The sequence below is a fragment of the Streptomyces sp. P9-A4 genome, from assembly GCF_036634195.1.
Taxonomy (GTDB): domain Bacteria; phylum Actinomycetota; class Actinomycetes; order Streptomycetales; family Streptomycetaceae; genus Streptomyces.
Genome location: NZ_JAZIFY010000001.1, coordinates 2024409 through 2132554, shown reverse-complemented (window position 1 = coordinate 2132554; position 108146 = coordinate 2024409). Strand labels below are relative to the sequence as shown.

Annotated in this window: 114 protein-coding genes, 1 other RNA gene and 1 riboswitch (2 of these 116 cut by a window edge); of the genes, 58 read left to right on the top strand and 57 right to left on the bottom strand. The window is 72.3% G+C overall.

Annotated elements, in window-relative coordinates; translation table 11 throughout:
• Window positions 1-563, bottom strand: the 5' portion of a protein-coding gene (locus V4Y03_RS09610) for a GntR family transcriptional regulator (RefSeq protein ID WP_332434644.1). 235 nt of this gene lie to the left of the window's left edge; only the first 563 of its 798 coding nucleotides appear in the window; it begins with the start codon at window positions 561-563; the stop codon falls past the left edge of the window.
• Between V4Y03_RS09610 and V4Y03_RS09605 the strand changes: the two genes are divergently transcribed.
• Together V4Y03_RS09605 and V4Y03_RS09600 are read left to right on the top strand one after the other, a co-directional pair.
• Window positions 564-1031, top strand: coding sequence for an NUDIX hydrolase (locus V4Y03_RS09605; RefSeq protein WP_332434643.1), 468 nt, complete (start codon window positions 564-566; stop codon window positions 1029-1031).
• Window positions 1022-1258 carry an e9imm peptide gene (locus V4Y03_RS09600; protein ID WP_332434642.1) on the top strand — a complete coding sequence of 79 codons (237 nt, stop codon included), beginning with the start codon at window positions 1022-1024 and terminating at the stop codon, window positions 1256-1258. Before V4Y03_RS09605 ends, V4Y03_RS09600 begins: the two co-directional genes overlap by 10 nt.
• 521 nt (window positions 1259-1779) lie before the next feature.
• Here V4Y03_RS09600 and V4Y03_RS09595 read toward each other — a convergent pair.
• The gene (locus V4Y03_RS09595) at window positions 1780-3810 is read right to left on the bottom strand and encodes an AAA family ATPase (RefSeq protein ID WP_332434641.1); all 2031 of its coding nucleotides are present in this window, start codon (window positions 3808-3810) and stop codon (window positions 1780-1782) included.
• A gap of 442 nt (window positions 3811-4252) precedes the next feature.
• On the opposite strand from V4Y03_RS09595, the gene V4Y03_RS09590 reads away from it, so the two are divergent.
• Window positions 4253-5176, top strand: a complete 924-nt coding sequence (locus tag V4Y03_RS09590) for a hypothetical protein (protein ID WP_332434640.1) — start codon at window positions 4253-4255, stop codon at window positions 5174-5176.
• 345 nt (window positions 5177-5521) lie between these two features.
• Here V4Y03_RS09590 and V4Y03_RS09585 read toward each other — a convergent pair whose 3' ends face one another.
• The 4 genes from V4Y03_RS09585 to V4Y03_RS09570 all read right to left on the bottom strand — a co-directional run bounded on the left by V4Y03_RS09585 (window position 5522) and on the right by V4Y03_RS09570 (window position 7343).
• Entirely contained in the window at window positions 5522-5869 is a 348-nt protein-coding gene (locus V4Y03_RS09585; RefSeq protein WP_332434639.1) for a hypothetical protein, read from the bottom strand.
• A complete protein-coding gene (locus V4Y03_RS09580; protein ID WP_332434638.1) occupies window positions 5866-6573 on the bottom strand; it encodes a GntR family transcriptional regulator in 708 nt (235 codons plus the stop codon). Before V4Y03_RS09580 ends, V4Y03_RS09585 begins: the two co-directional genes overlap by 4 nt.
• Window positions 6530-6793: a hypothetical protein gene (locus V4Y03_RS09575; protein WP_184929974.1), complete on the bottom strand. Its 264-nt coding sequence runs from the start codon at window positions 6791-6793 to the stop codon at window positions 6530-6532. The genes V4Y03_RS09580 and V4Y03_RS09575 overlap by 44 nt, the downstream gene beginning before the upstream one ends.
• A gap of 271 nt (window positions 6794-7064) precedes the next feature.
• Window positions 7065-7343 (bottom strand): hypothetical protein, encoded by a 279-nt coding sequence (locus tag V4Y03_RS09570; RefSeq protein ID WP_332434637.1) that lies wholly within the window; start codon window positions 7341-7343, stop codon window positions 7065-7067.
• A 79-nt stretch (window positions 7344-7422) separates the two neighbouring features.
• Between V4Y03_RS09570 and V4Y03_RS09565 the strand changes: the two genes are divergently transcribed.
• From V4Y03_RS09565 to V4Y03_RS09545, 5 genes are all read left to right on the top strand, one after another.
• The gene (locus V4Y03_RS09565) at window positions 7423-8184 is read left to right on the top strand and encodes a GntR family transcriptional regulator (RefSeq protein WP_332434636.1); all 762 of its coding nucleotides are present in this window, start codon (window positions 7423-7425) and stop codon (window positions 8182-8184) included.
• 111 nt (window positions 8185-8295) lie between these two features.
• Complete coding sequence (locus tag V4Y03_RS09560; RefSeq protein ID WP_332434635.1) at window positions 8296-8565, top strand: hypothetical protein; 270 nt, start codon at window positions 8296-8298, stop codon at window positions 8563-8565.
• A gap of 262 nt (window positions 8566-8827) precedes the next feature.
• A complete protein-coding gene (locus tag V4Y03_RS09555) occupies window positions 8828-9247 on the top strand; it encodes a DUF6578 domain-containing protein (RefSeq protein ID WP_332434634.1) in 420 nt (139 codons plus the stop codon).
• A gap of 364 nt (window positions 9248-9611) precedes the next feature.
• Window positions 9612-9839, top strand: a complete 228-nt coding sequence (locus V4Y03_RS09550) for a hypothetical protein (RefSeq protein WP_332434633.1) — start codon at window positions 9612-9614, stop codon at window positions 9837-9839.
• Between the two features lie 106 nt (window positions 9840-9945).
• Complete coding sequence (locus V4Y03_RS09545; protein ID WP_332434632.1) at window positions 9946-10230, top strand: DUF7660 family protein; 285 nt, start codon at window positions 9946-9948, stop codon at window positions 10228-10230.
• A 211-nt stretch (window positions 10231-10441) separates the two neighbouring features.
• Here the strand turns inward: V4Y03_RS09545 and V4Y03_RS09540 are convergent, their stop codons facing one another.
• Window positions 10442-10642 (bottom strand): hypothetical protein, encoded by a 201-nt coding sequence (locus tag V4Y03_RS09540; protein WP_332434631.1) that lies wholly within the window; start codon window positions 10640-10642, stop codon window positions 10442-10444.
• A 115-nt stretch (window positions 10643-10757) separates the two neighbouring features.
• On the opposite strand from V4Y03_RS09540, the gene V4Y03_RS09535 reads away from it, so the two are divergent.
• Window positions 10758-11447, top strand: a complete 690-nt coding sequence (locus tag V4Y03_RS09535; protein WP_317876515.1) for a DUF4231 domain-containing protein — start codon at window positions 10758-10760, stop codon at window positions 11445-11447.
• Between the two features lie 21 nt (window positions 11448-11468).
• On the opposite strand, the gene V4Y03_RS09530 is transcribed toward V4Y03_RS09535, so the two are convergent.
• Entirely contained in the window at window positions 11469-11918 is a 450-nt protein-coding gene (locus V4Y03_RS09530; protein WP_317876516.1) for a lamin tail domain-containing protein, read from the bottom strand.
• A 147-nt stretch (window positions 11919-12065) separates the two neighbouring features.
• The gene (locus V4Y03_RS09525; protein ID WP_317876517.1) at window positions 12066-12827 is read right to left on the bottom strand and encodes a GntR family transcriptional regulator; all 762 of its coding nucleotides are present in this window, start codon (window positions 12825-12827) and stop codon (window positions 12066-12068) included.
• Between the two features lie 265 nt (window positions 12828-13092).
• Here V4Y03_RS09525 and V4Y03_RS09520 point away from each other — a divergent pair, with 265 nt between their 5' ends.
• Both V4Y03_RS09520 and V4Y03_RS09515 read left to right on the top strand, forming a co-directional pair.
• Complete coding sequence (locus V4Y03_RS09520; protein WP_332434630.1) at window positions 13093-13323, top strand: hypothetical protein; 231 nt, start codon at window positions 13093-13095, stop codon at window positions 13321-13323.
• 215 nt (window positions 13324-13538) lie between these two features.
• Window positions 13539-13799 (top strand): DUF2277 domain-containing protein, encoded by a 261-nt coding sequence (locus tag V4Y03_RS09515; RefSeq protein WP_317876519.1) that lies wholly within the window; start codon window positions 13539-13541, stop codon window positions 13797-13799.
• On the opposite strand, the gene V4Y03_RS09510 is transcribed toward V4Y03_RS09515, so the two are convergent.
• From V4Y03_RS09510 to V4Y03_RS09500, 3 genes are all read right to left on the bottom strand, one after another.
• A complete protein-coding gene (locus V4Y03_RS09510; RefSeq protein ID WP_443079764.1) occupies window positions 13759-14388 on the bottom strand; it encodes a DedA family protein in 630 nt (209 codons plus the stop codon). The genes V4Y03_RS09515 and V4Y03_RS09510 overlap by 41 nt on opposite strands.
• 289 nt (window positions 14389-14677) lie before the next feature.
• Entirely contained in the window at window positions 14678-15139 is a 462-nt protein-coding gene (locus V4Y03_RS09505; protein WP_332437140.1) for a DoxX family protein, read from the bottom strand.
• A gap of 323 nt (window positions 15140-15462) precedes the next feature.
• Window positions 15463-16113: an HNH endonuclease family protein gene (locus V4Y03_RS09500; RefSeq protein WP_332434629.1), complete on the bottom strand. Its 651-nt coding sequence runs from the start codon at window positions 16111-16113 to the stop codon at window positions 15463-15465.
• Between the two features lie 378 nt (window positions 16114-16491).
• On the opposite strand from V4Y03_RS09500, the gene V4Y03_RS09495 reads away from it, so the two are divergent.
• From V4Y03_RS09495 to V4Y03_RS09485, 3 genes are read left to right on the top strand one after another with little or no spacing between them, the layout of a single operon-like run.
• Window positions 16492-17304 (top strand): VanZ family protein, encoded by an 813-nt coding sequence (locus tag V4Y03_RS09495; RefSeq protein WP_332434628.1) that lies wholly within the window; start codon window positions 16492-16494, stop codon window positions 17302-17304.
• Window positions 17305-17313: 9 nt separating this feature from the next.
• Window positions 17314-18018, top strand: a complete 705-nt coding sequence (locus V4Y03_RS09490) for a response regulator transcription factor (protein ID WP_332434627.1) — start codon at window positions 17314-17316, stop codon at window positions 18016-18018.
• Window positions 18011-19213 carry a sensor histidine kinase gene (locus V4Y03_RS09485; protein WP_332434626.1) on the top strand — a complete coding sequence of 401 codons (1203 nt, stop codon included), beginning with the start codon at window positions 18011-18013 and terminating at the stop codon, window positions 19211-19213. The genes V4Y03_RS09490 and V4Y03_RS09485 overlap by 8 nt, the downstream gene beginning before the upstream one ends.
• A gap of 18 nt (window positions 19214-19231) precedes the next feature.
• Here V4Y03_RS09485 and V4Y03_RS09480 read toward each other — a convergent pair whose 3' ends face one another.
• The gene (locus tag V4Y03_RS09480) at window positions 19232-19906 is read right to left on the bottom strand and encodes an HAD-IA family hydrolase (RefSeq protein ID WP_317876524.1); all 675 of its coding nucleotides are present in this window, start codon (window positions 19904-19906) and stop codon (window positions 19232-19234) included.
• A gap of 200 nt (window positions 19907-20106) precedes the next feature.
• Window positions 20107-21183 carry a peptidoglycan-binding domain-containing protein gene (locus V4Y03_RS09475; protein ID WP_332434625.1) on the bottom strand — a complete coding sequence of 359 codons (1077 nt, stop codon included), beginning with the start codon at window positions 21181-21183 and terminating at the stop codon, window positions 20107-20109.
• 271 nt (window positions 21184-21454) lie between these two features.
• Between V4Y03_RS09475 and V4Y03_RS09470 the strand changes: the two genes are divergently transcribed.
• A complete protein-coding gene (locus V4Y03_RS09470) occupies window positions 21455-23530 on the top strand; it encodes an MDR family MFS transporter (protein WP_317878723.1) in 2076 nt (691 codons plus the stop codon).
• A 42-nt stretch (window positions 23531-23572) separates the two neighbouring features.
• Here V4Y03_RS09470 and V4Y03_RS09465 read toward each other — a convergent pair whose 3' ends face one another.
• Window positions 23573-24058, bottom strand: coding sequence for a GNAT family N-acetyltransferase (locus V4Y03_RS09465; protein WP_442809865.1), 486 nt, complete (start codon window positions 24056-24058; stop codon window positions 23573-23575).
• A 182-nt stretch (window positions 24059-24240) separates the two neighbouring features.
• Window positions 24241-24570 carry an antibiotic biosynthesis monooxygenase family protein gene (locus V4Y03_RS09460; RefSeq protein ID WP_332434624.1) on the bottom strand — a complete coding sequence of 110 codons (330 nt, stop codon included), beginning with the start codon at window positions 24568-24570 and terminating at the stop codon, window positions 24241-24243.
• 198 nt (window positions 24571-24768) lie between these two features.
• Here V4Y03_RS09460 and V4Y03_RS09455 point away from each other — a divergent pair, with 198 nt between their 5' ends.
• Window positions 24769-25884 carry a serpin family protein gene (locus tag V4Y03_RS09455; RefSeq protein WP_317878732.1) on the top strand — a complete coding sequence of 372 codons (1116 nt, stop codon included), beginning with the start codon at window positions 24769-24771 and terminating at the stop codon, window positions 25882-25884.
• A 117-nt stretch (window positions 25885-26001) separates the two neighbouring features.
• On the opposite strand, the gene V4Y03_RS09450 is transcribed toward V4Y03_RS09455, so the two are convergent.
• From V4Y03_RS09450 to V4Y03_RS09440, 3 genes are all read right to left on the bottom strand, one after another.
• Entirely contained in the window at window positions 26002-26682 is a 681-nt protein-coding gene (locus V4Y03_RS09450) for an O-methyltransferase (protein ID WP_332434623.1), read from the bottom strand.
• Complete coding sequence (locus V4Y03_RS09445; RefSeq protein ID WP_332437139.1) at window positions 26679-27833, bottom strand: DUF2330 domain-containing protein; 1155 nt, start codon at window positions 27831-27833, stop codon at window positions 26679-26681. The genes V4Y03_RS09450 and V4Y03_RS09445 overlap by 4 nt, the downstream gene beginning before the upstream one ends.
• Window positions 27834-27925: 92 nt before the next feature.
• A complete protein-coding gene (locus tag V4Y03_RS09440; protein ID WP_317878117.1) occupies window positions 27926-29173 on the bottom strand; it encodes a cytochrome P450 in 1248 nt (415 codons plus the stop codon).
• A gap of 228 nt (window positions 29174-29401) precedes the next feature.
• Here V4Y03_RS09440 and V4Y03_RS09435 point away from each other — a divergent pair, with 228 nt between their 5' ends.
• Window positions 29402-30571, top strand: a complete 1170-nt coding sequence (locus V4Y03_RS09435; RefSeq protein WP_317878116.1) for a steroid 3-ketoacyl-CoA thiolase — start codon at window positions 29402-29404, stop codon at window positions 30569-30571.
• 127 nt (window positions 30572-30698) lie between these two features.
• Here the strand turns inward: V4Y03_RS09435 and V4Y03_RS09430 are convergent, their stop codons facing one another.
• From V4Y03_RS09430 to V4Y03_RS09400, 7 genes are all read right to left on the bottom strand, one after another.
• Entirely contained in the window at window positions 30699-31100 is a 402-nt protein-coding gene (locus tag V4Y03_RS09430) for a transglycosylase SLT domain-containing protein (RefSeq protein ID WP_317878115.1), read from the bottom strand.
• Window positions 31101-31386: 286 nt separating this feature from the next.
• On the bottom strand, window positions 31387-32301 hold the full coding sequence (locus V4Y03_RS09425; RefSeq protein WP_332434622.1) for an ECF transporter S component: 915 nt from the start codon (window positions 32299-32301) through the stop codon (window positions 31387-31389).
• Entirely contained in the window at window positions 32298-34106 is a 1809-nt protein-coding gene (locus V4Y03_RS09420) for an ABC transporter ATP-binding protein (RefSeq protein ID WP_332434621.1), read from the bottom strand. Before V4Y03_RS09420 ends, V4Y03_RS09425 begins: the two co-directional genes overlap by 4 nt.
• Complete coding sequence (locus V4Y03_RS09415; protein ID WP_443079763.1) at window positions 34103-35254, bottom strand: energy-coupling factor transporter transmembrane component T; 1152 nt, start codon at window positions 35252-35254, stop codon at window positions 34103-34105. The genes V4Y03_RS09420 and V4Y03_RS09415 overlap by 4 nt, the downstream gene beginning before the upstream one ends.
• Window positions 35251-35934 carry an SCO2322 family protein gene (locus V4Y03_RS09410; protein WP_332434619.1) on the bottom strand — a complete coding sequence of 228 codons (684 nt, stop codon included), beginning with the start codon at window positions 35932-35934 and terminating at the stop codon, window positions 35251-35253. Before V4Y03_RS09410 ends, V4Y03_RS09415 begins: the two co-directional genes overlap by 4 nt.
• Window positions 35931-37181 (bottom strand): prenyltransferase/squalene oxidase repeat-containing protein, encoded by a 1251-nt coding sequence (locus V4Y03_RS09405; RefSeq protein ID WP_332434618.1) that lies wholly within the window; start codon window positions 37179-37181, stop codon window positions 35931-35933. Before V4Y03_RS09405 ends, V4Y03_RS09410 begins: the two co-directional genes overlap by 4 nt.
• 95 nt (window positions 37182-37276) lie before the next feature.
• Window positions 37277-37349: riboswitch (cobalamin riboswitch) on the bottom strand.
• 132 nt (window positions 37350-37481) lie between these two features.
• Entirely contained in the window at window positions 37482-38519 is a 1038-nt protein-coding gene (locus V4Y03_RS09400) for an MBL fold metallo-hydrolase (RefSeq protein ID WP_332437138.1), read from the bottom strand.
• Window positions 38520-38669: 150 nt separating this feature from the next.
• On the opposite strand from V4Y03_RS09400, the gene V4Y03_RS09395 reads away from it, so the two are divergent.
• The 4 genes from V4Y03_RS09395 to V4Y03_RS09380 all read left to right on the top strand — a co-directional run bounded on the left by V4Y03_RS09395 (window position 38670) and on the right by V4Y03_RS09380 (window position 41780).
• Window positions 38670-40130, top strand: coding sequence for an aldehyde dehydrogenase (locus tag V4Y03_RS09395; RefSeq protein ID WP_332434617.1), 1461 nt, complete (start codon window positions 38670-38672; stop codon window positions 40128-40130).
• Window positions 40130-40363, top strand: a complete 234-nt coding sequence (locus V4Y03_RS09390; RefSeq protein WP_317875241.1) for a ferredoxin — start codon at window positions 40130-40132, stop codon at window positions 40361-40363. Before V4Y03_RS09395 ends, V4Y03_RS09390 begins: the two co-directional genes overlap by 1 nt.
• Window positions 40364-40562: 199 nt before the next feature.
• Window positions 40563-41138: a hypothetical protein gene (locus V4Y03_RS09385; protein ID WP_332434616.1), complete on the top strand. Its 576-nt coding sequence runs from the start codon at window positions 40563-40565 to the stop codon at window positions 41136-41138.
• Window positions 41139-41237: 99 nt separating this feature from the next.
• Window positions 41238-41780, top strand: coding sequence for a hypothetical protein (locus V4Y03_RS09380; RefSeq protein ID WP_332434615.1), 543 nt, complete (start codon window positions 41238-41240; stop codon window positions 41778-41780).
• A 65-nt stretch (window positions 41781-41845) separates the two neighbouring features.
• Here the strand turns inward: V4Y03_RS09380 and V4Y03_RS09375 are convergent, their stop codons facing one another.
• Window positions 41846-42490, bottom strand: a complete 645-nt coding sequence (locus V4Y03_RS09375; RefSeq protein ID WP_317875244.1) for a TetR family transcriptional regulator — start codon at window positions 42488-42490, stop codon at window positions 41846-41848.
• Window positions 42491-42728: 238 nt separating this feature from the next.
• Here V4Y03_RS09375 and V4Y03_RS09370 point away from each other — a divergent pair, with 238 nt between their 5' ends.
• From V4Y03_RS09370 to V4Y03_RS09355, 4 genes are all read left to right on the top strand, one after another.
• A complete protein-coding gene (locus V4Y03_RS09370; protein ID WP_317875245.1) occupies window positions 42729-44063 on the top strand; it encodes a glycosyltransferase family 4 protein in 1335 nt (444 codons plus the stop codon).
• A 133-nt stretch (window positions 44064-44196) separates the two neighbouring features.
• Window positions 44197-44943 (top strand): class I SAM-dependent methyltransferase, encoded by a 747-nt coding sequence (locus V4Y03_RS09365; RefSeq protein WP_317875246.1) that lies wholly within the window; start codon window positions 44197-44199, stop codon window positions 44941-44943.
• Window positions 44940-46031: a prenyltransferase gene (locus V4Y03_RS09360; protein WP_317875247.1), complete on the top strand. Its 1092-nt coding sequence runs from the start codon at window positions 44940-44942 to the stop codon at window positions 46029-46031. The genes V4Y03_RS09365 and V4Y03_RS09360 overlap by 4 nt, the downstream gene beginning before the upstream one ends.
• Window positions 46032-46207: 176 nt before the next feature.
• On the top strand, window positions 46208-46699 hold the full coding sequence (locus V4Y03_RS09355) for a hypothetical protein (RefSeq protein ID WP_317875251.1): 492 nt from the start codon (window positions 46208-46210) through the stop codon (window positions 46697-46699).
• A gap of 18 nt (window positions 46700-46717) precedes the next feature.
• Here V4Y03_RS09355 and V4Y03_RS09350 read toward each other — a convergent pair whose 3' ends face one another.
• The 3 genes from V4Y03_RS09350 to V4Y03_RS09340 all read right to left on the bottom strand — a co-directional run bounded on the left by V4Y03_RS09350 (window position 46718) and on the right by V4Y03_RS09340 (window position 49816).
• Window positions 46718-47728, bottom strand: coding sequence for an LLM class F420-dependent oxidoreductase (locus V4Y03_RS09350; protein WP_332434614.1), 1011 nt, complete (start codon window positions 47726-47728; stop codon window positions 46718-46720).
• A 133-nt stretch (window positions 47729-47861) separates the two neighbouring features.
• On the bottom strand, window positions 47862-48728 hold the full coding sequence (locus V4Y03_RS09345) for a DUF5336 domain-containing protein (RefSeq protein WP_332434613.1): 867 nt from the start codon (window positions 48726-48728) through the stop codon (window positions 47862-47864).
• Between the two features lie 122 nt (window positions 48729-48850).
• On the bottom strand, window positions 48851-49816 hold the full coding sequence (locus tag V4Y03_RS09340; protein ID WP_332434612.1) for an N-acetylmuramoyl-L-alanine amidase: 966 nt from the start codon (window positions 49814-49816) through the stop codon (window positions 48851-48853).
• A gap of 371 nt (window positions 49817-50187) precedes the next feature.
• Between V4Y03_RS09340 and V4Y03_RS09335 the strand changes: the two genes are divergently transcribed.
• Window positions 50188-51987, top strand: a complete 1800-nt coding sequence (locus V4Y03_RS09335; RefSeq protein WP_332434611.1) for a hypothetical protein — start codon at window positions 50188-50190, stop codon at window positions 51985-51987.
• A gap of 31 nt (window positions 51988-52018) precedes the next feature.
• Here V4Y03_RS09335 and V4Y03_RS09330 read toward each other — a convergent pair whose 3' ends face one another.
• Both V4Y03_RS09330 and V4Y03_RS09325 read right to left on the bottom strand, forming a co-directional pair.
• Window positions 52019-52648, bottom strand: a complete 630-nt coding sequence (locus tag V4Y03_RS09330) for a class I SAM-dependent methyltransferase (RefSeq protein ID WP_317877795.1) — start codon at window positions 52646-52648, stop codon at window positions 52019-52021.
• Between the two features lie 46 nt (window positions 52649-52694).
• Window positions 52695-53102 carry an ATP-binding protein gene (locus V4Y03_RS09325; RefSeq protein WP_332434610.1) on the bottom strand — a complete coding sequence of 136 codons (408 nt, stop codon included), beginning with the start codon at window positions 53100-53102 and terminating at the stop codon, window positions 52695-52697.
• An 84-nt stretch (window positions 53103-53186) separates the two neighbouring features.
• On the opposite strand from V4Y03_RS09325, the gene V4Y03_RS09320 reads away from it, so the two are divergent.
• The 3 genes from V4Y03_RS09320 to V4Y03_RS09310 are packed head-to-tail and all read left to right on the top strand — an operon-like array spanning window position 53187 to window position 54695.
• Window positions 53187-54026 (top strand): helix-turn-helix domain-containing protein, encoded by an 840-nt coding sequence (locus V4Y03_RS09320; protein ID WP_332434609.1) that lies wholly within the window; start codon window positions 53187-53189, stop codon window positions 54024-54026.
• Window positions 53995-54267, top strand: coding sequence for a DUF397 domain-containing protein (locus V4Y03_RS09315; protein WP_332434608.1), 273 nt, complete (start codon window positions 53995-53997; stop codon window positions 54265-54267). Before V4Y03_RS09320 ends, V4Y03_RS09315 begins: the two co-directional genes overlap by 32 nt.
• A 2-nt stretch (window positions 54268-54269) precedes the next feature.
• Window positions 54270-54695, top strand: a complete 426-nt coding sequence (locus tag V4Y03_RS09310) for a hypothetical protein (protein WP_332434607.1) — start codon at window positions 54270-54272, stop codon at window positions 54693-54695.
• A gap of 40 nt (window positions 54696-54735) precedes the next feature.
• On the opposite strand, the gene V4Y03_RS09305 is transcribed toward V4Y03_RS09310, so the two are convergent.
• Window positions 54736-55140 (bottom strand): DUF4259 domain-containing protein, encoded by a 405-nt coding sequence (locus tag V4Y03_RS09305; RefSeq protein ID WP_317877800.1) that lies wholly within the window; start codon window positions 55138-55140, stop codon window positions 54736-54738.
• Window positions 55141-55247: 107 nt separating this feature from the next.
• On the opposite strand from V4Y03_RS09305, the gene V4Y03_RS09300 reads away from it, so the two are divergent.
• The 4 genes from V4Y03_RS09300 to V4Y03_RS09285 are packed head-to-tail and all read left to right on the top strand — an operon-like array spanning window position 55248 to window position 60868.
• Complete coding sequence (locus tag V4Y03_RS09300; RefSeq protein ID WP_317877801.1) at window positions 55248-55790, top strand: hypothetical protein; 543 nt, start codon at window positions 55248-55250, stop codon at window positions 55788-55790.
• 54 nt (window positions 55791-55844) lie between these two features.
• The gene (locus V4Y03_RS09295) at window positions 55845-58139 is read left to right on the top strand and encodes an acyl-CoA dehydrogenase (RefSeq protein ID WP_332434606.1); all 2295 of its coding nucleotides are present in this window, start codon (window positions 55845-55847) and stop codon (window positions 58137-58139) included.
• A gap of 13 nt (window positions 58140-58152) precedes the next feature.
• Complete coding sequence (locus tag V4Y03_RS09290; RefSeq protein ID WP_332434605.1) at window positions 58153-59352, top strand: lipid-transfer protein; 1200 nt, start codon at window positions 58153-58155, stop codon at window positions 59350-59352.
• A 40-nt stretch (window positions 59353-59392) separates the two neighbouring features.
• Window positions 59393-60868, top strand: a complete 1476-nt coding sequence (locus tag V4Y03_RS09285; RefSeq protein ID WP_443079762.1) for an MFS transporter — start codon at window positions 59393-59395, stop codon at window positions 60866-60868.
• 71 nt (window positions 60869-60939) lie between these two features.
• Here V4Y03_RS09285 and V4Y03_RS09280 read toward each other — a convergent pair whose 3' ends face one another.
• Window positions 60940-61527, bottom strand: a complete 588-nt coding sequence (locus V4Y03_RS09280; protein WP_317879020.1) for a PadR family transcriptional regulator — start codon at window positions 61525-61527, stop codon at window positions 60940-60942.
• Window positions 61528-61640: 113 nt separating this feature from the next.
• Between V4Y03_RS09280 and V4Y03_RS09275 the strand changes: the two genes are divergently transcribed.
• Both V4Y03_RS09275 and V4Y03_RS09270 read left to right on the top strand, forming a co-directional pair.
• The gene (locus V4Y03_RS09275) at window positions 61641-63257 is read left to right on the top strand and encodes a carboxylesterase/lipase family protein (protein WP_332434603.1); all 1617 of its coding nucleotides are present in this window, start codon (window positions 61641-61643) and stop codon (window positions 63255-63257) included.
• Window positions 63258-63412: 155 nt separating this feature from the next.
• Complete coding sequence (locus tag V4Y03_RS09270; protein ID WP_332434602.1) at window positions 63413-64018, top strand: DinB family protein; 606 nt, start codon at window positions 63413-63415, stop codon at window positions 64016-64018.
• A 96-nt stretch (window positions 64019-64114) separates the two neighbouring features.
• Here V4Y03_RS09270 and V4Y03_RS09265 read toward each other — a convergent pair whose 3' ends face one another.
• Genes V4Y03_RS09265 through V4Y03_RS09250 form a run of 4 tightly spaced genes read right to left on the bottom strand, consistent with a single transcriptional unit; the run spans window position 64115 to window position 67592 of the window.
• Window positions 64115-64720 (bottom strand): response regulator transcription factor, encoded by a 606-nt coding sequence (locus V4Y03_RS09265; protein WP_317876532.1) that lies wholly within the window; start codon window positions 64718-64720, stop codon window positions 64115-64117.
• Window positions 64717-65877 carry a sensor histidine kinase gene (locus V4Y03_RS09260; protein WP_317876533.1) on the bottom strand — a complete coding sequence of 387 codons (1161 nt, stop codon included), beginning with the start codon at window positions 65875-65877 and terminating at the stop codon, window positions 64717-64719. The genes V4Y03_RS09265 and V4Y03_RS09260 overlap by 4 nt, the downstream gene beginning before the upstream one ends.
• 9 nt (window positions 65878-65886) lie before the next feature.
• Window positions 65887-66606, bottom strand: coding sequence for an ABC transporter permease (locus V4Y03_RS09255; protein ID WP_443079866.1), 720 nt, complete (start codon window positions 66604-66606; stop codon window positions 65887-65889).
• A 59-nt stretch (window positions 66607-66665) separates the two neighbouring features.
• A complete protein-coding gene (locus V4Y03_RS09250; protein WP_332434601.1) occupies window positions 66666-67592 on the bottom strand; it encodes an ABC transporter ATP-binding protein in 927 nt (308 codons plus the stop codon).
• Between the two features lie 275 nt (window positions 67593-67867).
• Between V4Y03_RS09250 and V4Y03_RS09245 the strand changes: the two genes are divergently transcribed.
• From V4Y03_RS09245 to V4Y03_RS09235, 3 genes are read left to right on the top strand one after another with little or no spacing between them, the layout of a single operon-like run.
• Window positions 67868-68722, top strand: coding sequence for a MaoC/PaaZ C-terminal domain-containing protein (locus tag V4Y03_RS09245; protein ID WP_317876535.1), 855 nt, complete (start codon window positions 67868-67870; stop codon window positions 68720-68722).
• 22 nt (window positions 68723-68744) lie between these two features.
• On the top strand, window positions 68745-69821 hold the full coding sequence (locus tag V4Y03_RS09240) for a Zn-dependent alcohol dehydrogenase (protein ID WP_332434600.1): 1077 nt from the start codon (window positions 68745-68747) through the stop codon (window positions 69819-69821).
• Between the two features lie 14 nt (window positions 69822-69835).
• On the top strand, window positions 69836-70777 hold the full coding sequence (locus tag V4Y03_RS09235; protein WP_317876537.1) for a 3-oxoacyl-ACP reductase: 942 nt from the start codon (window positions 69836-69838) through the stop codon (window positions 70775-70777).
• 120 nt (window positions 70778-70897) lie between these two features.
• Here V4Y03_RS09235 and V4Y03_RS09230 read toward each other — a convergent pair whose 3' ends face one another.
• Entirely contained in the window at window positions 70898-71032 is a 135-nt protein-coding gene (locus V4Y03_RS09230; RefSeq protein ID WP_317876538.1) for a hypothetical protein, read from the bottom strand.
• Window positions 71033-71079: 47 nt separating this feature from the next.
• Entirely contained in the window at window positions 71080-72276 is a 1197-nt protein-coding gene (locus V4Y03_RS09225) for a hypothetical protein (RefSeq protein WP_332434599.1), read from the bottom strand.
• A gap of 265 nt (window positions 72277-72541) precedes the next feature.
• Here V4Y03_RS09225 and V4Y03_RS09220 point away from each other — a divergent pair, with 265 nt between their 5' ends.
• The 5 genes from V4Y03_RS09220 to V4Y03_RS09200 all read left to right on the top strand — a co-directional run bounded on the left by V4Y03_RS09220 (window position 72542) and on the right by V4Y03_RS09200 (window position 77549).
• Entirely contained in the window at window positions 72542-73576 is a 1035-nt protein-coding gene (locus V4Y03_RS09220) for an ABC transporter substrate-binding protein (RefSeq protein ID WP_332434598.1), read from the top strand.
• A gap of 74 nt (window positions 73577-73650) precedes the next feature.
• Window positions 73651-74469 carry a Nif3-like dinuclear metal center hexameric protein gene (locus V4Y03_RS09215; protein ID WP_317878632.1) on the top strand — a complete coding sequence of 273 codons (819 nt, stop codon included), beginning with the start codon at window positions 73651-73653 and terminating at the stop codon, window positions 74467-74469.
• The gene (locus V4Y03_RS09210; RefSeq protein WP_317878634.1) at window positions 74466-75209 is read left to right on the top strand and encodes a zinc ribbon domain-containing protein; all 744 of its coding nucleotides are present in this window, start codon (window positions 74466-74468) and stop codon (window positions 75207-75209) included. The genes V4Y03_RS09215 and V4Y03_RS09210 overlap by 4 nt, the downstream gene beginning before the upstream one ends.
• Window positions 75209-76651 (top strand): bifunctional RNase H/acid phosphatase, encoded by a 1443-nt coding sequence (locus V4Y03_RS09205; RefSeq protein ID WP_332434597.1) that lies wholly within the window; start codon window positions 75209-75211, stop codon window positions 76649-76651. Before V4Y03_RS09210 ends, V4Y03_RS09205 begins: the two co-directional genes overlap by 1 nt.
• Window positions 76652-76715: 64 nt before the next feature.
• Entirely contained in the window at window positions 76716-77549 is an 834-nt protein-coding gene (locus V4Y03_RS09200) for a GNAT family N-acetyltransferase (RefSeq protein WP_332434596.1), read from the top strand.
• Here V4Y03_RS09200 and eda read toward each other — a convergent pair.
• A complete protein-coding gene (gene eda / locus V4Y03_RS09195; protein WP_332434595.1) occupies window positions 77539-78207 on the bottom strand; it encodes a bifunctional 4-hydroxy-2-oxoglutarate aldolase/2-dehydro-3-deoxy-phosphogluconate aldolase in 669 nt (222 codons plus the stop codon). The genes V4Y03_RS09200 and eda overlap by 11 nt on opposite strands.
• A gap of 66 nt (window positions 78208-78273) precedes the next feature.
• On the bottom strand, window positions 78274-79041 hold the full coding sequence (yaaA, locus tag V4Y03_RS09190; RefSeq protein WP_332434594.1) for a peroxide stress protein YaaA: 768 nt from the start codon (window positions 79039-79041) through the stop codon (window positions 78274-78276).
• Window positions 79042-79246: 205 nt separating this feature from the next.
• On the opposite strand from yaaA, the gene V4Y03_RS09185 reads away from it, so the two are divergent.
• Window positions 79247-80689, top strand: a complete 1443-nt coding sequence (locus tag V4Y03_RS09185; RefSeq protein WP_332434593.1) for an RNB domain-containing ribonuclease — start codon at window positions 79247-79249, stop codon at window positions 80687-80689.
• A 122-nt stretch (window positions 80690-80811) separates the two neighbouring features.
• Window positions 80812-81210: RNase P RNA component class A (gene rnpB, locus V4Y03_RS09180), an RNA gene on the top strand.
• Window positions 81211-81286: 76 nt separating this feature from the next.
• Here the strand turns inward: rnpB and V4Y03_RS09175 are convergent.
• Window positions 81287-81823 (bottom strand): DUF1203 domain-containing protein, encoded by a 537-nt coding sequence (locus V4Y03_RS09175; RefSeq protein ID WP_332434592.1) that lies wholly within the window; start codon window positions 81821-81823, stop codon window positions 81287-81289.
• 201 nt (window positions 81824-82024) lie between these two features.
• Between V4Y03_RS09175 and V4Y03_RS09170 the strand changes: the two genes are divergently transcribed.
• A complete protein-coding gene (locus tag V4Y03_RS09170; protein WP_332434591.1) occupies window positions 82025-82486 on the top strand; it encodes a VOC family protein in 462 nt (153 codons plus the stop codon).
• A gap of 26 nt (window positions 82487-82512) precedes the next feature.
• Here V4Y03_RS09170 and V4Y03_RS09165 read toward each other — a convergent pair whose 3' ends face one another.
• Complete coding sequence (locus V4Y03_RS09165) at window positions 82513-82947, bottom strand: hypothetical protein (RefSeq protein ID WP_332434590.1); 435 nt, start codon at window positions 82945-82947, stop codon at window positions 82513-82515.
• Between the two features lie 394 nt (window positions 82948-83341).
• Here V4Y03_RS09165 and V4Y03_RS09160 point away from each other — a divergent pair, with 394 nt between their 5' ends.
• Together V4Y03_RS09160 and V4Y03_RS09155 are read left to right on the top strand one after the other, a co-directional pair.
• On the top strand, window positions 83342-84316 hold the full coding sequence (locus V4Y03_RS09160) for an excalibur calcium-binding domain-containing protein (RefSeq protein WP_332434589.1): 975 nt from the start codon (window positions 83342-83344) through the stop codon (window positions 84314-84316).
• 171 nt (window positions 84317-84487) lie between these two features.
• Window positions 84488-84811 carry a nuclear transport factor 2 family protein gene (locus V4Y03_RS09155; RefSeq protein ID WP_332434588.1) on the top strand — a complete coding sequence of 108 codons (324 nt, stop codon included), beginning with the start codon at window positions 84488-84490 and terminating at the stop codon, window positions 84809-84811.
• A 172-nt stretch (window positions 84812-84983) separates the two neighbouring features.
• Here the strand turns inward: V4Y03_RS09155 and V4Y03_RS09150 are convergent, their stop codons facing one another.
• Complete coding sequence (locus tag V4Y03_RS09150; RefSeq protein WP_332434587.1) at window positions 84984-85760, bottom strand: SDR family oxidoreductase; 777 nt, start codon at window positions 85758-85760, stop codon at window positions 84984-84986.
• A gap of 102 nt (window positions 85761-85862) precedes the next feature.
• Between V4Y03_RS09150 and V4Y03_RS09145 the strand changes: the two genes are divergently transcribed.
• Window positions 85863-87503, top strand: coding sequence for an alkaline phosphatase D family protein (locus tag V4Y03_RS09145; RefSeq protein WP_317875124.1), 1641 nt, complete (start codon window positions 85863-85865; stop codon window positions 87501-87503).
• Window positions 87504-87582: 79 nt separating this feature from the next.
• Here the strand turns inward: V4Y03_RS09145 and V4Y03_RS09140 are convergent, their stop codons facing one another.
• Window positions 87583-88584: a Gfo/Idh/MocA family protein gene (locus V4Y03_RS09140; protein WP_332434586.1), complete on the bottom strand. Its 1002-nt coding sequence runs from the start codon at window positions 88582-88584 to the stop codon at window positions 87583-87585.
• Between the two features lie 94 nt (window positions 88585-88678).
• On the opposite strand from V4Y03_RS09140, the gene V4Y03_RS09135 reads away from it, so the two are divergent.
• The gene (locus V4Y03_RS09135) at window positions 88679-90016 is read left to right on the top strand and encodes a Bcr/CflA family multidrug efflux MFS transporter (RefSeq protein WP_332437136.1); all 1338 of its coding nucleotides are present in this window, start codon (window positions 88679-88681) and stop codon (window positions 90014-90016) included.
• Window positions 90017-90025: 9 nt separating this feature from the next.
• A complete protein-coding gene (locus V4Y03_RS09130; protein ID WP_332434585.1) occupies window positions 90026-91006 on the top strand; it encodes a small ribosomal subunit Rsm22 family protein in 981 nt (326 codons plus the stop codon).
• Window positions 91007-91036: 30 nt separating this feature from the next.
• Here V4Y03_RS09130 and V4Y03_RS09125 read toward each other — a convergent pair whose 3' ends face one another.
• Together V4Y03_RS09125 and ddaH are read right to left on the bottom strand one after the other, a co-directional pair.
• Window positions 91037-91699, bottom strand: a complete 663-nt coding sequence (locus V4Y03_RS09125; protein ID WP_332434584.1) for a TetR family transcriptional regulator — start codon at window positions 91697-91699, stop codon at window positions 91037-91039.
• Window positions 91700-91774: 75 nt separating this feature from the next.
• Entirely contained in the window at window positions 91775-92617 is an 843-nt protein-coding gene (ddaH, locus tag V4Y03_RS09120; RefSeq protein WP_443079761.1) for a dimethylargininase, read from the bottom strand.
• Between the two features lie 218 nt (window positions 92618-92835).
• Between ddaH and V4Y03_RS09115 the strand changes: the two genes are divergently transcribed.
• Together V4Y03_RS09115 and V4Y03_RS09110 are read left to right on the top strand one after the other, a co-directional pair.
• Window positions 92836-93474, top strand: coding sequence for a TetR/AcrR family transcriptional regulator (locus V4Y03_RS09115; RefSeq protein WP_317875119.1), 639 nt, complete (start codon window positions 92836-92838; stop codon window positions 93472-93474).
• Between the two features lie 124 nt (window positions 93475-93598).
• Entirely contained in the window at window positions 93599-94378 is a 780-nt protein-coding gene (locus tag V4Y03_RS09110) for a bifunctional DNA primase/polymerase (protein ID WP_317875118.1), read from the top strand.
• A gap of 140 nt (window positions 94379-94518) precedes the next feature.
• Here the strand turns inward: V4Y03_RS09110 and V4Y03_RS09105 are convergent, their stop codons facing one another.
• Genes V4Y03_RS09105 through efeO form a run of 4 tightly spaced genes read right to left on the bottom strand, consistent with a single transcriptional unit; the run spans window position 94519 to window position 98888 of the window.
• The gene (locus V4Y03_RS09105) at window positions 94519-95559 is read right to left on the bottom strand and encodes a hypothetical protein (RefSeq protein ID WP_332434583.1); all 1041 of its coding nucleotides are present in this window, start codon (window positions 95557-95559) and stop codon (window positions 94519-94521) included.
• Window positions 95516-96397, bottom strand: a complete 882-nt coding sequence (efeU, locus tag V4Y03_RS09100; RefSeq protein ID WP_317875116.1) for an iron uptake transporter permease EfeU — start codon at window positions 96395-96397, stop codon at window positions 95516-95518. The genes V4Y03_RS09105 and efeU overlap by 44 nt, the downstream gene beginning before the upstream one ends.
• 30 nt (window positions 96398-96427) lie before the next feature.
• Window positions 96428-97699, bottom strand: a complete 1272-nt coding sequence (efeB, locus tag V4Y03_RS09095) for an iron uptake transporter deferrochelatase/peroxidase subunit (protein WP_317875115.1) — start codon at window positions 97697-97699, stop codon at window positions 96428-96430.
• A gap of 31 nt (window positions 97700-97730) precedes the next feature.
• On the bottom strand, window positions 97731-98888 hold the full coding sequence (efeO, locus tag V4Y03_RS09090) for an iron uptake system protein EfeO (RefSeq protein WP_317875114.1): 1158 nt from the start codon (window positions 98886-98888) through the stop codon (window positions 97731-97733).
• A gap of 335 nt (window positions 98889-99223) precedes the next feature.
• Here efeO and V4Y03_RS09085 point away from each other — a divergent pair, with 335 nt between their 5' ends.
• Window positions 99224-99910: a PhzF family phenazine biosynthesis protein gene (locus V4Y03_RS09085; RefSeq protein WP_317875113.1), complete on the top strand. Its 687-nt coding sequence runs from the start codon at window positions 99224-99226 to the stop codon at window positions 99908-99910.
• A 27-nt stretch (window positions 99911-99937) separates the two neighbouring features.
• Here V4Y03_RS09085 and V4Y03_RS09080 read toward each other — a convergent pair whose 3' ends face one another.
• A complete protein-coding gene (locus V4Y03_RS09080) occupies window positions 99938-100588 on the bottom strand; it encodes a biliverdin-producing heme oxygenase (protein ID WP_317875112.1) in 651 nt (216 codons plus the stop codon).
• Window positions 100589-100702: 114 nt separating this feature from the next.
• Complete coding sequence (map, locus tag V4Y03_RS09075) at window positions 100703-101560, bottom strand: type I methionyl aminopeptidase (RefSeq protein ID WP_317875111.1); 858 nt, start codon at window positions 101558-101560, stop codon at window positions 100703-100705.
• 61 nt (window positions 101561-101621) lie between these two features.
• Between map and V4Y03_RS09070 the strand changes: the two genes are divergently transcribed.
• Window positions 101622-101852 carry a hypothetical protein gene (locus tag V4Y03_RS09070; RefSeq protein WP_317875110.1) on the top strand — a complete coding sequence of 77 codons (231 nt, stop codon included), beginning with the start codon at window positions 101622-101624 and terminating at the stop codon, window positions 101850-101852.
• 40 nt (window positions 101853-101892) lie between these two features.
• Here V4Y03_RS09070 and V4Y03_RS09065 read toward each other — a convergent pair whose 3' ends face one another.
• Together V4Y03_RS09065 and V4Y03_RS09060 are read right to left on the bottom strand one after the other, a co-directional pair.
• Window positions 101893-103236: an MFS transporter gene (locus V4Y03_RS09065; protein WP_332434582.1), complete on the bottom strand. Its 1344-nt coding sequence runs from the start codon at window positions 103234-103236 to the stop codon at window positions 101893-101895.
• 197 nt (window positions 103237-103433) lie between these two features.
• Entirely contained in the window at window positions 103434-104033 is a 600-nt protein-coding gene (locus tag V4Y03_RS09060; protein WP_332434581.1) for a hypothetical protein, read from the bottom strand.
• A gap of 103 nt (window positions 104034-104136) precedes the next feature.
• Here V4Y03_RS09060 and npdG point away from each other — a divergent pair, with 103 nt between their 5' ends.
• Window positions 104137-104868 carry an NADPH-dependent F420 reductase gene (gene npdG, locus V4Y03_RS09055; protein WP_332434580.1) on the top strand — a complete coding sequence of 244 codons (732 nt, stop codon included), beginning with the start codon at window positions 104137-104139 and terminating at the stop codon, window positions 104866-104868.
• 88 nt (window positions 104869-104956) lie between these two features.
• Window positions 104957-105142 carry a hypothetical protein gene (locus V4Y03_RS09050; protein WP_317878866.1) on the top strand — a complete coding sequence of 62 codons (186 nt, stop codon included), beginning with the start codon at window positions 104957-104959 and terminating at the stop codon, window positions 105140-105142.
• 8 nt (window positions 105143-105150) lie between these two features.
• Here V4Y03_RS09050 and V4Y03_RS09045 read toward each other — a convergent pair whose 3' ends face one another.
• On the bottom strand, window positions 105151-105945 hold the full coding sequence (locus V4Y03_RS09045; RefSeq protein ID WP_317878865.1) for a site-2 protease family protein: 795 nt from the start codon (window positions 105943-105945) through the stop codon (window positions 105151-105153).
• 125 nt (window positions 105946-106070) lie between these two features.
• Between V4Y03_RS09045 and V4Y03_RS09040 the strand changes: the two genes are divergently transcribed.
• On the top strand, window positions 106071-108146 hold the 5' portion of the coding sequence (locus V4Y03_RS09040) for an AfsR/SARP family transcriptional regulator (protein ID WP_332434579.1). Its footprint extends 1344 nt past the window's final position; 2076 of the gene's 3420 nt are visible here — the first part of the coding sequence; the start codon lies at window positions 106071-106073; its stop codon lies beyond the right edge, outside the window.

Below are 108146 nucleotides of genomic sequence, written 5' to 3'. Positions count from 1 at the left end.
CCGCCGGGGCCGGGGTTCTCGGCAAACAGCTCAGGGATGTCCTTCACGACATCCCACGGCAGGTACGACGAGGCGGTCTCGACAGGAGTCCCGTTCCGGAAGTACAGCCGCCGCCGCGCAAATACCTGCGTCCCCACCTCGACACCAAGCCGCTCGGCGATGTCCGCCGGCGCCTCCATGGGCCCGATGTAGAGGACGCTGACCTTGGCCGTGGCGCCGGACTGCTCGGACTCGGCGAGGTAGGCAGCCTTGCCGCCCCGCCGGTGAGAAGCGCGGAACCGGTCCGAAGACCGAAGCCGTACGGGAGGCCGGTCCTTCACAATGGAGCCCTTGCCATGCCGGGTCTCGACGAGCCCACTGGCCCGTACCTCCACCATGGCTTTACGGATGGTCCCGCCGGCGACCCCGTACCGCTCGACGAGCTCGGACTCACTGGGCACCATGTCACCGGCCTTCAATACGCCGGACCGGATCTGCTGAATGATCTCGTCGGCGATCTGCACGTACCGAGGCACAGCCCTGCCAGCTCCTGCTGGAGTTCCCACAGTCCTACCCACTCTCATATGCTCCTGTACATGAGTAGTGGGAGCGCGGGAACAAAGTCAACGCCGCTGCATTCCGTGTCCGTAGCCGGAGCGGTAGTGCGGGAAGACGGCCGCCTCCTGGCGATCCGCCGAGCGGACAACGGCACATGGGAGCTCCCGGGCGGAGTCCTCGAACTCACCGAGGCACCTGAAGCGGGCGTCGCCCGCGAGGTCCTGGAGGAGACGGGCATCCACGTCGGGGTGGACGAGCTGACGGGCGTGTACAAGAACACGACCCGCGGCATCGTCGCCCTAGTCTTCCGCTGCAAACCCTCTGGCGGCACCGAGCAAACGTCAGACGAGTCCACTGCGGTCGACTGGCTGACGCCGGCCGAGGTCGAAGAGCGCATGGCCGAGGTCTACGCGATCCGCCTCCTGGACGCCCTGGACGAAAACGGCCCGCACGTACGGAGCCATGACGGCCACCGACTGATCTCGTGGCAGTGACCATGCAGCAGGCATGGCGGATGTCCCGCGAGGAAGCGATCCCCCTTGTTGAGCGGCTCATGGGCGCAGAGGCATCTGAGGACGAGTCCTCCGAGATCCTGGCCACTCTCGAACGAGGCTTGGCCTGCCCGCACATCAGCGACTACATCTTCTGGGGCCCCGACCCCGAGCTGACGCCCGAGAAGGTTGTCGACAGGGCCATGGCCTACAAGCCGATCGCCCTCTGAGGGCAGCGCGGTAAGACTTTCTCTACTTCATCAAGGCACCCGCCGCGCAAGGCGCGGCGCGCGCGGCCCGTCGCCCGGGCCTGCGCTCCTGTCTACGCCCCGCTCCAGCCCGGCCGCCAGCCCGCACGCCTGACAGCTCGGGTTGATGGGCGACGAACCCGCGTGGCTGAGGCGGTACGCGAGTGCGGCTCATAGCGATGCCTCCGGCGGGGGCGCTCAGGCTCCGGGATGGAGGGGGCTCGTTCGCGCGTGCCGGCCGGTGGGGTGTGGCGGTGGGGACTCCCATCCCGTCTGCCGTCGACCCAGGCAGAGCCGAGCAGACACGGCACCGGGCGTCCAGGTCGTTCGTACAGTGGCGCGCTCCACCTGGACGCCCGGCACCGCGCCTGCTCCACGGTGTGTGGGTCGACGGCAGACGGGATGGGAGTCGGGCGATCTATGGCCGGACCCACGTGGCGCCTGCGACGCACGCCCCAATGCCCCCGACCGGATAGATCGGGGCGCGTTGGATGCCTCCTTGATTACTCCAACAGTCCCCACAGCGATGCATGCAGGTCACGAAGAGTGGCAACTTTCTCACTACTGATGATCTGCTGTTCTCTGGCATTCCTTGCTAGGGATTGGGCGATTAGCCGCTTTCCAGGAACGGAAATATTCTGACCCTCGCACCATTCCTTTAGGGCGAGGTGGCGGCGACCCACAGGAAGTTCGTGACTGTCGGGAACCCAGTTACCGCTATCGCCTCCAATTAGTGAATTGACGCACTCTCTATATTTCGACTCATCCACTAGGTCTTCTAAGGTGGTCCCGGAACCTTCGCCGCCAAGGAAGACAATGCGATCGACGGGTACTCCGCTCTCGGATAGCTTCTCCTGTAGAGCAGTCCCGCCAGAATCACCATCCACGAGAAAACAGCTCTTCGCAGCTTCAAGGTCGAGTTCGCGAGTCAGTCGCGGTGATATTTCTGATAGGCCCGGAGCGATTTGGTACCCAAGGGATTTGAGTTCGCAGGCCTGTCTCAAGAGGGTGGGAAGTAGCAGCATGTCGCTCGGGCCCTCAGTGAGAACTACTCGGCGCACGGAGGCGAAAGCCAGGCTTGCGGCTCCCATTGATAGCAGCATGGGAGTGAAGCCAGCCCCGTCACTCCAGAACCAATTCTTGATAGTGCTGTGAGGGCTGCCAGGTGTCGGGCGAATTACCCTAACTCCAGAACCAATGTCCTCAGGCAGGCAGCCTGCGGAATGGGTTGAATAAATAATCTGCTTTGCGATCCGCTGCCTCGTGAACACATCGATCAGATCCGCCTGCGCGTCATAGTGTAGGTGATTCTCCGCCTCGTCTACGACAACGATCACGTCTTTGGCGCCGTCACCCTTATCGAGATATCGTGAAGAGTGGATGCACGCTACTAGGGCGATGAATTTCCGCAGACCATCACTACGGTCGTGCAAGTCTGTGTAGGCACTACCGTTGGCCACCCGCACCAGGATGCGCAGCACCGAGCCTGAGATGTGGAGGATGGGCCACACTGACTCTTGGCGCCACACCTGGAACGCCTCTTTAAGATTGGCGTTAGCTTGATCGGTTAGCTCTGCCATCCTTAGATGGTCTCCATGGCTGACCGCTTCCCTAAGAGCATCTCCATCGACTTTTGCTAGGCGCAAAAGGTTCATCAAACCTCGTGGCGTTGATTCCTCTTTCGAGAAATCAAAGGAGCTTGGTAGGTTCCTATCCTGTTCGGCAAATTTGACGATCTTAGGTATGCGTTCCACGAGACGTGAGCCAATGATGGCTGCTGGCGGCGGAGAGGCTAGAATATTCCGCAGCGAAGCCAGCTCTTTGCCGAAGTTTTCCATGACGGGAAGATAGTACCGCTCTTCCGCGAGACGCCTTAGCGGTCGAGGTTCTTGATTCTTCTCAGTCTTGTCGGATTTATCGAAGAATGCATCGGGGTCATTTCGCGTCAGTGCCCCGAGATGCCGAAGGGTGTTATCGATATACCTTAGGCGGCCGTCGGAGATGGCCCTTGCTTTGAAGTCATCCATACCATCCAGGCTCTGCATGGCCTGAGTAATCATAGACGTCAGCGGGTCTTGGGGTGCGAGACTTGTACCCGAGTCTTTAGCGTCAGCTTTGCTGGCCCCTCCGTTTTGGAGGGTGAAATCTGCTAGATCCGTCACTTTTCTGATTACGGCCGGATCATGCCAGGGCATGGGGTTGAGGGTCAGGATTCTTCCGTCGACTCCATGCTTGACTATCAGCCACTTCGGAGGATTCCCGTGAGGGATGTCGGCGATTTCCTTCAGGTCGTCGCTTTCGATGACGAATTTCAGTTCCACTCGAGGCTTGGTCGAGTCGCTTTGCTCGATACCGCGCGTGAAATCTGAACTATCAAATTTTGTCCTCGCTGCACCTCTTAGGATAGCGTCGAGAATGCTTGTTTTTCCGGCCTCGTTTGGCCCGACGAGGGCGGTGATCGGATCGTCAATAATTAGCGAATTCTCTCCAGCGAAACGCCGAAAGTTGGTGAAAGTGGCCGAATGGAGTCGCACTACCACTCCTGTCTCGTGGTGGAGTAAGTAGTTATAGAGCACAGCGTGCCGCGGATGAGTGTCTTCCTCGATTTGTATCTAATTGAGGCATTGATCTACTTTGTCATGAAAAGTAGCTATTCTCTGCAGCGGACAACCGGGCGGCGAGGGCCTCAGCGCGCGGTGCTCCTACCCACAGCGGCGGCAGCTGCCGCGCTTGCGGGGCGCACGCGACCCGTCGCCCGGGGCTTGCGCTCCTATCTACCCCCCACTCCAGCCCGACCGCCGACCGCCGGCCCCCACGTCGTACTGCACCGGGCAAGTCCACAGACTGCCCGACGCGCCGGACGCCTACGGGGCCATGATCACTCGCTCCAAAGCAGCTCCAGCCCATAGCCGTTCCGCCGACCTCTGTCGTACCTAGGCTCTACGCTGAGCTAGGACTGCATCACGAGGGGGCGGTATGAGCGAATGGGTCACCATTACAGCGTTCGGCAAGACGTTCAAGGTGCTGCCTGGACATGCCGAGGACTTGCGCAGCTTGGAGACGGAGGGCGCTGTATATCATCGGTTCGCTGACCGAGACGGAAGCGGAGAGTTTCTCGGCACCTTTACGCGCTACCGGATCTCCTTCACTCCCGCCGAGATTTACGAGTACGTCGAAGCGCATGTGGCTCACCAACAATTCAATACGGCACTTCGTGAAACAGGCGACTTTACGGGTGCGGTCCTGGCCGTTCGGGACGAGAAGTACAGGAAGCGCGTCGCGAGCTACCACCAATACGGAAATGGTAAGACTCGCAGCGGGGAATCGATTGACATTCGAGGATGCTTTGCGAGCTTCCTAAGTTCCGACATGGAGGCGCTGATCTGCGGGCGCAGAAGGGATAGGTACGAAGCCGTCCCGATGCTGGGCGGGCAGTCGAATCATGAGGAACTGGCCCTGCAGGCACTGAAGTCGATTCCTGTGACCGCCCGAAAACTTGCGACACGATCGAATGCCAGACCGGCTTTCGCCGTAGAAAACGAGTACGATGTCCAAGATGTCGCAGAGGCTGCCCTAAGTGCGGTATTCCCTGCCGTTTCCCGGGAAGAGTGGACGCCGAAAAGCGCAGGGTCGGCAAAGCGCATTGACCTTGTCGTGAAGGAAGCGGGGATCGTGGTCGAGTGCAAATATGTACGCGATGCCCGGCACGCCAAGAAGGTGGCGGACGAGCTTCGCATTGACTTTGAGAGCTATCACAGCCATGCGGAGTGTCGCCGCTTGTTTGCGTACATTCACGACCCGCACAATTACATTGTGGACCCAGAAGAATTTATGCGCGACCTCGGTGGTCTGCGCAAAAAGGGTGACAGTGAATTCACCGTGACGGTAATTGTGGGGTAGCTCAGGTCGACTCCCGCCTGGAACGGTGCAACTCGTTCAGTGTTGACGGCTTTTGTGGCACTTGACGCATACCGCAACAGGGCGGCACACCGCCGGACAGGGCGAGGAACTGCCGGGAGGTCTGTCGGAGCCCGCACGTAGAGACGCCTTCCGTTGTGCGGGAAACCTGAAGCGCGCTACGAGGGCCTGCCTGGCAGTGCGGCATATCCGTGGACATGGGCGGCCACACGACAAGACCAGCTCTCTGAGCTGCACGAACGTCTGAAATGCGCGGGGCCTCCGGAGCCGTGTGCACGAAGCCCCGGGCTTTGGCCCGGGGCTTCGTGTCGTTGTGGCGCGTGGCTGTTAGCTAAAGACGCCTGCCGGCAGATGGGGGACCTCGTTGCTGTCTCCGGGGTCGGAGGCACCCAGCCTCGGGAGGCGGTGGCCGCGGCTTGCGGCTACGCGGAGTGCGTCTCGCAGGGCGACGGTGAGGTCTGACGCCACGAGACGGAGTTCTTCCGGGGCCGACGACTCGTCGGCGAGTACCTCATGGGCGTGCTCCAGGAGCTCGGCAGCGACGTCGAGTTGGGCGACTTCGGTGCGGTCGGCCAGGCGGGACAAGGGGCCGCCGGTGCCGTCGGTGCTCAGGAAGCAGGGCTTGCCGTCGGGGCCCGACCATGGGAGGAGTCGGAGCTCATTGTGGGGCGTCATCCTTCGGCCCTTCTGCCTTCGGGCGTGTGGTGGGTGGTGAAGACGGCTTCCGTGCGGTCGCCAGGGAGGGCCAGGAGCGCGGCCTCGACGACGCGGCCGGCGGTGTCGGTCGCTACGCGAGTGATCGCCAGAACGGCGAGGGTCGGGCTGATTCGGAGGGTTGCCGCTTCCACCGGGGTGGGGAGGCGAGCGCAGAGTCTCTCCTCGACCTCGGCCAGTGGCGTCGCTACGGTTGTGGGCCAGGTCGACTCGTCGGGTATGACAGCCGGGGCCAGATCGCGAGGGATGTAGACGCGGGACAGGCTGTGCGGCGAGGTTCCGTCGTGACTCAGGCACTGGAATTCGGTGAGGGGACTGCCAGTCGGCACCCGCAGCAAGACGGACAGGTGGCCGCGCGCCCGGATTTTGGTGGTGCGGACGCTGATCTCTAAGCCCGGAGTCGGCAGTGTCGGGCTGCCGCCGAGGTACGTGATCCTGCGAAGAGGGGGACGGACGAAGTTGCCCTTGCCGTGGACCTTTTCAACGAGACCTTCGGCCTGGAGGAGCGCGAGGGCGCTCCGTAGGGTCGGCGTGCTGACCGTGTAGCGGGCGGCGAGTTGGGCTTCGGAGGGGAGGCGGTCGCCGGCCTTGATGCGGCCGGTCGAGATCTGAGCCCTGAGGTCATCGGCGATGACGTGACGGCGAGAGGCCACGGCGCTGATCACCAACTCTCTGCATCCTCAGGGCGATGAGCCGGGTTCGGGAGTGCATGGTCAGCAGTTCGCCCGACTCGAAGAGGAGGCGCTTTGCACCGCCCGGAAGTTGGATGAGGTCGGCCACGCGGCACGGCTGGCCGCCGATCTGGATGACATCGCCCCGCTGGACGTTGGCCGAGGTGATCTCGACGTTGGAGGCCAGCGCGCCGCTCGGCGTCCAGCTCCTCATGGGGTCGCCTCCTTCGGCGCTTCCCGGCCGGCCGCCGGGTGGCAGGGGCAGTCGCACGCCTCGTAGATCACGGGGACGCCGACCGGCGCCAGGGACGGCGAGGACTGCGCGCACTCGTGGTGCGTGCCGATCCGACACGAGCTCGATCGGTAGGGGACGGCTTTCGCATGCATCAGTTGACCTCCGGCGGCACGAACCACGGCGGCCCTAAAGGGCGCACTCTGGTGCGCCCAACTGCGCGGCGGATACGGTTCAACACGCTGATCAGCTCCTATCGCTGATGGCCAGGTCCCCGGACATCGCCCGTCGCGGGGACCGTTCTGTGTACGGCGGCCCATAAGGTGCGGCCGTTCAAGCTGCTGGCCTGGAGTCCGAATCGATCGGCCTCCCCCACCACTTCCAAGGCCTCCCGCCATGTCTTGGCGAGGAGCGATTCCGGCACCTCCGCTTCGATTGACGTGTGACGGGCGTGTTCCTCCACGCGTGTGGTGAGTCCGAGGGCGGACAGCCGGGCGGCGATGTCCACCGCACTTGCTTCCGAAGCGGGCACAGGAGAGCCTCCGTCGCCAAGGGATCACATTGCGTGAAGCTAGTTAACTAGATTAGAGCTAGTGGACTAGATTTTCCACATGCCTGAGCAGCAGCCGCCGTATCTCCGCATCGCTGACGAACTCCGGCGGAGGATCGCGGAGCACGAGTGGGAGCCCGGAGACCGTCTCCCCTCGCGTGCCCAGATCGGTCAGGAGTGCGGCGTCGGCGAGAACGTCGTCCGTCGGGCGCAGGAGCTGCTGATCTCCCAAGGGGTCCTGGAGGGGCGGGCGGGATCCGGAACGTACGTCGCGGAGCCTCGTCAGCGTGTGCGCGTGGTCCGCTCGTCAGCGCGCGAGCAGGGCGGCGGTTCGCCGTTCCGGGCCGACATGAGGGCCTTGGGTAAGCAGGGGGACTGGGAGAGTCGGACCGAGGCCAAGGTTCCGGCGCCGGCGGAGATTGCCGCACGGCTCGGCATCGTCGAGGGCGACCTGTGCGTCCGCACGGTGTACGAGTTCCTTGCCGACGGGCGGCCCGCGCAGTTGTCGACGAGCTGGGAGCCGTATGACCTCACCGGCGGAACTCTCGTCGTCCTTCCCGAGGGCGGGCCACACGCCGGGGCCGGCGTCGTGAACCGGATGGCTCAGATCGGCGTCACCGTCGGCCATGCCGTCGAGCAGCCGGAGCCGCGGCAGGCCACTGCCGAGGAGGCGTCTCTTCTCGGGATTCAGAAAGCCTCGCTCGTCACCCACATCCGGCGGACGTACTACAGCGACGAAGGACGGCCCGTTGAGACGGCGGACATCGTCGTCCCCGCCACTCTGTGCGAGATTGTCTACGAGATTCCGATCAACCGGCACTGACGTCCGCGGCTCGAATCGTTATGCCGGATGCGGGCGACGTCTGTCGGTCGCTCGCGCCAGAGCAACTCCAGTCCAGAGCCGCTCTTCCGACCTCGGCTGTACGGTCACCATGTGGACGAAGAATCGGTGATCATCAAACTCACGCGTGACCAGGCATTCGTCCTGTCTGACTGGCTGTATGAAGTCATGATGCAGTCCGACAAGCTGGACGCCATCGTGCCGGACCGAGCGGTCTGGTCGGGGATCTACGCGATTTCCGGAACGTTGGAGACGACTCTGCCCGAGGTGTTCATGCCCGACTACGCCGGCCGCCTGGAGCAGGCGAGGCGGCGTTTGTTGGAGGCTGTAGGTAGTGGCGAAGGCGACGAAGCGGGGGAGTGAAGGACGTTGGAACCACTCGGATACGCGTTTGCCGCCGTGGCGTGGGGCAGCGTCGTCATGGCCCTACTTGCATGTGGGGTCGCCACGGTGCTGACCGTCAGGTGGCGTCGGCGGGCCATCGCTGCTCTGGAAACGAAGAGTTGGCTGCCGAAGGGCGGCAAGCCCCGGGCCAGCCTGACATCTCTCCCTGACAACAGTGCCACCGCCGACAGCCCTACCCGAGGCCCTCTTGCGCGTGGGTCGCTCGGTGGACAATGACGGCATGACGTTGACGATTTGGGTCGATGACTGGCAGATGCAGTGCTGCGGAGAGAGCTTCGCGCCAGGGGACGTTGTTTCGTGGACTCTGCTGGAGGCCGATCAGGAGGACTACGCCGACGTCGTCGGTAGCGAACGTGCGGATGAGATCGACTTCTGCGAAGAGCATCACGGTCAGGACGAGGGACACGCACCCACCTCGGTGGAAGTGGTGTCGATCGTCGAGGTGCACTGCCGTTACGGGGTACCCCCGGGCGCCACAGACAGGGTGAACTACCCCGTTCCGGGCACGACCGTACTGGTACCGGTTGAGAAGGCGGACGGGTGGGCGAAGGCCAGGCCGGACGTGCGCTTCGCGGGCTACCTGGTGACCGCCCGGCGTGTCACAGACTGTCCGGAAGGTGCGGCTGCTCGCGGTCGATGAGGGAGCTGGCGGACGCGTGCCAGATGCGTGCCAGATCGAGCGGCCAACCACGGTCACTGGAGGATTGCTACGGCCTCCACAGCTTGTGACAGCCGTCGTAGTGCACAGAAGGGCTGAGCTGCGGTGACGGGTCAGCTTCCGGCGCCAGGCTTACAAAGCAGATGTCGGCGGTTCGAAACCGTCCGCGCCCACCGGTACGAAGGCCCCCAGTCGTTTGCGGCTGGGGGCCTTCGCCATGTGCTTCCGGCACCGACGGGGGACAGCTGCTCACGAGCGGCGGCGGCTCCTGAGCAGCCGGTCCGAGTGGCTTACGGTCTGGACGACGCGGGTATGGAGAGATCGTCTACGAGGTGCCTGTCAGCCGGTGACGGGGACTGCTGAGGGGGAGATGATGGAGCCTCTCGGGTACGCCATCGGCGCGTTGGTCCGGGGTGCGCCTGTTGTCGCTCTCCTCATGGTGGTGCTCACGGCGATCGCCGTCGGCCGGTGGCGACGGAGGGCCATCGCGGCCTTGGAGGGCGCGGAGCTGGAAGCGGGTGAAAGCGTCTCTCGGGGTGCCCGGAAGGACGTGCGGGCGGCCGAGGAAGGCTGACACCGGCCACGCTTCCGGGTGCCCGTCCGCGCCATCGGTGTCGGGGCGTGGTCCCCGTACGCGATGGCGCAACGTGGTCCTGTGGGCGGCAGGCATCATGGCCTCCATGACGCCGAACCTGACCATGCCCCCGGCGCCGGGCATGCCCACTTCTCCTGAGCACGTCAACAGCAGAGAGGAACTGGCGTCCTTCGTCCGCTCTCTCCGCCGCAGCCATGGTGACGGCGGCGACGCCTGGGACAACGCGGACCTCGCCGGGTTCCTGGAGGCGCTGGCGGCCTGGATGGACGACGCGGACGGTTGGTACCGCAACACCGGCCGCGAACTGCCGCCCCATGGCGACTGGCGCTTCTTCGCCCGAGCGCTCCAGGCGGCGACGATGTACGAGTAGCCGCAGGTCCTGCCGGGGCAGCGGGCGGCAGACAGAGGCGCGTTGGAAGAGTGCGGGGCGCGGACGCGGGACGGCATCAGCGAGCTGGTGCGTGCGGCCAAGTCGCGGCTCTGATCGGTGTCCGGTGTCCGGTGTCCGGTGTCCGTGCTCGGCTTTGACGAAAGGCCCCTTGCCGGGCGCGGCTAGGGGCCTTTCGTCATGCGTGTGTCCGTCAGGCCTTGATCACTTCTACCTTCTTGTCGCCCGCCGTCGCCACGGTCACCCACTTGACCGTGCCCGTCTCGCGGTCGCTCGCCGTCGTCGCTCCGGTCGTCGCGTGGCCCGCCACGGCGACGAGCGCTGCCGCCAGGATGCCGAGGGCGATGCCGGCCTTGGTCGTGGTGGTCGTACGTGCGGTGTGGGCCTGCGCCACGGGGTCCTCCCTGAAGTGCCTCTGGTCGAAGGTGGGATGAACGTACCTTGTGGTGGGCCGTGGAGGAATGGGCGAAGAGTTGACGGACGGCCCGCACGGCCGGTGTACTCCCCGCATGGCTGACGTGGGGGACTCGCCCGAACCGGGCGTGCAGAGCGGCGAGATGACGCCGCAGCGGTACATCGAGGGCCGGCTCTCGCAGTACCAGGGCTGGTACGACGCCAAGGCGACCCGGATGAAGGCGATGCATCTGCGGATGCGGACCGTCTCCGTCGTCGGCGGCGCCCTCGTCCCCGTCTTCGTCAATCTCGACCTCGCCTTCGCCCGCGTCACCGCCACCGTGCTGAGCGTGGTCGTCGTCGCCGCGGTCTCCCTGGAGAGCGTCTACCGCTACCGCGAGCAGTGGAAGAACTACCGGTCCACCGAGCAACTCCTCGGGCACGAACGGGTCTACTTCGAGACCAAGGTCGGGCCCTACCACAACCTTCCCCGCCGCGAGGCGTTCTCGACGCTCGTCGCCAGGGTCGAGAAGGCCATCGCCAACGAGAACTCCGCCACCCTCAACGTCATGACACTCGGCGGGCAGGTCAACGCCGATGTGCAGCAGCACGGGATCCCCGCCGCCCGCGCCGCCGGGGACGAGGAGGGAGAGGGGGCTCGGGGGCGGGGTGGCGCCGTGGACTCCGCTGCCGCGCCCGGCGTCAGCTCCCCGACCGCCGCGCCTGCCTCGACCTCCGTCGACTCCGCGCCCGCCTCGAACCCCGTCGACGAGCCGGGGCCCCGGAAGTCTTCCGGAGCCCCTTAGTACGTCAGCCGCGGCGCCCGGTCAGCACCACTTGTAGTCCACCCGCGTCGAGTTGTACGAGCAGACGTCCACCCGCGTGCCGTTCGACTTGCGCAGCGTCGCCGTGTCGCGGTCGTTGTTCCAGACGTACGCGGCACGGTTCTGGTAGACGTTCGCGGCCGTGTTCGTACCGCGGCCCGTGCGGACCGTCACGATCTTGCCCTTGCCGAGCACGTAGCTGCCGAACGTGTACTTGTGGTTCGCCGCGTCCGTGACCGTCCAGCCCCGGAGGTTGACCGCCGCGCCCGTCGTGTTCCGTATCTGCACGTACTCGGCGTTGAGGCTGGTGTTCGAGCGGCTGTCCGTGCCCGGGCTGTCGTAGTAGATCTTGTACAGGTGGACCGAGCCGGCGGCCTGTGCCTGCGTGGGCAGCAGCAGGATGCCGGAAGCGGCGGCCGCGGTCACGGCCGCGAACGTGCGTGCGCGAAGCATGAATGTCCCTCAGTTTCTGCCGGACGCCCGCCGATGGGGCCGGCGAGCCCACAGAATACGCACGTCCTTCACCTCGCCCACACGAATTCGGGGAGAGGGGATGGGGGTTGCGGTGGGCGCGAGGAGGGAAGGGCTGGTAGGTGCGCTTTACGCGTCGAAGTCGTACTCAAGTACGTACGCCGACGAGTCCAGCGTCATCTCGTTCAGCTCCACCGCCACCCCCGGCCTCGTGAACGCCGTTCGCCCGATGAGCACCACCGGTGTCCCGGCCTCCAGCGCCAGCCCGTCCATCTCCTCCGCCGTCGGCATCCGGCAGCGGATCTCCTCCCGGAACCTCACCGGCCGGTGCCCCAGCTCCGTCAGCCGCGCGTACGTGCCTCCCGGCCCCGTGTCCGGCTCGGCGATCGGCGTCCCGCGCACCAGCTCCGCCGAGAGGTACGAGACCGAGAGCAGCACCGGCTTGGCGTCCAGCACGAACCGGCGGCGCCGGACGCACACGGGCGCGCCCGGCGCCAGGTTCAGCGCCTCCGCGATCCGCTCCCCGGCCCGCGTCTCGCCCACCTCGATCCGGTCCACGACCAGGTCCCGGTCGTCCTGCACGTCCGCCGACCAGACCGAACGTCCGTTGCCCCAGCGGTCCCCGGACAGGCGCGGGATGCCTCGGCGGCGCAGCGGGCGGAACGCGCGGACGAAGACACCGGCCCCTTTGCGGGCGTCCGCGAGACCCTCGTTGCGCAGCACCGAGAGCGCCTGACGGGCCGTCATCCGCGCCACTTCGTACGTCGCCATGAGGTCGTTCTCACCGGGCAGCCGGGCGCCCGGCGCGAAGGCGCCCGACCGGATCGCGGTTCTCAACTCATCTGCGATGCGCTGGTACTTGGGCCGACGAGCGCTGTCCTGGTCAGTCACGGGTGGACCACTCCCTTCGTCTCCGTGACACCCTACGGCGCGCCCCTAAGGCGAGGCGCACACGCCTGTGCCGTCCCGCCCGTCGATCCATCCATCGGGGGACATCTCTAGAGATACGTTGACAGCGGGGTGTCGTACGGCTTCTCTAGGTGTCCCCGTACCTCGGGAGCGCGTCCGGAGCGCCTCGCGAGCGTGTCCGGAGTGCGTCCGGAGTGCGCGGGGGAGTGCTTCGGGAGAACGTCAGGAGATCGGGACGGAGGGATGCGTGCAGCCACTGCCCGAGGTCGGTGACCTCGTCCGCGACACCGCCACCGGGCGGGTCGGTTTCTATGTGGGGAGCGTCTCCGGGCGTGTGCTGATCCGCGCCGTCCACGGCGGCGCCGCGTGGGCGGCCGAGCCCGCCGACGTACAGCCCGCCACACCCCTGCGCGAGCTGCGCGCCCGCGCCGCCGAGATCAACGCGCGTAGTAGACGGGGGCTCGGGGGGCTGGGGTGAGGCCTGAGCCGGTCGTCGGGTGAGGTCTGAGCCGGCCCTCGGGTGAGGCCGGAGCCGGCCGTCGGCTGAGACTGGGGCCGGGCCGGTTGGCGCGGGTCGGTCATGGGTGCCGGATCGGGGTGGCGGGGCCGGGGTGGTCGGCGTGGGCATGGGTCCACCTGGCGCGACCGTGGGTGTTCCGGGCCGTTGTCAGTGGTGCGCGCGACACTGGAGGCATGTGCCGCAGCATCAAGACGCTCCGACCGCCCGCGCTGCCCGAGGAGGCGACCGAGGACGACATCCGCGCCGCCGCCCTGCAGTACGTCCGCAAGGTCTCCGGCTTCCGCGCCCCCGCCGCCCACAACCGCGAGGTCTTCGAGCGGGCCGTGGACGAGATCGCGGAGGCCACCGCGAGACTCCTCGACGGCCTGGAGGTGCGCGGGGCGCACCCCGCCGTCAGGACGCCGTCGCGGGAGCCGCAGCCGGACGCCGTATGAGATAGGCGGCGAGCCCGCCCGCGAGGAAGAGCGCGAGGGTCGACACCCCCGCGCTGAACCAGGTCGCGCCCAGCCACTGCCCGCCCAGCCAGCCGAGCCCCACGCTGTACGAGGCCCAGGTCACGCCCGCGAGGGCCGACCACGGCAGGAACTCCTCGACCCGGCGCTTCGCCGCGCCCGCGCCCAGGGACACCACGGAGCGGCCCGCCGGGGCGAAGCGCGCGAGGACGACCAGCAGTCCGCCGCCCCGCGCCAGCGCGGTGCCGAGACGTTCCTGCGCCACGGACAGGCGCCTGGAGCGGGCGATCGCCCGGTCGATCCTGGCGCCGCCCCTGAGGGCCAGCCGGTACGCCAGGAAGTCGCCCAGCACCGACGCGGAGGCCGCGCAGAGCAGCAGGGGGAGGATCGAGGGCACGTCGGGGGTGGCCGCCGTGGCCGTTGCCGCTGCCGTGGCGGCGGTGATGACCAGGAAGCCGCTCGGCAGCACGGGCAGGAAGACATCGAGCAGGATCGACGCCGCCACCACCGGGTAGATCCACGGACCGGTGGTGAGCGACCGCAGCGAGCCCAGGCTGTCGAGCAGATTCACAGGGCCAGAGCCTACGCGGGGGCGCGGGAACGCCCGCCGGGTGGGTGCGGGAGGCGGGAGGCGGGTGTCGGCGCTCGGCGCTCGGTGGTCGATGGCCGGTGGTCGGGGCGTCGGGCGTCGGGCGTCGGTGCCTCGGGGTGTCGCGCCGAGGCGCCGGTGTCCGTGGTCGCGCGAAGTTGTGTGACCTTGCGGGAAAGCGTCCAGCGTCAGGCGCCGGTTCCGGGTGACGGGCGGACCGGAAAGGGCCGGAAGACGTGCTGCGGATTCCGGCCCCTTCCTGTAGAGCCGCCTAGGCCGCGACCGGCGTGCCCCGCTCTTCGCGTTCCCCTTGTGTCCCGCCCGCCGTCGCCGCCGAGCCGACCCGGGTACCGAAGAGCCGGTCCAGGGCCAGCGCGCCGGGGCCGGTGAACACCAGGAGGAGGAAGGACCAGGAGAACAGGGCCGCGGTCTCGCCGCCGTTCTGCAGCGGGAAGAGGGCGGCCGGCTGGTGGACGTCGAAGTACGCGTACGCCATCGAGCCCGAGGCGAGGAACGCGGCGCTCCGGGTGCCGAGTCCGGCCAGGACCAGACCACCGGCGGCGAGCTGGATCACGGCCGCGTACCAGCCCGGCCAGGTGCCGGCCGGGACCGTGCCGCCGCTGCCCGCCGAGCCGCCGAGGATCCCGAAGAGGGAGGCGGCGCCGTGGCACGCGAAGAGCAGGCCGACGACTATGCGGAAGAGACCGAGCGCGTACGGCTGGACCCGGTCCAGACGGCCCGCGAGACCGCTCGGGGTGACCGGGGTGACCGGGGTGACCGGGGCGACCGGAGTGACCGGGGCGCTCGGATCCTTCCGGCTGCTCCGGCCGTTCGCGTTGTTCGGGTCGTTCTGGTTGTTCTGGTTGTTCATGGGGGGACTCCTTCGGCCTGACCCCGTCCGTGGGGTGGACGGGGGGTGGGGACGGAAACCGATGAGGCCGCAAGGTTAGGCACCCCTCAGTAGTACTTGCAAGTTCAACATTCAGCCGTCGGGAAGTGTGTGGTGACGTTCACTTTCCGACGGCCGATGCCGACGAGCTGTCAGGGGCGGGGTGGTCAGCAGCCGTTGAGGACCGACTGCAGGGCGCTCTTCTCGGCGGAGTCGACGCTGAGGTTCCAGTGGTACTTCACCTGCACCCATGCGCGGACGTACGTGCAGCGGTAGGCGGTCCGCGAGGGCAGCCACTTCGCCGGGTCGAGGTCTCCCTTCGCCTGGTTGACGTTGTCCGTGACGGCGATGAGCTGCGGTCGCGTCAGGTCGTTCGCGAACGACTGGCGCTGTGCGGTGGTCCACGAGGAGGCGCCCGAGCGCCAGGCCTCGGCGAGCGGGACCATGTGGTCGATGTCGAGGTCGGACGCGGCGGTCCAGGTGGCCCCGTCGTACTCCGAGTACCAGCTTCCGCTGACGGAGGCGCAGCTGGAGTCCGTGACGACGTTCACGCCGTCGCGCTTGAGGACGGTCTCGCGCGTGTTGCAGGTGCCGGACTGGGTGATCCAGTGGGGGAAGAGGTCCCTGCTGTAACCCGAGGTGGAACCTTCCGCCTTCACGGTGAGGGCGGCCAGGTAGGTGCGGGCCGTCGCGGCGCTCACCGGGGTGGGCATGGCGGCCTGGGCGGTCGGGGCGGCGGCGAGGGCGCCGGTGAGGGGGAGGGCGACGGAGGCGGCGAGGACGGCGAGTCGACGCGCGTAGATCATGCCGACGGGCATGTGAACTCCCTTGAGGTGGGGGGACTTTGGCGGATGCCGTCCCCGCGTGGGGTGCCGGGCGACGGCCCGGTCATCGTGGCGGCGCCAGGTTTCCGTGGGGGTGCGCCAGGTAACAGAGTGGCGACATGGACACGTCACATCAAGGGGTGTGACGTGCCTTGACGGAGCGCCAGATTCCGCCCGGTGTCACGGGAGTGGGCGGGCGCCTGCCGGGAGGCGTGGGCCGGTCATCGCCGGGAGGTGCGGGTTGGTCCCGCCGGGACGTGCGAGTCGGCGCCCGTCGGGAGCTGCGGACCCGCCCCCGCCGGGAGGCGCGTATCGCGGGCGTATCGAAAATCGCATACGCCGTCGCAACGGTCCCCCGTCTTTGATGGAGGCATGAACCACAACGCATCCGTGTCGGCATCACCGTCGCCCCGCCGTGCGCGCGGGATCGTGCTCGTCGGTCTCGCCGTCCTCGGCCTGGGAGGCGCCTTGTTCCCCATGCGCAGGATGCTCATGATGTCCGCCCCGCGGTGCATGGCCGGGCGGTGGCACGGCTGCTTCGACACGTTCAACGGTGTGGTGCTCATGACCCTGGTCACCGTGCCGTTGGCCGTGCTGGTGGCGTGGGTTCTTGCGCGCCGCCGGCAGGCGAGGGGAGTCGCGGCGGCGTGGCGGCTGTCGCTGGCCGAGGTGGGCATGGTCCACGGGACGGTGCCGTTCCTGTGGCTGACGATGATGCCGGGCGCCGGGGCCGGCGTCGTACCCGGCCGGTTCAGTCTGGTGCCGCTGAGGGACCTGGTCACGATGGGGCCGCTCGGGATCGTCGGCAACCTTCTGGTCTTCGCCTCCCTGGGGTTCTTCGCCCCGATGCGCTTCGCCGCACTGGCGTCCATACCGCGCGTCCTGGCGCTCGGGGCGGGCTGTTCGGCCCTGGTCGAGACGGCGCAGTACGTCCTGCGCCTCGACCGGGTGTCCTCCGTGGACGACATCCTGGTCAACACGGCCGGCTGCGTACTGGCGGCGCTGGCGTCACGGCGCTGGTGGCGCACGACGGCGGAGGCCGACGCCGCCGCACCGCTTCGGGACGGCCGCCCAGACCCTCGGAACGCTCCGGGGCCGGCATCGGCATCGGCGCCCTACGACATCACTCGCGGCCCGGCGGAGGGTGCCGGCACACACTCCACGGCGGTGACCCGAGGTGCTTAGGGTTCAGACATGCGCGTACTGATCGTGGAGGACGAGCCCTATCTCGCCGAGGCCGTCCGTGACGGTCTCCGGCTGGAGGCGATCGCCGCCGACATCGCCGGGGACGGCGACACCGCCCTGGAACTGCTCGGCGTCAACTCCTACGACCTCGCCGTCCTCGACCGCGACATCCCCGGCCCCTCCGGCGACGACGTGGCCCGGCGCATCGTCGCCTCCGGCAGCGGCATCCCGATCCTCATGCTCACCGCCGCCGACCGGATCGACGACAAGGCGTCCGGGTTCGAACTCGGTGCCGACGACTACCTCACCAAACCGTTCGAGCTGCGGGAGCTGGTCATGCGGCTGAGGGCGCTCGACCGCAGACGCGCGTACGCCCGGCCTCCGGTCCGCGAGATCGCGGGCCTGCGGGTCGACCCCTTCCGCCGAGAGGTCTTCCGCGACGGACGCTATGTGGCGCTCACCCGCAAACAGTTCGCCGTGCTCGAAGTGCTCGTCGCCGCCGAGGGCGGGGTCGTCAGCAGCGAAGAGCTGCTGGAGCGCGCCTGGGACGAGAACGCCGACCCGCTCACCAACGCCGTCCGCATCACCGTCTCCGCGCTCCGCAAACGGCTCGGCGAACCATGGATCATCGCCACGGTGCCGGGGGTCGGCTACCGCATCGACAACCGTCCGGACACCACCCCCGATCCGACCCCCAACCCCCCGCATGCCTAGGCGTCGCGGGCTCAGCGTCCGCCTCAAGCTCACCCTCAGCTATGCCGGGTTCCTCGCCGTCGCCGGTGGTCTCCTGCTCGCCGTCGTGTGGGGGTTCCTGCTGCGCTACGTCCCCGACAGCTCACAGGGCCTGCTCGGGATCTCGCCCAACCGCTACCTCCTCGTGCGGACCTTCGCCCCCGCCGCTGCCGTCGCGCTGGCCTTCCTGCTCGTGTTCGGTCTCGTCGGGGGATGGATCCTCGCCGGACGGATGCTCGCACCGCTCACCCGGATCACGGCCGCCGTACGGTCGACGGAGGGCGGATCGCTGTCCCACCGGGTCGCCATGGAAGGCCGCCGGGACGAATTCCGCGAGCTGGCCGACGCGTTCGACGCCATGCTCGAACAACTCGAGTCCCACGTCGGCGAGCAGCAGCGGTTCGCCGCCAACGCCTCCCACGAGCTGCGCACCCCACTGGCCATCTCGCAGGCGCTGCTCGACGTCGCCCGCCGGGACCCCACGCGGGACCGGGCCGAACTCCTGGAACGCCTACAGGTCGTCAACACCCGCGCGATCGACCTCACCGAGTCCCTTCTGCTGCTCAGCCGCAGCGACCGGGGAAATGTCACCCGGGAGAGCGTCGACCTGTCCCTCGTCGCCGAGGAGGCCGCCGAAACCCTGCTCCCGCTCGCCGAACAGCGCGGGATCACGCTCGCCGTCACCGGCGGAGCGACCCGGACGAGCGGCTCCGCGCAGCTCCTGCTGCGGATGGTCACCAACCTCGTCCAGAACGCCGTCGTCCACAACATCCCCGCCGGACCCGCCGTACCCGCCGGACCCGCCGGAGGCACCGGACCCGCCGAACCCGGCGGCGCCACCGTGACGGTCCACACCGAGACGCGTGGCGACACGGGCGTGCTGTGGGTCGAGAACACGGGCCGGCCGGTGCCGCCGGAGCTGGTGCCGACCCTCACCGAACCCTTCCGGCGCGGAACGGAACGCATACGCACCGACGAGCACGCCGGTGTCGGTCTCGGTCTGGCCATCGTGCGGAGCATCGTCCGCGCCCACGACGGGACCCTCGACCTCGTCCCCCGCCCCGGCGGAGGACTCCTCGTCACGGTCCGGCTTCCCGGTACGCCATCACGGGCATCGTCCGAGGGCGGGACCGACCGGGCCGGAGCCGGTCCACCGGACCCGGGCGGGGCCCACTAGACCGGAGCCAGGTCGTTCCTACGGCGCCGGCAGGACGGTCAGCGCGATCGAACCGTCGGCCGTCCGCTCCACCCGCAGCCGGGTGAGGTCGTCGATGTGCACGTCCGGTGCGAAGGCCGCCGCGCGCGGGCCCACGCCCACGACCCGCATGCCGGCCGCCCGGCCCGCCTCGATGCCGGCCTCGGAGTCCTCGAAGACGATGCAGTCCGCCGGGTCGAAGCCCACTTCGGCCGCGCCCTTGAGGAAGCCCTCCGGGTCCGGCTTGCTCGCGCCGACGCGCTCGGCGGTGACACGGGTCTCGGGCATCGGCAGCGCCGCCGCGCCCATCCGGGCCTGCGCGAGGGCCTCGTCCGCCGAGGTCACCAGGGCGTGCGGCAGCTCCGCGAGCGCGGCCATGAAGGCGGGGGCGCCGGGAACCGGTACGACCCCGTCGAGGTCGGCGGTCTCCTCGGCGAGCATCACCCGGTTGTCGGCGTGGTTCTCGGCCATCGGGCGGTCCGGGAGGAGGACGGCCATCGTGGCGTACCCCTGGCGGCCGTGGACCACCTTGAGCACGGCGTCCCCGTCGAGGCCCTGCCGGTCCGCCCAGCGGCGCCAGCAGCGTTCGACGACGGCGTCCGAGTTGACGAGGGTGCCGTCCATGTCGAGGAGGAGGGCGCGGGCGGTGAGCGTTGCCGGGGTGGTGGCGGGCATCAGGTCTCCAGAGAGGGTCGCGCGGAGAACGAAGCGGTCCCGCCCACCGGTCAGGGTTTCGCGGGCGGGGCCACTTTGTTCTTTCACGATACAAAACCGGGGACGGTCTTGGCCAACCGGTCCGCATGCCGGTCCCCGCCTGCCGGTCCGTACGCCGGTCCCCGCCTGCCGGTCCGTACGCCGGCCCCGCCCGCCGGTCCTCAGATGTGGGGCGTGTACCGCTCCAGGACCTCGCGCGTGTTCGGGCCGTACACGCCGCTCGGGTCGCCCTGGATGTACATGTACGACTGGTAGAGCCACACCGCGTCCCGTACGTCCCTGTCGTACTTGCCGTCGGTGTGGCCGCCGTACACCCCGACGTCGGTCAGCCGCCGCTGGAGGTCCCGTACCTCCGGCCCCGACGAGCCGATGCTCAGCGTCAGGACCTCCTCGGGCTCCCCCTTCGTCGCCGTGGGGGACGGCGTCGTCGCCGGTGTCGTCGTCGGCGGCGCGACCGGTGTCTCCGGCGGGGTGGACGCCGGGGGCGCCCCCGCGCCGGTCGTGGTCGGCGAGGGGCTCGGCGATGCGGTGGTGCGGGTCGCGGAGGGGGTGGGCGAGGGGGACTCGGTGGTCGGGTGCGGCGTGGGGGAGGACGAGGTCGGCTCCGGGGTCTCCGAGGTGGCGGACGGGGCCTCCGAGACGGCGAGGTTCAGGGACGCGCTCGTGGTCACCTCGGGCACGGCCGCCCGGTCGTCGGTCTCCTCGCCGCCGCCGAGCACGGCCGCCGCGAGGGCGGCGGTGCCCGCCACGGCGACGGCGGCCACCGCCGCGACGAGCACGCCCCGCTTGCGCCCCCGCCGCTCCACGGCCGGGCCCGGCGGTACGTCACCGACGCCGCGCAGCAGAAGCGGCATGGTCTCGGACGGCCCGCCCACGCCACTCGGGCCGCCCGCGCCGCCCGCGCCGCCCATGCCGCCCGCGCCGCCCATGCTGCTCGGGTCGGCCGCGCCGCTCGGGTGCAAGCCGCCCGGGGCCGCCTCCATCCGATACGTCTCCGCCGCCGCCTCACCCGGATACGGCCGGATCGCCGCCAGCTGGGCCGTCGGCGGGTCCTCACCCGTGGAGACGCCTCCGGAGGCACCTCCGGAGCCGTTCCCGTACGCGCTGCCGGACGCGCCGCCGGACGCGCCGCCGGACGCGCCGCCGGACGCGCCGCCGGACTCCCCGCCGTACTCACTCCCGTACGGGTTCGCGCCCCCCGCCCCGTACGGGGCCTCCTCCGGCGAGTCCAGCGTCACGTACGGCCTGATTCTGAGCGGGTCGAAGTCCTCGGCCGCCGCTATCTCCGCCTGGGCGCAGGCGCAGCCAGATCTGTGTACACCGCATTCAGGACAGACGTGTCCGGTCATGATGGGTTCCCCTCCCCGATACCACTGCGAGCGATTATGCAGCCCGCCCCTTTCGGGTGGGCGAACAGCCGTGCCCTTCCGCAGGCCGTAACCGGACATTCGGACCAGGATGAAGGGGCTCGTACGAGGTCGGTCCGAGGAGACGCCGGAGGAGACGCCCATGGCCCAGGAAGTACGCCCGTCCCCGCCCGACAGCGGCGGCGCGCCCGTGCCGGGCGAGGGGCAGAGCCACCGCACGGTCCTCGTCGCCATCGGCGCGCTGCTGCTCGGCATGCTGCTCGCCGCCCTCGACCAGACGATCGTGTCCACCGCCCTGCCGACCATCGTGAGCGAACTCGGCGGCATGGAGCACCTGTCCTGGGTGGTCACCGCCTACATGCTGGCGTCCACGGCCGCCACCCCCCTCTGGGGCAAGCTCGGCGACCAGTACGGCCGCAAGAAGCTCTTCCAGGCGGCGATCGTCCTCTTCCTCATCGGCTCCGCCCTCTGCGGCATCGCCCAGAACATGCCGCAGCTCATCGCCTTCCGCGCCGTCCAGGGCCTCGGCGGCGGCGGTCTGATGGTCCTGTCGATGGCGATCGTCGGCGACCTCGTGTCACCCCGCGAACGCGGCAAGTACCAGGGGCTCTTCGGCGCCGTGTTCGGCGCCACCAGCGTCCTCGGCCCGCTGCTCGGCGGCCTCTTCACCCAGCACCTGTCCTGGCGCTGGGTCTTCTACATCAACCTGCCGATCGGCGTCGTCGCCCTCTTCGTGATCGCCGCCGTGCTGCACATCCCGGTGCGTTCCACCCGGCACACCATCGACTACCTCGGCACCTTCCTCATCGCCTCGGTCGCCACCTGCCTGGTCCTCGTCGCCTCCCTCGGCGGCAGCACCTGGGCGTGGGGGTCGGCGCAGATCATCGGCCTCGCCGTCCTCGGAGCCGTACTCCTCGTCTGGTTCGTGTACGTGGAGCGGCGGGCCGCCGAACCCGTCCTGCCGCTCAAGCTGTTCAGGATCCGGACCTTCAGCCTGGTCTCCGTCATCAGCTTCGTCGTCGGCTTCGCGATGTTCGGCGCCATGACCTATCTGCCGACCTTCCTCCAGGTCGTCCAGGGTGTCACCCCGACCATGTCCGGCGTCCATATGCTGCCGATGGTCGCCGGCATGCTGATCACCTCGACCGCCTCCGGCCAGATCGTCTCCCGCACCGGCCGCTGGAAGGTCTTCCCGATCGCCGGCACCGCCCTCACCGCCCTCGGACTGCTGCTCCTCCACAAGCTCACGGAGACCAGCTCGACCTGGTCGATGAGCGTCTGCTTCTTCGTCTTCGGCGCCGGACTCGGCCTCGTCATGCAGGTCCTCGTCCTGGTCGTGCAGAACGCCGTCTCCTACGAGGACCTCGGCGTCGCCACCTCGGGCGCCACCTTCTTCCGCTCCATCGGGGCGTCCTTCGGCGTCGCCGTCTTCGGTACGGTCTTCACCAGCCGGCTCACCGGCAAGCTCGACGACGTCTTCGCCGACGCCGCCGCCGCAGGTCAGACCCTCCCGCCCGGCGTCGGCGCCGAGCAGGTCGCCGCCGACCCGCGCGCCATCGCTTCCCTCCCGGCCGAGCTGCGCCCCTCCGTCCTGCACGCGTACGCCACGTCCATCACGGACGTCTTCCTGTACGCGGCACCCGTCGTGCTCGTCGCCTTCGTCATCGCCTGGTTCCTCAAGGAGGACAAGCTGCGCGCGTCCGTCACCGCGCCCGACACCAGCGAGACCCTCGCCTCGAACCCGGTCGAGCGCTCCTCGTACGACGAATGCGCCCGCGCCCTGTCCGTCCTCGGCTCCCGCGAGGGACGCAAGGCGGTCTACGAGACGATCACCGCCCGCGCCGGGCTCGACCTGCTGCCCGCCGCGAGCTGGCTGCTGCTCCGCATCCGCCGCCACGGCACCGTCGAACCCGACCGGCTCGCCGAGACCGTGCCCGTACCGCTGCGGGCCATCACGGAGGCCTCCCGGCAGGTGGAGGAACGGCGCCTGGTCACCCGGGAAGGGCTCCAGCTGGTCCTTACCGAGGAGGGCGTCGGGGTGGCGGTCCGTCTCGCGGCGGCCCGTGAGGAGTCGCTCGCCGAGCTGCTCGGCGACTGGTGGGGGCCGGACCGGCCGACCGACCTGGTGCGGCTGGTGGAGCTGCTGACCGCCGAGATGAGCGGCTCGGACGCGGAACGCCCCCACAGCCCGGAGCCGCCCCGCGACCACCAGGCCTGAGCACCCCCCGGCACGCCGCCGCCCGCCACCCGGGGCGGTGCGTCAGAGGTCCTTGCCGTACCAGATGTCCATGTACGGGCCCGTGCAGTACGCCGGGATCTCCGCGTATCCGTGCCGTGTGTACAGGGCGCGGGCCTCGACCAGGTCCAGGCGCGTGTTGAGGACCATCCGGCGGGCGCCGAGCGCGCGGGCCTCGTCCTCCAGGGCGGCGAGCAGCGTGCCCGCCCCGCCCAGGCCCCGGAAGGCGTGGCGCAGGAACACCCGGGTCAGCTCGGCGCGCTCGTCGTCGAGCATCAGGACCCCGCCGCAGCCGGCCGCCTTGCCGCCGTACCGGGCGACCAGGAACCGACCGGTCGGCGGGGTCAGCAGCTCGACCCCGTCGCCGGTGAGCCCCTCGTCGATCTCGGCCTCGGTCGCGGGCCGCTTCCAGTAGCGGCTGGCGACGTCGTCGTAGTAGTCGCGGCGCAGGGCGGCGGCGTCCGGGGTGTCGACGTGCTCGGGGGAGAGGATCCAGGTCATGCGCGCCATTCTGCGGCGCGCACGCCCCGGCGCGCAGCCGGGTTTCGCCCCGGCCGCCCCGGCCTCGGCCCCGACCGCCGGCCCCGACCTCCGGCCCGCGACCGGGCCCCGACCCGGCCCCCGACCCGCGACCGAGCCCGCCCCGACCGCCGGCCCGCGACCGGGCCCCGACCCGTCCCGCCCCTCGTGGCTCAGTTCTTAGGGGACGTCGTCTGGACGACCTCGAAGGACCACAGCGTGGAGCCGGTCGCGGCGGGCTTCGGCCGCTCGCCGCCGCCCTCGCCGCCGCCCTGGTGGGCGGCCTTCATGGAGCCGTTCATCCAGTTCTGGAAGTCCTCCTCGCTGCGCCAGCGGGTGTAGACCAGGTACTGGTCGGTGCCCTCCAGGGGCCGCAGCAGCTCGAACCACTCGAATCCGTCGGAGCCCTCCACGGACCCGGCCCGGGCGGCGAAGCGCTGCTCCAGCACCTCACGCTGCTCGGCCGGCACGGTCAGGACGTTGATCTTCACGACACTGGGCACAGGACACCTCGTCACAAGCACGGGCCGGGCGCTGTGCCCGGCCTTGATCACGTACGTACCCGCAGTCTCCTACACCGCCCCGTCGGGACAGCGTGAAGACAGGGCGGCGAGAAGGCGGCGCGGACCGGGTGTCGGAGGCGGCTCCTATGCTGGGCGTCCCCGGTTAGGACGCCCTCGCGGGCTCATGAAGGGCAGGACATGAACCACAACCCCGCTGTTCTTCGGGCGGACGCGATACGTGCCCTGGCCGCGCGCTGGCTGCCCTGTCTCGGGGACGGGGACTTCGTCGTCTCGCCCGCCGGGCTGTGGCTGGCGCTCGGGGCCGTCGCCTCCGGGGCGCGGGGGCGGACCGGCGAGGAGCTGGGCGCGCTGCTCGGGGTCGAGGGGGAGGCGGCCGGCGAGGCCGTGACCGCCGTCGGGCGACGGATCGCGGCTGCCGGCGGGGTCGTGATGGCGACCGGGGTGTGGAGCAGGGTGCCGGTGCTCGAAGGGTTCCGGCGGGGGCTGCCCGGGGTGGGTTTCGGGGTGCTGCCCGGGGACGGGCAGGCGGAACTCGACGCGTGGGTAAGGGAGTCCACCGGCGGCCGGATCGACGGGCTGCCACTCCGGCTCGACGGATCCGAGGACCTGGTCCTGCTCAACGCCCTCGCGCTCAAGGCCTCGTGGCGTACCGCGTTCCGCGCGGACCTCACCCGCGACGAGCCCTTCACCGACGGAGACGGCACCACCCGGCCCGTACCGACCATGCGGCAGCGGATTCCGGCCGCCCAGGTCTGGTACGTGGACGGGGTCACGGTCGTCGAGCTGCCCTGCGCCGGGGAGGCGGGGGCCCTGGTGCGGTTCGTGCTCGGGCCCGAGGGCGCCGGGCCGGCCGAGGTGCTGCCCGCCGCCTGGGCGTCGGCGCGGGAGCGGCTCGCCGCCGACTCGGTTGATCTGGCGCTGCCGCGCTTCGAGTCGCGTACGCGGACCGGGGCGGACGCGCATCTGAAGGCGCTCGGCGTCACCCGGGCGCTGCGCCCCGGCGCCGAGTTCCCGGCGCTGTCCGATGCCGAGCTGTTCGTCTCCGAGGTGGTGCAGGAGGTCATGATCGAGGTCGCGGAGGAGGGGGTGGAGGCCGCCGCCGTCACCCAGGTCACGATGACCCGCAGCGCGGCCCGGCCCCCGCGGCCCGTGGTGGAACGGATCGCCTTCGACCGCCCCTTCGGCGTCGTCGTCCTCGACGCCACTGGAGAGCTGCCGCTCTTCACCGGGTGGCAGCGGAGCGCACCGGTCGCGGGGAAGGCCGTCCGGGGCCGCCCCGACGACCACCGCTGAGGCCGATCGTCCGGCGTCGGCGACGGCGACGGTCGTCGGCGGTGGTCGTGCGGCGGGCTCGGCGGAGTCGGCGTCAGCCGTGCGGTCGGCGTCGGCGGCGGCCGGTGCCGACCCGCGTCAGCTCGTCACGCGGGCCAGCAGCAGTCCGTCGTAGCCCTTCGTGCCGACCGTCTGGACGGCCGTCGCCTCCAGCCGGGGTTCGCGGGCCACGAGGTCGAAGAGTTCGCGGGTGCCGGTGATCGCCGGGTCCTCCGGGTGCGGGGTGGTGATCCTTCCCCCGCGTACGACGTTGTCGACGACGATCACCGTGCCGGGGCGGGACAGTTTCAGCGCCCACTCCACATAGCGCGGGTTGTTGACCTTGTCGGCGTCGATGAAGACCAGGTCGAAGGGGCCCGCGCCCTCCGCGTCCAGCTCCGGCAGGCTGTCGAGGGCCGCGCCCGTGCGGACCTCGACGAGCTTGTCCAGGCCGGCGCGCGCGATGTTGGCGCGGGCGACGGCCGCGTGCGCCGGGTCGTATTCGAGGGTGATCAGCCGGCCGTCGGCGGGCAGCGCGCGGGCCAGCCAGATCGTGCTGTAGCCGCCGAGGGTGCCGATCTCCAGGATGTTCCCGGCGCCCTGCGTCAGCGCGAGCAGGTGGAGCAGCTTGCCCTGGTTGGGCGCGACGGCGATCTCGGGCAGGCCCGCCGCCGCCGAGTCGGCGAGCGCGGCGGTGAGCACCTCGTCGCCGGGGGCGATCGTCTCGGTGAAGTAGTCGTCGACCTCGGTCCATCGGGGATCAGGCTGAGAGTTCGTCATGAGGCCGAACGTACACCGGCGTCGGGACCCGCCGGGCTCCCCGCGCGTCGCCGCCCCGCCCGGACCACCCGTACCGCGAGGAGCGCCGTCACCGCCGCGAGCAGCACCCCGCCGCCGACCGTGAGCAGCCAGACAGGGATGCCTCCGGCCACCGTCAGCAGACGGTCGGTGTACTCGACCCGGCGGTACGGGGTGTCCGCGACGGTCCGCAGATGGTGGTCGTCGTCGATCCGCTCCGGGTGCGGGAACTCCTGCTCCAGGACGGTCAGTCGGACCGGTCCCGCCCCGGCGAGCGCGGCGACGGCGCCCTCGGGGCGCTCGATCCGCCCGGCGAAGGTGACCTCGGGGCGGTCGCCGCCGATGGGGGAGCGGGGCTCCATCCGGTGCTCGGCCAGGACGTAGAGGCCGAGGGTCTGCGGAGTGCCGGCGAGCCGGGAGAGCCGCATGGGGTAGACGAGTTCGGGGGAGGCGAAGGTGATCCGGAGCGGGGTGAGTTCGCCGTACAGGACGGCACCCTCCTCCTGGGGCGCGAGCCGCACCGCGACGTACTCCCACTTCCGGTCCACGTACGGCTGGAGCGCGCCGGTCAGCCGTTCGGGCAGCTCGAAGCCGTTGGCGCGCAGCCAGCCGCCGAGCGCTCCGGGGTCGGTGGCGGTCAGCCGGGCCACGTCGAAGGGGCCGAGCCGCTCGCGGCCGACGACACCGACGCCGGGGGCCGCGCCGGGCGCCGGGGCCCCCACCCCGTCCCCGTGGTCCTCGGTGAACGGCCACTCGCCCTCGCGCGGCCAGAAGTGGAAACGGTCGCGCTGCTCGGGCTCGGTGAGCCGGTCGAGCGCGTCGAAGAGCGCGGGGTCGCCGAGGGTGACGCCGGCGCGGCTCGGTACGGGCATGATCCAGGCGGCGTGTTCGGCGTTGCCATGCACGTTGAAGCGCATGACGACCGTCTCGGTGCGCCCGTCCCAGCGGACGGCGGACTCCTCCCGGTCGACGCCGATGCGCTGGTCCCTCGACGGGATCATGGCGCCGCAGCCGCAGGCGTACGCCGGTGCGACGAGCGAGCCGAGCTGGAGCGCGAGCAGCGCGACGACGACGGCGAGGACGCGGTGCGTCCGTGCCCCTGGTGTTCGTGTGGTTCGGTGTGTCCCCCGCATGAGGGGTGGGACGTACCCGGTGATGATCCGGTTCCGTCCCACCCGGTGGCGCTCCGTGCGGTCCGGTCACCCGGCCGCCCGGTCCGCCCCGCTCACGCCGAGGCGCGGACCCGGAGTTCCTTGACGCCGTTGAGCCAGGCCGCCCGCAGCCGGCGGGGTTCGCCCGCCAGGGTGAGGTCGGGCAGGGCGTCCGCGAGGGCGTTGAAGATCAGGTCGATCTCCTTGATCGCGAGGGACTTGCCCAGGCAGAAGTGGGGTCCGCCGCCGCCGAAGCCGAGGTGGGGGTTGGGGTCCCGGGTGATGTCGAAGCGTTCGGGGTCGGTGAAGACCTCGGGGTCGTTGTTGGCGGAGGAGTAGAACAGGCCGACGCGGTCGCCCTTGCGGATCTGCCGGCCGCCGAGTTCGGTGTCCTGGGTCGCGGTGCGCTGGAAGGAGACCACGGGGGTCGCCCAGCGCACGATCTCCTCGGCGGTGGTCGCGGGGCGTTCCCGCTTGAAGAGTTCCCACTGGTCGGGGTGGGTGAGGAAGGCGTGCATGCCGTGGCTGATGGCGTTGCGGGTGGTCTCGTTGCCCGCGACGGCGAGCAGCAGGACGAAGAACCCGAACTCGTCGGAGGAGAGGTTCCCCTGCCCCTCGGCCGCGACGAGCTGGCTGACGATGTCGGCGGCGGGGCAGGCCTTGCGGTCGGCGGCCATGTTCATCGCGTAGCCGATGAGTTCCATGGCGGCCTCGGCGCCGATCTCCTCGGTGATGGCGTACTCGGGGTCGTCGTACGCGATCATCTTGTTCGACCAGTCGAAGATCCGGGAGCGGTCCTCCTGGGGGACGCCGATGAGTTCGGCGATCGCCTGGAGGGGGAGCTCGACGGCGACCCGGGTGACGAAGTCGAAGGTGCCGTCGGAGTCGGCGCTCAGCCGGGCCTCCTCGGCGATGGCGCGGGCACGGTCGCCGAGCGCCGTCTCCAGGCTGCGGATCGCCCGGGGGGTGAAGCCGCGCTGGACGATCTGGCGGACCCGGGTGTGCTCGGGCGGGTCCATGTTGAGCATGATCATCTTCTGGACGTCGATCTGATCCCGCTGGATGTTCTCGTTGAAGCGGATCACGGCGGTGTTGAGGTTCGACGAGAACAGCTCGGGGTGCGTGGACACGTACTTGACGTCCGCGTGGCGCGTGACGGCCCAGTACCCCTCGTCCTCGAAGCCCGTGATGCCGGCCTGCTGCGGGCACCACCACACGGGCGCCGTCTGCCGCAGCTCGGCGAACTCCGGGAAGGGGATGCGGTCGCGGAGCAGATCGGGATCGGTGGCGTCGAACCCTTCGGGGAGATGAGGGCAGGGCATCGGCAACACACTCCACATCTGATGGGTCGTCAGGAGTTGTCGTGAAAGTTAGTAACGAGTTCTACAAGTAGCAAGGGGCCGAACGGGAACTGTTGCCTCCCGGACCCTTGCGTACCCGCGGTAGCAGTCATAAGACTGCACTCAGAACTAGAACGCGTACTAGTTCCCCCGTGACGCCGACCGACGGGCTGCCGGGACGCCCCGTCCGGTCGAGGAGAGGACGAGCTCATGGCCGCGGAACCCGTCATCGTCGAAGCCGTACGCACCCCCATCGGCAAGCGCGGAGGCGCGCTCGCCAACCTCCACCCCGCCTACCTCCTGGGCGAGACCTACCGCGAACTCCTCGGACGCACCGGCATCCACGCCGACTGCGTCGAACAGATCGTCGGCGGTACGGTCACCCACGCCGGAGAACAGTCCATGAACCCGGCGCGCACCGCCTGGCTCACCATGGGCCTCCCCTACGAGACGGCCGCCACCACCGTCGACTGCCAGTGCGGCTCCTCGCAGCAGGCCAGCCACATGGTCGCCAACATGGTCGCGGCCGGCGTCATCGACATCGGGATCAGCTGCGGCGTCGAGGCCATGTCGCGCGTACCGCTCGGGTCCGGCTCCAAGCACGGACCCGGCAAGCCCTTCCCCGACGAGTGGAACGTCGACCTCCCCAACCAGTTCGAGGCCGCCGAACGCATCGCCCGCAACAGGGGCCTCACCCGCGAACGCGTCGACTCCCTCGGACTGCTCTCCCAGGAACGGGCCGCGAACGCCTGGGCCGAGGAACGCTTCAAGCGCGAGACCTTCGCCGTGCAGGTCCCCACCACCGAGGACGAGCAGGCGGCGGGCCACGGCATGTGGCGGCTCGTCGACCGCGACGAGGGTCTGCGCGACACCACCATGGAGGGCCTCGGCCGCCTCAAGCCCGTCATGCCGACCGCCGTCCACACCGCCGGGAACTCCTCGCAGATCTCCGACGGCGCCTCCGCGATCATGTGGGCCTCCAAGCGCATGGCCCGCGCCCTCAAGCTCCGCCCGCGCGCCCGGATCGTCGCTCAGGCCCTGGTCGGCGCGGACCCGCACTACCACCTCGACGGGCCGATCGACGCGACGCGCGCGGTCCTCGGCAAGGCCGGGATGTCGCTCCGGGACATCGACCTCGTCGAGATCAACGAGGCCTTCGCCTCGGTGGTGCTCAGCTGGGCGCAGGTCTTCGACCAGGACCTGGAGAAGGTGAACGTCAACGGCGGCGCCATCGCCCTCGGGCACCCCGTCGGGGCGACCGGTGCGCGGCTGATCACCACGGCTCTGCACGAGCTGGAACGGACGGACAAGGAGTTCGCGCTGATCACGATGTGCGCGGGCGGGGCGGTGGCCACGGGGACGATCATCCAGCGGTTGTAGCGGTTGCAGCGGTTGTGGTCCTGCGGCGGTCCCGCCGGCTCGCGGACCCCGGGCGGAAAACGCCGCAGGCCCCGCCCTCCCTGACGGGAGGCGGGGCCTTGCGGGTGCGCGGAGCGGCGGGTGACTCTTAGTACCAGCCGTTGGCCTGCCAGAACGCCCAGGCGGCGTTCGGGGAGCCGTAGCGCTCGTTCATGTAGTTGAGACCCCACTTGATCTGGGTGGCGGGGTTCGTCTTCCAGTCGGAACCGGCCGAGGACATCTTCGAGGCCGGAAGGGCCTGGACGAGGCCGTAGGCGCCGCTGGAGGAGTTGGTGGCGTGGTGGTTCCAGCCGGACTCGTGGGACACGATCTTGCTGAAGGACTGGTACTGCGAAGCGGGAACGATCTGCCGGGCGATGTCCTGCGGGCTGGCGGCCGAGGCCGCGCCCGTCGTGCCGAGCACCGCACCCGACGCGCCCAGCAGCACGGCTGCGGAGGCGGCGATGGACTTCTTGCGGGCAGCGACACGAGTGGTGATCGAGCGGATCAAGGTTTCTACCTAACTTCGGGGGCAAAGGGTGCGCCAGGCGATTTCGGCAAGCCGGAACCAGAGCCCGGGAGACCCGGGAACTGGAGGGAACCGGCCGTCCGTGGTGCTGCGGTGAGCACCGGCTGCCTGGCGACGTCCACCAGACAAGCAGGGCGGGAACGCCGACGCAACGACCCCCTGTACGAGGAAGGTTCGGACCCGGGGGGTGGGACACCCCGGGTGCGGTTCAGGTGTTTCCGCAGGTCATCACCCGTTGTGGGCGATTTGGGCGGGTACCTCCCGACTACTATTCCACGTCGTACGTGACGTAGGTCCTATGGGCCGCCTCACTCGCGGGGGCCTTCTCGGGGGCCTCGAATGTGACCTGGGCCTCGAAGTTCGCCCGCCGCGTCGCCCGCCGCAACGCCTTCAGGAGCGTCCCGCCGACCGTCACGGTCAGGACCACGGTCAGCACGGCACGGCCGAGGTCCCAGCCGAGGGAGGTGGCGACGAGGAAAGCGAGGAAACGGGCCAGGTTCTCGTGGGCCGGAGCGCCCGGCAGGAAGAAGATTCCGCCACCGTCGCCCCCGGCCGCCGCCGCCTCCCCGCCGCCGATCGTCACCCAGCCGTACAGATTGGTGACCGTGCCGTACGCGAACGCCGCCACGAAGCCGTACACGGACAGCATCAGCAGCTCGCCCCGGCCCCGGAACCGGTCCGGCCCCGGCAGCAGACCGGCACCCATCGTGAACCAGCCCATCGCCAGCATCTGCGTCGGCATCCACGGCCCCACCCCGCCCGTGAGCAGCGCGGACGCGAACATCGTCACCGAGCCCAGGACGAAACCGAAGCCCGGCCCCAGGACCCGGCCGCTCAGCACCATGAGGAAGAACATCGGCTCCAGGCCGGCCGTCCCCGCCCCCAGTGGCCGCAGCGCCGCGCCGACGGCGGCGAGCACCCCCAGCATCGCCACCGCCTTCGCGTCCATCCCGCAGTCCGCGATCGTCGCGACGACGACCGCGATCAGCAGCGGCAGCAGCACGGCGAAGAGCCAGGGGGCGTCGGCGGCGTGCGTGGTCACGGCGGAACCGGCGTCCGCGAAGAGGGGCCAGCAGATGGCGATGAGCCCGACGACGGAGACCAGGAGCAGGGCGGTCACGGAGCGGGGGCCGAGGCGGACGGGGCGGGTGGTGGGGCGGGTGGTCGTGGGGCCGGTGGTCACAGCGCGCTCTCCCCTTGCTCTGTGGGCCTTCGCAGTGCGCGCTCCACCTGTTCCACCGTGAGCCACGGCTGCGGGGCGAGGATCTTCGCCACCTGCGGCGAGAACGCCGGCGAGGACACCACCACCTCCGCCGTCGGCCCGTCCGCCACCACCTCGCCGTCCGCGATGATCACCACCCGGTGCGCCAGCTCCGCCGCCAGCTCCACGTCGTGCGTCGCGAGCACGATCGCGTGGCCCTCGGCGGCGAGCGTACGGAGCAGGGTGACGAGACGGGCCTTCGCCGCGTAGTCCAGGCCACGGGTCGGCTCGTCGAGCAGCAGCAGCGGGGGGCGGCCCGTCAGGACCACGGCCAGCGCCAGGGCGAGGCGCTGTCCCTCGGACAGGTCCCGGGGGTGGGTGTCGTCCGCGACGCCCGGCAGCAGCTCGGACACCAGCGCCCGGCACGTACCGGGCGCCGCGCCCGCGTCCGTGTCGGCCGCCGCGCACTCGGCGGCGACCGTGTCCGCGTACAGCAGGTCGCGCGGCTCCTGCGGGACCAGGCCGACCTGGCGGATCAGCTCGCGCGGGTCGGTGGTGTGCGGGGTGCGGCCGGCGACGCGGACGGTGCCGGCCGTCGGTTCGATCATGCCGACGAGGGTGGAGAGGAGGGTGGACTTTCCGGCGCCGTTACGGCCCATGAGGGCGAGGGTTTCGCCGGGGGCGACGGTGAGGTCGATGTGACGGAGAGCTTCCACGCGGGCGCGGCGGACGGCGAGGCGGTCGGTGAGGACGAGGGGGGTGGTGGGGGGTACGGGGGTGGGCTGGGTGCGGCGCCGCCGGAACAGGGAGAAGCCCCCACCCCGCCCCTTCCCGAGACCGGGGCTCCGCCCCGGACCCCGGTCCTCGAACGCCGGACGGACTGGAAACTCCGGCCCCGCCGGCGTTTGGGGCGCGGGGGTCCGGGGGCGGAGCCCCTGATTACGGGAAGGGCCGGGGTGGGGAACAAGCCCCCCGGGGCCCAACCCCTCCAGCCGCTCCTTCAGACCCCCCGCCCGCCGCCGCGCATCCCGCACCGTCAGCGGCAGCGGGTCCCAGCCCGCCACCCGGCCGAGACCCACCACCGGCGGATGCACCGGCGAGACCGCCATGATCTCGGCCGGCGGGCCCATCACCGCGTCCGGCAGCAGGATGATCCGGTCCGCGTACTGGACCACCCGTTCCAGGCGGTGTTCCGCGAGGAGGACCGTCGTGCCGAGGTCGTGGACCAGGCGCTGGAGGACCGCGAGGACGTCCTCCGCCGCCGACGGGTCCAGCGCGGAGGTCGGCTCGTCGAGGACCAGGATCTTCGGGTGCGGGGTGAGGACGGAGCCGATCGCGACCCGCTGCCGCTGCCCGCCGGAGAGCGTGGCGATCGGGCGGTCGCGGAGTTCGGCGAGGCCGAGGAGGTCGAGGGTCTCCTCGACGCGGCGCCGCATGACGCCGGGCGCCAGGCCCAGCGACTCCATCCCGTACGCCAGCTCGTCCTCGACCGTGTCGGTGACGAAGTGCGCGGACGGGTCCTGCCCGACCGTGCCGACCAGGTCCGCCAGCTCGCGCGGCGGATGCGTGCGGGTGTCGCGGCCGTCGACCGTGACGCGGCCGGTCAGGGTGCCGCCCGTGAAGTGGGGGACGAGCCCGGAGACCGTGCCGAGGAGGGTCGACTTGCCGACGCCCGAGGGGCCGACGAGCAGCACCAGTTCGCCTTCGGGGACGGTGAGGTCGACGTCCCGCAGGGTGGGCCCGGCGGCCTCGTCGTAGGTCACCGAGACGTTCTCGAAGCGGATCACGCGTTCTCCTTGCCGGGCGGTACGGGGGCCACGAACGCCGGCACCAGGCCCACCAGGACCGACACCGCCGGCCACAGCGGCAGCTCCGGCGCCTCCAGGGGGACGACCCCGGGGTGCAGGGCCTCGGGCGCGTACTGGTTCGCCCAGATCATCAGGACCGCGACCGCCGCCCCGGAGCCCGCGACCAGCCAGGCCCGGAGTCCCCAGTGGTCCGGCCGGTAGCGGGTGCGGACCGTCCGGCGCCCGCCGAGCCGCAGCCCGGCCATGGCCGCGAGCAGCCCGGCGGCGAGCAGCGGCAGCCCGTAACCGGCGCCCTCCGCGGCGAGCAGCCCGTACGAACCGGCGCAGACGCCGAGCAGACCGCCCAGGGTCAGCACGTTCGTGGTGCGCCGCACGGAGGCCGGGACCCGCGCCGTCCGCCCGTACCCGCGCGCGTCCATCGAGGCGGCGACGGCGATCGACCGTTCGAGCGCGCCCTCCAGGACCGGCAGGCCGATCTGGAGCACCGCCCGCACCCCGCCCGTGGGGCGCCCGCGAAGGCGCCGGGCGGTACGGAGCCGGACCACGTCCGCGACCATGTTCGGCGCGAAGGTCATCGCGACGACGACGGCGACCCCGGCCTCGTACAGCGCGCCCGGCAGCGACTTCAGCAGCCGTGCCGGGTTGGCGAGCGCGTTCGCCGCGCCCACGCAGATCAGCAGGGTCGCCAGTTTGGCGCCGTCGTACAGCGCGAACACCAGCTGCTCGACCGTCACCCGCCCCCCGATGCGGATGCCCTCCGCCCAGTCGGGCAGCGGCAGCTCGGGCAGCGTGAACAGCACGTGCGTCCCCGGGATGGGGGAGCCGAGGAGCAGCGAGAAGACGACCCGCAGGCCGACGACGAACAGGCCGAGCTTCACGAACGCGCCGTACGAGCGGGCCCACGGCGCGTCCGTACGCCGGGCCGCGACGACATAGCCGGCGACCCCGACGAGCAGACCGAGCAGCAGCGGGTTGGTGGTCCGGGAGGCGGCGACGGCCAGACCGAGCGCCCACAGCCACCAGGCGCCGGCGTGCAGGGCATTGGCCCGGCTCGCCTCGGGGGCCGTGAACACGCCACGGGCCGTGAAAGCGCCCCGGGCCGTGAACACGCGACGGGCCGTACTCATCCGCGCCGGCGGGCCTTCCATATCGCCGCGCCGCCGAGGGCCAGGACCGCCGCCCCGCCGGCGAGCACGCCGAAGGACGGGCCGCCGCCGTCGGCGTCCCCCGCGGCGGCCGGCGCGGCCTCGGCCGGTGCCGACGCACCCGGCGCCTTCTCCGCGACCTGCTCGCCGCAGCCCCGCACGGGGTAGCCCGCGATCCCGCACAGCATGGCCGCGCTGTCGTACCGCAGCGGCTTCGCCACCTCGGCCAGCGCCTCCGCGCCCGTCGCGTCCTCGCGGACCCGCGCACAGCCGACCTCGATCAGCTTCTCCGGCGGGGTCTCGCCCGGCGGGGCGTCCAGCGGTCCGCCGAAGTCGACGACGACCGCGACGCGCTTGCTGCCGTCCTTCGCGTCCGTGCCGCCGCAGATCCCCGGGAAGTCGGGGGCGACGGAGGGCAGGGAGGTGTCGTCCGTGCCGTTGCTGATCGCGAAGCGGAAGCCGATCACATCGCCGTCGGCGGGCCGGGCGGTCGCCGGGCCCTGGGTGGCGTACGCCCAGGGCTTGCCGCCGTCGCTCTCCCAGAACGACCAGTAGCGGTAGCCGGCGGCCTGCGCCGGGGTGGCCGCGACCCCGGCGAGGGTCAGCAGCGCGCCGGCCGCGGCGCCCGCGATCCGGGCGCCGGTCCTGCGGGCCGCCGTCACTTCTTGCGGCCGCTCACGAGGAAGCCGATGCCGACGCCGACGACCATGCCGATGCCGATGATCCACCAGACGTCGAAGCCGGAGCCCTCGTCGTCGCTGGTCGAGGACGCGGAGGTGTCCGGGGTCTTGGGCGCGGGGCCGGTCGCGTTGAGCTGCCCGACCAGGTCCGCCGTGCCGAACTCGCGCGGGTCGGTCTCCATCGAGCGGGAGGCCAGGATCAGCTGCGCGTACGCGGCGGGGCCGTTCTCCTTCGCCCAGGCGGCGGAGTGCGTCTCCAGCCACTGGAGGGCGGGCTCGGCCTGCCGGGCGGCGCCGGCGCCGGCCAGCGCCACGACCGCGTCGGCGGTGTTGCCGAAGTCGGGCTGCTCGCTGGTGTCGGTGGCGCCGGGCATCGGCGGGGTGTTCAGGTGGGCGGTCTTGAGGAGCGCCTTCGACAGGTAGGAGGCGCCGTTGAGGGCGGCCCGCTCGACGGTCGGCTTCGTGAGGTCCTGACAGGTCGGCTGCTGCTGCGGGGAGGCCTTGGTGGCGACGATGCTCTTGCCGAGCCCGGCGAGGGTGGCCGCGGCGGTGGCGTCGGCGTTCGCGAGCAGCTTGCCGCTCTTGTCGGGCTGGTAGGCGAACGCCCCGGCGCCCTCCTCGTCCGAGCAGGGCACGGCGAAGGTGAGGAGCGCGTCGTAGGGCGTACGGCCCTCGGAGGAGGTGTACGAGCCGGGCTTGACGCTGATCGCGGCGAGCGTGCCGATGACGAGCGAGGTGGAGTTGGCGTCGCTGGGGCTGCCGGAGGTGTAGCCCCAGCCGCCGTCCTTGTTCTGCACGGTGCGCAGCCAGCCGGCGCCCGCCTTGACGGCCTCGTCGAGCTTCTCCGGGTCGGCGGCCTGGCGGCGGACGGCGCCCAGCGCGTGCACGGCGGCGGCGGTGGCGTTGGTGTCCCGCATGGTCTTCGGGTCGCAGGGCTTGGTGACGTCCGCGCGGTACGAGGCGAACGAGCCGTCCTCGCACTGCTGGCCGAGCAGCCAGTCCACGGCCTGGTCGGCGGGCTGGTAGCCGGTGGCGCGCTGGGCGAGGAAGGCGAGCGACTGGCGCCACACACCGTCGTACGTCGGGTCCTTCGTGCCGTACAGGCCGGGCGGGAGCGTCCCCGCGGAGGGGGTGGGGGAGGGCGCGGCGGAGGCCGCGCCGACGGCTCCGGTGCCGAGCAGGACGGCGGCGGCTGCGAGCGCGGCGGCGCCTCGGCGGACGGTGTTCATGGAGCCCTCTCCTGCGGCCGGGCACCGGCACGCCTCAGGGGCACCAGGCTCCGGCTCCGTATTCCTCGACGGTGCCGGCGGTCACGTCCCGCACGGGGCATTCCGACTCGCCGCTCTTGCGAACGGCTCACGGTTGCGGGTCAGTGCCGGAGTCGCACCGGCTTCCCCCCGTACGGGCATGATGACGACGCGCCCACTCTACCGGCCCGTACGCCCGCCGCCCCGAGGGTGCGAGGTGCCTCACACCGGGGCGGGGACCGCGTCGGGCGCCCGCCCCGGGCCGCCGGCCGGGTCAGGCCTTCACACCGCCACGTACTCCACCGGGTCCGTCCCCGGGACGGCCTCCGCGCGGCCCAGTTTCACCAGCCGGCGGACATGGGCCTCGGCCTCGCTGACGGCGATGTTCCGGGAGCCGTAGGGGATCTGCTCCCAGGGGCGGTTCCACTCCATCCGCTCGGCGAGCCGCCAGGGGGTGAGCGGGGTGGCGAGGAGGCCGAGGAGGCCGGTGAGCCGCTCCTCGTGGTGGTCGAGGAGTTCCCGGACCCGGCCGGCGGCGTCGGGGAAGGCGTACTGGTGGGCGGGGAGGACCTCGGCGACCCCGAGGCGGCCGATGCGTTCCAGGGAGTCGAGGTAGTCGCCGAGGGGGTCGGCCTCGGTGACCTCGTCGGGGTCCTCGTAGAGGCCGATGTGCGGGGAGATGCCGGGCAGCAGGTGGTCGCCGGAGAAGAGGCGGCCGTGGCCGGGCAGCCGGGAGGGGTGCTCCTCCTCCAGGTGGAGGCAGACGTGGCCGGGGGTGTGGCCGGGCGTCCAGATCGCGCGCAGCCGCCGCCCGGCGAGGTCGAGGAGTTCGCCGGGGACGATCTCGCGGTCGGGGAGGGCGGAGCGCAGCCCGGGGAGGGTGTCCATCCGGCCGGAGTCGCGTGCGGCGCGCAGCGGGACGAGGTGGTCCTCGGGGGCGCCGACGGCGGCGAGCTTCCGGGCGAGATAGTCGAGCCAGGTGCCGGGCCGGGCCTCGCGGGTGCGGCGTACGACGGCGGTGTCGGCGGCGTGCATCGCGATCCAGGCCCCGGACTCCTCGCGGACCCGCCCGGAGAGGCCGTGGTGGTCGGGGTGGTGGTGGGTGATGACGACCCCGTGGACGTCGGGCATGGCGATCCCCAGCGCGTCGAGCCCGCCGACGAGTTCGGCCCAGGAGGCGGGATCGTCCCAGCCGGTGTCGACGAGGACGGGGCCCCGGTCGGTGTCGAGGACGTGGACCAGGGTGTGACCGAGCGGATTGTCGGGGATGGGCACCCGGAGCGACCAGACGCCTCCGCCGTGATCGGTCACCTGCGGCATGGCTGCCTTCATGGTTCCTCATCTCTCCACGGCGGTACGGAATCTCTCCGGGGCGGTACGGAGCATGCCAGACCGTTGCCCATCATAACTAGAACTGGTATCAGTTCTGAGGCATCGTCAGAAAGATTCCCTCCCCGGAAGGCGGCGGTCATGACCGAGCTTGTGGAGCACGGAAAGCTGTTCATCGGCGGGGAGTTGGCCGATCCGCTCGGCGAGGAGGTCATCGAGGTGATCTCCCCGCACACCGAGGAGGTCATCGGACGCGTCCCGCACGCCTCCGCCGCCGATGTCGACCGGGCCGTGGCCGCCGCGCGGCGGGCCTTCGACGAGGGGCCCTGGCCCCGGATGCCGGTCGAGGAGCGGATCGCGGTCGTCACCCGCATCAAGGACGCCATCGCCGTGCGGTACGAGGAGATCGGCCGCGTCATCAGCGCGCAGAACGGCTCCCCGTACTCCTGGTCCGTCCTCGCCCAGGCGCTCGGCGCGATGATGGTCTGGGACGCGGCGATCACCGTCGCCCGTGACTTCGCGTGGGAGGAGCGGCGCGGCGGCGTCCTCGGACCGCTGCTCGTCCGGCGCGAGCCGGTGGGCGTGGTCGCGGCCGTCGTCCCGTGGAACGTCCCGCAGTTCACCGCCGCCGCCAAGCTGGGGCCCGCGCTGCTGGCCGGCTGCACGGTGGTCCTCAAGCCCTCCCCGGAGTCACCGCTCGACTCGTACATCCTCGGTGAGATCGCCGCCGAGGCCGGGCTGCCCGAGGGCGTGCTCAGCATCCTGCCCGCCGACCGCGAGGTCAGCGAGTACCTGGTCGGCCACCCCGGCGTCGACAAGGTCTCCTTCACCGGTTCGGTCGCCGCCGGCAAGCGGGTCATGGAGGTCGCCTCCCGCAACCTCACCCGGGTCACCCTCGAACTGGGCGGAAAGTCGGCCGCCGTGATCCTGCCGGACGCCGACGTGGAGACCGCCGTCGCCGGGATCGTCCCCGCCGCCTGGATGAACAACGGCCAGGCGTGCGTCGCCCAGACCCGCATCCTCGCCCCCCGCTCCCGGTACGAGGAGATCGCCGAGGCCCTCGCCGCTGCGGCCGGCGCGCTCGTCGTCGGCGACCCGCTCGACCCGGCCACCCAGGTCGGCCCGCTCGTCGCCCGCCGCCAGCAGCAGCGCTCCCTCGACTACATCGGCATCGGCCAGCAGGAGGGCGCCAAGATCCTCGCGGGCGGTGGCCGTCCGGCCGGCCTGGAGCGCGGCTGGTACGTCGAGCCGACCCTCTTCGGCGGCGTCGACAACTCCATGCGGATCGCCCGCGAGGAGATCTTCGGCCCGGTGATCTGCCTCCTGCCGTACGGGGACGAGGCCGAGGCCCTCCGGATCGCGAACGACTCCGACTTCGGGCTCAGCGGCAGCGTCTGGACCGGCGACGTGGAGCACGGCATCGACTTCGCGCGGGGCGTGCGCACCGGCACGTTCAACGTGAACACCTTCAGCCTGGACATGCTCGGCCCGTTCGGCGGCTACAAGAACTCCGGTCTGGGACGGGAGTTCGGCCCCGAGGGCTTCGGCGAGTACCTGGAGCACAAGATGATCCACCTGCCGGCCGGATACGGGGACGCGTGATGGGTGACCGCTGGCACGTGGAGGTCGACCGGAGCGTCTGCATCGGCTCCGGCATGTGCGTCAACCACGCTCCTGACGGCTTCCGTCTCGACACGGCCCGTCAGTCGCACCCGCGCGCGACGGAGGCCGACGCGGGCGAACGCCTGCTCGCGGCGGCCGAGGGCTGCCCGGTGGAGGCCATCCTGATCACGCTCGCGGACGGCGGGGAGCCGGTGTTCCCACCGGAGGAGTGACCGGGCTCCCGGAAGAGTGACCGGGCCCCTGGAGGAGTGACCGGGTTCGGGCCCGCCGGGGAACCGCGCCCGCCGACACCGCCCCTGACCTGCCCTCATGTGTGTGACACTCGCTCGGCACAGCAGGGACACAGGGAGCGGAGACGTCATGCGCGGTCAGGGTCGAGGTCGGGGTCAGGGTCGGGGGACGGCTCGGGGTATGGCTCGGGGTACGGGGTGGGCGGCGGTCGCCGGAGTGACCCTGGTGGCGCTCCTCGGGGCCGGGTGCGGGCCCGGTGCGGCGGGAGCGCCGGCCTTCGGCCGTACGGCGGCGCACGACGAGGTCCTCGCCGCCGTCGACGGCTCGGGGCTGCCCGAATCCGACCTTCCGGAGATCGGCGGGCCGGCCCCGAAGGGCGCCACCCCCCGGCCCACGCCGTCCACGGTGCGGGAGCGGGCGGCCGAGCGCAGCGCCGCCTGTTCCACCGGCTGGCAGTACATCGGCCCCGTCGCCGAAGGGTCGCGCGCCGGTTTCGACAAGGCGGTCGCCGCCCTCGCGGGGAAGCGGTGGAACCAGACGCAGCGCCAGGTGGAGAAGCTGGACGAGAAGGGCGGCACCAGCGTCACGGTCACGCTCAAGAAGCGGGGCTGGACGATGAACGCCCGCCACCACAGCGCCCGCGAGGGGCTGAGCATGGACATCATCTCCTTCCAGGCATCGGAGGACTCGTGCATGGCGAAGCTCACCGAGAAGGAGCGGGAGTCCCTGCTCGGGGACGACGGCGAACGGCCTTGAGGAAGGGCGCCGTTGCACGCGAGGACCGTTTCCACGTGCAAAACTGTGCCCCTGTCAGCGGAGGCGAGAGGCCTTCGCGTGTGCGTCCTTGGGAGTGCTGTGCGCAAGGTGATGGGGGCGGCCGTGGCCGTCGGTGTGGTGCTGCTCGTCGCGGGCTGCGGGAGCGACGGTGGTGCGGACAAGGGCGGCTCGGCGTCCGTCGGTTCGTCCTCGGCCGGTTCGTCCTCGACGGGTGGCTCGGGCGGTTCGGGTGGCAAGCGGCTCGACGGTGCCGCGGTCACCGAGGAGCTGTCCGGCGCGGCGACCGGGGCCGGCTTCACGCAGGACGCCTCGGGCGAGCAGGTTCCGGCCACGCTCAAGGACTGCATGGTCAGCTGGACGGCCGACGCCGAGAAGGCCGCCGACCCGGCGAAGTCGTACGACGCCACGGTCGCGACCCTGACCAAGGGCGGCTGGAGCGAGGAGCGCAGCTCCGGCCAGGGCGGCTCGGTGATCAAGTCCCTGAAGAAGAGCAGCTGGCAGCTCCAGGCGAGCAACCACTCGGCGGGCCCGCTCAAGCTGGTCATGTTCGTCGCCGTGGACAGCGGTCCGGAGTGCGCGGCGGCCATCGCCGAGGAGAACGCGAAGGCCAAGAAGTCCTGACCCGGTGCCGCCCGTACCCCCGGAGCACGAACCACCGGGGGCGCGGGTGGCGCGGCCCGTGCCGCTCAGCCGGCCACGGACTCCGGTGCCGGCGCGGGGGCCGGTGCCGTCAGGTCGATCAGCCGGCAGACCGTCTCGATGTCGATCTTCACCTGTGCGATCGAGGCCCGTCCCGACAGCCAGGTGATCAGCGCCGAGTGCCAGGTGTGCTCGATCACCCGGACCGCCGAGAGCTGCTCCGGCGTCGGGTGCTCCGCCCCCATCGCGTCCAGGATGATCGCGGTCGTCAGCCGCGAGACCGTGTCGACCTCGGGGCTCACCCCGCGGTCCGCGAAGGTCAGCGCCCGCACCATCGCGTCCGCGAGCTGCGGTTCGCGCTGGAGCGCGCGGAAGGCCCGCATCAGCGTCTCCGCGACCCGCTGCGCCGCATCGGCGCCCGCCGGCGGGCGCTTCCGCAGGGTGGTGTGCATGTGCTGGAGCTGGTCCTGCATCGTCGCGACCAGCAGGTGGATCTTGGAGGGGAAGTAGCGGTACAGCGTCCCCAGGGCCACTCCGGCCGCCTCGGCGACCTCCCGCATCTGCACGGCGTCGAAGCCGCCCCGCGCCGCGAGCTGCGCGCTGGCGTTCAGGATGCGGCGGCGGCGCGCCTCCTGTCGTTCCGTGAGGGGTGGCGACGCGGGGCTGCGGTCCGCTCTGTTGTCTGCGGTCATGAGGTCCCGTTCCGTGCGGTGGGGAGCGACAGTATGGCGGTGCGGAGGCCGTGGCGCGAATCACCTGTTCCGGATCTCACCGCGGAGCTACCTGCCGGTAGATTCTGTCCTCCTCGAAGGATCAAGCGTTCGAGAACGATCGGGCCGGAGATCGGGCCGGCGATCAAGTCTGTAACTTGTTCTAGATTAGCGCGAGCGGATACGCTCCGGCGAAACGCACGCTCGAAGGGGGTCGCGCATGAGCGCTGAGGCCATAGAGGCAAGCCCCCGACAGGGCGTCACGGCGGCCGGGGGTGAGTCCCTGCGCATCGCCCTCCTCACGTACAAGGGCAATCCCTTCTGCGGCGGACAGGGCGTCTACGTCCGCCACCTCTCCCGCGAGCTGGCCCGCCTCGGGCACTCCGTCGAGGTCATCGGCTCCCAGCCGTACCCCGTCCTCGACGAGGGCGAGGACCTCAAGGGGCTCACGCTCACCGAGATCGCCAGCCTCGACCTCTACCGCTCGCCGGACCCCTTCCGTACGCCGAGGCGCGAGGAGTACCGGGACTGGATCGACGGCCTGGAAGTCGCGACCATGTGGACCGGCGGCTTCCCCGAACCGCTCACCTTCTCGCTGCGGGCCCGGCGCATGCTCGCCGCCCGCCGCGGCGACTTCGACGTCGTCCACGACAACCAGACCCTCGGGTACGGGCTCCTCGGCGGTCCGCGCGCGATCGGCGCGCCGCTCGTCACCACGATCCACCACCCCATCACCGTCGACCGGCAGCTCGAACTCGACGCCGCCGCCGACTGGAAGCGCCGCGCCTCCGTCCGCCGCTGGTACGCCTTCACCCGCATGCAGAAGCGCGTCGCCCGCCGGGTGCCGTCCGTCCTCACCGTCTCCGGGACCTCCCGGCAGGAGATCGTCGAGCACCTCGGGGTACGCGAGGACCGCATCCGGGTCGTCCACATCGGCGCCGACACCGACCTCTGGTCGCCCGATCCGGCCGTCGCCGAGGTCCCCGGCCGGATCGTCACCACCTCCAGCGCCGACGTCCCCCTCAAGGGCCTGATCCACCTGATCGAGGCGCTCGCCAAGCTCCGTACGGAGAACCCCGACGCCCACCTCGTCGTGGTCGGCAAGCGTGCCGAGGACGGCCCCGTCGCCGCCGCGATCGAGCGGTACGGGCTGGACGGGGCCGTGCGGTTCGTCAAGGGCATCAGCGACGCGGAGCTGGTCGACCTGGTGCGATCGGCGCAGGTGTCCTGCGTGCCCTCGCTGTACGAGGGGTTCTCGCTGCCCGCCGCCGAGGCGATGGCCACGGGGACGGCGCTCGTCGCGACCACCGGTGGTGCGATTCCCGAGGTCGCGGGGGCGGACGGGGAGACGTGTCTGGCGGTGCCGCCAGGTGATGCGGGGGCGCTGGCCGCCGGGCTGGGGCGGGTGCTGGGTGACGCGGAGCTGCGGGCCCGGCTCGGCGCGGCGGGGCGCGCGCGGGTCCTGGAGCGGTTCACCTGGGCGCGGGCCGCGCAGGGGACGGCCGAGCTGTATCGGGAGGCGGTCGCCGCGCGGGGTGCCGGGGTGCGCCGGTGATGCTCCGTCGTCATGGTCGGGTGCGGCCCGGTGGTCGGCTCGTGCCCGCCTGTTCCGCCCTGCGGAACGCCTGCCCACAAGTCGGCGTGGGCGCCTGCCCACAATCACCTTCCACTCGCGAAAGCAGGATCCCGTGCTGACCGTCGACTTCACCCGTTTCCCGCTCGCCCCCGGCGATCGTGTGCTCGATCTGGGCTGTGGTGCGGGCCGGCACGCCTTCGAGTGCTACCGGCGCGGCGCCCAGGTCGTGGCCCTCGACCAGAACGGCGAGGAGATCCGCGAGGTCGCCAAGTGGTTCGCGGCGATGAAGGAGGCCGGGGAGGCGCCCGCGGGGGCGACCGCCACCGCGATGGAGGGCGACGCCCTCAACCTGCCCTTCCCCGACGCGTCCTTCGACGTCGTCATCATCTCCGAGGTCATGGAGCACATCCCCGACGACAAGGGCGTGCTCGCGGAGATGGTCCGCGTCCTCAAGCCGGGCGGCCGGATCGCGATCACCGTGCCCCGCTACGGCCCGGAGAAGGTCTGCTGGACGCTCTCCGACGCCTACCACGAGGTCGAGGGCGGCCACATCCGCATCTACAAGGCCGACGAACTCCTCGGCAAGATCCGGCAGGCCGGCCTCAAGCCGTACGGCACCCACCACGCGCACGCCCTGCACTCGCCGTATTGGTGGCTGAAGTGCGCCTTCGGCGTCGACAACGACAAGGCGCTGCCGGTCCGCGCCTACCACAAGCTCCTGGTCTGGGACATCATGAAGAAGCCCGCCCTGACCCGGGTCACCGAGCAGCTGCTCAACCCGGTCGTCGGCAAGAGCTTCGTGGCGTACGCGACCAAGCCGCACCTTCCGAAGGCCGACGCCGTGGACGCCGACAAGTGACGAGTCCCGAGCGGATCGCCGAGCACCTCGTCCTGCCCGGGGTGCTCACCGCCGAGCAGGCAGCCGAGACCGTCACCGGGATACTCGCCGTCCAGCGCGAGGACGGGGCGATCCCGTGGTTCCGGGGCCACCACCTCGACCCCTGGGACCACACAGAGGCCGCCATGGCCCTGGACGCGGCCGGCGAGCACGCCGCCGCCGCCCGCGCCTACGCGTGGCTCGCCCGCCACCAGAACACCGACGGCTCCTGGTACGCCGCCTACCAGGACGGCGACCCGGAGCAGGTCACCGACCGCGGCCGTGAGTCCAACTTCGTCGCGTACATCGCGGTCGGCGTCTGGCACCACTACCTCTCGACCGGCGACGACACCTTCCTCGACCGGATGTGGCCCGTCGTCTACGCGGCCGTCGAGTTCGTCCTCGGGCTCCAGCAGCCGGGCGGCCAGATCGGCTGGAAGCGCGAGCCCGACGGCACACCGGTGAACGACGCCCTGCTCACCGGCAGTTCCTCGATCCACCAGGCGCTCCGCTGCGCCCTCGCCATCGCCGAGGTCCGCGAAGAGCCGCAGCCCGACTGGGAGTTGGCGACCGGGGCGCTGGGGCACGCGATACGCCGCCACCCCGAGCGCTTCCTCGACAAGTCCCGCTACTCGATGGACTGGTACTACCCGGTGCTCGGCGGCGCGGTGACGGGCGCCGAGGCGAAGACGCGGGTCGAGGCCGACTGGGACACGTTCGTCGTGCCCGGCCTCGGGGTGCGCTGTGTGGTCCCCAACCCCTGGGTCACCGGCGGCGAGAGCTGCGAACTCGCCCTCGCCCTCTGGGCGATGGGCGAGTCGGACCGGGCCCTCACCATCCTCCAGGACATCCAGCACCTGCGCGCCGGGAACGGCATGTACTGGACCGGGTACGTCTTCGAGGGCGACGCGGAGGGCGACAAGGCCATGTGGCCCGAGGAGCAGACGGCCTGGACGGCCGGCTCCCTGCTGCTCGCGGTGGCGGCCCTCGGCGGCGAGGAGGCCACAGTGGCCGTCTTCGGCGGCGAGCGCCTTCCCGGCGGCCTCGAACCGGACTGCTGCCGGGCGTAGCGGGCAGGGCGCCGGGCAGGACCTCCCGGGCCCGGACGCTACCCGGACGGAGTCGCCCGGGTAGCGGACCCCCCTGCCCCGGGCGAGGCTGGCGCCACAGTCCCCAGGGAGGTCCCGTCGTGCCCAGAAGTCCTTCGCGTGGAGTCGTGGCGCTGCTCCTTTCGAGCACCCTGCTCATGACCACCGCCGCCTGCGGCGGCGACGCCACGCAGAGCGCGAGCGCCGCCGCGACCCCGTCGGTCTCCAGCAGCTTCGAGCAGCAGAAGCTGGCGAAGACCCGGTTCGTGGCCAACGCGGGGCTGGCGGCGGGCGCCGCGTACCAGTGGATCGTGAAGCCGTACCGCGCGGGCAAGTTCACCAAGGGCGCGGACGGCCGGACCTTCGCCCTGGTGAAGGCGGGCCTCGCGGGCGCGTTCACGTACAACCGGCTCAAGGCGGCCGTGAACAACGCCAAGGGCGACCCGCTGCTTTCCAAGGCGGTCGCGCCGCTCTCGGCGGGCATCGACTCGCTCAAGGACCTCGGTACGAAGCTCCGCAAGGGTGAGGCAGGCGCGGCGGACGTCAGCTCCTTCGAGAGCGTCATCAACAGCGTCAAGGACGCGGGCAAGAGCGCCGGCGCCGAGGTCGTCGACAAGGTGCCCAGTGCGTCCCAGCTCAGCGGCGGGTGACCGACTCCCACCGGCGCACTAGGAGTTGAGCTCCGCGAGCAGGCGGAGGGTTTCGGGGTCCGGTGAGGTGACGAGGAGGTCCGTCACCGGGCCCCGCCGCCATTTCTCCAGCCGCTCGGCGATCCGGGTCCGGGGTCCGACGAGGGAGATCTCGTCCGCGAAGGCGTCCGGTACGGCGAGCACCGCCTCCTCGCGCCGGCCGGCGGCGAACAGCTCCTGGACGCGCCGGGCCTCCTTCTCGTACCCCATGCGTCCCATCAGGTCCGCGTGGAAGTTGCGGGCGGCGTGGCCCATGCCGCCGATGTAGAAGCCGAGCATCGCCTTGACCGGGAGGAGTCCGGCCGCCACGTCCGCGCAGACCTGGGCCCGGACCATGGGGGCGACGAGGAAGCCCTCGGGAAGGCGCTCGGGGAGCGCGTACACCTCGGACCAGCGTTCGGGGGTCCAGTACAGCGGCAGCCAGCCGTCGGCGATCGTCAGCGTCTGCGCGATGTTCTTCGGCCCCTCGGCGCCCAGCAGGATCGGCAGCCCGGCCCGCAGCGGGTGGGTGATCGGCTTGAGCGCCTTGCCGAGGCCGGTTCCGTCGGGGCCGGTGTACGGGTGGGAGTGGTGCCGTCCTTCGAGCCGGACCGGGGCCTCGCGGCGCAGCACCTGGCGGACCACGTCCACGTACTCTCGGGTCGCGGTCAGCGGTGAGCGGGGGAAGGGGCGCCCGTACCAGCCCTCGACGACCTGCGGCCCGGACAGTCCGAGCCCGAGCAGGACCCGCCCGCCGGAGAGGTGGTCGAGGGTGAGCGCGTGCATGGCGGTGGTGGTGGGGGCGCGGGCGGCCATCTGCGCGACGGCCGTCCCCAGCTTGATGCGGCTGGTGTGGGCGGCGATCCAGGTCAGCGCGGTGAACGCGTCGGAGCCCCAGGCCTCCGCCGTCCACACGGAGTCGTAGCCGAGCCGCTCGGCCTCGCGGGCGAGGTCGAGGTGGGCGGGGGAGGGGCCGCGGCCCCAGTAGCCGAGGGCGAGTCCGAGTCGCATGCCCCCATCCTTTCTGACGATCCGTCAGTTCGTGCGATGCGGGGACTGTACGCCAACGGCCCCCCGCCCGGAAGGGATTCCGGACGAGGGGCCGTGGAGTGAGGGCCGTACGGTGAGGGCCCCGCGGGGCTTCCTAGCCGCGCTGGATGCCCGTGGTGTCCTGGAGGACGCCGCGGCGGCCGTCCTGCGTCTGGGCCACCAGGCCCGGACCGCGCTGCTCGACCGCCAGGTACCAGGTACCCGGGGCCAGTTCGGCGATCGGCGCCTGGGAGCCGTCCTCCGCGTACAGCGGACGGGCGACCGGGACGGCGAACCAGAACGGGGTGAAGTCCGAGGCCGGCTGCGCCTGCGCGGCCGGAGCCTGGGCCTGCGGCTCGGGCTGGTGCGCGGCCTGCGGCTGCGGGGCGGGCGCCTGCGCGCCGAACGGCTGGCCCGCACCCTGCGAGGGGTCCTGCGGTCCGCCGTACTGCGGGTGCTGCGCGCCCGGGTAGCCGTAGCCGGCGCCGGGGACGCCCTGCTGGCCGGGCTGGCCCGGCTGCATGCCGTACGGCTGCGGGGCCTGCGGGCTGGGCGCGCTCATCAGCGGGGCCTTGAGGGCGGGGACCAGCGGACCGGCGACGGCGGCACCGGCCACGACCAGGGAGGCGATCAGGCCGAGGACCAGGCCCGCGCCGGCGTTGGTGGCCTCGAAGATCCACATGAGCAGGGTCCACGCGGAGGCGATGGTGAACGCGGCACCGGCCTGGCCGAGCTCCAGACCGGCCACCTTGCGCTGCTGCGGCAGGCCGTGGGAGACCACGACGAGCGCGGCACCGGCGATGCCGAGGAAGAAGGAGCCCCAGCCGAGGGGCGAGGCCTCCCAGGAGTTCGAGCTGGGGATCTGGTCGCAGATCGACGCCGGGCCGTCGCAGCCGGAGATGTCGAGGAACGAGGCGATGAACAGCACCACCGCTGCACCGATCAGCACGCCATCGCCTCGGGTGAGGGAGCGGATATTCACGTAAGAGTCCTTCGTCGTTCGTCGGTCGTCGCGTCGGGGTGGTACTCGGGGCCTCATGGGCAGGGCCTCATGGCACGGGGGCGGCGCCCCATCGTACGGAGCGAATCTATCGCCCGCCGGTCCTACCCCTTGAGGTAGGTGGCGATGCCGTCCGCGAGGCCCTGGGCCGCCTTCTGCCGCCACGCCGCCGACGTGAGCAGCTGGGCGTCCTTCGGATCACGCATATTGCCGCATTCGACGAAGACCTTGGGCACGGTTGAGAGATTGAGTCCGCCGAGATCGTCCCGTACGTCCAACCCCGTGCCGGAACCGAGGTAGTTGGCGGGCGAGGTTCCGGTGGCGCGGGCGAAGCGGTCGACGATGTCCTCGCCCAGGTCGCGCGAGGGGCCGACGATCTTCGCGGTGTCGGCGGAGCCGCCGCGCACGCGTGCGGGCAGGATCACATGGAATCCGCGGTGGCCGACGGCGGAACCGTCCGCGTGGACGGAGACGACGGCGTCGGCGCGGGCCGCGTTGCCGATCCGGGCCCGCTCGTCGATGCAGGGGCCCCAGGGGCGGTCGGCGTCGTGGGTGAGGACCACCTTCGCGCCGCGCGCGGTGAGGAGGTCCCGCAGGCGGTGGGAGACGTCGAGGGTGAACGAGGCCTCGGTGTACCCGGCGTCGGTCGAGGTGCCCGTGGTGTCGCATTCCTTACGGGTCGTCCCGATGTTCACCTTCTGGTTGATCTCCCGGGAATGGCGGAAATTGCCGGAGTTGTGACCGGGGTCGATGACGACCGTCCGCCCGGCGAGCGGACGGTTGCCCTGCGAGACGGGCTGCGGGGAGCGGCTTGACTGCGGGGCCGCCTGCGGGGAGCGGCTCGGCTGTCCGCCGGAGGCGACCGGCGGCAGGGACTGGGTCGCGCTCTCCAGCCGGGTCTCCTGGGCCTTCCCGCCGGGCGGCGCGGCCTGCGAGGCCCCGCAGCCGGCGAGCACGGCGCAGCAGCCCGCGAGGGCGAGCGCACGGGTGAGCACGGAGCCGGGCGTGTGGCTGGATGTGGGGGTGGGGGTGGGGGTGCGGCGGGTGGTCTTCCGGTGGTCGTACGGCACCCGGGCGACTCTAGGCCCTGTGCGCGGCGAAATCCCGTAGCAGACAGATCCCAGGTTGGTCACCGGCTCCGGATAACGGTGGACGCGTGTGCCGGGACCGTGAAGGGTAGGTGTCCAGAGGCGACGGTGGGGTGCCACCGCGCATGGACCCACGAGGGGGAACCGTGGTGGGGGAAGAACCGAACGACGCACGTCCCGAACCGTCCGACCGACCTGTCGGAGGCGGCGGGAACGACCCACGATCGAGCGGGTACGACCCGCGGCCGGGCGGGGGCCCGGGGGAGACGCTTGCCGGGGCGCCCGGACAGACGACCGGCGGGGTGCCGGGACAGGGAGGGTACGGGGGCTCGGGGCAGCCGCCCGCCGGAGCCTTGGGGCAGCCGCCTGCCGGGACGCCGGGGCAGCCGCCCGCCGCGCCGTGGGAGGCGCCGCCCGCTGCGGGTGCCGCTCCTGCGGCTGCCTCCGCTTCCGCCGCTCCCGCTCCCGGCTGGTCCGGAGCGGAAGCAGGAGCAGGAGCAGGAGCAGGAGCGGGAGCCGGTGCCGGAGCCGGTGCCGCGCCGCCGCCCCCCGGGGCCCCGCCCGGCTACGGGCCGCCGCCGGGCTACGGCCCGCCCGGATACGGCCCGCCCCCCGGGTACGGCGGGCAGCCGCCCACGCCGCCCACGCCGCCGCGCGGGGACGCGAACCCCGCCCAGGCCGCCATGGTCGGCCTGCTCAACCTCTCCTGCCTGGGCCTCGGCTACGTCCTTCTGCGCAACTGGATCGGCGCCGCCGTCTGCTGGATCGCCACCGCCGTCCTGCTCGTCATGGCCCTCCCGGCCGATGTCGACGGCGTGCCCCTCGGCCTCCTCGTCGGCTACGGCGTCTTCCTGCTCCTCGCCGCCGCCGACGGCGCCCGGCGCGGACTGCGCGCGACCCTCCGGATCGGTGACTCCTTCCGTCGGCTCGCGCTGCCGCTGGCCCTCGTGCTGCTCGCCGTGCCCGCCGGCGGTTCGCTCGCGTACGGGGCGGCCCGCGACGAGGCGAAGGAGCAGGCCCTGCTCGAACGTCTGGCCGCAGCCGACGAGCTGGTGAAGTCCGCCGACGGCCTGGCCTTCGACAAGGCCGAGCCGATCTACCGCAAGGCACTGGCCGACTACCAGGACCTCGGCATCCGGCACGCGGGTTCGCGGGCCGGGAAGCTGGTTCCGGCCCGGCTCGACGCGTACTACACGACGGTCTCCGGACCGTACGAGAAGAAGGAGTACTGCGCGGCCATCGCGCCGCTCAAGCACCTGCGCGGGCTGCCCGGCACCTTCGACAAGGACCTCCTCGGCGCCCGGCCCGCCAAGACCGACGAGCCGCTGGCGCACTCGCTCTACGAGTGCGGGACGGCCGCGCTCGGCGTGCAGACGGCGAACCCGCCCGCCTCCGAGAGCCTGAACGCGCTGTACGACACCTTCCCGAAGTCGGTCCACGCGACCCGCGTCGAGCCCGCCGTGCGGGCGGCGATCAAGACCAGGACGACCGCGCTCACCGGCGGGGCCGCCCCCTGCGACACCACCAACGAGCTGCGCGCGCTCCGCTCCTCCCTGGACAACATGACGGACCCCGCCGTCGAAGGCGCCACGAAGGAGGCCGCGTCGGCGGTCCAGAAGGGCGACTTCTCCTGCGGGACCTTCCAGTTCAGGAGCAAGGAGTTCGGCGACGCGGGCAAGACCATGACCCAGTACGCCAAGGACTACCCGAACAGCCCGCAGGCCGCGCACGCCCGTTCCATCGCCATCGCCGCCGAGATTGCGGAGGAGGAGCCGGAGGCGGGCAAGAGCCTCCCGCCGGCCGAGGTGCCCGGCGGGGGCCGGATGGTGATGGTGGTGAGCAACGACGGGCCCGGCTCCGTCGAGCTGCTCTACACCGGCCCGATGACCGGCAAGGTCACCCTCAAGGCGTGCGGGACCTGCACGAAGTACTCCAGCGTGCTCGTGCCGCGCGGCGGGAAGGTGAAGGCCTGCACGGGGCCGTCCTCGAAGTACCCGAAGGCGACCCTCCTGCTGCCCGTCGGCGACTACCACTTCCTCCAGAAGCGGGCGGCGACGGGCACGTCCACGGCGGGGGACACCAAGTCGAGCAAGGCGAAGATCGAATCGGGCTACAGCTACACGAACTGCCTCTACGTGACCTCGCTGTTCTGACCCCGCGCCGCCGCCCCGCCCCCGGTGGCGGTCAGCGGCGGCGCAGCACCCGCAGGGAGTCGGTGACGGAGATCTCCTCGAAGTCACCGGACTCCAGGGCGCGGAGGTAGATCCGGTACGGCGCCTGGCCGCCGTCCGCCGGGTCGGGGAAAACGTCGTGGATGACGAGCAGGCCCCCGGGGGCGACCTTGGGGGCCCAGCCCTCGAAGTCGTTGGTGGCGTGCTCGTCGGTGTGACCGCCGTCGACGAAGACGAGGCCGAGCTGCCCGCCCCACACCTTCGCGACCTGCGGGGACCGTCCGACGACGGCGATCACGTACTCCTCGAGCCCCGCCTTGCGCAGCGTCCGGCGGAAGGTCGGCAGGGTGTCCATGAGACCCACCTCGGGGTCGACCACGGTCTCGTCGTGGTACTCCCAGCCAGGCTGCTGCTCCTCGCTGCCCCGGTGGTGGTCCACGGTCACCGCGACCGTCCCGGCCTGCCGGGCCACGTCGGCGAGCAGGATCGTCGAGCGCCCGCAGTACGTCCCGACCTCCAGCAGCGGCAGCCCGAGCTTCGCGGCCTCGCCGGCCGCCTCGTACAGGGCGATCCCCTCCCCGACGGGCATGAAGCCCTTCGCGGCCTCGAAGGCGGCAAGGATCTCGGGCGCGGGCACGGACATGGTGACTCCTACTGGCGGGTACGGGGGTACGGGCGCCCATCGTGCCCTACGCGTCGCACTCGAACCACACCTTCTTCCCGTCGGCCCGTTCGTCGACCCCCCACCGGTCCGTCACGGCCTCCACGAGGACGAGCCCCCGCCCGCCCTCGTCCAGCGGCGCGGGAACCTTCGCGTACACGGCCCCGGGCACCTCGTCCGAGACCTCGACCCGGAGCCCGTACGGCTCGCGCAGGATGAGCACGGAGCAGCGGCGGCCGGGCACGTGCCGGACGACGTTGGCGACGAGTTCGGTGAGGGCGAGGCCGCCGGGGTCGGACAGGTGGCCGAGTCCCCAACGCGTGAGGAACATGCGCAGGATGCGGCGCATGTGACCGGCGGAGTGCTCACCGACGGTGAAGGCCATGCGGTAGCTCGTGGCAAGGGCCGCAGGGTAGAGGTCTGTTGCCTGATTCATGCCACCAGAGTGGTCGGTCTTCGTTACGCTCGGCTACGGCCTGAACACAACGCCTCACCGCGTGAGCTTGGGGGTGACCACACCTTGGTCAACATTCGTAGCCTGGATCCGAGCGCGTCGCCGCTGGACTACTACGGATCGGAACTCCGCCGTCTGAGAGAGGAGGCCGGACTCAACCAGCCGCAGCTCGGCAAGATCGTCTACTGCACGGGCTCGCTGATCGGCCAGATCGAGACGGCGAAGAAGGTCCCGACACGACAGTTCTCGGAACGGCTCGACGCCGCGCTGATGACGGACGGCGCCTTCTCGCGGCTCGTGGGATTGGTTCTGCGGAGCCAGCTCCCGACGTGGTTCCAGCCGTACGCGGAGATGGAGGCGCGGGCGACGTACATCTCGACGTACCAGTCGCAGCTGGTCTACGGCCTGCTCCAGACGGCGGAGTACGCCGGGGCGGTGCTGAGCGTCGAGAACGCGGGACGGCTGGACGAGATGGTGGCCGCGCGGATGGAACGCCAGCGCATCCTGGAGCGGGAACTTCCGCCGGTGCTGTGCGTGGTGCTGGATGAGGGGGTGCTGCACCGGGAGATCGGCGGGGCGGAGGTCATGCGGAACCAACTGGCCCACCTGTTGAGCTTCCGTGACCACCAGTGGGTGCAGGTGCAGGTGCTCCCCTTCGAGGTGGGTCAGCATCCGGGGCTGCTGGGTTCGTTCACCCTTCTGCGCTTCGAGGACGACCCCGACATCCTTTATTCGGAGAGCTACGACTCGGCCCACATGACCGCCAATTCCCAAGTGATTCGGCAGGTGTCCGTCAGCTACGCTCGGCTGCAAGCCTCGGCCCTCTCTCGGGAGGCTTCGGCGGTGTTGATTGAAAGCGTGATGAAGGAGCGGTATGGGCACCAGCCAGGACCTGCGGTGGCGTAAGTCGTCCTACAGCGGCGACACCGGCGGCAACTGCATCGAGTGCGCGCCACTCGGGTCCGCCGCCTGGCGCAAGTCCTCGTTCAGCGGCCCCAACGGCGGCGAGTGCATCGAAATCGCGGACCTCACCGCTCACGTCGCCGTCCGGGACTCCAAGAACCCCGGAGGCCCCGCCTTCCTCGCCACCCCGGCCGCCTTCGCGGAGTTCGTGAGCGCCGCAGCCGAGGGCCGTCTCGGTCGCTGACCGTGGCGACCCTCATAGGGACGATGATCCTCGCCATCGGGCTGCCGGCCTGGGCGGGGATCACCTACGTGGGGCTGGTCAGGGCGCGGCGGGGCGGCGGGCTTCCCCGGCCCGCCCCGCCCCGCTCCCCGCGCTCGCCCGCGAGGAAGGCCGCCTACGTCGCGGTGGCGGCATACGTCGCGGGCGGGGCGGTGCACCTGTACGGCCTGTCGTACATGCCGTTCCTGTTCCCGGAGGACGCGTGCTGGTTCGCCGTGGGGATCAAGGCCTCCCCGGACTCCAGCAGCGCACTGCCGGTGAGCCTGGTGTGCCACGGCATCGAGGTCGTCCCGTGGTGGGTCAACCCGGGCCTCCTGACCCTGGGCGCGACCGCCGTCGGAGCGACCGTCGCAAGCGTCGCCCTACGGCGCCCGCGCGGCGCCCGCTGACACCCGCCCGGCAGGGAGCCCGCCCCGACCGGCCCGACGGTCACGCCCCCGTCAGCACCGCCCGCAGCTTTCGTACGCCCGCCTTCCACTCCTCCCCGTCCGACTCCTCCCAGAGTTCGAGGAGTTCGGAGGGTTCGGTGAGGATGCGGTCCAGGGCCGCCGCGGCCTCCGGGCGGAGTTCGGCCGGGAGGGGCGGCAGGGGTTCCTTCGGGCCGTACGCGGTGGTGACCGGGTCGCCGCCCGGACACTGGGCCGCGACCAGGGCGGCCGAGGCGATGGCCTCCACGGCGACGTCCGCGTCCACGTCCTCGTCGCCGCTCGCCCTCACCTCGCGGAAGGACGCGCCCAGCACCTCCGCCTTCTTCTCCGCCGGGGCCTCGTCCACCCGGTAGGAGAAGTCGGCGGCGGTGTCGTTGTCGAAGGGGCCGATGTCCCAGGTACCCATGGCGTGCTCACTCTCTCCGTGTTCGGTCGATCAGCTGTACCCACAGCGTGGCATGCACCACTGACAACGCCGCTCCGGTGCCGGAGTCGTGTGCTTGGATCCTGGCCATGACGACGGACGACACGCAGGACCCGGCCGCCCAGGCCGACTTGGCACACATGTGGATCGGCGCGGTCCCCTCCCTCGATCCCGAGGGGCGGGAGGTGATCCTCGGTCTCGACCAGAACTCCGCCGAGCCCGGCGAGCGCCTGGTCCGTCTCCTCCTGAACCGGGGGCACGAAGGCGAGGAGGGTGTCTTCTACCTGCTGCGGGAAGACCTGGTCGCGCGCTACGGACGGACCGCCGACCGGCTCTCCGTGACGCTGCTCGCCCGTCGCGACGTGCTGGCCCACGACCTCCACTCGCCCCCGGACGACGTACGGGCCTCCCTGGACGCGCTGCCGTCCGACCCGCTCGACGCCGACCGGCTCGTCCTGCTGACCCGGGAGCTGGCCACGGACTTCCACCCGGCCGAACATGACGGCGAACCCCAGCCGGTCCTGCTCCTCGAACACGCCGCAGCCCCGCACGCCACCCCCCAGGACCTGACCACCCTCTTCGCCGAAGGCGAAGCCGCCCTCGCCGTCGTGAACGCCGACCTCCTCCCGTAACCCGCCGCGTATCTGACCTTCCGTCAGAATGGAACGTGTTCTAGTCTGCCGCGCATGGGCATCGCCATCACGCATGAACAGCGGGAGCTCGCCCGAGCCGTTCGGGGCTGGCTCAGCCGGGCCGTACCTCCCGAGGAGGTGCGCAAGCACCTGGACGTTCCCGACGCCGGGCTCGGACGGCCGGCGTACTGGGACGCCGCCGCCGGGCAGGGGCTCCTCGGGATCCATCTGCCCGAGGAGTGCGGGGGAGGAGGCGGCGATCTCGTCGACCTCGCCGTCGTCGTCGAGGAGGCCGCGCGGGCCCTGCTCCCCGGGCCCTTCCTCTCCTCCACGCTCGCCGCCGCGCTGCTGCACCGCGCCGGACAGGGAGAACTGGCCGCCGCCCTCGCGAGCGGGGAACGCATCGGCGCCGTCGCCTTCGGCGGCACCGGCACCCTCACCGCCGTCCGTACCGCGAGCGGCCACCTCCTCGACGGCGCCGCGCCCCCCGTCCTCGGCGGCGCACAGGCCGACCTCGTGATCCTGCGGGCCGCCACCGCCGACGGCAGCGTCTGGCTCGCCGTCGACACCGACGGCCTCACCGTCCGGCCCCACGAGAGCGCCGACCCGACCCGGCCCACCGCCGAGGTCACCGCCCGCGCCGCGCACGTCCCCGCCGCCCGTGAACTCACCCTCGGGGGCGCCGAAAGCGCCCCCGGCCACACCCCTGGCCACGTCACCGACACCGCCGCCGTCACCGCGCTCGTCCAGGACCTCGCCGCCGTCCTCTTCGCCGCCGACGCCTGCGGCACCGCCGCCCGCGCCGTCGACACCGCCGCCGAACACGCCCGTACCCGCGAACAGTTCGGACGGCCCATCGGGCAGTTCCAGGGCGTCAAGCACCTCTGCGCCGACATGCTCGTCCGGCTCGAACAGGCCCGTGCCCTCACCTGGGACGCCGCCCGCGCCGCGAGCCCCGGCGAGGAAGAGGACCACGACGGGCCCGGCAGCCAGGGCGGCGACATCGGCCCCGGCAGCGGCGCCGACCACGACGGCCCCCGCTCCCTCACCGCCGCCCTCGCCGCCGCCACCGCCCTCGACACCTCCTACAGCTGCGCCAAGGACTGCATCCAGATCCTCGGCGGCACCGGCTTCACCTGGGAGCACGACGCCCACCTGCTGCTCCGGCGCGCCCTCGTGGCCCGGCAGCTCCTCGGCACCGGCGACCACCACCGGCTCGCCGGGCTCCGGCACGCCGTCGCGGGGGTCCGGCGCGGTCTCCGTCTCGACCTGCCGCCCGAGGCCGAGGCGTACCGGACGGCGGCCCGCGAGGCCGTCGCCCCCGCCGCCGGACTCGACCCGGCCGCCGCCCGCCGCGCCCTCGTCCCCACCGGCTACGCCGCCCCGCACCTCCCGGAGCCGTACGGACTCGGCGCCGGGCCGCTCCAGCAGCTCGCCGTCCAGCGGGAACTGGACGAGGCCGGCATCAAGGTCTCCGGGCTCGGCATCGCCACCTGGGTCGTACCCTCGCTGCTCGCCCACGGCACCCCCGCCCAGCAGGAGGAGCACCTCGCCCCGACCCTGCGCGGCGAACGCCTCTGGTGCCAGCTCTTCTCCGAGCCCGGCGCCGGCTCCGACCTGGCCTCCCTCCGCACCCGCGCCGAACGCGCCGAGGACGGGCGCTGGCGGATCAACGGCCAGAAGGTGTGGACGAGCGCCGCCCAGTGGGCCCACCACGGCATCCTGCTCGCCCGCACCGACCCCACCGCCCCCAAGCACCAGGGCCTCACCTACTTCCTCGTCGACATGCGGAACACCCCCGGCATCGACATCCGGCCGCTCAAGGAGATCACCGGGGACTCCCTCTTCAACGAGGTCTGGTTCGACGACGCGCTCCTCCCCGCCGACGCCGTCGTGGGCGAGGTGAACGACGGCTGGCGGGTCGCCCGCAACACCCTCGGCAACGAACGCGTCCACATGGCCGACCAGGTCGCCTTCGACACCGGCCTCGAAGCGCTCATCGAACGGGCCGCCCCGCAGGACAGTTCCGTACGCGTACGGATCGGCGCCCTGCTCGCGGAGGCGCACGCGCTCGCGTGCATCGGCCTGCGCACCACCCTGCTCCAGGTGTCCGGGCTCGAACCGGGCGCGGGTGCCAGCGTCCGCAAGCTCGTCCAGACCCTCCACCAGCAGCGCCTTGCCGAACTCACCCTCGAACTCCTCGGCCCCGAGGGCGCCGTGCGCGAGGGCCCCGGCGAACGCGCCGTCCACGGAATGCTGATGTCGCGCTGCCTCACCATCGCGGGCGGCACCACACAGGTACAGCTCAATGTCGTCGCCGAGCGGCTGCTCGGCCTGCCGCGAGACTGAGGGGGAACAGAAGATGAGCAAGGCGTACGTGGTCGGCGTCGGGATGACCAAGTTCGAGAAGCCGGAGACCCGGGACTGGCAGTACTGGGACATGGTCCGGGAGGCCGGCACCGCGGCCCTCGCCGACGCGGGCGTGCCCTACGCGCGCGTGGAGCAGGCCGCCGTCGGCTACTGCTTCCAGGCCTCCACCGCGGGACAGCGCGCCGTGTACGAACTCGGGCTGACCGGCATCCCCGTCTACAACCTCAACAACAACTGCGCCACCGGCTCCACCGCCCTCATGACCGCCCGCCAGTTCGTCGAGGGCGGCATCGCGGACTGCGTCCTCGCCGTCGGCTTCGAGAAGATGGCGCGGGGCTCGCTCGGCGGCGGCGGCTCGGCGGGCGCGGGGGACTTCGCGACCTCGCCGGTCGCCCGGCACTACGGGATCATGGCCGCGACCCACGGCTTCGAGATGTCCCCGCCCACCGCGCAGATCTTCGGCAACGCCGCCCGCGAGCACATGGAGCGGTACGGGACGACCGAGGTACAGCTCGCGGCCGTCGGCGCCAAGAACCACCAGCACTCCGCGAACAACCCCAACGCCCAGTTCCAGGACGTCTACACGGTCGACGAGATCCTCGCCGCGAAGACCGTCCACCGGCCGCTCACCAAGCTCCAGTGCTCGCCCACCTCCGACGGCGCGGCGGCGGCCCTCGTCGTCTCCGAGCGCTTCGTCGACGAGCACGGTCTGCGGGACCGGGCGGTGGAGATCGCCGCGCAGGCGATGACCACCGACACCGAGGAGTCCTTCGCCTCCGGCTCCTGCATCGACGCTGTCGGCCGCCCGATGTCGCTGGCCGCCGCCCGGCAGGTCTACGAGCGCTCCGGGCTCGGCATCGAGGACGTCGACGTGATCGAGCTCCACGACTGCTTCTCCATCAACGAACTCCTCACCTACGAGGCGCTCGGCATGTGCGAGGAGGGCGCCTCCGGCAAACTCGTCGAGTCCGGCGCCACCACGTACGGCGGGCGCTGGGTGGTGAACCCCTCCGGCGGCCTCATCTCCAAGGGCCACCCGCTGGGCGCGACCGGGCTCGCGCAGGCCGCCGAACTCGTCTGGCAGCTACGGGGCGAGGCGGGCGCGCGACAGGTCTCGGGGGCGCGCGTCGGGCTCGCGCACAACATCGGGCTGGGCGGTGCGGCGGTGGTGACCCTGCTGCGCAAGTCGTAGGACCGAATCCCCATGTACGGGGCGGAGCAGGTCTGCGACCATGACATTCATGCCGCAGACCGACTCCGCCACGAGCACCTCCCCGACCTCTTCCATACCGTCGGTCCGTTCGTGGGCGGTCGTCGCGACCGCCTGCGCGGGCCAGTTCCTCGTCGTCCTCGACGTCTCCGTCGTCAATGTGGCGCTGCCTTCGATGCGGACCGACCTCGGGCTCTCGGAGGTCGGGCTCCAATGGGTCCTCAACGCCTACGCCATCGCCTTCGCCGGCTTCATGCTGTTCGGCGGGCGGGCCTCCGACCTCTACGGGCGGAAGGCGATGTTCCTCCTCGGTCTCGGCCTCTTCACCGCCGCCTCGGCGGTCGGCGGCCTGGCCCCGGAGGGCGCGTACCTGATCGGCGCCCGCGCCGTGCAGGGCCTCGGCGCCGCCGTCCTCGCGCCCGCCACCCTGACCCTGGTCACCGAAGCCGTCCCGGCCGGGGCCGCCCGCACCCGGGCCATCGGCACCTGGACGGCGGTCGGCGCGGCCGGCGGCGCGGCGGGCGGCTTCGTCGGCGGCCTCCTCGTCGACCTGCTGTCCTGGCGCTGGGTCCTCCTCATCAACATCCCCGTCGGCGCCCTCGTCCTCGTCGCCGCCCTGCTCTGGCTCCGCGAGTCCCGCCCCGGCACCCACCGGCGCCTCGACCTGCCGGGCGCCGTCCTCGTCACCGCCGGGCTCGCCGTCCTCGCGTACGGCATCGTCCAGACCGAACAGGCGGGCTGGACCGCCCCGGCCACCCTCCTCCCGCTGCTCGGCGGTCTCGCGCTGCTCGGCGCGTTCGTCGCCGTCGAGGCGCGTACGGCGGCCCCGCTGATGCCGCTGAAGATCTTCCGCAACCGGGCGGTGACGGCGGCCAACGTGGCGATCCTGCTGTGCGGTTCGAGCTCCTTCGGCATGTGGTTCTTCATGACGAACTACGCGCAGAGCGTCCTCGGCTTCACCCCGCTCCAGGCGGGCCTGGCCCTGGTCCCCAGCTCCCTCAGCGTCATCCTGGGCTCCAAGCTCGCCCCCCGTCTGATGCCGATGGCCGGCTCCCGGAACCTCGCCGTCCTCGGCGCCCTCATCGCCGCCGCCGGCTTCGCCTGGCAGTCGACCCTGACGGCCGACGGCACCTTCCTCGGCACGATCCTGGGCCCCGGCATCCTGATGATGGGGGGCATCGGCCTGGCCACCACCCCGCTGGCCGCCCTCGCCACGTCCAGCGCCTCCCGGTCCGACGCGGGTCTCGTCTCGGGCCTCGTCAACACCTCGCGCACGATGGGCGGCGCCCTCGGCCTCGCGATCCTCTCGACGGTCGCGGCGGCGGCCACCCCGGCGGTCGCCGACTCCGCCGTCTTCGGCACCCCGGACGGCTCCTACCTGGTCCCGGGCTACGCGACGGCCTTCCGGGTCTCGACGGCGGTCCTGATCGGGGCGGCGGCGCTGATGTACGTCTGGCTCCCGAAGGGACAGGGCGCCCCGGAGCGCCCTGCCGCGTAGGCCGCCGGGGAGGACGTGGGGGCCGTCGGCCCCTCAGGACCGCCATGGCCCGCTCGACCGGTCTCGCCGGGCTATGCGTGTGGCGTTCCCGGCCCAGCGGGGTCCGTCGTCCCGGTGAGTTCCGCGAGGACCTCCTCCAGCCAGCGCACGTGGGTGACCAGGGCCCTGTCCTTGCTCTCGTGGACGTGGTCCAGGATGCGGGCCATGCGACGGGGGTCCAGGCCCGGCAGCCAGGGCTCCTCGCGCATGTCCCGGGCGCGGAAGCGGTCGAGCTGGGCGCGGCGTGCCTCCAGCTCGGTGCGTACGAGGGCGATGCGCTCCTCCTCGGTCACGAAGACGGAGAGGAGGTAGCGCGTCGGGAACTCGGGGTCGCCGAAATCGACCGGCGGCTCGTACGGCTCGGCGAGGCGGGCGCGCAGGACGCGTTCGCCGGTGGCGGTGACGCGGTAGACCTTGGAGTCCGGGCGTCCCTCGTTCTGCTCCACGTCGTACGTCAGCCAGTCGTCGGCGGTCATCCGGGCGAGGGTGCGGTAGATCTGGCTCTGCTGGCTGGGGAGCCGGCTCATACGGCCCATCTCACTGCCCAGCCAGCGCTTCAGGTCGTATCCCGTACAGGGACGCATCGCCACGAATCCGAGCAGAACGTGCTCGAACTTCATCTCTCTCCTGTCACCTTTCGGCCGCGAATCCATAGGTGACTAGTCACCTATGGCACTCGACATCTATGCTCGCGGCGCCCACCGCCGGGCCTTCCTCTGCCTCAGGAGACCCTATGACCCTGCCCGCCAGGCGTCTGCCCGCACTGCTGCGGCGCGCGCGCCGCGTCGCCCTGCCGCTGGCCGTCGCCGTCGCCGCCTCCCTCGTGCCCGCAGGCGCCGCCCAGGCCCACGACACCACCGGCCCCACCCTCGTCCGCACCGACAACGGCTGGGTGCGCGGAGCCGCCACGGCCGAGGGACGCCAGTTCCTCGGCATTCCGTACGCCGAAGCCCCCACCGGCCCCCTGCGCCTGCGCGCCCCGCAGCCCGCCTCCGACTGGGCGGGCGTCAGGGACGCCACCCGCTACGGCGCGTACTGCGCCCAGAACACGTACTGGGCTCCCGGCTTCGAGCAGCAGCGGACCACCGAGGACTGCCTCGACGTCAACGTCTACACCCCGCCCGCCGGCCGCCACTCCAGCACCAAGCGCCCCGTCATGGTCTGGGTCCACGGCGGCGGAAACGTCGGCGGCACCGCCCGCGACATCGTTCCCGACGCCTTCGCCCGCCGCACCGGCAGCATCGTCGTCACCCTCAACTACCGCCTCGGCGCCCTGGGCTTCCTCACCCTGCCCGGCGCCGGCGGCAACTTCGCCCTCCTCGACCAGCAGCAGGCCCTGCGCTGGGTCCGGACGAACATCGGCGCCTTCGGCGGCGACCCGGGCCGTGTCACCCTCGCCGGCGAGTCCGCGGGCGGCGGCGCCGTCTGCAACCAGCTCGCCTCCCCGGCGAGCCGCGGCCTCTACCGCGGCGCGATCATCATGAGCGGCACCTTCGGCAACTGCGCCGGGACCCCGCGCGAGCAGGCCGTCGCCTCCTCCCTCGCCTTCGCCGCCGGACTCGGCTGTACGGAAGCGGCGACGGCCGCCGACTGTCTCCGCGGGAAGAGCACCAAGGAGATCCTCGACGCGCAGGCCTCCCAGCGCCGCTCCTGGGGCTACACCGTCGGCACCCCCCAGCTGCCCTTGCAGCCGGCCGACGCGTTCGCCTCGGGCCGCTCCTCCCGCGTCCCCGTGATGAACGGCGCCACCAGCAAGGAGGGGCTGGTCTTCGCGTACGACTCGTTCGACCGCTGGGGCAACCCCCTCACCGCCGACGCCTACCCGGCGGCCCTCGCCGCCACCTTCGGCCCGGAGACCGGCGCGCGAGCGCTCGCCCGCTACCCGCTCACGGCGTACGAGCGCCCCGCGTACGCCTACGGCACGGCCTTCGGCGACCAGCTCTTCGCCTGCCCGGCCCTGGCCGTCGACCCGCTCCTCGCCAAGCGGGGCAAGGTGTACGCGTACGAGTTCGCCGACCGCACCTCGCCGCTGTTCGCCTCGCTCCCCCAGAACGCGGACTTCGACTTCGGTGCCACGCATGCCGCCGAGCTGAACTACCTCTTCAAGCCGTACGGCATCGCCGCACCCTTCAACGCCGAACAGCGCGCGCTCGCCGACCAGATGACCGACTACTGGGGCTCCTTCGTCCACGGCACCCCGCCCCGGGCCCGCGGACAGCAGCCCATGCCGGAACACGGATCGCGCCCCGGCCAGGTGCTCCGACTCCGCACCGCGTCCGCCGGCGGCAACGCGCCCACCGGCAACCTGAGCGAGCAGCACAACTGCGACCTCTGGAACGCTTCACGCTGACGCGACGACGACGGGGCGGGCGTCCGCACGGACACCCGCCCCCGAGCCGTCCGGAGGCGTCCAGCGCAGGAGTCCTGAGCCTCGGCCCCGCCGGCCGTTGTGGACCATGTACGGGATCTTGAGACCACGAACAGTTCATGGAAGGCTCATGCCGCATGATCGATGAATTCGCGAAGGACAACCTGCACGGGAGACTGCGGCGGGACCGCGAGGCGCTGCTCTGGAAACTCGACGGCTTGTCCGAATACGACGCCCGCAGACCCTTGACGGCGACCGGGACCAACCTCCTCGGTCTGGTCAAACACGTGGCCAACGTCGAGGCCAGGTACTTCGGCGAGGTCTTCGGCCGCCCTTCCCCGGAACGGCTGTCCCGGTGGCAGGACTCCGACGGCAGCGATCAGTGGGCGACCGAGGACGAGACCCGCGATCAGATCATCGGGTTCTACCGGCGCACGTGGGAACACTCGGACGCGACGATCAACGAGCTTCCCCTCGACGCCCCCGGCCACGTGCCGTGGTGGCCGGAGCCCTACACCGACACGAACCTGTTCGCCGTCATGGTCCACGTCCTCGGCGAGTCCATCCGGCATGCCGGGCACGCCGACATCCTGCGCGAGGGCCTCGACGGCCGGACCGGGTTGCGCGCCGAGCACGAGAAGGGGATCGACGAGGAAGCCCGTGCGGCCCACTGCGCGAGGATCGAGCAGGCCGCCAGGTCGGCCGCACCCATCAAGGCTCAGAGGTCGTCTCACATGACGTGATGTTCGTGCGGCATGCCCGTCGAACTCCGCGCGGACCAGGTGTACTTCTCCGCCGAACACCTGACCTGGCTGCGCGAGCGCGGGCTGGCGCTTCCTCTAGAGCCACCCCTGCCGCCGCGCCGCCCGTACCGCCTCCATGCGGTTGCGGGTGCCCGTCTTCCCGATCGCCGACGACAGGTAGTTGCGGACCGTGGACTCCGACAGGTGCAGGGCCGTCGCGATGTCCGCGACCGTCGCGCCGTCCACCGAGGCCGCCAGCGCGTCGCGTTCGCGGGCGGTCAGCGGGTTCGGGCCCGCGCTGAGGGCCGCCGCCGCGAGGGCCGGGTCGATGACCGTCTCGCCCCTGAGGGCCTTGCGGATCGACTCGGCCAGGTCCTCCACCGGACCGTCCTTCACCAGGAAGCCCGCCGCGCCCGCCTCCATCGCCCGCCGGAGGTAGCCGGGGCGGCCGAAGGTGGTGAGGATCAGGACCCGGCAGTCCGGGGCCTCCGTACGCAGGTCCACCGCCGCGTCCAGGCCCGAGCGGCCCGGCAGTTCGATGTCGAGGAGGGCCACGTCGGGGCGCGCGGCCAGCGCCGCGTCCACGATCTCGTCCCCCCGCCCCACCTGGGCGACGACCTCCATGTCGTGCTCCATGCCGAGCAGCAGGGCCAGCGCCCCGCGCATCATGCCCTGGTCCTCGGCCAGCAGGACTCTGATCATTCCGGCGCTTCCCCCTCGTGCGGGTCGGGGGTCTCGGCGGGGAGCTCCGCCGCGACCCGGAACCCGCCCTGCGGTGCCGGTCCCGACTCAAGGGTGCCGCCTGCCGCCGCGACCCGCTCGCGCAGGCCACGCAGCCCGCTGCCGGGGACGCCGTCGGCCGGGCCGCGCCCGTCGTCGGTGACGGTGAGGCGGACGCGGTCGGCGCCGCCGGTGAGGTCGATGACGCAGCGGGACGCGCCGCTGTGCCGTACCGCGTTCGTCGTGGACTCCCGTACGACCCAGCTCAGCAGGGCCTCGGTCTGCGGTTCGAGCAGCGGGCCCGAGCGGCGTACGACCGGCTCGATGCCCGCGGTGGAGAGCGCGTCGCGCGCCCGGTCCAGCTCGGTGGCGAGGCTGCCCTCGCGGTAGCCGGTCACGGCCTCCCTTATCTCGGTCAGCGCCTGACGTCCCACCGACTCGATGTCCGCGACCTGCGCCAGGGCCGCGTCCAGGTCGCGCGGCGCCAGCCGCCGTACGACCTCCGACTTCACCACGATCACCGACAGGGTGTGGCCGAGCAGGTCGTGCAGGTCGCGGGAGAACCGCAGCCGTTCCTTCTCGACGGCCGTCCTGGCCAGTTCCTCCCGGGTGGCCCGCAGCTGCCGGACCGTCTCGTCCAGGGCGAGGATCGTCGCCGTCACCATCACCGAGATGAAGGTGCCGTAGACGATGCCGAAGGAGTTCCAGCCGTCCCGCCAGAACGTCACCGCGGCGACCGCGACGACCAGCGGGAGGCTGATCCGCCGCAGGTGCCGCCCGCGCCGCACCACCGCCCCGACGGCCAGGCCCAGGAGCGGGAAGAGCAGCAGCCATTCCCTGCCGTAGCCGGCGGCGAGCCCGAAGGTGAGCGCGGCGAGCGCGGCGAGGAGTACCCAGGTGAGCGGGGCCTCCCGGGTGCGTTCGTGGAAGGCGCGCATGACGATCGCGATGTAGAGGGAGTTGAACGCGAGCAGGCCGAGGCCGCCGATCCACGGGTTCGTGGCGTCGCCGCTGATCAGATGGGAGAGTGCGCCGAGGCCCATCAGGAGCCAGGGGAGCAGGCTCAGCCCGCTCGGCCCCCGGTCCTCCTGCCGCCTCCTCAGCACCGCCACGGTCCGCCCCCACCTGGTGTCCGCCATGCTCATGTCCTACACCGTCCGGCCGGAACGGCGGTACGAGACCGCCGCGTACGCGCCGAACAGGGCAGCCCAGCCGACCAGTACCGCGAGGGTCGCCGTGCCCGGAGCCCTGCCCTCCGCCATCGCCACGCCCAGCTCCGCGAAGCGGTTCGTCGGGGTGAGCCGGGAGATCGTCCGCAGCCAGTCGGGGAAGAGGGCGACCGGGAACCAGAGGCCGCCGACGACGGCGAGCCCGAGGTTGCAGGCGACGTTGACGACGCCGGTGGTCTGGGCGGTGAACCGGTAGCCGTTGCCGATGCCGAGCAGGGTGAAGGGCAGCGAGCCGAGCCAGAGCGTGACGGCGACCGCGGCCCACTGCCAGGGCTCCATCCGTACGCCGTTGGCGAGGCCGCCCGCGAGCAGGACCCCCGCGATGGCGGGCAGGACGACGACGGACCCGGTCAGGGCCCGGCCGGTCACCACCTGCCGGGACGTCATGGGCGTGATCCGCAGCTGCCGCAGCCAGCCGGTGGACTTGTCCTCCGCCACCCCCGTGCCGAGGGACAGGGCGGCGCCGAGCGCTCCGTACGCGGCCATGCCGACCATCGCGGCCTTCTTGTACCCGCTGTCGTCCGCGCCGAGGTTGGTGAAGAGGAGGTACATCATCACCGGCACACCGATCGTGGAGATCACGAAACCGATGTCGCGGAGCGTGCGGCGCACTTCGAGGCCGACGTACGCGGTGATCATCGGGATCGCGGTGTTCCGCGCGTACGGAGTGCGCGGGGTGTTCGTGGTGCTCGTGGTGTTCATCGGGCCGTCTCCAGGGTGCCGAGGGGCCGCTGGGCCAGGGTGAGGGCGAGGAAGGCGTCGTCGAGCGAGACCGGGGTGACTTCGAGGGCCCGGATCGCGTCCCGCTCGGCGAGCGCGCGGACGGTGGCGTCGGAGTCGTCGGTACGCAGCCGGGCGCGGTCGCCCCTGATCTCGTACGAGGTGACGCCGGGCAGCAGGTCCAGCCAGTCCGTCGGGCCGCCCGCCAGGTCGAAGGAGACGAGGCTGCCGCCGGCGGCCCGCTTCAGCTCCTCGCTGGTGCCGACGGCGAGAACGCGGCCGGCGTCGAGGACGACGATCCGGTCGGCGTACGCGTCCGCCTCCTCCAGGTAGTGGGTGGAGAACAGGACGGTGTTGCCCCGGCGGGCGTAGCCGCGCATGGAGTCCCAGAACTCCCGGCGGGCCTCGACGTCCAGGGCGGCCGTCGGCTCGTCCAGGACGATCAGCTCCGGGTTCCCGACCAGCGCGACGGCGAACCGGACCCGCTGGGTCTGGCCGCCCGACAGCCGGTCGACCCGGCGGCCCGCCAGCCCGGTGAGGCCGGCCAGCGCCAGGGCCTCCGCGACCGGCATCGGCGCCGGGTAGGTGCGGGCGACGAAGGAGACCAGCTCCCGGACGGTGACCCGGGGGACCGCGCGGCCCTCCTGGAGCATCGCGCCGACCCGGCCGGCGGCCACGGCGGCGTCCGGGGCCCCGCCGAACAGCTCGACCAGGCCGCCGTCGGGCGTGTCGAGGCCGAGGAGGAGGCTGATGGCGGTGGACTTCCCGGCGCCGTTGCGGCCGAGCAGTGCCACGGTCTCGCCGCGCGGGACGGTGAGGTCGAGTCCGTCGACGGCGCGGACGGCGCCGAAGGTCTTGGTCGCGGCCCGGAAGCCGACCGCCGGTGCGTTCGTGTCCTTCTTCATGGGTACGACGCTACGAACCGGGGGCTCCGGGCGGCAGGCGCGCGTGTACGGACCTGGCCGTGACAAATGTCCCGGGTGCTGTTTCTGACGCTGCGTCAGTTGAGCGCCGCCGGGAGGGTTCACAACTTCCCCCGCCTCGGCTATACATGGGGTCCACCGACCTAGAACGCGTTCTAGAACGGCCGCGTACGGGACGGTCCCCGCACGGCCTCGGTGCGGCCGACGGTGCGGACGGCCGTGCCGAGGTCTTCCCCGCCACGAGGAGCAGCAGCCCGATGCCCATCGACCCCGCCAAGGCCGTCGCCGCCGAACCCCGCAGCGCCGAGATCTCCTGGGACCACAAGGACGTCCAGCTCTACCACCTGGGACTGGGCGCCGGTGTCCCGGCGACGGACCCCGGCGAGCTGCGCTACACCCTCGAATCCCGCCTCCACGTCCTGCCCAGCTTCGCGACCGTCGCGGGCGCGGGCATGGGCGTCGTCGGCGGCCTCTCCGCCCCCGGCATCGACATCGACCTCGCCGCCGTCCTGCACGGCGGCCAGTCGGTCACGCTCCACCGCCCCGTCCCCGTCTCCGGCCGCGCCGTCTCCACCTCGCGCGTCGCCGCCGTGTACGACAAGGGCAAGGCCGCCGTCCTCGTCCTGCGCTCCGAGGCCTCCGACGCCGAAGGACCGCTCTGGACCAGCGACGCCCAGATCTTCGTCCGGGGCGAGGGCGGCTGGGGCGGCGACCGGGGCCCCTCCGAGCGCCTCGACATCCCCGCCCGCGAGCCCGACAAGACCGTCGAGCGGCCCGTACGGGAGGACCAGGCGCTGCTGTACCGCCTCTCCGGCGACTGGAACCCGCTCCACGCCGACCCCGAGTTCGCCGGACTCGCCGGATTCGACCGGCCGATCCTGCACGGACTCTGCACGTACGGCATGACGCTCAAGGCGGTGGTGGACACGGTGCTCGGCGGCGACGTCACCCGCGTCCGCTCGTACCGCACCCGATTCGCCGGGATCTTCTTCCCCGGCGAGACCCTGCGCATCCGGATGTGGACCGACGAGGGCCGCGTGCAGGTGACGGTCACCGCCGTGGAGCGCGACGACGCACCCGTACTCGCCGACACCGTCGTCGAGCACTCCTGACCCGTCTGATTGGAGCCGCACCATGCGCGCAGCCGTACTGCACGAGATCGGCCAGGACAAACTCGAAGTCCTCGACGACGTCGAGGCGGTGGGCTTCGGCCCCGGCAAGGTGAAGATCCGGATCCGGGCCACCGGCCTCTGCCACTCCGACGTCTCCGCGATGAACGGCGTCCTCCCGCAGCCCGCCCCCTTCATCCCCGGCCACGAGGGCGCCGGCGAGATCCTCGACGTCGGCGACGGCGTCACCGGACTCAGCCAGGGCCAGCGGGTGCTGCTCTGCTGGCTGCCCGCCTGCGGCAGCTGCGCCGCCTGCAAGCGCGGCCAGACACAGCTGTGCCTCGCCGGGTTCATGAACGCCGGCACCCCCAACTTCAAGCGCCCCGGCGGAGACGTCTTCGGCTTCGCCGGCACCGGCACCTTCACCGAGGAGGTCGTCGTCGACGCGGGCTGCGCCGTCCCGATCCCCGACGACGTGCCCTTCGACATCGCCGCCCTCATCGGCTGCGGCGTCACCACCGGCCTCGGCGCGGCCATCAACACCGCCAAGGTGGAGGCCGGTTCGTCGGTCGCCGTCATCGGCTGCGGCGGCGTCGGCATCTCCGCGATCCAGGGCGCCAAGCTCCAGGGCGCCGCCCAGATCGTCGCCGTCGACCCCGTCGAGTCCCGCCGCGAGGCCGCGCTGCGCTTCGGCGCCACCGAGGCGGTCGCCCCCGACGCGCTCGCCGACGCCAAGCAGCGGATCACCGGCGGCGAGGGCTTCGACTACGTCTTCGAGGTCGTCGGCAAGTCCGCCACCGCGCGGACCGCGTACGAGACGACCCGGCGCGGCGGCACCCTCTGCGTCGTCGGCGCGGGCGCCCTCGACGACTTCCTCCAGCTCAACATGTTCGAGCTCTTCTTCGACGAGAAGCGCATCCTGCCCTCCATGTACGGCGGCGGCGACGTGATCCGCTCGTACGAGCGGGCCATCGCGCTCTGGCGGGCCGGCCGCATCGACCTGGAGTCCCTCATCACCCACCGCGTACCGCTCGCGGGCATCAACGAGGCCCTGGAGCAGATGCGTACGGGCGCCGCCCTGCGCACCTGCATCGAGATCTGAGAGGAACCCGCCCCATGTCACTCCCTCTTGAGGGACTGAGCGCGATCGTCACCGGCGCCGGCCGGGGACTCGGCCGCGCCGAGGCCCTGGAACTCGCCCGGCTCGGCGCCGCCGTCGTCGTCAACGACTACGGCCAGCCCGGCCGCGACGGCTCGGGCGCCGCGTCCGCCGCGCCCGCCGAGGAGGTCGCGGAGGAGATCCGCGCGGCCGGCGGCCGGGCGGTCGCCCACCTCGGCGACGTCTCCGACTTCGAGACCGCGCGGGCCCTGGTCGACCTGGCCGTCAGCGAGTTCGGCAAGCTGGACGTCCTCGTCAACAACGCGGGCATCCTGCGCGACCGGATGGTCTTCTCGATGACCGAGGACGAGTGGGACTCGGTCGTACGGGTCCACCTCAAGGGCCACTTCAACACCACCCACTTCGCGTCGGTGCACTGGAGGACCCGGTCGAAGGCGGGGGAGGCCGGAGTCTACGGCCGGATCGTCAACACCTCCTCCGAGGCCTTCCTCGCGGGCTCGGCAGGACAGCCCAACTACGCGGCGGCCAAGGGCGGCATCGTGGGCCTGACCACGTCGTCGGCGCTGGCGCTCGCCCGGTACGGGGTGACGGCCAACGCCATCTGCCCCCGGGCCAGGACCCGGATGACCGAAGACGTCTTCGCGGGCTTCGGTGAACCGGCGGAGGGCGACCTCGACCCGCTGTCCCCGGAGCACGTGGCCCCGCTCGTCGGCTATCTGGCCTCCCCTGCGGCGGCCGGGGTCAACGGCCAGCTGCTCGTCGTGCACGGCGGGATGGTCGCGGTGGTCGACCGGCCGAAGGTGTCGGCCAAGTTCGACACGGCGAAGGAGGCGTTCACGTACGAGGAACTGGACGGCCTCCTGACCCCGCACTACGCCTCCCGCCCGGCGGGCGAGACCTTCGCGGCGTCGGAGGTGCTGGGGCTGAAGAAGGGCTGAGCCACGGGGGTGGCGGAGAAGCCCGGCTTCGGGGGCGGGGGAAGAGCCCGGCCGCGGGGGTGGTGGTGGGGAAGGCGAAGGGCCCCGGGGGAGACCCCGGGGCCCTTCGCCTCTCACTTCCTACCGCGCGTGGGCCTCGGCCTCGCGGCGGTGCCTGCCGTGCGGCGAGGACGTGGAGTCCTCCGCCGGCGAGGACTCACCGCGGTGCTTCCCGGAGCCGTTCGACTCCGTACCCTCCGTGCTTGCATCGGACATGCTGGAACTCACCCCGTACGTATTGCTCTTGATGTGCGGCCGTGAGTCTAACCAGCGGGTTTGCGATCGGTCAGCGGAGCCTCCCGCAAGGGCACCGGGCGGCACACCCGGGGCTCCTCGGCGACCGCCACCGGCTCGGGCCCGGCCGCGCACTCCGGCTCCGGCCCGGGCTCCGGCGGCGCCTCCACGTCCGCGAGCCCGCACGGCGCCCCGGCCGTCGCGTACGGCAGCCGCAGCACGCCCCCGGCCGTCCACAGCCCCGCCCCGGCCAGCCAGCCCGCGGGCGCGGCCAGCTGGCCGAGCCGCCGGGACGAGGGCTGCCAGGTGCCCACCCAGCTGCCGCCCGCCGCGTCGATCCGCAGTGCCACCGCGCAGCTCTCCGGCATCAGCACCTGCCCCGGCTGCACGGCGAACGGCGTCAGCGCCGCGTCGTCGAGCCGCAGGCACTCGGGGAACCGCACCGGCCGCAGGCTCCCGAGCACGCCCCAGCCGAGCCGGTCGTGCCCCGGCGAGGGCGCGTCGGAGCGGATCAGGAGCAGCCCGCTGTCCGGGTCCGCGAGGAGCAGCCGGTCGTCGCTGTCCTCGGTGATCTGGAGCAGCGGCGTCACCTCCCCGCCCCGCTCCAGGTCGACGGTGACGGCCTTCACCGGCCCGTCGTCCAGCCGCCGGTCGAGCGCCAGTATCCGGCCCGTACGGTCCAGCCAGACCCCGCCCGAGCAGCGGCCCTTGATCTCCGCCACCTGCTCGGGGCCGAAGGCGCCGCCCGCGACCAGCCACAGCGTGGTGGTGTCGGGGCCGACGCACATCGCGTACGCGCAGATGCCGTCCGGGGAGGGCGGCAGCAGCACCAGCCGCTCGGAGCCGGGGGCCTCGACCGCGCCGAGCTGGAGCTCCCCGGTGGCCGGGCCGGTGGGGTAGAGCAGCGAGAACGTGTTCCGCCGCCCGTCCACCCGGCGGGCGACGAGCACCCGGCCGTCCGCGAGGGGCAGCAGCTGGGTGCCCGGCTCCTCCGGCTGGCCGAGGGGGAGCGGCACGGCGTACGGCTCGGGGCCGTCGAGGGTCCACCGCTCCGCGTACAGGGCGTCCCCGGCGCCCGCGAGCCTGGCCGCGTACGCGCCGTTCGCCGTGATCGTGAAACCCGTCGGCCGGGCCGCGCCGCCGGGGCGCTCCCCGCCGCGGCCGGCGTCGCGGTGGTCGCCGCGATCGTCGTCCTCGGCCGTGGTCTCGATGGCACACGCTGTCATCGACTCGTCACCTCCGGCCACGAAGCTAGTTTTCGCCCTTCCAGCCGAACAACACGAGCCGGGTCACTTCACACATAAGGGTGGCCGTGCGGCGGTTCTGCTGAGCCCTGGGGGGCGGTTGTGCTGGAGTGGCCGGTGGTGAGTAAGGTAAGGCGAACCTAAGCGGATCCTGGGGGTCCGGTCGTTCACCCGGACGGCCCACCCCTCCCCGGACTCCGCGCGGTCGCGCCCGTATCCCCGCCAGGACCCGTACAGGAGCCTTCTCATGTCCCTCCGCCGCCGCGGCACCGCCGCCGTCCTCGCCCTCGCCGCCGCGCTCTCGCTCGCGGCCTGCGGAGGAGGAGACGGAGGATCCGACGCCTCCGAGAAGGAGGACACGACCAAGAAGAAGGACGTCGCCACCGGCGGCAAGGACTTCGGCGACGCCGCCGCCAAGACCGCGGCCATGGGCACCGACGCGAAGCCGGGCCAGTTCCCGCGCACCCTCACCCACGCCCTCGGCACGACCGAGCTGAAGGCCGCCCCCAAGCGGGTCGTCGTCCTCGACGTCGGCGAGCTCGACAACGTCGTCTCCCTGGGCATCCAGCCCGTCGGCTACGCCCCCTCCGAGGGCGACGACGGCATCCCCGGCTACCTCAAGAAGGACGCCGGCAGCCCCAAGTCGGTCGGCACCATCAACAACCTGAACCTGGAGGCCATCGCCAACCTCCAGCCCGACCTGATCCTCGGCAGCCAGCTCCGCGCCGCCGACAAGTACGACGAGCTGTCGAAGATCGCGCCGACCGTGTTCTCCATCCGCCCGGGCTTCACCTGGAAGGAGAACTACCTCCTCAACGCCGCCGCGCTCGACAAGACCGCCGAGGCGAAGACGAAGCTCGCCGCGTACGAGACCAAGGCGAAGCAGCTCGGCACGGACATCGGACCGAACAAGCCCACCGTCTCCATGGTCCGCTACCTCCCCGGCAAGATCCGCCTCTACGCCAAGGCCTCCTTCATCGGTACGATCCTGGAGGACACCGGCCTGCCGCGGCCCAAGAACCAGCAGATCGACGAGCTGGCCGCCGAGATCAGCCCCGAGAAGATCGACGAGGCCGACGCCGACTGGATCTTCACCGGCGTGTACGGCGACGCCAAGGCCACCAAGAAGGACACCGCCCAGGCCAACCCGCTCTGGAAGAACCTCAAGGCCGTCAAGGCCGGCCAGGCCAAGGACGTCCCGGACGAGACCTGGTACCTGGGCCTCGGCGTGACGGCCGCGAACAGCGTCCTCGACGACCTGCGCGCGGACCTGGTCAAGTAGCCGCAGGGCAGGGCACCGGTACGCCCGGGGACCGGGCCGGACGGCGGGGCACGGAGGACAGGTAGCCTTTCCTCGTGCCCCGTCTGTCTGAAGTCATCGCCGAGCTCGACGCCCTCTGGCCTCCAGAGCGGGCCGAGTCCTGGGATGCCGTCGGCACCGTCTGCGGTGACCCCGACGCCGAGGTCGGCCGCGTCCTCTTCGCCGTCGACCCCGTCCAGGACATCGTCGACGAGGCCATCGCCCTCGGGGCCGACCTGGTCGTCACCCACCACCCGCTCTATCTGCGCGGTACGACGACGGTCGCCGCCGGCCACTTCAAGGGCCGGGTCGTGCACGGTCTGATCAAGCACGACATCGCCCTGCACGTCGCGCACACCAACGCCGACACCGCCGACCCCGGCGTCTCCGACGCCCTCGCCGGCGCGCTCGACCTCCGCGTCACGGGCCCCCTCGTCCCCGAGAACAACCTCGGCCGGATCTGCGAGCTCGACCCGCCCGAGACCCTCGCCGCGTTCGCCGCGCGCGCCGCGAAGCGGCTGCCCGCGACCGCGCAGGGCATCCGGGTCGCCGGAGACCCCGGCATGACCGTGCGCCGCGTCGCCGTCAGCGGCGGCTCCGGCGACAGCCTCTTCGAGGCCGTGCGGGCCGCCGGCGTGGACGCCTTCCTCACCGCCGACCTGCGCCACCACCCCGTCTCCGAGGCCACCCAGCAGTCACCCCTCGGCCTGGTCGACGCCGCCCACTGGGCGACCGAATGGCCCTGGTGCGAGCAGGCCGCCGCCCAGCTCGACGCGATCTCCGACCGTCACGGCTGGGACCTCCGCGTCCACGTCTCGAAGACGGTCACCGACCCCTGGTCCTCCCACCACACCTCCCCTGGAGCCCCCAACTGAACGCCGCGCCCGCCGACCAGATCCGCCTCCTCGACGTCCAGTCGCTGGACGTCCGCCTCCAGCAGCTCGCGCACAAGCGCGGCTCGCTCCCCGAGCACGCCGAGATCGAGTCGCTGAACAAGGACCTCACCCAGCTGCGCGACCTGCTCGTCGCCGCGCAGACCGAGGAGAGCGACTGCGGCCGCGAGCAGACCAAGGCCGAGCAGGACGTCGACCAGGTCCGCCAGCGGGCCGCGCGCGACCAGCAGCGCCTGGACTCCGGCACCGTGTCCTCCCCGAAGGACCTGGAGAACCTCCAGCGCGAGATCGTCTCCCTCGCCAAGCGCCAGGGCGACCTGGAGGAGATCGTCCTCGAGGTCATGGAGCGCCGCGAGTCCGCCCAGGAGCGCCTGGCCGAGCTGACCGAGCGGGTCTCCGCCGTCCAGGCCAAGACCGACGACGCCACCGCCCGCCGCGACGCCGCCGAGGGCGAGCTGGACGCCGAGGCCGCGTCCGTGACGAAGGAGCGCCAGCTCGTCGCGGGCTCCGTCCCCGCCGACCTCCTCAAGCTGTACGAGAAGCTGCGCGAGCAGCAGGGCGGCGTCGGCGCGGCCCGGCTGTACCAGCGCAAGTGCGAGGGCTGCCACATCGAGCTCAACATCACCGAGGTGAACGAGGTCCGCGCCGCCGCCAAGGACACGGTCCTCCGCTGCGAGAACTGCCGCCGCATCCTCGTCCGCACCTCGGAGTCCGGCCTGTAATGCCGGCCACGACGCCTCCGCGCGAGCTGATCGTCGAGGCCGACGGGGGGTCCCGGGGCAATCCGGGACCCGCCGGTTACGGGGCGGTCGTCCTGGACCCCGTGACGGGCGAGACGCTCGCGGAGGCGGCCGAGTACATCGGTGTGGCGACGAACAACGTCGCCGAGTACAAGGGCCTGGTCGCGGGCCTGAAAGCCGCCCGGGCACTCTTCCCGGACGCCGACGTCCACGTCCGGATGGACTCCAAGCTGGTCGTCGAGCAGATGTCCGGCCGCTGGAAGATCAAGCACCCGGACATGAAGCCGCTCGCGGCCGAGGCGGGCCGGGTCTACCCGGCGGGCCGGGTCCGCTACGAGTGGATCCCCCGCGAACGGAACAAGCACGCGGACCGGCTCGCGAACGAGGCGATGGACGCGGGCAAGCGGGGCCGCCAGTGGGAGCCGTCGTCGTCGACGGCGGGCCTGGACGCGGTGGCCGCCCGCAACGCGGCGACCCCGCCGGCGTCGGGCCCTCCGGGCGACGCGACGGCGGGCGCGGCACGTGCGCGCGCGGCCCTGCTGGCGGGTGGGGCTACGGGGACGGGCGGGGCCGCGGGCTCGGGCGTGTCCGTAAGCGCGGGTACGGGTACGGGTGCCTGGCCCGGTTCGGTGGCGCGCCCGACGACCCCGGACGCCCTTCCGGACGACGGCCTGTTCGCCACCGAGGAGACGGCACCCCTGACGGGCGAGTCGCCCGCCGCCCCCGCGACCGGTGGTACGGCTGCCGCACCCGCGCAGGCCGGTGCCGCGCCCCGGCAGGGCTGGGCCGGGCCCGACATGGGAGCGCCCGCGACCTTCGTGCTGCTGCGGCACGGCGAGACCGCGCTCACGCCCGAGAAGCGGTTCTCGGGGAGCGGGGGGAGCGACCCCGAGCTGTCGGCGGCGGGACTGCGGCAGGCCGAGGCCGTCGCGGAGGCGCTCGCCGCGCGCGGCACCATCCAGGAGATCGTCAGCTCGCCCCTCGCCCGCTGCCGCCAGACCGCCGCCGCCGTCGCCGCCCGCCTCGGGCTCGACGTACGGATCGAGCAGGGCCTGCGCGAGACCGACTTCGGCGCGTGGGAGGGACTGACCTTCGGGGAGGCGCGCGAGCGCCACCCGGAGGACCTGGACGCCTGGCTGGCCTCGCCGAAGGCCGCGCCGACGGGCGGGGGCGAGAGCTTCGCGACCGTCGCCCGGCGGGTCGCCGCGACCCGGGACCGGCTGACGGCCGCGTACGCGGGCCGTACGGTCCTCCTCGTCACCCACGTCACGCCGATCAAGACCCTGGTCCGGCTGGCCCTCGGGGCGCCGCCGGAATCGCTGTTCCGGATGGAGCTGTCGGCGGCGTCGCTCTCGGCGGTGGCGTACTACGCGGACGGCAACGCGTCGGTACGGCTCCTCAACGACACCTCGCACCTCCGGTAGGCGCGGGCGCCGCGGCGGGAAAGGGGTGGCGCGGGGCCCCGGCCCCGTACCACCATCGGGGTCCATGACGTGGCACTTCACCGAAGACCCCGAGGTGTTCCGGGCGTCCGCGGCGCCCCTGCTGGCCGCCGAGCCGGCCCGTAACACCGGAGTCCTCACCCTCATGGCCGCGGCGGACCGCCTCGGCTGGTGGACCGAACCCGAGGACGGCAGGGTCACGGGCGTCCTCGCGGTCACGGCGCCCCGCGTGGTCGTCCTCGGCACGGTGACGACGGAGGCGGTACGGGCCCTGGCGACCCAGGAACCGGCCGCAGGGGGCGCGCCGACCGCCGTGCGGGGCGAGACCGGTCCCGTCGAGGCGTGTGCGGCGGCGTTCGCCGAGGCGTTCGGTGGGGGCTGGAGGCCCGTCGTCCGGCTGCGGCTCTTCCGGCTCGGTACGCTCACTCCGCCCGACCCCGCGCCCGCGGGACGCGCGCGCGTGGCCGGTCCGGCCGACATCCCGCTGGCCGCCGCCTGGGCGCGGGAGTTCGCCCGGGACGTCGGGGAGGACGTCGACGCCAGGGACTTCACCGCGCCGGTCACGGACCGGATCTCCGAGGGCCGCCTGCTCCTCTGGGAGACCCCCGACGGCCGCCCGGTGTCCATGGCGAGCACCTCCCGCACGATCGAGGGCCAGGCCCGCGTCCACCTCGTCCACACGCCCTCCGCCTACCGCGGACGGGGATACGCGGCGGGCATCACCACGGCGGTCAGCCGCCTCGCCCAAGGCACGGGCGCCGCCCATGTGCTGCTCTTCACGGACCTCGCCAACCCCACCAGCAACGCCCTCTACCGCCGCCTCGGCTACCGCCCGGTGACCGACCACCTGGACGCGCGGCTCACAGGTCTCACCCGCTGACGGGCCCCCCGGGGCCGCCGTGGCTCCCCGGCCCCCGCAACCCCGCCGCCTCCCGCGCCAGCGTCTCCACCCGCGCCCAGTCGCGGGCGGCGAGGGCGTCGGGCGGCAGCATCCACGTACCGCCGACGCAGCCGACGTTCGGCAGGGACAGATAGCCGGGGGCGGAGGCGCGGGAGACGCCGCCGGTCGGGCAGAAGCGGGCCCGGGGGAGCGGCCCCGCGAGGGACTTGAGGTACGGGACGCCGCCCGCCGCCTCGGCCGGGAAGAACTTCATCGACTCCACGCCCTGTTCGAGCAGGGCCACGACCTCCGAGGCCGTCGAGACGCCCGGCAGGAACGGCACGCCCGACTCCCGCATCGCGGCGAGCAGCCGCCCGGTCCAGCCGGGGCTGACCAGGAACCGGGCCCCCGCGCCGACCGCGTCGGCGACCCCGGCGGCCGAGACGACCGTCCCCACGCCGACGACCGCCTCCGGCACCTCGGCGCCGATCGCCCGGACGGCGTCGAGCGCGGCCGGTGTGCGCAGGGTGACCTCGACGAGCGGCAGCCCGCCGGCGACCAGGGCCCGGGCGAGGGGTACGGCATCGGCGGCGTCCTCGATCACCACGACCGGGACGACGGGGGTTCCGGGGACAAGGTCGAACACGCTCGTCGGCATGGGCCTCATCCTGCCCATGAAGGAACGCCCCACGCAACGATCGTTGCGCAGGGTGCAATGTGGGCCCTAGTGGATCTCGTCCACCAGCACGTCGAGCGCCCCCGGCTTCCCGCTCTCCTCCACCACGTACCCGAGGTCCCGCAGCGCCACCACCAGCTCCTCCGGCGAACCCGGCACCGCGCCCGCCTCCAGCAGACTCCGGACGATCCGGCCCTTCGTCGCCTTGTTGAAGTGGCTGACGACCTTCCGGGTCGGCGCGTACAGCACCCGTACCGTCGCCGTCCGCGCCGCCACCTCGCCCTTCGGCTTCCACGCCGACGCGTACGCCGACGAGCGCAGGTCAAGGACGAGACCGTCACCGGCGGCCTCGGGAAGCACGGAGGCCATCGCGCCCCGCCAGTGCCCGCCGAGCGCGCCGAGCCCCGGCAGCCTGACCCCCATCGAGCAGCGGTACGAGGGAATCCGGTCGGTCACCCGGACCGCGCCCCAGAGCCCCGAGAACACCAGCAGGGACCGCCCGGCCCGTCGCTTCGCCGCCGCGTCCAGGGTCGCCAGACCCAGCGCGTCGTAGAGCACGCCCGTGTAGATCTCCCCGGCGGGCCGCGCGCCCGCCGTCCGCAGCTCCACGTTCTTCGCGACCTCGCCGCGCAGGCCCTCGCTCAGTCCGAGCACCTCGCGCGCCTTCTCCTCGTCGGCCGCGCACAGCTCGACCAGCTCGTCCAGGACGGCCGCCCGCGCCTCGGCGAGCCCCGGCAGGGACAGCGACTCCGGCTTGAGCGGCGCCCCGCGCCCCGAGGAGGCCTTGCCCTCGGAGGGCGGCAACAGCACGAGCACGGTGGTTCTCCTTCGTCGGTACGGGAGGGGGTGCGGCCCCGAGGGCCCAGCGTACGAGGTACGGGGCCGGGTCCCGTACGAGCCGCGGGGCAGGCCCGGCAGGGGAGGCCGCCCCCCTCCCCACCCCCACCCCCGCCCCCTCCCCACCCTCGTCCTCGTCCCCGTACGAAATGCCGCACCTCCCCCCTCCCCATACGCTCGGTCCATGCCCCGCCGCCACATTCACGTGACCGGCGCAGCCGAGGCTCCGCTGCGGGCCGCCCTGCGCGCACTCCGTACCGAGCTAGGCGTCCCCGAGGACTTCCCGCCGGCCGTCCTCGCCGAGGCCGAGACCGTGGCCAAGAACCCCCGGCTCCCCTCGTACGACGCCACCGACCTGCCCTTCTTCACCGTGGACCCGCCCACCTCCACCGACCTCGACCAGGCCATGCACCTGGCCCGCCGGGCCGACGGCGGCTACCGCGTCCACTACGCCATCGCCGACGTCGCCGCCTTCGTCGCCCCCGGATCCGCCCTCGACACCGAGGCCCACCGGCGCGTCCTCACCCTCTACTTCCCCGACGGCAAGGTCCCCCTCCACCCCGCCGTGCTCTCCGAGGGCGCCGCCAGCCTCCTCCCCGGCGAGCCCCGCCCCGCCCTCCTGTGGCGGATCGACCTCGACGCCGAGGGCCGCCGCGTCGCCACCGACGTCCGCCGCGCCCTCGTCCGCAGCCGCGCCAGACTCGACTACGCGGGCGTGCAGCGGCGGATCGACACGGGTACGGCGGAGGAACCGGTGGCCCTCCTCCGCGAGATCGGCCGGCTCCGCGAAACCCTCGAAGCGGAACGCGGCGGGATCTCCCTCAACGTCCCCGAACAGGAGATCGTCGAGCAGGACCACACCTACTCCCTCGCCTACCGGGCCCCGCTCCCCGCCGACGGCTGGAACGCCCAGATCTCCCTGCTCACCGGCATGGCCGCCGCCGACCTCATGACCGCCGCGGGCACCGGCATCCTGCGCACCCTCCCCACCGCCCCGGACGGCGCCGTCGCCCGGCTGCGCCGCTCGGCGCAGGCCCTCGGAGTCGACTGGCCCCACCACGTCTCGTACGCCGACGTCGTCCGCGCCGCCGACCCCACCGACCCGCGCCAGGCGGCGTTCCTCCAGGAGTGCACGTCCCTCCTGCGCGGCGCCGGGTACACGGTCTTCACCGACGGCCACATCCCCACCCCCGCGATGCACGCGGCCGTCGCCGACGAGTACACGCACTGCACCGCGCCCCTGCGCCGCCTCGTCGACCGGTACGCGGGAGAGCTGTGCGTGGCGGCGGTCGCGGGCGACGAACCGCCCGAGTGGGTACGGGCCGCCCTGCTCTCCCTCCCCGAGGAGATGGCCGCCGGTTCGCGCCGTGCCAACACGGTGGAGCGGGAGAGCGTCGACATCGTCGAGGCGGCCCTGCTGCGGGAACGGGTCGGCGAGGTCTTCGACGCGTACGTCATCGACGTGAAGGAACGCGAACCGGCCGTCGGCACCGTCCACCTGGACGACCCGGCGGTCGTCGCCCGCATCGAGGGCGGTACGGCCCGGCTGCCGCTGGGCGAGTGGCTGCGGGTCAGGCTGGCGGAGGCGGACCCGGGGACGGCGAAGGTGCTGTTCGCGCCCGCGTGAGCGCCTTGAGCAGGGGCGCGCGGGTCGCCGACGGCGAGGTTCATGCGGCCCGGCGGAATCCCTGGCGCTGCGGCAAGGTCAAGCGCGTGGCCCCCGGCGGGTAGCATGGTCGGCACGGCAGACGAGCCGGGCGGACGGCCGCGTGGAGATCCTCGGATCTTCCCGAGGAACGTCCGGGCTCCACAGAGCAGGGTGGTGGCTAACGGCCACCCGGGGTGACCCGCGGGACAGTGCCACAGAAAACAGACCGCCGGGGACTTCGGTCCCCGGTAAGGGTGAAACGGTGGTGTAAGAGACCACCAGCGCCTGAGGTGACTCAGGCGGCTAGGTAAACCCCACTCGGAGCAAGGTCAAGAGGGGACACCCCGGTGTCCCTGCGCGGATGTTCGAGGGCTGCTCGCCCGAGTCCGCGGGTAGACCGCAGGAGGCCGGCGGCAACGCCGGTCCTAGATGGATGGCCGTCGCCCCGACGACCGCGAGGTCCCGGGGCACAGAACCCGGCGTACAGCCCGACTCGTCTGCCCCCACCTGGGGCTTTGCCTCGGAAAGGGTCTCTGACCTGCGTCGGAGGCCCCTTCCGCGGTCATGCTCAGGGAACTACGCCCGTGAGGGGCGGCGGACCTCGAAGTGGAAGCAGCCGTATTCGACGGCGCGGATGTGTACCAGGCAGACCGTCGGGTCGGTGAAGGCTTCCGTGAGGGCTTCGTCGAAGCCCTGTGTGGTGGCTTCCGGGATTTCCAGGAGGCGGCCTCCGGCGATCCGGCCCGCCGCGTCGTAGCGGCGGAGGGTGCGCAGCGCGCCCGCGCGGGCGAAGGGGTACGTCTCCGAGGGGGCCGGGCCGCCGCACTCCTCGGCGTGGACGAAGACCGGGCCCTGCTCGTCGTAGGCGCCCGGCTCCGCCCCCGTCTCGGTCGCCCAGCGCCGCAGCGGCGCGTACGAGACGAGTGCGATCCGCTCGCCGGGGGCCGAAAGGCGCAGGCAGCAGCGCAGTGGCGCGCCGCCCTCGGTGTCGGCGTACGGCGCACAGGGCCGGCCGGCGTCGTCGGTGACCCGCAGCTGGGCGAGGGTCGTGGGAGCGATGGGGCGGGCCGTGTAGGCGGTGGGGTGGACGGTGGCCGTCGCTTCGGTGCTCATACGGCCAGCGTCGCGTCCGCGCCGGTCCCCGCGCTGGCGTCATTCGGACGGAGCGGTCCGGGAGGCCGGCGAGGGTCGAGGCGGCGGCCATGGCGGACAGGATCTGACCTCTTTCGGTGTCAGGGTGGGCCCATGGGCGGAGGCGCCGCCTCTGGTCTCCGCCCCCTCACCCGTAACGACCGCCACGAACGGAGCACCCCGATGAGCCGTCACTTCCAGGTCACCTTCGACGCCCACGACCCGCGCGCCCTGTCCTCCTTCTGGCGAGACGCCCTCGGGTACGTCCATCCCGGACCGCCCGGGGTCGAACTGCCCGAGGGCGCCGACCCGTTGGCCGCCTGGGACGACTTCCTCGCACGGATCGGCGTACCCGAGGAGCAGCGCAACTCGAAGTCGGCCATCGAGGACCCCGAAGGGAACGGGCCGCGCGTCTTCTTCCAGCAGGTGCCGGAGGACAAGGTCGCCAAGAACCGGGTCCACCTCGACGTCCGGGCGGCTCCCGGACTGGCCGGCGAGGAGCGGATGGCGGCCCTGGAGGCCGAGTGCGAGCGGCTCGTCGCGCTGGGCGCCGCTCGGATGCGGCGGTTCGAGCCCGAGCCTCCGCTGAGCGCGGGGTTCATCGTGATGACCGACCCCGAGGGCAACGAGTTCTGCCTCGACTGACGCGGGTGGCTCCGTCGGGGCCGTGGTCAGTCGATGATCTCGATCCTCCAGAAGGGCTCGCGGTCGTCCGTACGGACGAAGACGCGCTTCGGGAGCAGCGAGCGGTCCTCGAACAGGTCACGGCCCAGGGCCAGGCCGTTCCGGTCGATCAGATACGTCCCGTCCCGGAGGTCCGCGAGCGAGGTGACCGTGGTGGCGCCGTCCGCGTCCACGCGCTGGAGGCGCCAGACGGAGGCGGGGGAGTCGTCGGGGCGTACGACCGCCGGGGCGCGGTCCGTGCCCTCCGCGACGATGGTGTCCTCCGTGCCCTTCGCGGTCAGGCGGAAGCCCTGGTCCTCCCGGGTGACCAGCCATTCCGCCGCCCTCGCCGGTTCGACGAGGAAGCCGACCACGGCTCCGTCCTCGACCCCGACCGGGGCGCCCTTCGCGTACAGCTTGACGGCCTTGCCGGCGTTCGGCATCGCTCCTCCTTGGCTGGGTGCGGGTGCGGCAGATACCCGAGCCTGCCCGGACGGCCCTGCGCGAGGGCGGTGAACACGCAGGTCATAGGCTGTGTGGCGCTGAGATGTCGTCAGGGAGGGGAAGGTTCCGCGCGTCGTGGAGCAGGATCGGGACGGTGGCAGAGGTCGTGGCGGAGATGCGAGTGGGGCTCGGGGCGGGGCCCGGGACCGGGCTCCTGACGGGGTGTCGTCCGGCGAACCGCCGGGGGTTTCGCTGAGCAAGGACGGCGGGGCGGCGGCGGGGCCGGGGGGACCGGCTGGTCCGGCTGGACCGGGGGGCTCGGCCGGATCCGCCGGGTCCGGCGGCGAGCGGTGGTGGCGGCAGCCCGGGTTCGTCATCTTCTGTCTGTTCCTGATGCCGCCGGTCGGCATCGTGCTCGCCTGGCGGACCCGGTGGTCGCCGGGCCGGAAGGTGCTCGCCACCGTGCTGTCGGGCGTCTGGTTCGTGGCCGTGGGCACCAGTGATCCGCCGGCGGACAAGCCCGCGGTCGCCGACGCGAAGCCGGCCGGGGAGTTCCCGACGGGCTTCGCGCCGTACACCCCGCCCACGCCGACCCCGACCCCCACCGTGCGGCGGGTCGTCGACGACTACTCCGGGCAGAACCTGGAGACGGCGTCGCGCGCGGCGTACGAGGCCGGGTTCCGGACGCGGTCGCACGACGCGACCGAGGACGACAAGACGCAGCTCGTGGACGGCAACTGGAAGGTCTGCTTCCAGGAGCCGGCGGCGGGGGAGACGGTGACGGCCGAAAAGGGGCGGCGGAGCAGGATCGAGTTCGCCGTGGTCGAGAAGAGCAGCCCCTGCCCCGCGCGGGACGGCGTGGCCGTGGTGTTCCCCAAGGTGCCGGACGTGGTCGGCAAGACCTTCGCCAAGGGGTCGGCGGAGCTGCGCGCGGTGGGCTTCACGGAGTTCCGGGGCGCCTCCGTGTACACGGACGTGGACCTGGCGGCCCGTCATGAGGACTGGCGGATCTGCTTCCAGGACCCGGAGGCGGGCGAGGACGTGGAGCGTCCCGCGTACGTGACCGTACGCCTCTCCCTGGCCCGCCCCGGTCTCTCCTGCCCGAGCGAGGAATACGCCCACCTGAACCCGGATCCGGACCCGGACCGCCACGGAACCGGCACCGGAAGCGGGTCCGGCAGCGGGTCCGGGAGCGGCAGTGGCAGCGGGAGCGGGAGCGGTTCGGGAGGATCCGGCGGCGGTTCGGCGTACTACAAGAACTGCGACGCCGTCCGCGCCGCCGGCAGGGCCCCGATCTACCGAGGCCAGCCCGGCTACCGCTCGGGCCTCGACCGCGACAACGACGGCAAGGCCTGCGACTGGTCCTGACCGGGCACCGGGCGCCGTCGGCGCACGCGAGCCGGTCCACGAGCGGGCCCTCGCGCCGACGCGGGAGTCGGCCGGGCCGCTGGCCCAGGTGGCCGAGTCCTTGCGTCGATAGGTGGCATCCGTGCGGCCCCGTTCCCCGGGGCGGGGCCGCACGCGGTGTACCGGTGGGGCATGACCCTTCCCGTGAAGCAGCTCAGCGACCCTGCCGTGCGCGCCTTCGTCGCCGCCCTCAACGCCGGTGACGAGGCCGCCCTCTTCGAGGCCCTCGGTCCCGGCGCGACCATGTCCGACGACGGCTCCGACCGCGATCTGCGGCAGTGGCTCGACCGCGAGGTGTTCGCCTCGCGCGGGCACATGGACGTCGAGTCGGAGGCGGACGGCGGGCTCGCGCTCGTCGCCCGCTACCGCAACGACACCTGGGGCGAGATGCGCACCGCGTGGCGGTTCGCCGTCGACGGCGGCAAGGTCACCCGCTTCGAGACCGGGCAGGCCTGACCCCGTGGCCGAAGGCCGGGCGTGGCTCCGCGCCCCCCGGCCGGCCGGGGGGCCCGACCGTGCCCCCGATCGGCCGGCAGGCCCGACCCCGTCGTCGACCGGCCGGCCCGCCCCCGCCCCCGCTGCCGCGAGCAGCACCGACCGCCGCCCCGTCAAGCATCGGCCGGCGTCCCTACCCCCGGCCGATGTACGGCATCCCCGTCGCCATCACCGTCGCGAACTGCACGTTCGCCTCCAGCGGCAGTGCCGCCATGTGCACCACCGTCGCCGCCACGTCCGCCGCGTCCATCACCGGTTCCGCCGCCAGTTGTCCGTTGGCCTGGAGGATGCCCGTCTGCATGCGGGCCGTCATCTCCGTCGCCGCGTTGCCGATGTCCAGCTGGCCGCAGGCGATCCGGTACGGGCGGCCGTCGAGCGACAGGGACTTCGTGAGGCCCGTCATCGCGTGCTTCGTCGCCGTGTACGCGATCGAGTGCGGGCGCGGGACATGCGCCGAGACCGAGCCGTTGTTGATGATCCGGCCGCCCTGCGGGTCCTGTTCCTTCATGGTCCGGAAGGCCGCCTGGGCGCAGAGGAACGCGCCCGTCAGGTTGACGTCGACGACCGCGCGCCAGGTGTCGGGGTCCAGGTCCTCGACGGGGACGCCGCCGCCCGCGAACGTACCGGCGTTGTTGAAGAGCAGGTCCACCCGGCCGTAGTGGTCCCGTACCGCCGTGAAGAGGGCCGTGACCTCCTCCGCCGACGTCACGTCCGTCGGGACGGCCAGGAAGTCCCCGGCCGGGGCGGCCGCCGCCGTCTCCTCCAACGCCGCCGCCCTGCGGCCCGCCAGGGCCACCGACCAGCCGGCCGCCGCCAGGGCCAGCGCCACGCTCCGGCCGATGCCCGATCCCGCTCCCGTCACCACTGCGATGCTCATGGGCGCGCAGCGTACGCCAGACGTGTGCCCCATGAACTCATCATTCCGACACGTGGATGTTCCGTACCCGCCCCGGGGACGTCGTCCCGTGCCCCTCGAATGACGGAGGGACAGCATCCGTCTGGGGAGGGGCACATGAACCACGTACACGACGCATCCGCGCACTCCGAGGAACTCCGCGCCGCAGCACGCCATGTCGACCGGCGCCGGTTCCTCACTGTCACCGGGGCCGCCGCCGCGCTCGCCTTCGCCACCCAGTTGCCCACGGCGGGCGCCGCGGCCGCCGCCGAGCTGGACGGCCGGCGCGTCACCGAGGACCCGTTCACCCTGGGGGTGGCGTCCGGCGACCCGCTGCCCGGCTCCGTCCTCCTCTGGACGCGGCTCGCGCCCCGCCCCTTCGAGCCCGACGGCGGACTGCCGGCCGCCCGGCTCTCCGTGCACTGGGAGCTCGCCCGCGACGAGCGCTTCACCCGGACCGTCCGGCGCGGCCGTGCCACCGCGCACCCGGAGTTCCGGCACTCCGTCCACGTCGAGGTCGAGCACCTGGACCCCGACCGCGAGTTCTTCTACCGCTTCCGCGTCGGGGACTGGACGAGCCCCGTCGGCCGCACCCGCACCGCGCCCGCCCCCTGGGCCCGCAACTCGGCCCTCAAGCTCGCCGCCGTCTCCTGCCAGGCGTACCACGACGGGTACTTCACGGCCTACCGCCACCTCGCGGACGAGGACGTCGACGTCGTCTTCCACCTCGGCGACTACCTGTACGAGTACGCCGTGAACGCCACCGGCGGCGCCCGCGCCTACACCGACCGCACCCTCCCGGCCGTCTTCAACCGCGAGACGCTCACCCTGGACGACTACCGGCTCCGCTACGCGCTCTACAAGTCCGACCCCGACCTGCGCGCCGCGCACGCCGCCCACCCCTTCGTCGTCACCTGGGACGACCACGAGACCGAGAACAACTACGCGGGCGACACCCCCGAGAACGGCGTCCCGCCGGAGGAGTTCCTGCTCCGCCGGGCCGCCGCCTACCGCGCCTACTGGGAGCACCAGCCGCTCCGCGCGCCCCAGCGGCCCGAGGGCCCCGACATGCGCCTCTACCGGCGTCTGCGCTTCGGGCAGCTCGCCCAGTTCGACATCCTCGACACCCGCCAGTACCGCTCCGACCAGGCGTACGGCGACGGCTGGCAGGTCCCGGGCCCCGAGTCCGAGGACCCCTCGCGCACCCTGACCGGCGCCGCCCAGGAGCGCTGGCTGCTCGACGGCTGGCGGCACTCGCGGGCCCGCTGGAACGTCCTGCCGCAGCAGGTCGTGTTCGCCGAGCGCCGCGACCGCTCCACCGCCGACTTCACGCTCTCCATGGACTCCTGGGACGGCTACCCGGCCTCCCGGCAGCGGGTCCTCGCGGGCGCGGAGGCGGCCGGCGTCGAGAATCTGATGGTGCTCACCGGGGACGTCCACGTCGGCTACGGCCTCGACATCAAGGCCGACTTCCGCGACCCGGCCTCGCGGACGGTCGGCACCGAGATCGTCGCCACCTCGATCACCAGCGGCAAGAACGGCTCCGACCGGCCGTCCAACTACGACCGGCTCACGCAGGCCAACCCGCACCTGAAGTTCTACAACGGGCGGCGCGGCTATGTGACGGTGGCGCTCGGCGAGGACGGCGCCCGCGCCGACTTCCGTACGGTGCCGTACGTGACGACCCCGGGCGCCCCGGTCACCACGGCCGCCTCCTTCGTCACGGAGGCGGGCGACCCGGGCCTCAAGCCCGCCTGACCGGGCCTCGCGGGGACACCTGACCGGGGCCTCGCGGGGACACGTCAGCTGGTCCTCGCTCGGCGGGACGCCCGGCGTCTCAGCCCCGCCCGGCGGCCGTCTCCTGCGGATAGCGGACGCCGACGCGGTCCCGTACCGCGTCGAGCGTCCGCATCACCGCCAGCGAGCCTTCGAGGGGGACGAGCGGGGACTCCGTCTCGCCCGCCCGCAGGCAGCGCATCACCTCGGTGGCCTCGTGCCGGAGGGAGTGCGGGTCGTTCCCCGACACGAACTCCTCCGGCTCGTGGCCGTTCCGGCGCAGGGTGAACCGCTCGGGGTAGAAGAAGCCGCGCGGGATGTCGATGCGGCCGAGCGAACCGGTCACCGAGGCCGTCAGCGGGGTGTCCGCGACGAGCGAGCAGGACAGCAGCGCCGACGCTCCCGAGTCCCAGCCGAGCAGCATCCCGGTGTTCAGGTCGACGCCCTCCGGAGAGAGGAGCGCGTGCGCGTGGACGGTGTCCGGCTCGCCCAGGAGCAGCTGCGCGAACGACACCGGGTACACGCCGAGGTCGAGCAGCGCCCCGCCGCCCACGGCCGGGTCCCGCAGCCGGTGGTCCGCGGCGAACGGGCCGGCGAGCCCGAAATCGGCCTGTACGGTCCTGACCTCGCCGATCGCCCCGTCGCGCACCAGCTCCGCGATCCGCAGGACCAGCGGGTTGCAGTACATCCACATGGCCTCCATCAGGAAGAGGCCGCGGTCCCGGGCGAGGCCGACGAGTTCGCCCGCCTCGCGCGCGTTGAGGGTGAGGGCCTTCTCGCAGAGGACGGCCTTGCCCGCCTCCAGGGCGCGGCCCGCCGCCTCCCGGTGCGCGTGGTGGGGCGTCGCCACGTAGACGACGTCGACGTCCTCGTCGCCGAAGAGCCCGGCCCAGTCCCCATACGCCCTCGGTATGCCGAACCGGTCGGCGAAGGCCTTCGCCGAGGCTTCGGTACGGGAGGCCACGGCGACGACCTCCGTGTCCTCCAGCGTCAGCAGGTCCGCCGTGAACCGCTCCGCGATGCCGCCCGTGGCGAGGATTCCCCAGCGCACCGTCTTCGTCATGTCCCCACCCATGTCCCCACCCGTCCCACAGAGGTCTCGACCTGTCCGGTCGAGCTGAGAGCATAGGCAAGGATTCAACGAGATGGAGCTGTCGATGCCGGAGAGCGGCCAGAAAACAACACAAGGGCACATAACCGAAAGAGCCGGGACCCTTGAAAGTGGCACCGCCACCCATGGCCCCGCTACCCCCGTCGTCACCGCCGCCCGGCGGACGGGGCTGCTCGTCACCCTCGTCCTCGGCGGACTCACCGCCCTCCCGCCCCTCTCCATGGACATGTACCTGCCGGCGCTGCCGGAGGTCACCGGCGCGCTGCACGCCCCCGCCGCCACCGTCCAGCTCACCCTGACCGCCTGCCTCACCGGCATGGCCCTCGGGCAGCTCGTCGTCGGCCCCATGAGCGACAAGTGGGGCCGCCGCCGCCCGCTGCTCATCGGCATGATCGTGTACGTCCTCGCCACCGCCGTCTGCGCCCTCGCGCCCACCGCCGAACTCCTCATCGGCTTCCGGCTGCTCCAGGGCCTCGCGGGTGCCGCCGGCATCGTCATCGCCCGCGCCGTCGTCCGCGACCTCTACGACGGCGTCGAGATGGCCCGGTTCTTCTCCACCCTGATGCTGATCTCCGGCGTCGCCCCGATCGTCGCGCCCCTCATCGGCGGCCAGATCCTGCGGTTCACCGACTGGCGGGGCGTCTTCTACGTCCTCACCGTGATCGGCATCCTCCTCACCCTCGTCGTCCACCGCTTCCTCCACGAGACGCTGCCGCCCGAGCGGCGGCACGAGGGCGGCGTCGGCCAGGCCCTGCGCACCATGAAGGGCCTCCTCGCCGACCGGGTCTTCACCGGCTACACGCTGACCGGCGGGCTCGCCTTCGCCGCCCTCTTCGCGTACATCTCCGCCTCGCCGTACGTCATCCAGGAGATCTACGGCGCCTCGCCGCAGACCTTCAGCCTCCTCTTCGGCGTCAACTCCGTCGGGCTCGTCGTCGTCGGCCAGATCAACGGCAAGCTGCTCGTCGGACGCGTCAGCCTCGACAAGGCACTCGGCTGGGGCCTCGGCGTCATCCTGCTCGCCGCCCTCGCGCTGACCCTCATGACCACCGGCGTCTTCGGCGAGACCGGCCTCGTCCCCGTCGCCGCCGGACTCTTCGTCCTGATGTCCGCGATGGGGCTGACCCTGCCGAACACCAACGCCCAGGCCCTGATGCGCACCCCGCACGCCGCCGGCTCCGCCTCCGCGCTGCTCGGCACCACCTCCTTCCTGATCGGAGCCGTGGCCTCCCCGCTCGTCGGCATCGCGGGCGAGCACACCGCCGTCCCGATGGCCGTCGTCCAGCTGAGCTGCGCCGTCCTCGCCGCCGTCTGCTTCCTCACCCTGTGCCGCCCCTGGCAGCGCACCCGAGGGTCCGCCGGGCCGCGCGCCACGGCGGCCTAGACTGTCTCGGTGAACGCCTCCCCCTCCGCCGACACCCTGCGCGCCGCCCTCGCCGGGCTGCTCGCCGGGCTGCCGCCCCGCCAGGCCGCCCAGGCCGTCGAGCGACTGATCGCCAACTACCGGGGCACCACCCCGACGGACGCCCCCGTGCTGCGCGACCGCTCCGACGTCGCCGCGTACGCCGCGTACCGGATGCCGGCGACCTTCGAGGCGGTACGCGGAGCCCTCGGCGCCCTGCGCGAGGCCGCGCCCGACTGGGAGCCCCGTACCCACACCGACATCGGCGGCGGCACCGGCGCGGCGAGCTGGGCCGTCGCCGAGGCCTGGGAGGACGAGCCGCCCCGCACCACCGTCCTGGACTGGGCGGAGCCCGCGCTCGCGCTCGGCCGCGAACTGGCCGGGAGCGTCCTGGACGCGCAGTGGCGGCGCGAACGGATCGGCGCCGCCCTGCGCCTCGACGACACCGACCTCGTCACCGTCTCGTACGTGCTCAAGGAACTGACCGCCGCCGACCGGACGGCCCTCGTGGCCGAGGCCGCGCGGGTGGCGCGGACGGTCGTGATCGTCGAGCCCGGCACCCCCGACGGCTACGAGCGGATCATCGCCGCCCGCACGCTCCTCGTCGACGCCGGTTTCACCGTCGCCGCGCCCTGCCCGCACAGCGGGGCCTGCCCGATCGAACCGGGCACGGACTGGTGCCACTTCTCGGCCCGGGTGAGCCGGTCCTCGCTGCACCGCCAGGTGAAGGGCGGCTCGCTGCCGTACGAGGACGAGAAGTACGCCTACGTGGCGGCGACCAGGCACCCGGTGACGCCCGTGGCCTCCCGCGTCACCCGCAGGCCGCAGATCCGCAAGGGCCTGGTCCAGCTGGAACTCTGCGGCCCCGACGGCCTCGCCCGTGAGACGGTCACCAAGCGGCACGGACCCCTGTACAAGCGGGCCCGTGACGTGGCGTGGGGCGACGCGTGGCCGCCGGAGGACGAGGACTGACCGTCCGAACGCCGGGGGCCCGGCCTGTGGTCACGTCCCGGCGGAGAGCTCCAGGCCCGCCGGGATGGCGAGGAAGGCGCGCTCCACCCCCGGGAGCAGGGTGCGCAGGCCGCCCCGGCCGCCCGAGCGGACCCAGTCGCGCGCCGCGATGCTCCACCCGGTGCCGGTCAGCTCCGCGAGGACCCGGGGCCGCAGGTCGTCCGCCGGCAGTCCCAGCCGCTCCGCCAGCAGGTCCCCGATCCGCTGCTCGGCCCCGGCGCGGTGGTGCGCCACATGGGCCAGCAGCGCCGGTTCCCTCAGTACGAGCCTCCGGGTGGCGACGTAACGCTCCCCCCAGTCCGCCCCCAGGGCGGTGACGGCGCCGCACAGCACGTCCTGGAGTTCCGCGAGGACGGGCCCGTGCAGCGCGCGCTCCTCCAGCGCGGCCACGAGGGCCGCCCACAGCTCGGCCTCGGCCTCCACGGCCGCCGCCTCCTTGACCGGGAAGGTGCGGAAGAACGTGCTCTTCGACACCTCCACCGAGTCGACGAGATCCTCCACCGTGGTCGCGTCGAGGCCCCGCTCGGTGAACATCCGCAGCGCGGCGGCGGCGAGCGCCTGACGGGTCCGCAGCTTCTTCCGCTCCCGCAGCGGCAGCGAACGGTCGTCGGCGGAGGTGGGGGTGGGAGTGGAGGAGGGGGAGGGGGCAGCCATGGCGGCACCCTACCGACGGGGGACGGGCGACGGACCCGTCCCCGCACCGCCCCCGCACCCCGGGGACCCGGCCGGTCAGGACACCGCCGGGGGCCGTAGCTCCTGGGTGCAGCACTTCACGCTGCCGCCGCCCTTGAGGAGTTCGCCCAGGTCCATGCCGACGGGTTCGAAGCCCCGGCCGCGCAGGGGCTCGAAGAGGCCCACCGCCGCCTGCGGCAGCAGCACGTGGCGGCCGTCGCTCACCGCGTTGAGCCCGAGGGCCGCCGCGTCCGTGTCCGTCGCGATCAGGGCGTCCGGGAAGAGCCGGGCGAGCACCGCGCGGCTGCCGGGGGAGAAGGCGTCCGGGTAGTACATGATCTCGTCGGCCGCGTCGTCCAGGACGCAGAGCGCCGTGTCCAGGTGGTAGTAGCGCGGGTCGACCAGTTCGAGGCCGATCACCGGGCGGCCGAAGAACTCCTGCGCCTCGTCGTGGGAGAGCGGGCTGGACCGGAAGCCGCGCCCGGCGAGGATCCAGGAGGCGGTGACGGCGAAGTCGCCCTCGCCCTCGTTCACATGCTCCGGGGCCCGTACGGCGTCCTCCGCCCAACCGTTTCCGCGGAACCAGGACAGGTGCGCGTCGGCCTCCGCCGCGCGCTCCGGGTGGGCGAACTTCGCGCCGAGGACCCGGCCGTCGACGACGGTGGCGCCGTTCGCCGCGAAGACCATGTCCGGCAGCGCGGGGTCGGGGACGAGCAGTTCCACGGTGTGGCCGAGCGCGCGGTAGCGGTCGCGCAGGTCCTCCCACTGGGCGAGGGCCAGCGGCAGGTCGACCGGTTTCGTCGGGTCCATCCAGGGGTTGATGGAGTACGTCACCGTGAAGTGCGCGGGTGGGCACATCAGGTAGCGGCGGGGCGAGGGCGTGCGCGGAGTGGTGCGCAAGGAGGGCTCCTCACGGGCGGGCGGACGGAGTCACCGGCGGGTGAAGATCCGCCGGATCGGTGGACCCCATGGTGCGCCTTCCGGGCCCCGCGCGCTGTGGACCGTTCGGGTGGTTCGCGTACCCCCGCCGCACCCCCGCCCCGCCGCACCCCCGCAAGCGCCGCCGCCCCGCCCCACCTCGCGAGACGCACCGTCTCGCGCGCGGTTAGACTGGGCCCATGCCCGACACCAAGGCCCCCGACGCATCCCGCCGCAGCGAGCGCTCCCGCAGCGCCATCTTCGCCGCCGCCCTCGCCCTCGTCTCCGAGAACGGCTACGCGAAGACCACCATCGAGGGCATCGCCGCCCGCGCCGGTGTCGGCAAGCAGACCATCTACCGCTGGTGGCCCTCCAAGGCGGCCGTCCTCCTCGACGCCTTCCTCGACCTCGTCACGCGGGCCAACGAAGCCATTCGGGGGAACGACGCCCCCGGCGGGGAAGGGGACGGCGAGATCCCCGACACCGGAGACCTCGCCGCCGACCTCCGGTACGTCCTGCGCGCCACCGTCGACGAGATGAACGACCCCACCTTCGACGCCCCCACCCGTGCCCTCGCCGCCGAGGGCATCGTCGACCCCGAGCTGGGCGCCCGCTTCACCGAAGCCCTGCTCGAACCCCAGCTCCAGCACTACGTCCGCCGCATCGAGGCCGCCCAGGTCGCCGGTGACATCGACCCGGACATCGACCCGCGCGTCGCCCTGGAGCTCCTCGTCGGCCCGCTCCACCACCGCTGGCTCCACCGCACCCTGCCCCTCACCCACGCCTACGCCGACACCCTCGTCGACCTCGCCCTGCGCGGCCTCGCCCCCAGGCGCTGACACATCTCACAGGGAAGCCGGGACATCTCACAGCACCCCGGTTCCGCACTCCGGTCACCCGAGGCGCAGGATGGTGGGACCATGGGCAGAGCCGAACGGGCGAGCATGAGGTGTGAGGGGATAGATGGGCGACGGCATCGGCCGCTACCGCGGCACGGAGAGCAAACTCGCACAGTGGCTGCGCAGGCGCCCGAAACGCACCGCGGCCGACGACGAGAACGACCGCGAGAAGCTGCTCCTGGCCGTCGCCGCCGCAGGGCTGCCCCTGGCCCCCGCCGCGTACCCCGTCGGCTACAGCTGTTCCTGTGAGCGGATCGGCTGTCCCACCCCCGCCCGGCACCCCGTCTCCTTCGCCTGGCAGACGCAGTCGACCACCGACCGCGCGCAGATCGAGCGCTGGGCGCGCAACGAGCCCGAGGCGAACTTCATCACCGCCACCGGCATGGTCCACGACGTCCTCGACGTACCGCTCGCCGCGGGCCGGGCCGCCCTGGAGCGGCTCCTCGCCGAGGGCGTGGAGGTCGGTCCGGTCGCCGAGTCGGCCGACATCGACACCGTCGGCGGGCGCATGCTCTTCTTCACCGCCACCCGGGGCACCCCCGAGGACGAGGACGAGTGGTGGCCGTGTGAGCTGGACTGCCACCCGGAGACGATGGACGAGCACCCGGGGCTCCGCTGGCACTGCCGCGGCAGCTATGTGCTCGTACCCCCGGCCAGGCTCCCCGGCGACGAGGGCGACCGTCCGGTCGTCGCCTGGCTCCGCGGCCCCGAGCACCCGCTGCCCGACCCGCTGAACCTCCTGGAGACCCTCCAGGACGCCTGCGCCCGCCACGCGGCGGAACGCGAGGCGGACGGGGACGGAGAGCACACGGCCCACGAGATCGCGTGGCCGCTGACCCGGTGAGGTCGCCTGCCCCGGTGAGGTCCGGCCCGTCCGACCCGGTGAGCGGCTGATCCGCCTGATCCGGTGAGGGTCCGACCCGCCTGATCCGGTGACGGACCGGTCGCCTCGCCGAGAGGCCGCCCGGTCCTCCCGGCGGCGTTCTACGACCCCTGCGCCCCCACCACGCCCTGGAGCCGGGCCTTGACGGTGACCGCGTCGCGGTCCGTGCCCGCCGGCCGCACCAGGGCCACCTGGTCGGACACCCACTCCTTGGTGACGGTGTTCTTCACGTCACCGGTCATCAGCGCCTTGATCTCGGGGTCGACCTTGGGCCGGTAGCCCGGCGCCGCCGTCTGCCGCTCGAAGAACCGGGTCGAGAAGAACACGAAGGCGTCGCCGTCCTTCGTCCGCAGCCCGAAGGGCGCGAAGTCGCCCTGGTCCGTGACCCGGTCGAGGAACTGGGTCGCGAGCCCCGGCCGCTTGGCGGTCTTCTGCCGCTGCTCCCGCCAGGTCGTCGTGTGCGGCCCCGCCGCGAACGGCCCCGGCCGCCCGTCCTTGAGGTACGAGACGTACGCCGTGCCGAGGTTCTTCGGCGCGACCGCCAGGGTGTCGGTGTCCGCGGCGACCGGCACCGCGTACCCCTCCTCCTCGGCGAACTCGGGCACCTGCGAAGGGCCGAGGATCACCAGGTGGGCGGCCTCCCACAGCTGCTGGGGACCATTGCGGACGAAGACCAGTAGCCAGCGCTGGTCGCCAGGGCCCCCGTCGGTGTCCAGGTTGGGATCGGTGTCCGCGAGGAACCACCGCGGCCAGCCCGCCTTGCGCGGCAGCGTGAACCGCGCGTCGGTGAGGGCGAGCGGCCGGTGGTTCGCGTTGCCGCCGGGGCTGGTGGCCGCCCGCGCGCGCAGCCCCGCCTGGTTGATCTCCCCGAGCGGGCCGGTGACCCGGTCCGCGTCCTGGGCCGGGTCGTACGCCTTGTCGGCACGGTTGTAGGCGGCCGTGAAGTCGGCGAGCGCCTGCGCCGCCTCGGCCGGGGTCGCCGGGGGCAGCAGCGCGCTCTCACCGTGCACGGTCACGCAGCCGCTCGCCGTCAGAGCGAGGACGGCCGAGGCCGCCACCGCTCCCAGGAGTCTCGTGGGCCGCCGTGCCGACGACCGCTCAAGCGGTCCTGCCGGCGCTCGCCCCAGCCTCAGCCTTGTCATCGGTCGCCTTCTGCTTCTTCACCCGCGCGGACGGACCCGACCCTATCGGGGCCAGGAAGAGCGCGAGCGTCGGGACCAGATACAGCGCCCACACCGTGACCTGAAGGACCGTCGGGTCCGGCTGGAAGTTGAAGACGCCCTTGAGGAGCGTGCCCAGCCACTCGTCCGGCGGGATCGTCTCCGAGATGTCGAAGGCCTTGTTCGCGAGGCCGCCGAGGAAGCGGGCCTCCTGGAGGTCGTGGACGCCGTACGCGAGCACGCCCGCCGCCACCACGACCAGCATCCCGCCGGTCCAGGTGAAGAACTTCGCCAGGTTGATCTTCAGCGCGCCCCGGTAGAACAGCCAGCCGAGCAGCACCGCCGTGAGCAGGCCGAGGAGGACCCCGGTCAGCGGCGCGTACGTGCCGTCGGAGGAGGCCCGTACCGAGGCCCACACGAAGAGCGCCGTCTCCAGACCCTCGCGGCCCACCGCGAGGAAGGCGGTGGCGACCAGCGCGCCGGTGCCCATCTGGAGGGCCGCGTCCAGCTTGCCGTGCAGCTCCGTCTTGAGGTGCCGGGCCGTGCGCCGCATCCAGAAGACCATCCAGGTCACCAGGACCACCGCGACGATCGACAGCGAGCCGCCGAGCAGTTCCTGCGCCTCGAAGGTCAGCTCCTGGGAGCCGAACTCCAGGCCGGCGCCGAAGGCGAGGGCCACACCGACGGCCACGCCGATGCCGATCCAGATCGGCTTGAGGGCGTCCCGTCGGCCGGTCTTCACCAGATAGGCGATGAGGATGCTGACGACGAGGCTGGCTTCCAGGCCCTCGCGCAGGCCGATCAGATAGTTACCGAACACGTCGGTTCCCTTCCTGGAGTGCGTGCGGAGTCACGAGAACAGCCCCCGGCCCCACCAGTCGTCCTTGTTCCGGACGCCCGACGGGATCGCGAACAGCGCCGAACCCACGTGCTGGATGTATTCGTTGAGGGCGTCGGTCGCCAGCGAGGTCTGCACCGGGATGAAGCCGGTCCGGACGTCCTTCTGGTACGCCAGGAAGAACAGGCCGGCCTCCAGCCGGCCGAGGCCGTCCGTGCCGTCCGTGAAGGAGTAGCCGCGGCGCAGGATCGTCGCCCCGTTGTTGGTGTCGGGGTGGGCGAGCCGGACGTGCGAGTCCGGCTTCATCGCCTTCAGGAACGGCGCGTCGTGCTCCTTGGGCTTGCCCATGGGCGCGCCCTCGCGCTTGTCGCGGCCGAAGACGTCCTCCTGCTCGGCCAGCGACGTACGGTCCCAGGTCTCGATGTTCATGCGGATGCGGCGGGCGACGAGGTACGAGCCGCCGTCCATCCAGGCGGCGCCGCCCTCGGCGTCCTTGCCGGAGACCCAGACGTGCTTCGCGAGCCGGTCGGTCTCGGTGCCCGCGATGTTGCGGGTGCCGTCCTTGAAGCCGAAGAGGTTGCGCGGGGTCTGGGCGTCCGGGGTCGTCGAGGACGTCTTGCCGAAGCCCAGCTGCGACCAGCGCACCGCGACCTTGCCGAAGCCGATCCTGGCCAGGTTGCGGATGGCGTGCACGGCGACCTGCGGGTCGTCGGCGCAGGCCTGGACGCAGAGGTCGCCGCCGCTGCGCGCCGGATCGAGGTTGTCGCCCGGGAACTTGGGCAGCTCCACCAGGGCCCCGGGCCGCTTGTCCTTCAGCCCGAAACGCCCGTCGAAGAGCGAGGGGCCGAAGCCGATGGTGAGGGTGAGACGGGAGGGCTTGAGGCCCAGGGCCTCGCCGGTGTCGTCCGGCGGCGCCTCCGGCAGACCGCCGTAGGCGCCCTCGCCGACCTCGGCGCCGGCCGTCATGCGCTCGGCGGCCCGCGTCCAGTCCTTGAGGAGCTGGACCAGCTCGGCGCGGTCCTTCGTCGTCACGTCGAAGGCGGCGAAGTACAGCCGGTCCTGTACGGCGGTGGCGATGCCGGCCTGGTGCTCGCCGTGGAACGGCACGGCCGCGCCGCTGTCCGCGACCGGCACGGGGGTGTCCCCGTCCCGGGTCAGCGCCACGGCGCCGCCGGCCGCGGCGGCACCGAGCGCGAGCCCGGCACCGCCCCAGCCGATGACCGTACGGCGGGAGGGCGCGGTCGCCCCGGCGGCCGCGGTCTGCTCCTGGGTTTCCTCGGACATGTCCGTCTTCCCGTCCCTGCTGACTCGACGACTACTTGACGACGGCGGCGGCGAGCTTGGAGAGCGGCTCGGCCAGGGCGTTGACGCCGTCCGACAGCTCCTTGCGCTCGGGCTTGCCGACCTTCTCGTACGAGGTGAAGACGTAGGAGGTCTTGTCCGTGCGGTACTTGTCGAGCAGCGTGTTCAGCGCGGCGAACTGCTTGTCCAGGTCGGCGACGAGCTTCGGGTCGTTCTTGGTGGCGACCGGCTTGAGCAGGTCGAAGGACTTCTGGGCGCCCTCGACGTTCGCCTTGAAGTCGACGAGGTCGGTGTGCGAGTAGCGCTCCTCCTCGCCGGTGACCTTGCCGCTGGCGACCTCGTCCAGGAGTTCCTTGGCGCCGTTGGCCATGGAGGTCGGGGTGATCTCGGCCTTGCCGACCCGCTTCACCCAGTCCGCGAGGTCCTTGTCGAGGAGGTCGGCGAGCTGCTTCTCACGGGCGCCGATCTTCTTGTCGTGCCAGAGCGCCTTCTCCAGACGGTGCCAGCCGGTCCAGTCCTTGGCCGGGTCCTGGCCGTCCTCCAGGCCGTCCTCGCGGACGTCGACCTTGGGGTCGATGTCGCCGAAGGACTCGGCGACGGGCTCGGTGCGCTCCCAGCCGATGCGGGACTCGGCGTAGGCCTTCTTCGCGGCCTCGACGTCACCGGCGCGGACGGCGTCGGTGAAGACCTTCACCTTGGGCAGGGTCGCGTCGGCCTGCGCCTGGACGTACTGGCGGTAGGAGGCGACGGCGGCGTCCATCTCGGGGGAGCGCTTGGCGGTGGCGGCGCCCTTGCCGGTGGCCTTGACCTGCTGGCGGATGCCCTCGCCCTGCATGCCGGGCTTGCAGGCGATGGCGTAGTCGCCGGCCTTGATCTCGGCGGTGAGCGTGGCCTTGACGCCGGGGCCGATGTTCTCGCGCTCGGTGACGATCCGGTCGTCCGGGTAGAGGACGTAGACCTCGGTGATCTTGGAGCCGCGGTTCTCGACGGCCAGCTTGACGTGGCCGGCCGGGAACTCCTTCTTCGAGACCTCGCAGGAGTCGTCCTTGGCGATGACGGTGATCGTGCCGTCGTCCGCCTTGGCGTCGCTCTTCTCGGCGCAGCCCGTGACGGCGGCCAGAGTCGCCGCGGTCGCGGCGGCGGTGACGACGGACAGACGGACGGCTCGCATGAGGACTCCAGGGACGCGGGGACGGACTGAGGCGGACCTAACTTAACCGAGGCTTACCTCAGCAATACCCACCCGTCCAGTGATTCAGCTCTCAACCCCGCCAGCCCGGACACGGTGGGATCACAGGGACTTCATGGGCTTCTCATGGCCGGGTCAAGAGAGAGTCAAGAGTGGGTGGATGGGGAGGAATTGCCCGCATTCGCCTTGTTCGGTGATGCGCACCGGTACGGCCGAGGCGACGCGCCTCGCGTCGAGCACCGCCGAAAGGGTCAGGGCCGCACCCGATTCCCGGGTGCGGCCCTGCCGGCATGCCGTCGGATGTTTCAATTTCCGCCATGAACACGACCGTGCACAGCACCGACACCGCCACCGACATCGACGTCCTCAGGGTCTTCTGCGCGGGCGACGGCCGGCACGGCAACCGGCTCGGAGTCGTACGGGATGCCCGTACCCACCCCGACGAGGCCTCCCGGCAGGCGCTCGCCAAGGAACTCGGCTTCAGCGAGACGGTGTTCGTGGACGACCCGGAGCGCGGGGTCGTGGACATCTACACCCCCGGGCTGCGGCTGCCGTTCGCCGGACACCCGCTCGTCGGCGCCGCCTGGCTGCTCGACCTGGAGGTCATCTGCCCGCCGGCCGGTGAGGTGTGGGTGCGCGGGGACGGGGAGTTCACCTGGATCGAGGCGCGCGCCGAGTGGGCGCCGCCGCGGACCCTGCGCCGGTACGGCTCCGCCGCCGAGGTGGACGCCCTCGACGTGCCCGAGCCGGGGGAGTGGATCTACGCCTGGGCCTGGGAGGAGGAGGCCGCGGGCCGGATCAGGGCGCGGGCGTTCCCGGGGCGCGGCGACGGCATCGACGAGGACGAGGCGACCGGCGCGGCGGCGCTGCTGCTCACGGCGGAGCTGGGACGGGCCCTGAACATCACGCAGGGCCGGGGTTCGCAGCTGCTCACCGCCCCCGGCCCCGACGGCATCGTGGAGTTGGGCGGACGGGTCCGCCTGGAGGGGACGCTCACGCGCTGAGCGCGCGGGCGCCGGACGCCCACGGGCTCACGCGCTGAGCGGGAACTCGCCTCCCAGCTGGTGGAAGACCGCGCTGTTGAAGTCGAACGCCCGCTTGCACTCGTCGACGATCCGCTGCTTCTCCAGGTCGTCCGCGTTCACCCCGTCGAGCAGTTCGCGGTACGCCCGCTTGAACGCGGCCGGGTTGCCGATCGCGTCGAACACGTAGAAGCGGACGCCGTCGCCCTTGCGCGTGAAGCCCCAGGTGCGCTCCGCCTTGTCGCGGATGATCTGGCCGCCCGACAGGTCGCCCAGATAGCGCGTGTAGTGGTGCGCCACATATCCGGCGGGCCAGTCGCGGGCGCACTCGGCGACCCGCTCGGCGTAGGCGGCGGTGGCGGGCAGCGGGGAGGCGGCGGCGCGCCAGCCGGGGCCCCGCAGATGGGTGAGGTCCTGTTCCAGGGCGGCCGTGCGGAACAGCTCCGGCTGGATGAAGGGCCCGGCGACCGGGTCCTCGCGCAGGGCCTCCGCACCCTCCTCCAGGGCCCGGTAGACGAACCACAGCTGCTCCGTGTAGCGGGCGTAGGCGTCGACGGCGAGCCGTCCGCCCAGGAGGTCGCTCATGAAGGACGAGGTCTCCGCCTCCGTGTGCTGCTCGTGCGAGGCCGTACGGATGAGCGTGGAGAAGGGCGTGTCCAAGGCGTGCCTCCGGGACCGATGGGACGGGAACCAGTGACGATCCTGTCGAGTTAGGCTTGCCTAAGTCAACTGGTTCCCGACGTCCTGTCGGTAAGAAGCTACCCACCCGGAGGGTCAGGGCAACGTAAGGATCTCGGCCCCGTTCTCGGTCACCACGAGCGTGTGCTCGAACTGCGCGGTCCGCTTCCGGTCCTTGGTCACCACGGTCCAGCCGTCGTCCCACATGTCGTAGTCGTGGGTGCCGAGGGTCAGCATCGGCTCGATCGTGAAGGTCATGCCGGTCTTGATCTCGGTGGTGTGGTGGGGGGAGTCGTAGTGCGGGACGATCAGGCCCGAGTGGAAGGACGAGTTGATGCCGTGACCGGTGAAGTCGCGGACGACGCCGTAGCCGAAGCGCTTGGCGTACGACTCGATGACCCGCCCGATGATGTTGATCTGGCGCCCCGGCCGCACCGCCTTGATCGCGCGGTTCAGGGACTCCCGGGTCCGCTCGACGAGCAGCCGCGACTCCTCGTCGACGTCACCGCAGAGGTAGGTGGCGTTGTTGTCGCCGTGGACGCCGTTGATGTACGCGGTGACGTCCAGGTTCACGATGTCGCCGTCCCGCAGGACGGTGGAGTCGGGGATCCCGTGGCAGATGACCTCGTTGACCGAGGCGCACAGCGACTTCGGGAACCCCCGGTAGCCGAGCGTCGACGGGTACGCGCCGTGGTCGCACATGAACTCGTGCGCGACCCGGTCGAGCTCGTCGGTGGTGACGCCCGGGGCGATGTGCTTGGCGGCCTCCTCCATCGCCTGAGCGGCGATGCGGCCGGCGATCCGCATCCGCTCGACGGTGTCGGAGTCCTGCACCTCGGGCCCGGTGTAGGGGGTCGGGGCGGGCTTCCCGACGTACTCGGGGCGGCGGATGGAGCCCGGAACGGAACGATGGGGGGAGAGCTCCCCCGGTACGAGAAGCGACTGGCCAGACATGCCAGCGAGTCTAACGACCGGGTCTGGGGCAGCATGGTCTCGGAGGAAGGAGCCGACGACGATGGCCTTGTTCAAGAAGCGCACCGTGGGCAAACCGGGCGAGTGGTACTACTGCCTGGAGCACAAGAAGGTGGAAGAGGGCCCCGAGTGCCCGGCGAAGAACCGTTTCGGCCCCTACGCCAGCCGTGAGGAGGCCTCCCACGCCATGGAGACCGCCCGCGACCGGAACCTGGAGTGGGAGACCGATCCCCGCTGGCACGACAAGGGGCGGACGGAAGAGGACCCCGACTGAGGCGGGCGCCGGGGCGAGGCGCGCGCGGCCGGGGCCGGCCTCAGACGGTCCCGGCCGACTCCGGGGCCGGCCGCTCGTCGGCCGACTCCCGGGCCGCCCGCTCCCCGGCCGTCTCCTGCTGGGCCTTGCGGCGCAGTGAGTCCTCGTCGGTGTCGGAGTCGTACGTCAGGAGCTTCGGCAGCGCCAGACAGAGCAGCCCCACCGAGGCCACACAGGCCACGCCGCCCGTCCAGACCGCCGACCGGGTGCCGGTCCAGCCCGCCATCACGCCCGCCCTGACCTGGCCGAGCTGCGGGCCGACGCTGTACGAGAGCACCTCGATGCCCGCCAGCCGGCCGCGCAGCTCCTCCGGGATCGTCTGGTTCCAGATCGTGGCGCGGCCGAGTCCGCTCAGCATGTCGCCCGCGCCCGCGAAGGCCAGGCACAGCAGCACCGGCCAGACGTTCCCGAACCAGCCGGCCGCCGCGATGGCCAGACCCCAGCCGGCCGCACCGCCGACCACGAGCAGCCCGTGCCGCCGCACCTTCGAGGTCCAGCCGCTGGTCAGACCGAGGACCAGCGAGCCGACCGAGCCCGCCGCGTACATCAGACCGAGCGACCAGTCGGCGTCCAGCTCGTCCGCGAGGAACGGGAAGATCGTGTTCGGGAACGCGAAGAACATCGCCGCCAGGTCGATCGCGTACGTACCCAGCAGCACCGGCCGCGACCAGGCGTACCGCGCGCCCTCCGCGATGCCCCGCAGCGAGGGTTTCTCGGCGTCGTGCGCGGGCGGGGCCGGGGAGAGCCGGCGGCACAGCAGCACCGATACGGCGAAACCGGCGATCGTCACGCCGTACGCGGGCGCGTGGCCCGCGTAGGCGACCACGAGACCGGCGAGGGCCGGGCCCGCGATCGAGCCCATCTGCCAGCGCAGCGAGTTCAGCGCCGCCGCAGCCGTCTGGTGCTCGTGCGGCACGATCCGGGCGAGCAGCGAGTCCAGGGCCGGGCGCTGGAGGCCGGCGAGCGCGGAGACACCCGCCGCGACCACGTACAGCGGCCAGAGCATCGGGACCGGCAGCAGCGCGTTGAGCAGCAGGACCAGGGCGAGCAGCCCGAGGCCCGCCTCGGTCGCCAGGATCACCTTCCGCCGGTCGACCGCGTCGGCGAGCGCCCCGCCGTACAGCCCGAACACCACCAGCGGCACCAGCTCCACCGCGCCCATCGCACCGACGGCGAGCGGCGAACCCGTCAGCTCCTTGATCTGGAGCGGCAGGGCGATCATCGCCATCGCACTGCTGAAGTACGTGACGAGCCCCTGCACCCAGAGCAGCCGGAAATCGGCGGACGCGCGCCAGGGCGCGAGGTCGGGCAGCAGGGCGGAGAACTTCGCGAAGGGGGAGGACACGAGGGGCCATGCTCCGACGGGGAGACGACACGGGCAACCGAATTTGCGGGCGTGCCGAAGACGGAGCCGTCACCCTGCTGCGCCCGGCCCCGGCCCTGCCAGCGCGCCGGCGGCGGCGTGCGCCCGGCCCTGCCAGCGCGCCGGCGGCGGCGTGCGCCCGGCCCTGCCAGCGCGCCGGCGGCGGCGTGCGCCCGGCCCTACCAGCGCGCCGGCGGCGGCGCCGTCAGGCGGTCCGCCAGGGACGAGAGGCGGTCCCGGAAGCGGCGGCCCCGGGGGGAGGGCACGCTGTTCTCGCCCGCCGCCGCGCTCACCAGGTGCTGCACCGTGTCCAGGTCCACCTCCGCCCCCTCCGCCACCGTCAGCGCCTCGTGCGCGAGACCCCGCACCTCCGCGTCACCCCCGTCGAGCGAGAGCACCGTCGCCCCCGCCCGCCGGGCGTCGTGCACCCGCTGGAGCAGCCCGGCGTCCGGCCGCTCCGGCGCCACCATCAGCAGCGTCGCCCCGCGCCCCGCCGCCTCCAGCCGCCCCAGACCGACCCCCAGGTGGGCCGGAGCCCCCGGCCGCACCCGGTGCCGTACCAGCGTCGGCGCCAGCTCCGGCAGCCCCGACCAGGCGGACTCGTCGACCAGGTGCGCCGCCAGGTGCCAGGGCTCGTACTCCTCCGTGCCGACCAGCAGCAGCCCGCCCCGGTGCGGGACGACCGAGGACCGGAGCGCGCCCGCGAACCTGCGGGCCGCCCCCGGCCACTCCGTCCCGGCGAGCACTTCCCGCAGCAACGCGACCCGTACGGCATCCATGGGCCCGCATTCTGCACCGCTGCGGGGCCCGCGCGCGGCCGGTCGCGGGGGTTCCACCCGTACGGGACTCCCGGCAGCCCGACCGGTCGGTAATGTCGGGGCCATGACTTCCTCCAGCGCACCCCAGGACCCCGCCGCCGCGCCCGCCGCCCCCAAGGCCGCACCCAAGGACCCGTGGGACCTCCCCGACGTCTCCGGCCTCGTCGTCGGCGTCCTCGGCGGCACCGGCGACCAGGGCCGCGGCCTCGCCTACCGGCTCGCCAGGGCCGGCCAGCAGGTGATCATCGGCTCCCGTGCCGCCGACCGCGCCCGCGACGTGGCCGCGGACATCGGCCACGGCGTCGAGGGCGCCGACAACGCCGAGACCGCCCGCCGCAGCGACGTCGTGATCGTCGCCGTGCCCTGGGAGGGCCACGCCAAGACCCTGGAGTCCCTGCGCGAGGAGCTCACGGGCAAGCTGGTCGTCGACTGCGTCAACCCGCTCGGCTTCGACAAGAAGGGCGCCTACGCCCTCAAGCCCGAGGAGGGCTCCGCCGCCGAGCAGGCCGCCGCGCTCCTCCCGGACTCCCGGGTCACCGCCGCCTTCCACCACCTCTCCGCCGTCCTCCTCAAGGACACCTCCGTCGAGGAGATCGACACCGACGTGATGGTCCTCGGGGAGGAGCGCGCCGACGTCGAGATCGTCCAGGCCCTCGCCGGCCGCATCGCCGGCATGCGCGGCGTCTTCGCCGGCCGGCTGCGGGGCGCCCACCAGGTCGAGTCGCTCGTCGCCAACCTGATCTCGGTGAACCGCCGGTACAAGGCCCACGCCGGGCTCCGCGTCACCGACATCTGAGCCGGCCCCGAGCCGGTCCCTGCGGGGCGGAGGGCATGGGGGACACTGGACGGGCACAGCAGCCGTACCCGGACAGGAGCCGACCCCCATGCCCCGCCTCGCCCTCTACGCCCTCGTGGTCTGCGCCCTGGCCGTCACCGCGGCCGTCGTCGCCTTCGTCGAGGGCAGCCTCCTCGGCATCGTCTGGATCCTGCTCGCCGGCCTCTCCTCGAACATGGCCTGGTACTACGTCCGCCGCGCCAGGATGGAGAAGGCCGCCGCCGCGGAGGGCTAGGTCCGGTCTCAGACCTCGCAGAACTCCGGCGTCCCCTGCCAGAAGCGGAACAGCTGCGAGCCGCAGTAGCGGCTCGCCTCCGGCACCCCGAGCGACCGCAGCAGCGCGTCGATCGCGTCGAAGAAGGCCGTGTTCAGCGCGGGCACGAACAGCAGCGCGATCACGATGAAGAAGCCGTACGGCGCGTACGGCTCGATCTGCCGCTTCACCTTGTACGACAGCCAGGGCTCCACGACCCCGTAGCCGTCGAGCCCCGGCACCGGCAGGAAGTTCAGCAGCGCCGCCGTCACCTGGAGGAACGCCAGGAACGCCAGCGCGAAGCGGAACGTCATCGGCACTCCGTCGAGCGCGTCCAGCCAGAACGGCGCCGTGCAGACCAGCGCGAACAGCACGTTCGTCAGCGGGCCCGCCGCCGAGATCAGGCTGTGCTTCCAGCGGCCCTTGATCCGGCCCTGGTCGATGAAGACCGCGCCGCCCGGCAGACCGATCCCACCCATGATCACGAACAGCACCGGCAGCACGATGCTCAGCACCGCGTGGGTGTACGCGAGCGGGTTCAGGGTCAGATAGCCCTTCGCGCCCACCGTGATGTCCCCGCCGTGCAGGGCCGTACGGGCGTGCGCGTACTCGTGCAGACAGAGCGACACCACCCACGCCGAGGTCACGAAGAGGAAGACCGCCAGACCGGGCGAGGCGGCGAAGTCCGTCCACACCGCCCAGCCGGTGACGGCCATGACGGCGAGGATCGCCAGGAAGACGGGACTGATCCGCCGTTCGTGGCGCCGGGTGGTGGCCGTGGTCATCGCGGGAGCTCCCAGGGGACGGAGGCGGGACGGAGACGGGATCGTGCGCTGCCTGATGTGCGGGAAACGTACCGGGTGACGGGGCGAGTTCCGGAGTCGGGGACCTTCTCACGGAGAATGGGCCCGTGCGCTACTCCGTCCTCGGTCCAACCCTCGCCCGCACCCCCGAAGGCACCGATGTGTCCGTCGGCGGCCCGCGGGTCCGTGCGCTGCTCACCGTCCTCGTCCTGCGGGCGGGCCGGACCGTGCCCGTGCCCGACCTCGTCGACGAGGTCTGGCACGGCGACGAGCCGCCCGCCGACGCCGTCGCCGCGCTCCAGGCCCTGGTCGGACGGCTCCGCAAGGCCCTCGGACGCGACCGGATCGTCTCCGCCGAGGGCGGCTACCGGCTCGACGCCCGGCCCCAGGACGTCGACGCCCGCCGCTTCGAGCACCTCGCCGTCGAAGGGGTGGCCGCCCTCGCCGCCGGCGACCCGGCCGGGGCCGCCGCCCTCCTCGACGAGGCCCTGGGCCTGTGGCGCGGTCCAGCCCTCGCCGATCTGCCGGACCGGGACGCGGAGGCCGCCCGCTGGGAGGCCCGCCGCCTCGACGCCCGCCGCGCCCGGCTCGGCGCGGCCCTCGCCCTCGGCGAGGCGCACGCGGCGCTCCCCGAGCTGACCGCCCTCTGCGCGGCCCACCCGCTGGACGAGCCCCTCCAGGTCCTCCGGATCCGTGCCCTGCGGGACACCGGACGCGCGGCCGAGGCGCTCGCGGCGTACGAGTCGGTCCGCCGCGCCCTCGCCAACCGCCTCGGCACCGACCCGTCCCCCGCCCTGCGCGCCCTCCACGCGGAGCTCCTGGCCCCGGCAGCGCCCACCGCCCCGCCCGAGGCCCGGCCCGCCGCCCCGCCCGCCGCCGATCCTCCGGCGGCGCGGCCCGCGGCCCCCGGTAACCTCCGGGCCCGGCTCACCAGTTTCGTCGGGCGCGACGAGGAGATCGCCCTGGTCCGCGAGGACCTGCGCCGCGCCCGGCTCGTGACGCTCCTCGGGCCCGGCGGGGCCGGGAAGACCCGGCTGTCGCAGGAGGCCGCCGAGCGGGGCGCCGGGGACTGGCCGGACGGCGTCTGGGTGGCGGAGCTCGCGCCCGTACGGGACCCGGAGGCCGTCGCCGAGGTGGTCCTCGCCGCGGTCGGCGCCCGCGAGACCGTACTGCGCGGTGCCGGAGCCGAGGAACTGCGTGGCGGGGGCGATCCTTCCCCAAGGACTTCGTCCAGGGGATACCCCATGGCCCGGCTCGTCGAGCACTGCGCCGGGCGGCGGATGCTCCTCCTCCTCGACAACTGCGAACACCTCGTCGGCGCGGCGGCCGAACTGGCCGAGGCCCTGCTCGCACGCTGCCCCGAGCTCCGGGTGCTCGCGACGAGCCGGGAGCCGCTCGGCGTCCCCGGGGAGGCGATCCGGCCCCTCGGCCCCCTGCCCACCGGGATGGCGCTGCGGCTGCTCGGGGAGCGGGGTGCGGCGGTCCGCCCGGGGTTCGTGACCCAGGACGACCCGGTCGCCGCGGGCGAGGTCGTACGCCGGCTCGACGGCCTGCCGCTCGCCATCGAACTGGCGGCGGCGCGGCTGCGGATGCTGACCCTGCGCCAGATCGCGGACCGGCTCGACGACCGGTTCCGGCTGCTGACCTCGGGGGCACGCACGGTGCTGCCCCGGCAGCAGACCCTGCGGGCGGTCGTGGACTGGTCGTGGGACCTCCTGGACGACGCCGAACGGTCGGTCCTGCGCCGTCTCGCGGTCTTCACGGGCGGCTGCGGCCTGGAGGCGGCGGAGGCGGTCTGCGCGGGGGAGGGGGACCCGGGGGAGGAGCGCGCCGACGAGCGCGGCCCCGGTGGGGTGCCCGCCGTCCTCGACCTGCTCGGTGCCCTCGTCGACAAATCGCTCGTCGTCGCCGCGCCCGGCGACACCGGTATGCGGTTCCGGCTGCTGGAGACCGTCGCCGAGTACGCCGGGGAGCGGCTCGACGAGGCGGGGGAGCGGGGCGCCGTCGAGCGCCGGCACCGCACGTACTACCGCGAACTCGCCCGCCGTTCCGACCCCGAGCTGCGCGGTTCCCGGCAGGTCGAGGCCATGGCCCGGTTCGCCGTCGAGTACGGGAACATCCGCTCGGCGATGCGCCGCGCCGTCGACGCCCGCGACGAGGACGAGGCCCTCGTCCTCGTCCAC

Excerpts from the sequence above, each read along its gene's own strand:
- V4Y03_RS09145 (WP_317875124.1), top strand. The coding sequence starts at position 85,863 with ATGAACCACGTACACGACGCATCCGCGCACTCCGAGGAACTCCGCGCC.
- V4Y03_RS09230 (WP_317876538.1), bottom strand. The coding sequence starts at position 71,032 with ATGTCCGATGCAAGCACGGAGGGTACGGAGTCGAACGGCTCCGGGAAG.
- V4Y03_RS09405 (WP_332434618.1), bottom strand. The coding sequence starts at position 37,181 with ATGAACACCGTCCGCCGAGGCGCCGCCGCGCTCGCAGCCGCCGCCGTC.
- V4Y03_RS09440 (WP_317878117.1), bottom strand. The coding sequence starts at position 29,173 with ATGCCCTGCCCTCATCTCCCCGAAGGGTTCGACGCCACCGATCCCGAT.
- V4Y03_RS09400 (WP_332437138.1), bottom strand. The coding sequence starts at position 38,519 with ATGCCGCAGGTGACCGATCACGGCGGAGGCGTCTGGTCGCTCCGGGTG.
- V4Y03_RS09260 (WP_317876533.1), bottom strand. The coding sequence starts at position 65,877 with ATGGCGGACACCAGGTGGGGGCGGACCGTGGCGGTGCTGAGGAGGCGG.
- V4Y03_RS09435 (WP_317878116.1), top strand. The coding sequence starts at position 29,402 with ATGGCCGCGGAACCCGTCATCGTCGAAGCCGTACGCACCCCCATCGGC.
- npdG (WP_332434580.1), top strand. The coding sequence starts at position 104,137 with ATGACTTCCTCCAGCGCACCCCAGGACCCCGCCGCCGCGCCCGCCGCC.
- V4Y03_RS09150 (WP_332434587.1), bottom strand. The coding sequence starts at position 85,760 with ATGGGGCACACGTCTGGCGTACGCTGCGCGCCCATGAGCATCGCAGTG.
- V4Y03_RS09085 (WP_317875113.1), top strand. The coding sequence starts at position 99,224 with ATGAACACGACCGTGCACAGCACCGACACCGCCACCGACATCGACGTC.
- V4Y03_RS09270 (WP_332434602.1), top strand. The coding sequence starts at position 63,413 with ATGATCGATGAATTCGCGAAGGACAACCTGCACGGGAGACTGCGGCGG.
- V4Y03_RS09490 (WP_332434627.1), top strand. The coding sequence starts at position 17,314 with ATGCGCGTACTGATCGTGGAGGACGAGCCCTATCTCGCCGAGGCCGTC.
- V4Y03_RS09590 (WP_332434640.1), top strand. The coding sequence starts at position 4,253 with ATGAGCGAATGGGTCACCATTACAGCGTTCGGCAAGACGTTCAAGGTG.
- V4Y03_RS09385 (WP_332434616.1), top strand. The coding sequence starts at position 40,563 with ATGGCTCGGGGTACGGGGTGGGCGGCGGTCGCCGGAGTGACCCTGGTG.
- V4Y03_RS09495 (WP_332434628.1), top strand. The coding sequence starts at position 16,492 with ATGAACCACAACGCATCCGTGTCGGCATCACCGTCGCCCCGCCGTGCG.
- V4Y03_RS09555 (WP_332434634.1), top strand. The coding sequence starts at position 8,828 with ATGACGTTGACGATTTGGGTCGATGACTGGCAGATGCAGTGCTGCGGA.
- V4Y03_RS09220 (WP_332434598.1), top strand. The coding sequence starts at position 72,542 with ATGTCCCTCCGCCGCCGCGGCACCGCCGCCGTCCTCGCCCTCGCCGCC.
- V4Y03_RS09285 (WP_443079762.1), top strand. The coding sequence starts at position 59,393 with ATGACATTCATGCCGCAGACCGACTCCGCCACGAGCACCTCCCCGACC.
- V4Y03_RS09070 (WP_317875110.1), top strand. The coding sequence starts at position 101,622 with ATGGCCTTGTTCAAGAAGCGCACCGTGGGCAAACCGGGCGAGTGGTAC.
- V4Y03_RS09325 (WP_332434610.1), bottom strand. The coding sequence starts at position 53,102 with ATGAATCAGGCAACAGACCTCTACCCTGCGGCCCTTGCCACGAGCTAC.
- V4Y03_RS09355 (WP_317875251.1), top strand. The coding sequence starts at position 46,208 with ATGACCACCGCCGCCTGCGGCGGCGACGCCACGCAGAGCGCGAGCGCC.
- V4Y03_RS09060 (WP_332434581.1), bottom strand. The coding sequence starts at position 104,033 with ATGGATGCCGTACGGGTCGCGTTGCTGCGGGAAGTGCTCGCCGGGACG.
- V4Y03_RS09370 (WP_317875245.1), top strand. The coding sequence starts at position 42,729 with ATGAGCGCTGAGGCCATAGAGGCAAGCCCCCGACAGGGCGTCACGGCG.
- V4Y03_RS09235 (WP_317876537.1), top strand. The coding sequence starts at position 69,836 with ATGTCACTCCCTCTTGAGGGACTGAGCGCGATCGTCACCGGCGCCGGC.
- V4Y03_RS09125 (WP_332434584.1), bottom strand. The coding sequence starts at position 91,699 with ATGGCTGCCCCCTCCCCCTCCTCCACTCCCACCCCCACCTCCGCCGAC.
- V4Y03_RS09470 (WP_317878723.1), top strand. The coding sequence starts at position 21,455 with ATGGCCCAGGAAGTACGCCCGTCCCCGCCCGACAGCGGCGGCGCGCCC.
- V4Y03_RS09515 (WP_317876519.1), top strand. The coding sequence starts at position 13,539 with ATGTGCCGCAGCATCAAGACGCTCCGACCGCCCGCGCTGCCCGAGGAG.
- efeB (WP_317875115.1), bottom strand. The coding sequence starts at position 97,699 with ATGTCCGAGGAAACCCAGGAGCAGACCGCGGCCGCCGGGGCGACCGCG.
- V4Y03_RS09290 (WP_332434605.1), top strand. The coding sequence starts at position 58,153 with ATGAGCAAGGCGTACGTGGTCGGCGTCGGGATGACCAAGTTCGAGAAG.
- V4Y03_RS09480 (WP_317876524.1), bottom strand. The coding sequence starts at position 19,906 with ATGCCCGCCACCACCCCGGCAACGCTCACCGCCCGCGCCCTCCTCCTC.
- V4Y03_RS09115 (WP_317875119.1), top strand. The coding sequence starts at position 92,836 with ATGCCCGACACCAAGGCCCCCGACGCATCCCGCCGCAGCGAGCGCTCC.
- V4Y03_RS09155 (WP_332434588.1), top strand. The coding sequence starts at position 84,488 with ATGACCCTTCCCGTGAAGCAGCTCAGCGACCCTGCCGTGCGCGCCTTC.
- V4Y03_RS09175 (WP_332434592.1), bottom strand. The coding sequence starts at position 81,823 with ATGAGCACCGAAGCGACGGCCACCGTCCACCCCACCGCCTACACGGCC.
- V4Y03_RS09265 (WP_317876532.1), bottom strand. The coding sequence starts at position 64,720 with ATGATCAGAGTCCTGCTGGCCGAGGACCAGGGCATGATGCGCGGGGCG.
- V4Y03_RS09255 (WP_443079866.1), bottom strand. The coding sequence starts at position 66,606 with ATGATCACCGCGTACGTCGGCCTCGAAGTGCGCCGCACGCTCCGCGAC.
- V4Y03_RS09185 (WP_332434593.1), top strand. The coding sequence starts at position 79,247 with ATGCCCCGCCGCCACATTCACGTGACCGGCGCAGCCGAGGCTCCGCTG.
- V4Y03_RS09450 (WP_332434623.1), bottom strand. The coding sequence starts at position 26,682 with ATGACGAACTCTCAGCCTGATCCCCGATGGACCGAGGTCGACGACTAC.
- V4Y03_RS09575 (WP_184929974.1), bottom strand. The coding sequence starts at position 6,793 with ATGAGGAGCTGGACGCCGAGCGGCGCGCTGGCCTCCAACGTCGAGATC.
- V4Y03_RS09110 (WP_317875118.1), top strand. The coding sequence starts at position 93,599 with ATGGGCGACGGCATCGGCCGCTACCGCGGCACGGAGAGCAAACTCGCA.
- V4Y03_RS09245 (WP_317876535.1), top strand. The coding sequence starts at position 67,868 with ATGCCCATCGACCCCGCCAAGGCCGTCGCCGCCGAACCCCGCAGCGCC.
- V4Y03_RS09535 (WP_317876515.1), top strand. The coding sequence starts at position 10,758 with ATGGCTGACGTGGGGGACTCGCCCGAACCGGGCGTGCAGAGCGGCGAG.
- V4Y03_RS09585 (WP_332434639.1), bottom strand. The coding sequence starts at position 5,869 with ATGACGCCCCACAATGAGCTCCGACTCCTCCCATGGTCGGGCCCCGAC.
- V4Y03_RS09050 (WP_317878866.1), top strand. The coding sequence starts at position 104,957 with ATGCCCCGCCTCGCCCTCTACGCCCTCGTGGTCTGCGCCCTGGCCGTC.
- V4Y03_RS09485 (WP_332434626.1), top strand. The coding sequence starts at position 18,011 with ATGCCTAGGCGTCGCGGGCTCAGCGTCCGCCTCAAGCTCACCCTCAGC.
- V4Y03_RS09375 (WP_317875244.1), bottom strand. The coding sequence starts at position 42,490 with ATGACCGCAGACAACAGAGCGGACCGCAGCCCCGCGTCGCCACCCCTC.
- V4Y03_RS09315 (WP_332434608.1), top strand. The coding sequence starts at position 53,995 with ATGGGCACCAGCCAGGACCTGCGGTGGCGTAAGTCGTCCTACAGCGGC.
- V4Y03_RS09300 (WP_317877801.1), top strand. The coding sequence starts at position 55,248 with ATGACGACGGACGACACGCAGGACCCGGCCGCCCAGGCCGACTTGGCA.
- V4Y03_RS09160 (WP_332434589.1), top strand. The coding sequence starts at position 83,342 with ATGCCGCCGGTCGGCATCGTGCTCGCCTGGCGGACCCGGTGGTCGCCG.
- V4Y03_RS09465 (WP_442809865.1), bottom strand. The coding sequence starts at position 24,058 with ATGGCGCGCATGACCTGGATCCTCTCCCCCGAGCACGTCGACACCCCG.
- V4Y03_RS09500 (WP_332434629.1), bottom strand. The coding sequence starts at position 16,113 with ATGCCCGTCGGCATGATCTACGCGCGTCGACTCGCCGTCCTCGCCGCC.
- V4Y03_RS09455 (WP_317878732.1), top strand. The coding sequence starts at position 24,769 with ATGAACCACAACCCCGCTGTTCTTCGGGCGGACGCGATACGTGCCCTG.
- V4Y03_RS09305 (WP_317877800.1), bottom strand. The coding sequence starts at position 55,140 with ATGGGTACCTGGGACATCGGCCCCTTCGACAACGACACCGCCGCCGAC.
- V4Y03_RS09170 (WP_332434591.1), top strand. The coding sequence starts at position 82,025 with ATGAGCCGTCACTTCCAGGTCACCTTCGACGCCCACGACCCGCGCGCC.
- map (WP_317875111.1), bottom strand. The coding sequence starts at position 101,560 with ATGTCTGGCCAGTCGCTTCTCGTACCGGGGGAGCTCTCCCCCCATCGT.
- V4Y03_RS09250 (WP_332434601.1), bottom strand. The coding sequence starts at position 67,592 with ATGAAGAAGGACACGAACGCACCGGCGGTCGGCTTCCGGGCCGCGACC.
- V4Y03_RS09135 (WP_332437136.1), top strand. The coding sequence starts at position 88,679 with ATGCCGGAGAGCGGCCAGAAAACAACACAAGGGCACATAACCGAAAGA.
- V4Y03_RS09605 (WP_332434643.1), top strand. The coding sequence starts at position 564 with ATGCTCCTGTACATGAGTAGTGGGAGCGCGGGAACAAAGTCAACGCCG.
- V4Y03_RS09395 (WP_332434617.1), top strand. The coding sequence starts at position 38,670 with ATGACCGAGCTTGTGGAGCACGGAAAGCTGTTCATCGGCGGGGAGTTG.
- V4Y03_RS09545 (WP_332434632.1), top strand. The coding sequence starts at position 9,946 with ATGACGCCGAACCTGACCATGCCCCCGGCGCCGGGCATGCCCACTTCT.
- V4Y03_RS09330 (WP_317877795.1), bottom strand. The coding sequence starts at position 52,648 with ATGTCCGTGCCCGCGCCCGAGATCCTTGCCGCCTTCGAGGCCGCGAAG.
- V4Y03_RS09280 (WP_317879020.1), bottom strand. The coding sequence starts at position 61,527 with ATGAAGTTCGAGCACGTTCTGCTCGGATTCGTGGCGATGCGTCCCTGT.
- V4Y03_RS09045 (WP_317878865.1), bottom strand. The coding sequence starts at position 105,945 with ATGACCACGGCCACCACCCGGCGCCACGAACGGCGGATCAGTCCCGTC.
- V4Y03_RS09350 (WP_332434614.1), bottom strand. The coding sequence starts at position 47,728 with ATGCGACTCGGACTCGCCCTCGGCTACTGGGGCCGCGGCCCCTCCCCC.
- V4Y03_RS09140 (WP_332434586.1), bottom strand. The coding sequence starts at position 88,584 with ATGACGAAGACGGTGCGCTGGGGAATCCTCGCCACGGGCGGCATCGCG.
- V4Y03_RS09225 (WP_332434599.1), bottom strand. The coding sequence starts at position 72,276 with ATGACAGCGTGTGCCATCGAGACCACGGCCGAGGACGACGATCGCGGC.
- efeO (WP_317875114.1), bottom strand. The coding sequence starts at position 98,888 with ATGCGAGCCGTCCGTCTGTCCGTCGTCACCGCCGCCGCGACCGCGGCG.
- V4Y03_RS09390 (WP_317875241.1), top strand. The coding sequence starts at position 40,130 with ATGGGTGACCGCTGGCACGTGGAGGTCGACCGGAGCGTCTGCATCGGC.
- V4Y03_RS09565 (WP_332434636.1), top strand. The coding sequence starts at position 7,423 with ATGCCTGAGCAGCAGCCGCCGTATCTCCGCATCGCTGACGAACTCCGG.
- eda (WP_332434595.1), bottom strand. The coding sequence starts at position 78,207 with ATGCCGACGAGCGTGTTCGACCTTGTCCCCGGAACCCCCGTCGTCCCG.
- V4Y03_RS09105 (WP_332434583.1), bottom strand. The coding sequence starts at position 95,559 with ATGACAAGGCTGAGGCTGGGGCGAGCGCCGGCAGGACCGCTTGAGCGG.
- V4Y03_RS09415 (WP_443079763.1), bottom strand. The coding sequence starts at position 35,254 with ATGAGTACGGCCCGTCGCGTGTTCACGGCCCGGGGCGCTTTCACGGCC.
- V4Y03_RS09295 (WP_332434606.1), top strand. The coding sequence starts at position 55,845 with ATGGGCATCGCCATCACGCATGAACAGCGGGAGCTCGCCCGAGCCGTT.
- V4Y03_RS09275 (WP_332434603.1), top strand. The coding sequence starts at position 61,641 with ATGACCCTGCCCGCCAGGCGTCTGCCCGCACTGCTGCGGCGCGCGCGC.
- V4Y03_RS09205 (WP_332434597.1), top strand. The coding sequence starts at position 75,209 with ATGCCGGCCACGACGCCTCCGCGCGAGCTGATCGTCGAGGCCGACGGG.
- V4Y03_RS09165 (WP_332434590.1), bottom strand. The coding sequence starts at position 82,947 with ATGCCGAACGCCGGCAAGGCCGTCAAGCTGTACGCGAAGGGCGCCCCG.
- V4Y03_RS09200 (WP_332434596.1), top strand. The coding sequence starts at position 76,716 with ATGACGTGGCACTTCACCGAAGACCCCGAGGTGTTCCGGGCGTCCGCG.
- V4Y03_RS09445 (WP_332437139.1), bottom strand. The coding sequence starts at position 27,833 with ATGCGGGGGACACACCGAACCACACGAACACCAGGGGCACGGACGCAC.
- V4Y03_RS09240 (WP_332434600.1), top strand. The coding sequence starts at position 68,745 with ATGCGCGCAGCCGTACTGCACGAGATCGGCCAGGACAAACTCGAAGTC.
- V4Y03_RS09530 (WP_317876516.1), bottom strand. The coding sequence starts at position 11,918 with ATGCTTCGCGCACGCACGTTCGCGGCCGTGACCGCGGCCGCCGCTTCC.